Genomic DNA, 113,420 nt, shown 5'->3' with positions numbered 1-113,420 from the left:
TGCGGACACATGTGGAATGTCCAGACGAAGCTCGCTAAACCGTCTCGCCCCTCCCTTTAGCGCCCATAAAATATTTGGAGTCCACGCCCCTCCAATCACCGCCATACATTCAGTAAGCGGACAATTGTTTGGCGGGGACGGGCTCTTGTTTTTTCTCACTTTCAAAGCCATGGTTTTTCCAGTTACTTTAAGTTACCAATCGGAAACGTTATAATTAGATAACATAAAGTTCTATGGTTTACAAATGTAACCTCAGTTTCTAAGTCTTCCTTTGTCTTAAGCGTAAAACCAAGAAAGAAGATTATAATGAAACTCTACTTTAAACCCGGTGCCTGCTCTCTTGCCTCTCATATCGTACTGAACGAAATTGGCTCTTCCTTTGATATTGAAGCCGTCGATACGGCGAAAGGGAAAACAGCATCTGGCGCCGATTACAACACAATCAACCCGCTTGGTTATGTTCCCGCCCTTGAAATTGATCCAGAAAACACTCTGGTAGAAGGAGCTGCCATACTCCAATATCTTGCTGATCAGAACCCAACCCATGCCCTCGCCCCACAGAACGGCACGTTGGAAAGAGCGAAACTTCAACAGCATCTAAATTTTATCTCTGCTGAACTTCACAAAGCTTTCGGACTGTTCTTTTCCGGCCGTGAATTAACCGCAAGTGAGCGGGAAGCAGGCACCTCAAGGGTCCATGAAAAGCTAGGATATTTTGAAAACATCCTCTCTGATGGACGCACGTTCCTTTTGGGCGATACGTTCAGTGTGGCCGATGCATATCTCTTCGTCGTGACGTCCTGGACTGGTTTCGTCAATATCGACATCAGCGGGTTTCCGAAGCTGAAGGCATTTTTGGGGCAAGTTGCCTCGCGACCAGCCGTACAGGCATCGATGAAAGCCGAAGGCCTTCTTAATTAATTAAAATGGGGGCAGTCGCCCCCATATTAGGGAGGGAAATATGTCTACTGAACATGTTCAAATCGGAAACCTGATCGACCAGTATTATGAAGGCTTGTTCACGTGCGATGTACCGCTATTGCAATCAGTTTTTCATCCAAAAGCGCAGTATTTCACCCGCAAAAACGACGATTTACTGCACTATGACATGGATGAATATTTTGAGGTTATTCGAAAAAGAACACCGCCCTCAGAGCGGGGGGAACAGCGGTACCTTAATGTTGATAGCATTGATATCACTGGCGCGGATACCGCATTGGTGAAACTCAACTGCCATATGATTAACACTGACTATACGGATTATCTTTCTCTCATTCGGATTAACGAAAGATGGCAAATCGTTGCCAAGACATTTCATGCAACCCCCATTGAATAATCGAGGACCATCATGCCTTATGTAAATATAAAGATAACCCGCGAAGGCGGAACCACCGCCGAGCAAAAAGCCGAGCTGATTGCGGGTGTCACCAACCTTCTGTCTGAAACACTCAACAAAAATCCGTCCACAACATTTGTCGTCATTGATGAGGTTGACCTTGATAACTGGGGTATCGGCGGATTACCCGTAGAGGATTATCGCAAAAAACACACCTGAAGACACGATTTCCTTTTCTTGTCCCCGTAAGCCTGCCAGAATTCACAGAAAAAGGAGAAGTCCATGAATTTGGCAAAGCAACATCTGGATATCGGTCTTTACACAAACAACAAAGACGCAATGCTGGAATTCTGGCAGCAGGAAATTGGTCTGCCATTCGATCATCTGGGGAAGCTGGGCGGCGGTATTCACCAACATCGTCATTTTCTAGGGGATGGCCCAACAGGCCCTATTCTGAAAATCAATCATGCCAGAGGGACGCTCGAAAACAATCGGCCCTCTGGCATAAGGGTCTTATATATTGCACAGCGGGACCTTTCCGAACCAGTCGAAAAGGCCGACCCTGACGGCAACAAAGTCCGTCTTGTACCGCATGGATTTCTTGGGATCACAGATACCGCGATTGAACTGCATGTGCGAAATCGCAACCAGTTTGACGACCATTATGGACGTGCTTTATCCCTCCCGTCCGAGGAAACCGAAAAAGGAACCGCTTTTCGGTGCGGACGCACTTTATTATTTGCGACAGAAGACCCGACCATCCTGCCAACAGGAGACCATGTTGCAAAAGGGTACCGCTATCTTACGGCTCAAATTTATTCAGCGAACAAAGAGCATGCCCATATCCTCAAAGAAGGAGGGCTTGAAGGCATGGCCCCAAACACATTGGGCACGACTGTCCGCTACAGCTTTGTCCGAGATCTTGATGGAAACTGGATGGAACTATCCCAGCGCGCCAGCCTAACAGGGTCATTGGATTGACCCTGCTTGACCCTCAAAAAAGGATCCGGGAGGCGTTTAGCGCTTTAGGCTGAGCGCACTAGACCGTGGCTGCGTCACTATTTTTGTAAATTGATTGACGTGGTTTGGCGAGAACCCGGCGAACCATCGGCTCAAAAAAGCTCAAGGGCTTGGCGTCGTAATCTTTATCGAACGCATTCTGATCATATTTTTCGCAAAATTCAGCACAGGCATTAAAATAAGGATGATCTTTATACTGATCACGTAAATTGGGGTCCAAGCCAATGTGGTGAAAGAAATAGTATCCTTGAAAAATCCCGTGGTTTTTCACGATCCAGTAATTTTCTTCCGATAGAAACGGCTGAAGAATAGCGGCTGCAATATCCGCATGGTTGTAGGATCCCAGCGTATCACCGATGTCATGGAGGAGTGCCATGACAACATATTCTTCATCCCGGCCATCCAGATGAGCCCGTGTTGCAGATTGCAAAGAATGCTGCAGGCGATCTATTGGAAAGCCCCCGAAATCGCCGTCCAGCAACCTTAAGTGCGTTAGCACCCGGTCCGGCAGATCTTTTGAATATTTCCGAAAGTTATCAGAAATTATAACGTAATCGTCGGCAGTCGCTCCCGTCATTGCTCGAAACGAGGCCCGCTCTGGCGTTTGTGCGCTCATATTGACACCTTTTTGTTATTTTTTCGCATTTAAGCAATTTCTGCTCAATGGCATCTTCAAAAATCAGTTTTCCTTACTTTTTCCAAAAGGTCCAGCGCCCTTTTAAGTTCTCCATCCTTTGCTAATTGATGGAGGTCAATGAAAGGGGCTGAAAATTGGTCCTAAACTGTCTTATCAACACTAAAGAATGGATGGAAAAAATGTCTCACGTTGCCCATGAATTAAATGAAGAGTTTCCTGCGGAAAAAGAAAAAATTCAGCAGTTAAACCAAAGCAACAATCATTTTGCTAAACTCACTGAAGAATATCATACAGTGAACCGCGAAATACACCGCATTGAAACCAATGTCGCGCCAGCGGACGAGGGCTATGAAAAGCAGCTTCGCCGCCAGCGCCTCGCCCTGAAAGATGAAATCAGTTTAATGCTGAAACAAGAAAACGCCTAACGAAGCGCGCGGATTTTCGCCTTACCAGGGTGAGGCGGAATTCCAACACTTTCTGACGCGGATCTTTTGGGTAACGCCTTGTCATTTATATTCCAGGCAATTGTTATTCTTGGCTTATTCCCTTGATAAGGCGTCACCATATGGACGACCGTTGACGGAAAAACAATCATCGAACCTGCTTTAAAGCCCGGCATGAAGTTATTGCTCATATAGGTTCCGTCAGCCTGACAGCAAACGCCCAGTCGCGGGTCCGATATAACAAACTTCCCTGACATTGGATCCCGGTCATCCTCATCCCCCATGGAAACAACATATACCAGCGATCCGGTCGAACGAGAATGGGCATGGGGTAGGATATAATCGCCTTTTTGGTATATATTGGCCCAACTTAAATCGACGACAGATGTTTGCAATCCTGTAATGGCACGGAAAAAAGCCTGCGCGCGTTGATCAATAAACTGAGCCGAGGGAATATCCCACGCATCCACGTGATGGATTTTCGTACTTTTTGCCGAAGACTGTTTGCCTTCCAGCGCCAGTTTCTCTGACGCTTTTTCCATCAAATACGCTTCCAGCTCCCGATTCATCTCCTCCATATCAGGGAAATCGGTCATCGCAATATGCTTTTCAGGCGTCGTAACATGTTGCCCAAAAGGAAGAAGGCTCTTCCCCATAAATTTCTGCTTCGTTGGATCTTTCTTCACGCCAATATCGCCCCGTCTAGCCCACAGTCCGGCCCACTATAAAACACATGGATAAAATGTACATTGCCCCTGTCCATATCAGAGGGATGACAGCGTGAACAGAATTCTTCATACTGAGCTATCAAAAATAAAAACAACAGGTGTCACGTGTCCGTTCTCAACATGACAGCAACAGAGCTCTCTAAAGCTTATTCTGAACAAACAGCCTCCCCTCTAGAGGTCACCAATCAGGTACTCAGCCACGTGGCCAAACTTGAGCCTGATCTCAATGCATTTCGCGTAATTGATACAGAAACAGCCATAACACAGGCCAAAAGATCCGAAGCCCGCTGGGAAAAGGGTGTTCCTTTAAGCCCTCTTGATGGTATCCCCATCAGTATAAAAGACATCGTGGCCGTAAAAGGCCATGCGTGCCTGAGTGGTTCCAAAACCAATGATCCTGATCTTGTTTTGGAGCAGGACTGTCCCAGCGTTGCACGCCTGAGGGAAAGTGGCGCCATCTTGTTTGGCCTCACCCACACACCTGAATTTGGATGGAAAGGGATCACCGACAGCCCACTGCACGGCTATACCCGCAACCCGTGGAATACAAAGCACTCACCGGGTGGATCCAGCGGAGGTGCGGCGGCGGCCGTCGCCTCTGGAAGCGGACCTCTTGCCCTTGGCACCGATGGCGGCGGGTCTGTACGCATCCCGTCCAGTTATTGTGGTCTCTATGGCATTAAACCTACCTTTGGACGGGTTCCACATACCCCCAATGAAAGCCCTTACGCGACACTTGTCAGCAATGGTCCCCTTAGCAGATCCGTGCAGGATGCTGCCCTGATGCTCAATGTGATGGCCCAACCAGATGCGCGAGACTGGTATGCCGCCGCCGACCAGAAGCTGGACTTCACCAAAGGGATCAATGGCGGCATCGAAGGAATGAAAATCGCCTATAGCCCAACCCTGGGTGGGGCGACCCCCTCTTCAGAGGTTAGCGAGATCATCGACAGCGCAGTTGATAAATTTCGCGGTCTGGGCGCAAACATCACCCTTGTTGACGACGTTTTCCCCCCGCTTCGCCCTCTGTTCGAGGACTATTGGAAAGCCGGGTTTGGCTATATTTTAAAACAAATTCCGCGGCGCAAATGGGCCGATCTGGATCCAGGTTTTTTAGCGCTGGCAGAACAAGGACTATCGGTTTCCTTAGGCAGTTATTACGCCGCGCATTCAGAGAGGGTTCGACTGGGCGGAAAAATGGGACAGTTTTTTACCCAGTATGACCTGTTGCTAACACCCACCATGCCGTCAACCTCCCCGCTTGCAGAAACAGTTTATCATACCGACGACTATGATCGATGGGACGATGCGACACCCTACACGGTCCCGTTTAACCTGACCGGGCATCCTGCCGCCTCAATTCCTGCAGGGATTTCAACTTCAGGATTACCGATCGGCCTGCAGATTGTCGGCGCCCGGTATGATGAACCAACGATCCTCAAAGCGTCGAGGGCTTTTGAAGCTGCAATGCCATTTGATGCTGCACTGAAAGACTTAATTGAAAGAATGGAAGATCGATGAGAACGGAACGCAAGGGGCTTTTCGTATCGCCTCTATCCTTTGCCAGATTACCTGTTTCGCAAGATTTCCAACACGCTGATATTGCCATTTTGGGTCTACCGTTCGATTGTGGAAGCCACCCTACCAGACTGGGAGCCCGCCTCGGCCCGAATGCCATTCGGGAACAGTCTGTGTTGTCGTTAGAACTGATCGAGGACGCCCACAATGATCCCTTGCAAAGGCAAACGGTTATCGACGCGGGCGACGTCAATTTTTCCGGTGGGGGCCTGTCCGCTATTGGCGAATTCTACGCCAGGACAGAGCACGCGATCACAACCATTTTGGACAATAACTGTACACCCGTTTCCCTAGGCGGCGACGGCGCTGTTTTCCTGCCTCAAATCAGGTCTGTTCATCAAAAATTTCCTGATGTCACCGTTTTGCATTTTGATGCTCATACGGATTGTTATCCGCTTCGGAGCAACGAGCATTTTGACAATGCCACGCCATTTACCCATGCGGCAAATGAAGGCGTGTTGGATATTGCCAATTCTGTGCATGTGGGAACAAGAGCGCCGGTAAACGCCGATAAAAGTATAGCCTTCACCGAACAGATGGGATATCGCGTACTGCCCTGGACAAAGCTGGCACACATGCCTGTCGAACAGGCCAGTACCCTGATCCGCTCCAGCCTTGAAGGGAGGCCAGTCTATCTGTGTTTTGACATGGACTTCTTTGATCCATCCGCAGCGCCGGGTGTTGCAACACCAACACCCGGCGGCCCCACCACCTTCGAAGGACTGAACCTTTTAAGGGCCATGAAGGGCCTGAATATTGTTGCCTGCGACATCAATACGGTCAGCCCACCCTATGATATCAACGGGATAACCGCTCAATTAGCAGCGTCGATCGTGCTGGAATGTGTAAGCCTAATCGACGCAAGATAAATCAAACGGCGAGATAAGCATCCCGGATTTCCGGATGTTCTTCCAGCTCCTGAATACTGCCTTGATATTGCACACTCCCCTTTTCAAGGATGACCGCGCGATCCGAGACCAGTTTGGCAAAATGCAGATTCTGTTCTGACAGTAAAACCGCCAAACCTTCTGATTTGAGCGCTGAAATAGTAATCGCCATTTGCTCAACGATAACAGGGGCAATCCCTTCCGATGGCTCATCGAGTAAAATAGCCGCAGGATTTCCCATCAACGTGCGTGCAATTGACAGCATTTGCTGTTCACCACCGCTCATCTGTCCACCGGGACGGTTCTTCATCTCGCCAAGATTGGGAAAGAGTTCAAACAACTTCTCCGCTGTCCAGAACGGCGCCCCTTCTCGTTTATCCTGACGGCCGACTTCCAGATTTTCCATGACCGAAAGTTCCGTAAAAATCCGTCGTTCTTCGGGAACGTAACCAAGACCCTGCTGGCAGATATTATGACTGGGAAGGTTCTTTATCGAACTGTTGTTAAACCGGACATCCCCCTCTGTGGAACGGACCATCCCCATCAGGGTTTTCATGGTTGTTGACTTCCCCGCACCGTTGCGGCCCAGCAAGGCAACCACTTCACCTGCATTAACTGAAAAGGAAACATCCTCAAGAATCTGAGCCTGCCCGTAAAAAGCGTTGATACCATTAATATCAAGCATTCTATGCGACCTCACCTGTTGTATCAAAAGTACTTCCGCCGCCGAGATAAACCTCTTTCACAAGATCGTTTTTACGGATTTCTTCAGCGGTCCCGGTTGCAATAATTTCACCCCGGTTCAAAACCATCAGACGATCGGAATGCGCAAACACAACATCCATATCATGCTCAGTAAATAAAACACTCACACCTGTACTTTGTGCAATCGAAGCGACAAGTTCCATAAGGGAAATCCGTTCTTTGGGCGCCATACCAGCTGTCGGTTCATCCATGAGCAACAACTTGGGGCCATGGGCAAGGGCAATGGCAAGCTCTAACCGTTTTAAATCCCCATATGCCAGCACACCGCAGGCTCTGTCTGCCTGGTGGAGCATTCCCACACGATCCAGCAACGCATCCGCTTCATCCCGATAGCGAATTTCAGCCCGCCCCCATAAAGAAAAAATCTTCTTATGGTGAGACAAAAGAGCCATCTGGACATTTTCCCGCACCGTCATAGAAGCGAAGGTCGCCGTAATCTGGAAGGTCCGTCCAATTCCCATCCGCCATATCTCTCGCGGGTTTAAAGACAAAAGTTCTGTTCCGTTATACAGAACAGTACCGGCATCCGCCTTCAACTGACCGTTCAACATGTTAAAGCAGGTTGTTTTCCCGGCACCATTAGGGCCGATAAGAGCCAGCATTTCACCCACGGCCAATTCAAAAGTGACATCATTGACGGCTTTCACACCGCCAAAAGACTTGGTCAGACCTTGTACTTTCAACAAACTCATACTCGGCCCTCCTGTTCTTTTTTACCGGTGAGTGCCGTTGGCAGGACACGCCGCGCAAACCCTGCCAGTCCTTCAGGTGCGATGACCACAATAAACAGAATGACACCCCCGAATATAATCCGCCAATAATCCAGACGGGTGACCAAATCCTCCAGCATGGTAAAGCTGACAGCACCAACAATAGGTCCAATCAGCGAATGGATCCCACCCAACAAAACCATCACCAGACCATCAACCGATCTGGATATCGCTAATTCGTCCGGGAAAATACTTCCCTTTGAATACACATAAAGACCGCCTGCAACGCCGGCAAAAATACCCGCGATCACAAACGCCATCCATTGCTGGGTCTTTAAGTTAATCCCGATTGCTTCAACACGAAGCTGGGAATCACGCCCTGCCCGCATGGCATATCCAAAAGGTGCATAAACTATCCGACGAATGAAATACACGCCCGCCAGAACCAGCGTCAGTGTCAGATAGTAATAAGCCGCTTTTTCAGATGCCCACTCGGCCGGCCAAACCCCTAGAATACCGTCATCTCCGCCCGTGACCTCTTGCCACTGAAAAGCGACTGACCAGGTAATCTGTGCTGCGGCAAGCGTAAGCATCGCAAGATAAACACCACTGAGCCGAACGCAGAACCAGCCAAAAATAAGGGCCCCAAGCCCGGCAGCGACCGGTGCCAAAACCAATCCCCCAAGCATGTCGACGCCAAAATATTTCACAGCCAGCGCCGCCCCATACGCGCCAAGACCAAAATATGCCGCATGTCCGAAAGACACCAGACCGCCTGGGCCCATTATGAAATGCAGACTGACTGCAAACAAAACGAAAATCAGAATATCGGTCAGCAGAACGATGGCAAATTCATCAAACAGAACAGGCGCAAGGACCAAAATCAGAACGAGTCCCAAAACCATTTTCAACGACAGCGGGGTCATTAATTTCAAAGGCTGCTCGGGCGGGCCATCAGCGCCGCGCAACACAGCGTCGGGTTTTCCAAGCAATCCCCAAGGCCGCACAACCAGGACGACAGCCATAACAAGAAAGGCCAGCACCAAAGTAATTTCTGGAAACACCAAAATTCCGAAGGCATTTAGCTCGCCGATCAGAACGGATGCTAAAAATGCACCTGGAACACTCCCCATTCCGCCAATAACAACAACAACAAACGCTTCGCCAATGACATTGAGATCCATCAACAGGTTTGCGGCCTCCCGCGGTAGCTGCACCGCGCCGCCCAGCCCGGCAAGGGTTGAGCCCACAAAAAACACACTTGTAAAAAGCCAGCTTTGATTGACCCCCAAGGCGCTGACCATTTCCCGATCCTGCGTCGCTGCACGGACCAGAGTCCCCCAACGGGTTTTGTTAAATAACAGCCAGACACCCAGCAGAACCGCAGGACCCAAAACGATAAGCGCGAGATCGTATTCAGGAATAGGCTCCCCCAAAATTCGAACGGCTCCTTCCAGACCCGGCGCCCTTGGACCAAACAGGTCTTCTGCCCCCCATATCCATAAGGCAATATCCTGAATGACAAGAACTACGCCAAAGGTTGCAACCAGCTGAAAAAGCTCAGGAGCTTTATAAATTCGGCGAAATAAAGTTACTTCCAGCAGCACACCGATCACGCCAACAGCCAACGAAGCCGCCAGAACAGACCCCCAGAAGCCCAAAATACCATGAGGCATAAGGTCGACGAAAGTATAGGCAAGGTAAGCCCCCAACATAAAGAAGGATCCATGCGCAAAATTTACGATGCGGGTAACGCCAAAAATGATGGACAAGCCGGACGCCACCAGAAAAAGTGACGACGCGCTCGCCAGTCCTGTCAGGAACTGAGCCAGGTAAAAACCCATTGACTACTCCTCAGTCAAGGTAGGAAAAGTGGAAAGCCTCTCGGTAACATGCGTCACCGAGAGGTAGAGTTAGGCTTATTGTGCCGCGCGAAGCATTTTGGTTTTTTCAGGTCCGGGCAGATAGTCATTTCCATCTGCATAGAACCAGTCAACCATGATGCCTTTGCCATCTTTGACCGCTGTCCGTCCAACCCAGGCGCCCATCGTTGACTGATGGTCGATCGCCCGATATTTAACGCTTCCAGAAGGGCTGTCGAATGTCAGGTCCTTCATCGCAGCAAGGAGTTTATCACGATCTGTGCTGCCTGCTTTTTCAATCGCTGCGGCGATTGTCAAAATGGTATTATAGCCAACCAACGATCCCGTTTTTGGCAATTCAGAGAATTTGGCCTCATAGGCCGCAACATAGTCACTATGGGCTTTATCTTTGATAAAATCACGAGGATAACCGGTGACAATCCAGCCTTCTGGTGCTTCTGCTTTAAGAGGATCCAGATATTCTGGCTCACCTGTCAACAGGCTGGCAACTTCCCGGCCTTCAAACAATCCACGGATAGATCCCTCCCGCACAAATTTTGCAAGATCGCCACCAAAAGTTACATTGTAGATCGCATCTGGTTTTGCTGCTTCCAGGGCCCGGACGGTTGCACCCGCATCGATTTTGAACAGGGCTGGCCATTGTTCTTCAACAAACTCAACATCAGGCTTCAGTTCTTTCAGAACAGATTTAAACGCGGCAACGGCATCCTTGCCATATGCATAGTTTGGCGCAACGGTCGCCCATTTTTTTGCAGGCAGTTTTGCCGCTTCTTTTGCCAGCATAGCAGACTGCATATAAGTGGAAGGACGTAAGCGGAACGTGTAATCATTTCCTTTTGACCAAACGATCGCATCGCTGAGAGGCTCGGATGCGATGAACAAAACCTTTTTCTGTTTTGCATAATCAGTCACCGCCAGACCAATATGCGAAAAGAAAGTGCCCGCCAGAAGGGCGACTTTTTCCTTGGATACCAGTTCTTCAGCAATTTTTACGGCATTTCCGGGCTTCCCGGCATCATCCCGCGAAATCACTTCCAGTTTTTTCCCAAGGACTCCGCCGTTGTTATTAATCTGCTCAACCGCCAGTTCCCAACCCTTTTTGTAGGGCTCGGTAAATGCAGGCAAACGAGTGTAGCTGTTAATCTCACCGATCTTGATCGTCTCACTTGCCTGTGCGGCGAAGGAGGATCCCAGAATTGCTGCCAGCACAGCGCCGGCCAACGTTTTTGTAACTAAACCTCTTCTTGAAATCATGACTCACGCTCCCTTCAGCTCTTTAAACACCGAAACAGAATGCCCGATGTAACTCCCATTTTAAACAGCACGCCATGTATTATTAGGGTTCTCTCATGGCTGTTTGTTTACTGTTTGATAAAAATCATGCCCCCATATTTCAGATTTCTCAAGCATTTTATTCGTATACATACAAAATAAACCGACTCCGATCCTGTTAGATTACTGATTGATCAATCCAGCTGCCGAATAAACGCCTCGATCAAAGCGACCCCTTCTTTGTCGATCATCGACCGCCCTGTTTCGGGCATCATAACACCAGGGTCGTTGCTCTTCATCCGGAAGACAAGGATGGATTTTTCGGGATGTCCTGGGTCAATATCAACCAGCAGACCACCCGACCCACGCCCCGCAGCAACCGGGGGCTTATCAAGTCCCCAATGAACCTCGCGCTTTTCAAGATACCCAAGATATAAACCACTTGTATCAGCGGCCCGTCCGGGGGCATGGCAGTGGGCACAATTTCCATCCAGATAAGATCGGGCACGATCGACCAGTGTCCCCTCCTCCGGATTAAAGGGGAAAGGCACTTTTGGCATGTCCCCCGTGTCTCGCTTTGGACCTTCAATATAGTCTCTATCAATCAAATCGTGAATTTGATTGCCGGACCCGCTCTGGTTTGTTTTGTTTAAGTTTCGGATTTTTGGTCCAATAGGGGCCAACCGCTTTTCTTTATCGCCATGACAGCCCTTACATTGATTTTTATTTGGAACCGCATATGAAATGACGCCTTTTTCACCGCTTTTCCAGATCACATCCACTTTTAAACGCTTCCCAGCCAGCTTGAGCGCAGCATCCGTTTGCTCATCATTCCAAACATAAGGATAACCAACCCAACCCGATTTCTTGTGAACCAGCAACCGGGTTTCTATTTTTCTAAGGGGACCGCCCAAATCTTTAAAACTTGCAGGATAGGCAAATGTCTTGATCAAAACACTGCCGACCGGAAAATTCAGGACCCCTGCCGTCTGGTAAGATGCTGGTTTCGCATTTTTTGGTAGATAGAGAAACCGATCCTTTAAAGCATAATCGGTAAACAACGGATTGCTGATCGTATAGCGAATAACACGCTCGTCAGGATGTTCCAGCCCTGGCCCTGAAAATAACCCGTATTCAGATAACCGGGCCGCTGGCTTTTGCCCCATCAACAAACGATCGTTCACCTGTGACGCTCCCAAAGCGGTACCTGCGAACAACGCGCAAAGCACAAATCCGGAGAACAAGGAAACAAAACGGCTGATCAAAAAAGCATTCATCCGGACGCCCCTACTGAACCAGGCTCTCGGCCGGTTTACCACGAATGGTGACTGTCACCGGCGGCAGAGACGGATAGGATTTTTGATACGCCGATGCATCAAAATCCGGGCTGTGCAGAAACGGCGCCAAAACATGCATGATCATGTTCGCGTTTCCATATGGGCGAACGCCGTCAGAATGTTCGTTATCGTGAATTGCGAGTTGATCGTCTTCGTCCTGACCAAAAAACAGGTAATCAACAATCGGCAATACACCATCCCAAATAATGTCCGGGCTTGGCGCACCTACGGTTTCCTTCACGATGGTTCCAAATTCACCGGTATCATGTTTCATTCCGGATTTGCCAAATTTGTTATGATGAATATGAATTTTTCGAGGCGTTGGTTGATAATGTTCGTCGTCGAAATCGTCCACATAACTGGCAACAACGATGTTCATGGTATCATTGTCAGAAAATTCATTTTCAAAGATCTCCACATTTTCGTTCGCCATGACAATCATACCGGTTCCGCGCGGGACAATCCCGACAATGTTACCCTCTGGTGCGAAATTATCTGTATTGTTCCCATAGGACTTGTTGCGAAAAAAACGAACGTTGTGACCACCTTGCTGTGGCAAGTTAGGCAGGTCAAAAACCAGTAATCCGCCTGTATTATTTGTCATAACATTATCGAAAACATCTGCATTATAACTGTTTTCGATTTCCAGACCGGCAACATTAAACTCGCCGCGACTGTTGCGAACAATGATCTTATCGCTTTGGCCAACATAAATACCGGCATCTGACGCCCCAATGGCGACAGCACCATCGATATAAACATTTTTCGATTGCACCGGATACAATCCATACGCGCCGTTCGTCGCCTTAGGGCCGCCAGTCCATTCAGTGCGAACCCGGATCATGGCAATGCCGTCTACACCTTTTGCTTTGATGGCATCGCCTTTTGAATCTTCAACAGCAAAGTCCTTCAACACCACACCATCGGATGTGATCAGCAACCCTTCCGAACCGCCTTCCTGATTTTTAAAAGAAAGAACAGACTTGTCCATTCCCATCCCGCGCACCGTTACATCTTGCACGTCCAGAGAAAGGCCATCCGTTAACGAATAAACCCCTTCGGATAATTGGATCGTTTGCCCCGGCTCCGCCAGAATAAGAGCTTCTTGCAAGCGTTCCTGCGCATTGCTTCCTGCAGGCACCTGAATAATGTCATCAGCGAAGGCGATAGCAGGCGTCAAAAATGCCACAACCACAAACCCAATCAACATATTGATAATATTATAATTTTTCAATTTACCCCCCAAATTCCCTCAATAAAAGAAATATATAAATCATATTTTTTTATTGAAATTAGCACAAACACCACTAAGAGCTTATCGCATGTTTGGTCTTTGATTGCCGTTGGTCAAGCTTAACCTGAATTTTTTTCACATTGTGCGTTGTATTGTTTGTCATATGAAGAAAGCGAAAATGAGCAACCGAAAGGTGCCGCTACAGTCCCGGTCAAAGGAACGGGTCGAGAAAATTATTAGCTGCGCCGAGACCTTACTCAAAACAACCGAACTTTCAAAAGTAACGACAAGCAGAATAGCTGAAGAAGCAGCGGTTCCTGTTGGTTCGATTTATCAATATTTCAAAGACCGTGATGAGATCTTACTCGCGCTTGGAGAACAAATCCTTGAGCGAGAAAACAATATCCTGACCACTACATTTGAAGAATTGGCCCCGAAGGCCCACTGGCGTCGCCTTGTCACCGCCCTATTGGAAATATTTTCAAATCTTGTGGCAGGTGACGAGATCCGGTATCGGTTGGATATCGCCTTGTCTGGTCATGATGAATGGCAGTTGGCCAATTTGGCCTCAGAAAACCAAATGGTCCATCTGTTTGCAGGATATCCGCGGTTTGCTGAAATTGGATATTCTCGTAAGCAGGCAGAGGCCGTCGCCCGAGCCAGCATAATCTGTGTCAAAGCGATGATTTTACGGCGCCCGCCCCATTATCCCCTAGGCTACTCAACGGATTTAGCCCTAGAAGCCGAAAAAGTTGCGATCGCCTACCTTGCCTCCATCTTTGGAGATTAACCGCGACCAATAAACGGCATCTTAGTCGCCATAACCGTCATAAACTGGACATTTGCATCCAGTGACAGACTGTCCATATAGACAATCGCTGACGCGACATTTTCCACATCCATCACAGGCTCCGGCTTAATATCAAGATTAGCCTGCGGCACGCCCTTTTGCATAACCTCTGTCATCGGTGTTGCTGCGTTGCCAATATCAATCTGCCCGCACGCAATATCATAAGGTCGACCATCCAGCGAAAGACATTTCGTTAATCCGGAAATCGCATGCTTGGTCGCCGTATAGGGAGCACTGAAAGGCCGAGGGGTATGCGCAGAGATCGAACCATTATTAATAATACGCCCGCCCTTTGGTGACTGCCGACGCATTAAAGCAAACGCGGCTCTCGCACAATAAAAGGCACCATTTAAGTTGGTGTTGACGGCAGCATGCCAATCATCCAATGAAAGCGCATCCACCGTAACCGGCGGGGCCCCGACACCGGCATTGTTAAACAACAGATCCAGCCGCTCGAAACGGGTTTCCGTTTCCCGAAAAAGAGTATCCACACTTTCCGGATCGGTGACATCTGTTATAACAGCAAGCGCCCGCTCTTTGAATGATCCTGCCAACTCTCTTGTTTCTTGCAGTTTTTCACTGGAACGCCCGGCCAGAACAACATTGTAACCCTTTTCAAGCAGGGCCAAAGAAACCGCTCGGCCAATGCCTGCGCTGGCACCTGTCACGATTGCTGTTTTCGTCATGTCGAATAATCCTTTTCCTATACGCCCTCTTGGTCTGTCACAATTGACGCTGCGCGTTTTTCCGCTTGCCCTGCAACCAATCTCCTTTTTCGGGGAGCCGTCATCCAAACAGAGAAGATTGAGACAAGGCAGATAGCAAAGGCAAGCCAGAATGCCGCCCGATAATTACCGTTCAGATCATACAAATATCCGGTAACATAAGGGCCGACCCCTCCGCCCATTAATGCAATCAAACTAACAACGCCTAAAATTTCACCATATCGCCGCCCTTGAAACAGATCGGCAGGCATCGAGCCGAAGATCGCTGCCAACGCATACCCCAATCCGCCCTGCACAGTGACCATGGCATACAACAGAGCAGAGTGGCTGTTATCCTCCATCATCAGCAACATCAGGTAACACAGTGCAAAGCCGGAGCTTGCCAGCGTCCAGACCCATTCACGCCCGATACGGTCTGACAAATGACCAAAATAAATTTGCCCAAGAATACCAGCGAACCCGACAAAACCCAGTGCAAAAGACGCCTCCAATGGTGAAATGCCCGTTTCAATCAGATATTTTGTTTGATGGATCTGCACAGCATACCACGCATAAAGCCCGCTACTACAGGTCAGGCACAGCCACCAAAATGACCCGGTTTTCATGGCCTTTTTTAAAGTCCAGTCAGTTTGGGTCCATTCCGTATCCACAATCGCATCGGCAATCACACGGACGGTCTGTCCTGTTAAAACATCCTGTTCTTCTCCGTCTGGTTTCAAACCAAGCTCATCCGGGCTTTTGCGTTGCAGGATCAAGTTCAACGGCACCACAACGACAACCAAAAGAACAGCCATCAAAAGGCAGGCAGATCGCCATCCACTTTCCGAAATCGTGCTTTGTAGAATTGGCATCAGAAAGACGGATCCAATCCCGACGCCAGAAAAAGCGAGCCCGATTGCTAGGCCCCGTTTCTGTTCAAACCAATTGGGTAAAAACATCGAATGCCCAACATACGTCATAACGACCCCCGTCCCGATCATCATGACACCCAGGGTCAGATAGATATGCCAGGGTTCCGTCGCATAAATCGACAAGACAAGACCCGCGCTAACCATCAACGCCGATGCAGACAATAGATAGCGCGGCGCTGAAAAATCCATAATCCGTCCAATGATCGGAGAAAAGGCCCCGGCGCTGATAAAGCCAATCGTAAAGGCCGCAGCTGTCGTCGCCCTGTCCCAGCCAAATTCTTGCAGAATAGACGGATAAAGAAGAGAAAAAGAGGTCCGAACATTAACACCAATGCCCATCGTAATGAATACAATGGCAACGACAATCCAGCCATAAAATATGGGAATTTTCTTCAGGCGAGCATCCAGACCGGAGATATTATTATTGTTTGACATTTTGTCTCTTTTTTAAGTTTGGACGCTCTGTCGGCGTTCATTTTCTTTCAGGGTAGCGCAAACATTACGACTTTAGAAACAAGAATTGACCAAAGATAGATAAACAGTATACTCCCGGCAGGTTTCGCTAGGGACGCCTGCCCGCCAAAGATGAATTCACCCTAAATAAGAATGTATTTGTAACCAAATCTTTTCTTTCACGTTGGCTTTGCGGGATGCCATAGAAAACCTGAAGGAAATTGAAATGGCACAAACTGATACGGCCCCTGTTTCAGAACTAAAAATCAAATCACAATTATTGAAAAAATCCTTCCGGCGCGAGCCCACGGGTTTCCACAACTGGATGCAATCCCTGCCCACTCCAGATCTCTGGTCCAATACGCCTCCTAAATTACAGGAAGTGCAGGACTTTATCGCAAAAAAAGCAGGTTTTCATAATTGGCGTCACGCTGTCCATTATCTCAGCGGAGGATGGCATCCCGGAGAAGATGCCGGAACCTTCTGGTATAGTAACCGCTGCACTCCACTCTTAAACATCTGGTGCCGCAACGAAGAAGAGGCGAAAGCGGAACTCCGAAAAATGCCTCACCTCTTGATCCTGCCCTATAAAAAGCAGTTTATTCTGGCGAACGAAGATTATTTGACCGCGATCGGAATACAATCTGTCTGGCAGCAGAAAAAAAAGGAGATTGCGGCCGAAAAATCCGTCCAGTATATGGACCCGGATTGGCAGGACCTTAGCTTGGCACGTATTCGGACGCTGTTCGAGAACCTTTAATACACAAGGCTATTGGCTTTTTTCTATAGCACTGGAAATTCTCACTTTTGGCCCGGGCAAAATAAGCCCGGGGCAATTGTGAATATAAGACGTTGCCTTCTTTTTTTGCCCTTCAAACGTTTTTCTGGTTTCTTCAAAAGCAAGACAATGTGACCGCCCGGGATACCGCTCGTTGGCCCGCTTGAAAAGGGTCACCCACCAGCGTTTTGATTTTCTCACAACACGGGCATTTTCTCCGCTTGGCAGATTGAACGGCGCCCTAAATCCAGCCACATTGCAGAAAACGAACTTTTCCGCCCGTTCGAACAGGATGTCCACGACCCAGGGAAGATCTTCTTCAGGAATAAGATCGATCACATTTGTCGCTATGACACCATCAAACCGAATTTTCGGCGACAAAAACTGACAGTTTATCGCCGGATCATAACAAGTAATCTCCCGAACATTCCAGAAATCATGCAACGATGTTGCCAGAACGTTGCCGTCTCGCGTCAGTTCTTCAGAATATTGCTGCCCCTTACCGCTTCCATAATCCAGAATTGTCTTGGATTTGGTGGCACGAATGATCCCCCGAATAGAATAGACAAACCGTTTCACATCGAAACCATTGAACGTGTTTTCCGGTGCAATCTTGACGAGATCATCACCGACACGGCGATGATACCCCTGCTCATGCATCAAACGATAATGGTCAAGCAACTGTCGGTATCTGGGACTGGGATTTGAAGATGAATACATACCGGAATAAGACTATGGGGCGCGCGGCTTGTCAATTGATCCGAACGGTGGACAAAATAATATTGGAATGGCGTCCTAAATAGCGTTAGAAAGGTCACTGACCCATGCGGCAATTGTTCTTGCCTGACCAAATGCATGCTTTCCCAGATGCGGAGTTTCAATTGACATCTCAAACCGGCAAACCGGCAATCGGCTACGTCGAACAGGTTATCCTACTGGCCCTTCTCTCTTCGTTGATCGCCCTATCAATCGATGCCATGCTTCCGGCTCTTTCACATATCGAGAAAGATCTTTCGATCAAAGATCCAAACGACCGCCAGTATATTGTCAGCACGCTTTTTGCCGGCATGGCAGTTGGCATGCTTCTATATGGGCCGATTTCCGATAGTATTGGACGAAAAAAACCGATCTATATTGGCTTTTCCATCTTTCTGATTGGCTGCCTTCTGTCGATTTATGCTACAGACTTTCCAACAATGCTTGCCGGACGCTTTTTGCAAGGGTTGGGCGCCGCCGGACCGCGCGTCGTCTCGATGGCTCTGATCCGTGATCAGTATAAAGGCCGCGAAATGGCGAGCTTCATGTCGTTGGTAATGACCGTCTTTATTCTCGTGCCTGTTCTGGCACCGGGATTAGGCCAGATTGTTTTATTTTTTGCCAGCTGGAAAGCAATATTTGGTGCGATGTTTGCACTTGGCGCCACGGCGTTCATCTGGTTTGCCTTTCGCCAACGCGAAACCCTTGAAAAAGCGAGACGCCACAAATTTTCTTTCAAGCGTCTCATGTTGGCCTCAAAAGAGGTTGTAACCACCCCTTTATCCTTCGGATATACGATCCTGGCCGGGTTTGTTTTCAGTGGTTTTCTTAGCTATCTGTCTATGTCACAGCAAATCTTTCAGGACCAGTATGGGGTTGGGGACCTGTTCCCGGTTTATTTTGGTGTTCTTGCCCTTGCCATTGGGGGAGCATCCATGGTGAATTCGTCACTGGTCATTCGGCTGGGAATGCAAAACCTTATTAAAAAAGCGCTTTGGGGCTTAACAACGATCTCGGCGATTTTTGTCGTCATCAGCTTTGTGCTGAACGGTCAACCTCCTTTGTGGAGTTTGATGATTTTCCTTCTGATGACCTTCTTCTGTTTTGGTATTTTATTTGGCAACATTAACGCCGTTGCAATGGAACCTCTTGGCCATATTGCCGGCGTAGGATCCGCGATCGTCACCGCCTTTTCCACGTTTCAAGCGTCCATAATCGGTTCACTGATTGCACAGACCTATAACGGAACCATTCTGCCACTGGTGATAAGTTTTGCTGGATTTGGTGCTATTTCATTACTCGTGATGTATTTCACTAACTCTATCAGCAAAGAAAGTTAGATGCTGAATACCGCAAAATCTGTCGCTTCATTATTGCTCAGCTATGGCCTCTTGTTGCTGGCAAATGGCATGTTCGGAACTCTGTTGGGTTTGCGCAGCAAACTGGAAGGCTTTTCCACAGAAATTACCGGCCTGATCATGGCGGCCTATTTCATCGGGATGCTTCTGGGAGCCATGAATGCCGCGCGGGTTGTTGCAAGTGCCGGACATATTCGGTCCTTCGCCGCCTTTGCCTCGATCATGTCCGTCGCCGTCCTTGCCCATCTTCTTATCCTCAACCCCATTTCCTGGATTATCCTACGAGCGATCTGCGGTTTTTGTATGGCTGGCATGGTAATGATCGTGGAAAGCTGGCTGAACGAACGATCTACAAATGAAAACAGGGGGCGCGTTTTATCCCTTTACATGATGACCAGTTATCTGGGCGGTGGATTGGGTCAGCTTATTCTGCCGTTGGCGGATCCCGCATCGTTTGAGTTATTCTCCGTTGCCTCGATTATCTTTTCGATCGCCCTTGTGCCAATTCTATTAACGCGATCCGCAGCCCCCAAACCCACAAAACCGGAACGGATGAGCCTAAAGGCCCTGTACAGCATTTCCCCGGTTGGTGTTATTGGCACCTTCACAGCCGGTCTTTCAAACAGTTCAATCAACAGTATGGGACCGGTTTTTGCGAAATCGATCGATATGACGATTGCAGAAATCTCGTTTTTCATGGCCTCCATCCTGCTTGGCGGAATGCTTCTGCAATTTCCTGTCGGCCGCCTTTCAGACCGCTTCGATCGACGCACGGTTATGATTGTCGTCTCGATCCTGACAACAGTAGCAAGCCTTGCTATTGTTTGGGCAAGTGGCGAACAGAATATCACATTCCTCTACATGACGGCTTTAATTTATGGGGGCGTTGCCTACACAATTTATCCCATGTCATCGGCACAAGCCAACGATCTGGTCGACAAAGAACGGCTTGTTCAGGTATCCGGTAGCCTTCTATTCGCCTATGGCTTGGGAGCCAGCAGCGGTCCAATCATCACCTCTCAGTTTATGGCCTATTTCGGCCCGGAAACCCTGTTTCTCTGCATTGCAGGTGGCACTTCTTTCCTGACGCTATTTGTCATGTTGCGTATCATTCAACGTCCTGCCGGAACAAAGAAATCCCGGTTTCTACCACTCGCTGGACTCGGCGCTTCTAGTAAACAGCTTTACACAAGCGTGCAAAAAACATTTGTTAAAAAACGACCAAAAAAGAGTGAATAGCCTGACAAAAGTTGCCAATCAGGAAATGTTCAGTAAACTCACTTATTAAATCATTCAAAATAAGGAACCCCCCTTATGAGCGTGCGTACTGGTCGCGAATTTCTAAGCATCCCTGGACCAACAAATATTCCAGATTCCGTGCTCAGTGCGATGCATCAACCCGCCATTGATATTTACAAAAAAGACTTCCCTCCGCTTACAGACAGCCTTCTTACTGACTTGAAGCGGCTGTTCAAAACAGATGGAAAGGCCTTTATTTATATCGCCAATGGTCATGGCGCATGGGAAGCAGCCCTGAGCAATGTTCTTAGTCGAGGCGACAAAGTGCTCGTTCTTGAAAGCGGACAATTTGCAAACGGATGGGGCGCGACGGGGGGAACGCTTGGGCTGGATGTCGAGATCCTGCCCGGCTCCTGGAGGGAGGCGGTAAAACCAAACGCCGTTGCAGAACGCCTCAAGCAGGATACCCGCCATGAAATAAAGGCGATACTAATGGTACAGGTTGATACGGCATCCAGTGTGGTCAATGATGTAGAAGCCGTGGGTAAAGCCATTCGTTCAACCGGGCATCCAGCCCTGTTTATGGTGGATACAATTGCCTCTCTCGGAACCATGGAATTCTCGATGGATGACTGGGGGGTTGATGTCGCGGTCGCGGCAGCCCAAAAAGGCCTGATGTCGCCACCGGGGCTCAGTTTCAACGCCGCAAGTCCAAGGGCAATGGAACTTCACCAGAAAGCCAATCTCAGAACCGCCTACTGGGACTGGACGGCCCGGATGGGTAAAGTTCACTACCAGAAATATGCAGGAACACCTCCGGAGCATCTTTTATTCGCCCTTCGCCAATCGATGGACCTGCTTTTTGAAGAAACGCTGGAAGCCGCCATTCACCGGCATTCCCTTCTCGCAGGGGCGACGGCCGCGGCTGTTTCCAAATGGTCTGAGCCCGGTGTTCTACAGTTTAATATTACCAAAGCAGAAGAACGCGCTTCTGCTGTCACAACAGTTTTATTCGAAAAAGGGTATTCGCCTGATACCCTGCGCGAATATTGCGATGAAAAATGCGGTGTGGTTGTTGGTATCACCATCGGTGCGCTTGAGGGTCAGGGTATTCGTATTGCCCATATGGGATATGCGAATGCCCCAATGTTGCTGGGCACCTTATCCGTTATTGAAATGGGACTAAAAGCGTTGAATATTCCACACGGTGAAGGGGGCACGCAGGCGGCGATTGAATTTCTCGCCTCCCATGTCCCCGCCTAGGGAGGCTTGTTTTGAGCCAAAATAAAGAAACCAAAAAACGGAAAGATCATGCAGGTGTACTAATTCCGCCGCCCCTTTGCTTTTTGTTTTTTTTGGTCTTTGGTATCCTTTTCAACTCATACTGGCTTGATGGCACCCTGGGGCCAGCGCTGCAGATCTTCGCCGGATTTGGAATTGTCATTGTTGCTCTTCTTTTTGTGTTCATCATCGCCCGGTCCCACGAAAAATCCGGCTCTAATGTAGAGCCTTGGAAACCAACGACCGTTGTTTTAAAAAAAGGCTTTTACAGATTTTCCAGAAACCCGATTTATGTATTTATGACAGTTGGTTACGTCGGGTTTTCTATCGCTGCCGGATCATGGCTGGCCTTAGCTTTGCTACCCGGTGCCCTGCTGATAATTCGGTACCATGTGATTGCTCGGGAAGAAAGATATCTTGAAGAAAAGTTCGGGGATGAATATCTGTCGTATAAGGCTACTGTCAGGCGCTGGTTATAACCGGCGAGACTCACCCTGCTGAGCTCATCCTTATACCCGGGGAGGTAAAGATGGACGACAAGACTGAAAACAACCTGAAATCCAAAAAAACCTGGAAGAGGTTGATCTATATCATTCTCTATGCAATCTGTTTTAACGTTGCCGAAATTGTGTTAGCCGCGATTGCCATTGTTCAGTTTTTTAGCACTCTGATTACAGGCGCGCCTCTCAATCAGCTACAACGATTTGGAACAGCACTGGGCCAGTATATCCACGAGCTTGTTGATTTTCTCACGCAGGCGTCTGATAATAAACCCTTTCCGATTGGAAACTGGCCTGAAGAAAAAGTGGTATCCTCCACAAACGAGGACTCTGATGACGACAGTACGATCGTTGTCACGCCCGCCCCTCCTAAATAAGGCACGGAGCCGAATATGATTGAACATTACCGGGATTTATCCGGATATAATGCATGGGCGAACCAACGCCTGTTCAATGCAGTTCAGGCCCTGTCGGACGCCCAGAAAACCATGGATGTTGGTGGTTTCTTTGGGTCCCTTAATGGCACCTTAAATCATATTCTGGTTGGCGATCTTCTGTGGCTCGAACGCCTGGAAGGAGAGGGAGAAAAACCAGCCTCTTTGGATGCTGTCCTGCATGAACGGTTCGATGATCTGTGGCGCCATAGACAAAACGTTGATCATCGGCTTGGGCAATATTGTTCGGCCCTTACAGATGATAAGCTGGATAGCTTTCTAGATTACAAGACGTCTGCAGGCATTCCCTGTCACGACAATATTGCAAAGATATTGACCCATATCTTTAACCATCAGACCCATCACCGGGGGCAATGCCATCACATGCTTGGACAGCTTGATATCGCACCGCCCCCGTTGGATATAATTTACTATTTCAGGGAAAATCCTGAATAGTGGTGGTCAGGCCTTTGCGCTTGGCCGTGCTGAGACGGACGCATACCAACGGAGCAGATCCTGACACTCTGCCGGCACTTCTTTACCCACCATTTTAGCAAAATCAACAACGATCATGGCGCTAATATCCGCAGCAGTGAATGTTGATCCAGCAATATAATCGCGCCCCTTTAAGTGGGCATTCAAATCTTCAAAATAAAAGTCGATCCGTTTTTTGCCCCGCTCTGCCAATTCGGCTATTTGAGCGACATTTCGGGAACCGGTTATCGCCCGGTTTTCAAATCTCGGTACAGAGTTTCGGACCACTTCAGCAACGGCACTAAAGCCGTCCAGATCGGTTATATGGAGCCAGTTATTAACAACCGCCCGCTCTTCCGGAGACTGACCAAATAAAGGTTTTTCAGGAAATTTTTCTTCAAGATACCGAAGGATCGCATCCCCTTCCGTCAAAACCTCGCCGTTATCCATCTCTAAAGCCGGAATTGTACAGCGAGGATTGATGGCTTGAAATTCAGGTTTCAGGTGCTCTCCCTCGCGCGTATCAATTGTCACGGTGTCAATTTCAACGCCTTTCTCAGCAAGAAAAATGCGAATGCGCCGCGGGCTCGGTGGGCCCACTAAATCGTAGAGTTTCATTATAGCCTCTTAAACAGGTTTTGCGCGCCTTGCCCCCGTATAACATACTTACAACAGGCCTGCGATACGAATAATATCGCTAACGATTATTTGAAATCAGGCGGGTTCCAGCCAGCTTTCCATTGGCTCAAAGGGATAATATCCGCCCGTTGCCCACTGTCCCTAAACCACGAATCGACAGCATAGGTCATGTTCGTTTTTCTCTCGCGGATTGTCGATGAAAAATGCGGCCAGTCAAAGGCGCCGCCCCGGCCCGCTGTTCCCTCCAAGTCATGAAAGTCAAGCAGGCCTTCTGCTGATACCATCATAAGAAAAACAGTTGTGTTAAGGCTTTCATCAATGCAGTCCAATTGTTGGCTATTGCGCATACCGGTTCTCGCGCGATCTGCAGAAGTACCAGCCCGTTTTGCAACAACCGTTTCAAAATTGCCGACGCTGACAGCAAGGGCTTCTCTTTCCTTTGCAGGTGTCCTCGCCCCTCCCTTAAGGGGTGAAATAATACCCTGCCATTCACGGCTGGATAAGGAAATGGACGTTTTGCTCAGGCAATCATGATCACTGCAATAAACAAACGCATCCGGAGCCGGAGGCGTAAGACCATATTGAGCAATGAAGGATCCGGGGTTTATTACCGGTTGGTTTCCTGCGCATCCCGACAGGGCCAACAGAAAAACCCCATATAGTCCAAACCAGCGCATAAGAGTTCCTTTAGACCTAAAGACCGGACGTAAAATACACGATGACGCCCATGGATAGCAACAAAAGGAAACAAGCAAGCGTTACATTTTATACATCAAATCGGAAACGATCTTCACCATCCGCTTTAACATGTCCGGCGGTTGGCGTTGCAAAATGGGTTCCAATGACTAACACATCCCTTTCAGACAACGCTTTCAACATTGCCAAGCGTGTTGAGCGCGCCTCCTCCGGGTCGGTATCGGCTGCACTCGACCAATCTGTTCTGGCCATTTGACAGGGATGATGAATGGAATCGCCTGTAATCCAGGCTTCTTGACCTTTAGACGTTATCTGCACACTTACATGGCCGGGGGTGTGCCCCGGCGTTGGTACCAACGCAACGCCTTCACAGATCTGTTCGTCCATATCCACGAACCGCGCCAATCCTGCTGCAATGATCGGCTCAACAGAATCTTCGATCACCGAGCCGTAGTGATCCTGATCTTCCTGCTGCCAATGTTCCCATTCACGGCGCCCGAATAAATATTCAGCGTTCGGGAAAGTAGGAACCCACCGATCACCTTCAAGCATGGTATTCCACCCCACATGATCAACATGCAAATGGGTACATAAAACCATGTCGATACTGTCGCGCGGATATCCGGCCAGTTCCAAATCTTCCAGAAACCGCGTCTGCAATTTGTTCCAGCTCGGAACGACCCTCTCTTTATCATTCCCAATACAGGTATCGACGATTATGCGGGTCGTTCCCGTATCAACAACCAATGCATGGATACTCATCGTCAGCTTCCCGTCTTCCGTCATAAAATGGGGGGCCAGCCAGGTAATCGGAAGGACATTTTCCGGTGTCGCATCTGGGAGGATGAAACGGGTTCCCCCAGAAGTTTCAATTTCCACAATCCGGGAGATCTTGATATCTCCAATTTGCCAAACATTCATATTGCACCTTTTTTTCTTCTTATTGTGCCCGCAGACCAGAAAGGACCCACTATCTTAGGGATCTTTTCCACGAGAATGCAACTAAGCTGTTTGAAAGATCAATGGTCTGGGATTACTCTACCCGAAACTTCCTCCATCTTCTGGAATATCAATAATGTCCTATTTGTTTGAACCGGCCGCAGTCCCTGCTCTTCCCGTCCTTGGTCAGGATACTCTTTTTCCTGTTCACAGGATTTATTGTGTGGGACGCAATTATGCGGAACACACGAAAGAGATGGGCGGGGACCCGACGCGGGAAGCTCCCTTTTTCTTTTCGAAACCGGCCGATGCGATTGTGCAAAACCGGTCAACAATTGACTATCCGGCCGCCACAGAAAACCTGCATTTCGAAATGGAACTTGTGCTAGCCATCGGAAAAAAAGGCAAGAATATCCCGGTAGACGCGGCACCCGATTTTATTCTCGGGTATGCCAGCGGTGTAGATCTGACCCGCCGTGATCTTCAGGCAGCCGCCAAGCAAAAGGGGCGCCCATGGGATTGTGCAAAAGGGTTTGACCAATCCGCGCCCTGTAGTGCCATCCGCCTGAAATCGGAAACCAACGATCTGGCATCTTCCAAGATATGGCTGGACGTCAATCAAAGCCGAAAGCAGGAAGCCCGTATCTCTGACATGATCTGGTCCCCCGCTGAAGTAACGGCTCATCTTTCCTGTTTCTACGAACTGGTTCCAGGCGACCTGATTTTCACGGGAACCCCTGCGGGTGTAGGAGCCATCAAATCTGGTGATCATATTGTTGGCGGCATTGAAGGGCTGGAGACCGTAGAGCTCAACATTCGATAACAGAAAATTCTCACGCCTGATTGACCAATTGAAACGCCGACATATCTAATAAGAATAGGCTGTTATAGTGAAAATCAGACCATGAACCAATATATCCGCCCTCTTTTTTTTGGTTATTTAACCATTGCCAACCTTAATCTGGCAATGGCCGCATCCCTGCAATCAGAAATCGCTGCCTACACGGCAGAAGATTGCGCTCCTGTCGTGCAACAACATTTGACCGAAGCCGGGATTGATCCCAAACATGTTGAAAAAATCGACTATCTTACGATCCATAAAAATCCAGGCGATAACGCAGGAGAAGATTATGAGTTCCAAAGCTGGATCAGCTTTTCCAGTTGTCAGGGGAACTATGTGATCATGCTGGATCGAAGTTGCTTTATCCAGCAAAGCTACTTCTATGGCCGATGCACGCCAAAGCAGACAATGAAGCAATAAAAGGCCATTTAAAGGTTAATAAATAAGGTTAACAAAAAATAAATTCAATAAATCTTCATCCCAGTGTTTTCAACAAGATTAATCTGATTTACACTGCCCGCGACTTGCGCCCAAAAAGGGTTTAGTCAGGGGTTTTGGGGGACACGTTACGCGACATATGAATTTCGTCAGCAAAAAATTGAAAAATCAATATTCCAACGTATCGGAACTGTCCGACCGCGAACGGAAGTTGCTTGCCGAAAATAAAAAGCTGAAGCGTAAAAACAAGCGATTAAGTACGGCTATGCTGTATTTGGTAGACCAGATTGAAACGCGCCTGCCCCTGTTTACGGCACAAAAACCACCGAAGGTGCAGCCCAAAAAAGAGCCAGATCCTATCCCTAGCCCCGCGAAGACCCGGCTTAAAAGAAATGTTTCTTCTATAACGTGGACACCTGAAAAACTGGACGACAGTCAGCGGCCTCAACGGCGGAGAACCCCGCTAAGCATGCAACAGATCTTTGCATCAAAAAATAGTGAAAAATCGGTAACGCCTCCTGAACGCGCTGACGATCGGAAAACTGCTGAAAGCCCTCCTGCCAAAAAGACACCTCTGGCAGAAAAACAGGCATCACTTGCTGCCAAGCTAAAAACAGAAGTGCCGCCTGAAACCATTCAAACGCCAGACCTTGCACCCGAAGAAATGAGTTTGTTAGCGTCTCCAACCAAAGAACGGCCAAAGGATCTCACCAAAATTCAACCGTCAGAAGTTTTTGTAAAATCGGAACAGAAAACGGTTAGTGCCCTGGAAGCCTCGCAATCCTACAGGGCTGTCTCAATTGCTTCTGCGCCTGTGCCAGATGTAAAAACGGTAGAAGATGAAGAGGATGAAGCTGAAAAGAAACTTCTCCGTCAGAACAATATGATGCGCGAGGCTATGTTAAGACGGGTCAATCGCCTTCGTTGGTAACCTGACAGGTCTTTACAGGCTCAGGGATTTGAATTAGGTGATACTTATCCCAAGTAACGAACTGATCAAATGGCTTCTTTGAAAAACAGCGAAAATAAATCAGAAATTCCTGTTTTATACAGTTTCCGGCGATGTCCGTACGCCATGCGTGCGCGCATGGCAATTTTCTTTTCAGGCCAGACGGTCGAACTCCGGGATATCCTGCTGAAAAACAAACCACAGGAAATGCTGGATGCCAGTCCAAAAGCAACCGTCCCGGTTCTGATCTTGCAGGATGGAACGGTCCTTGAAGAAAGCAGAGACATTCTTTACTGGGCACTTGAAACGTCTGATCCAAAAAACATTCATCCAGATACCCCTGAACAGCAAGCAGAACTGGCGCAGTTGATTGACGAAACTGACGGGCCGTTCAAATCTGCACTGGACAAGTACAAATACCATGTCCGCTTCCCTGAAAACAGCCGCGAAGCCTACCGCGAAGAGGGGGAGCGTTTCCTGCAAAAACTTGAAAACCGACTAAGTTCGCACTCTTTTTTGATGTCGGATCATCCTTCTTCTGCGGATATTGCGGTTTTCCCGTTCGTCCGGCAGTTTGCAAATAGCGACCGCAGCTGGTTTGATAATGCCCCGTACCCTGCCGTTCAAAAATGGCTGGAATACTGGGTCACATCGGCCCCGTTTAAAACCATCATGGCGAAACGAACTGAATGGGCTCCGGGTGTACCCGGCCCGATTTTTCCAGATTTTACTCAAAGGACATGCCTCTAATGGACGCCCGGTTTTTTAAAGAGAGCGGCGCGGATTTTAGCGACTGTGATGCCTATCGGTATCGGCTCTGGCGGCGATGGGATGATGGTCCATCTGTTTCCTTTCTAATGCTCAACCCGTCAACCGCGGATGCGGCGCGGAATGATCCGACGGTTGAGCGATGCCACCGCCGTGCCATATCCATGGGCTTTGGCGCGTTAGAGGTGATTAATATTTTTGGCTTTCGCGCCACTGACCCTAAAGATCTGAAACGGGCTTCAGATCCTGTAGGCCCGGCAAATGATGACGCCCTCATTGAGAGCATCACACGGGCGGACATGACCATCTGTGCATGGGGCAGCCATGGTGATCATCTGGATCGACATCTGGCGGTTCGTAAGATGCTCAGAGACAAGGCCTTAAATGTACATGTCCTCGCGTTGACATCAAAGGGACAACCAAAACACCCCTTATACATACCGTATTCCGAAACACCGAAACCTTGGAACGACATCTAGATCATGGCGAAACTATACTTTTATTATTCGACAATGAACGCCGGAAAATCCACGACGTTGCTGCAATCCAGCTTCAACTATGAAGAACGCGGAATGCAGACGCTGCTGCTGACTGCAGCATTTGACGACCGGTATGGCCAAGGCAAAATCACATCCCGTATTGGACTTGAAGCAGAAGCCAGCCTTTTTTCTGACGACACTGACTTATTGGAACTGGTCACAAACACCCTCAAAGACAGGCAAATTGACTGTGTCATGGTGGACGAAAGCCAGTTTCTGTCCCGTGATCAGGTGTTTCAACTCTCAGAGATCGCTGACCAGCTCAAGATCCCAGTCCTCTGCTATGGTCTTCGAACTGATTTTCAGGGCAATCTTTTTGAAGGCAGCCGCCATTTACTGGCCTGGGCCGACGAATTAAAGGAACTTAAAACCATCTGTTTTTGTGGTAGCAAGGCGACGATGGTGATCCGTGTAGACGAAAATGGCGACCCCATTCGGGAAGGGGCCCAAAAAGAAGTCGGTGGCAATGATCGTTATGTTGCCTTATGCCGCAAGCATTTCAAACAATACACCTACGGCGATTGATTTTTCCTGACATTCAGAAAACCGCCGATTGCAAGAAGAAGCCAACCCATAATCATGAAGATACCACCGGTTGGTGTTATATAAAAGCCAATGGCTTCCCCGGTGAAGGATCGCACATACAAAGAACCGGCAAAAAACAGAATCCCAAGTGTCAGAAGGCTTGCAGACAGGTGAAAATATCTGTGTCCTTTTGACGCTTTTCCGGTCAGCAAACCGATTATCAATATTGGCGATATTGTCACCATATGAAACAGTAATGCCGTGTTGTGAAATCGCCCGACAACAACGTCTTCTGCGGGAAGATGGGCACCAAGCGCGCCCAGTATAACGGCAGCGGCACCTAATATTGCACCAACTGAAATCCAAGGGAAAATCATCATTTCCTCACAAAAAAAGCTGGAGAAAGTCTCCAGCTTTATAATATGGGTGTCTTTAAACGTCTAAGACAAGTCAGAATAACGGCTCAGATGATAATCGGTATTCCCGAAAAGCATTTCCAGTGTCGATAAACGCTTGAAGTAATGCCCGATAGAATATTCATCTGTCATCCCCATGCCACCATGAAGCTGTACAGATTGTTGACCAATAAACTTGGCCGCCTTACCGATTTGAGCTTTTGTCGCAGAAACAGCCTTCTTCGTGTCCAGATCATATCCCAGATCCAGCTTCATCGCGACCATGTCTGACATGGATTTAGATTGCTCTGCTTCCATATACATATCCACCATGCGATGCTGAAGAACCTGAAACTTTCCAATTGGTGTTCCAAACTGCTTGCGTGTCTTCAGATACTCATTTGTAATCTCATTGGCTGCCGCCATGGCGCCAACAGCTTCGGCACATAAGGCACCGATTGCACGATCCACAATCTTTTCAATTACCGGGAAGGCCTTGCCTTCTTCGCCCAAAAGGGCTTCGGCTTTCACGCCATCAAAATGAACATCTGCCGCCCGAAGGCCATCCACAGTGCGATATCCCTGTATGTCCAACCCTGCGGCTGCTTTATCAACAACAAACAGAGAAATACCGTCAGCGTCTCGTGAATCCCCACTGGTTCGCGCCGAAACGATCAACTTATCGGCCGTCGCACCATGATAGACAACCGCTTTATGACCATTCAGAACATACTCATTTCCGGATTTCGTCGCTGTTGTTTCAACATCATTGAGATTAAAACGCGACTGTTTTTCAGCATATGCGAAGGCCAGCATCAAATTGCCTTCGATTACCGACGGTATGATTGCCTCAATCTGTTCATTGCTTCCCGCTTCAACGACTAAGCCACCGCCCAAAATTACGGTTGAGAAGAAGGGCTCCAGAACCAGTCCGCTGCCCATGCTTTCCATCATGATCATGGTTTCAACAGCATTGCCACCAAATCCGCCAACATCCTCAGAGAAGGGCATTCCCAACCAGCCGAGTTCCGCCATTGTCTTCCAATGTTCGAGGCTGTACCCCAAATCCGTTTCTGCCAACTTCATTCTGGCTTCGGGAGAATAGTTATCCTGTACAAACCGATCGACGCTGTCTTTTAACAGGGATTGTTCGTCTGAAAGTTCAAAATCCATTTTTATTATTCCTTATAATCCCAGAACCATTTTAGAGATGATATTTCGTTGAATTTCGTTACTGCCACCGTAAATGGAAGCGGCTTTGAGGTAAAGATGTTCTGCCATCGGTCCGGTCGCATAATCCGGACCAATAGGGGCTTCGTTAATCCCAGCGTAATCGCGCTGCGCCTCGTAAGGCGCGCCATACATGCCCAAAGACTCGACCAGCAAGTCGGTCAAGCGTTGCTGAATTTCAGTGCCTTTAATTTTTAGTAAGGACGGTTCTGCTGAGAGCTTTTTGCCGCTTTCCAGCATGGAAATCATCCGAAGTTCCGTATACTCCAATGCCGTCAGATCTATTTCGATCTGATTGAGCTTACGCATAAAGTCCCGGTCTTCTTCCAGATAACCGCCATTCACACGCTCATTTTTTGCGATTTGGCGTAACCGCGCAATTTTCCGTTTTGATTGGGCGACACGGGCGATTGTTGTTCGCTCGTTGCCCAGCAGGAATTTAGCATAGGTCCAGCCCTTGTTCTCTTCTCCAATCCGGTTTTTCACAGGCACACGAACATCATCAAAAAAGACTTCGTTCAATGTATGCTCTTTATCCAGACCGATAATTGGCTTGAGCGTTATGCCCGGCGTTTTCATGTCGATTAATAAGAAGGAAATGCCTTCCTGTGCTTTTGCCGAGCTGTCGGTACGCACGAGACAGAAAATCATGTCGGCATATTGCGCGTGCGACGTCCATATTTTCTGGCCGTTGACAATATAGTCATCGCCATCCCGAACAGCTTTTGTTTGCAACGAAGCCAGATCAGAACCCGAACCCGGCTCCGAATACCCCTGACACCACCAGTCATCAGAGTTCAAAATACGTGGGAGATAGTAATCTTTTTGCTCTTGATTACCAAAAGTGTAAATCACCGGGCCGACCATACTGACACCAAATGGCATTGGCGCCGGGGCAGAAGCCGCCCCCATTTCCTGTGCGAAAATATATTTCTGGGTCGTCGTCCATCCCGTCCCCCCATATTCGGCGGGCCAATTTGGCGCCATCCAGCCCTTTTTATGCAGGATCTTCTGCCAACGTTGCTGCCCTTCCTTGGTGAAATGAAGTCCGCGATCACATCGATCTTTAACGTCCGCAGGTAGCTGGGTTGCAAAAAATTCTCTGACTTCCGCCTGAAAGGCTAAATCTTCATCACTGAACGACAAATCCATTGGGGTTCCTCCATTATAAAACAGGGCATCTCACGTGCCCATTTCAGCCTATGCTAGGCCGAGACGAAACTGAATGCAAGCCCACCTTAACTGCGGGAAACAAGAAAATTAAAAATACGATTTTCCGAACAAAACCTATCGACGCCTGCCCTTATTCCAGAACGGAAAATCTTGTACTTCCGTCCCGTTCGACCTGTGGGACCAGCGCGACTTCCCAATCCAGATATTCCTGCATTCTTTGGCGAATCTTTTCCCGGTTGTCATAGGGCTTATACCACAGATCATCCTGTTTACTCAGCAGCCGCGTATCCCCTTCTTCCGTTGGCAGTCCAGCTTGCCGCCACCCCTCATTACCGCCCGTTAACACATGAACAATGGCAAGCGGTCTTGCTGCCTTCACATCTTTAACAGCCAAATGTGCCAACCGTTCATCGTCTGCGGTAATCACAATATATCCAACGAGAGGCAGGAAATTCAGATCCTCTGCAATCCGGGACCGAATAACCCAATAAGACCCCGGTATATGGGATTTTCGATAGGCAAGGGAATTCGCAAGGTCAAGAACCGCCGCGGCCTCACCGGACGCGTTGACAGCATCCAATTCCAACGGCGTGATATCCCCGCCCAGAGCTGCGGAGTCATCCGTGCCTGAGGCAAGCTCAAACCCACTTAAATCGGTTAGAACAAAAACGTTCGACCATCCGATTTGTTTAAGCCAGGAAGCACTCATCCAGGCCCGCACTTCCCTGTCATCCACCAAGACCAAATGAGAATTTTTTACGGCCACATATTCATCGGTCGCCTGAACAAGCTGTCCGCCCGGCGAAAAATGACTGCCAGGAAGATGCCCCGCCGCGAAGTCTTCAATCGTCCGCACATCCAGCACAAACAGGCTGATATCCTCTGCTTGCCTTTGCAACGCTAAGAGGCCGTCTTTTTCCAACAATTCAACGCCTGCCTTCGCCCCGACGGTACGGGCGGCCCGCACACTGCGGTCCAGATTTTCACGGGATGGTTCAGGGGCAATGATGTTTGCATGATTGGCAAGGTTGTGTCCTGCCAGGTACCACCCCATTGTACCGTCTTTAAGCGCCATAACCGGATTTTTAACCCCGGCGTTAATCAAAGACTGCGCACCAATAATACTGCGTGTCCTGCCCGCGCAATTAATAACAATAGTCGTCTCGTCGTCCGTTACCGTTTCAAAAACCCGGTGAACCAGTTCGGCACCGGGCATATCAATCGCACCCGGAATGCTCATCCGGTGATATTCATCAAACGGACGACTATCAAACACGACGATATTCTCGTCTGCCTCCAACCGCTGTTTCAACTCATCGGCTGTAATATGCGGCGTTTCGCAGTGATGTTCGACAAATTCACCAAAGGCTTTGCTGGGAACATTCACCCCTGAAAAAATTTCAAACCCGGCGCCATGCCAACCAAGAATGCCCCCGTCCAGAATTGACAAACTGGTAAATCCCATTTCTGCTAGCGTCTGGGCAGCCCGGACGGAAAGCCCGTCTCCATCCCCCTGATCAATCAAACAGATGTCTACAGATTTGCGAGGCAACTTTCGTTCAGCCTCCAATTCAAGGCGGCTAAGCGGCATTGAGGTTGCCCATAAAGGGTGCCCCTGCGCATAAACGCCTTGTTCCCGGACATCCAAAAAGGCAACTTCCGCATTGGAGGCAAGCTTCTGCTGCATCTGGGCGGGAGAGATCGTCTCAAATGACACTATCGCGCCTCTCTTATGTCAGTATGTGCAGGAAAGACACGCCATTCAGCCGCGGGCTCACTCCAATAATTACGGTTCGGCAATTGCTCCAGCGCCAAGCCGTACATATGAAAGTTGAGAACAGGATCACCGTCGGCAATATGAATGCTGTGCACATCCTCTGCATGAAGCGTAACACCTGTTCCGGCTTCGACGATCTCACGGCCTTTCAAATCAACACCGTCTTGTCTTTTATGGTAAAACCGATTTTCCTCCTGACCGGTTATACCGACGATAACGGCCCAGGTCGTATGATCATGCGGCGGCGCATTCACATCTCCCTTTGCAACATTCGCATATAGGGCAAAGCGATGATCCGGATCTTCTGACAAACGATACAAACAGTTCCGCCTTTTACTGTCTGGTTCCGGTGGCGGAAAGGCATTCAGATTGAAAAGATCTGTTTCCGCGGCTAATTCAATCAATTCGTTTCGGATAAAATCCAGCATTGCCTGATCCGGTGTTGTGGTCCCGATCTTGTTTCTGATCGCGTCAACGCTGCGTTTTACTCTCGTTCTTCGTTGCTCTGTAGTTGCCACAGGCCCCTCCCTTTTTCATCATTGTATCAAGCGTCTCGCCGAAGGAAAAGCGAGAACACTGGATCCGCAACATCACCCTGAAACCCTGCGCTGACCATTAAAGCGATTTTGCAAATTAGATATTTTTAATGTATAGTGACGCCAATAAGAAAATAAGTAGATTGTCGCGTTTTTGATTGAGGGGAACAACCTGAAAAGGAGGATCCTTTATGGAAAATGCGCAAAAACACCCATCTCCCGCCGTCAGAGAAGCCGTTGGTGTTTTCGACGATATCGGTGCCATACATGATTGTGTCGATGAACTGCAAAGTCAGGGGTTTGATCGCTCTGACATTACGATGTTGGCAAGGGATCAGGTTGTCGGCAGCAAATCTTTGCTTCCCATTGAAGACACTCTTCAAACTGAAGACAGCCCCAGTGCGTTGCGCGGTCCGGTTATCGAGCCTGAATCCGTTGGCGATGCCAAAGGCGCGCTGCTGGGAGCTCCCATTTATATCCTGACATTGGCCTGTGCAGGGGTTTCGGCTGCGTTTGGGTTGTCAACCGTTATGCTTCTTATCGTTTCGGCAATTGGCGGGTTGATGGGAGCCGGTATCGGCTTAATCCTTATGAACATTGTCGATAAAAGGCAAACCGGATATTACGACCGGCAACTGGAACACGGCGGCATCCCATTGTGGATTCACACCCGCGATCCGGATCACGAGCAAAGAGCGATCGACATTCTCATGCATAACCGAGCCCGCGATGTGCATATCCACGACCTTGATGGTCTCCCCTATGAAGTACAGGATGGCAGGACAACAGTTTACAAGATAATCCACTAGAAATCGCACCTCCATTCCGGTCCCTTTTCACCTGCTTACGGCGTAAAATCAGACTTTACATGGCCGCTAAGGCACGCTATGGCCCATGCAATGAAAATCAAAAACTAAAGGATGCGTGCTAAAATGTATATTAACGGGCAATGGCAGGACGCTGAAGATGGATCAAAATTTGTTGTCACCAATCCAGCAAATGGTGACATCATTGATCACGTGCCAAATGGCGGTGAAACCGAAGTAAAGGCAGCGATTGATGCCGCGGCTGAGGCCTTTAAATCCTGGTCGAAAACCAGTGCATATCAACGCTCATCTTTTCTCTATCGTGCGCATGGGCTAATGTTGGAGAGAAAAGAAGACCTAGCTCGTCTCATGACAACAGAGCAGGGAAAACCTTTAAAAGCCGCCCGCAACGAAGTGCAATATGGCGCGGATTTTCTGCTTTGGTATGCAGAAGAAGCCAAACGTATTTACGGAGAAACCATCCCCGCCCCGCGCGGTGATCAGCGCTTTATTGTTCAGCAACATCCAGTAGGCGTCGTCGCGGCAGTCACCCCGTGGAATTATCCGATTTCCATGCTTACACGGAAGATAGCCCCCGCCCTTGCGGCTGGGTGCACTATTGTTCTGAAACCCGCAGAATCAACGCCGCTCTGCGCCATTGCCATGTTCAAAATTTTTGAAGAGGCCGGCATACCGGCGGGCGTGGTCAATCTCGTCACCGCCGAAAAACCTGCAGCGATTGGCGAAGAATTTGTCAGCAACCCAAAAATTGCCAAACTGACATTCACAGGCTCCACCAATGTCGGGAAAATGCTGGCCCAAGGGGCCGCGGCCAATATGAAACGTGTATCAATGGAATTGGGCGGACACGCCCCGTTTATTGTCTTTGACGATGCAGATCCGGAACATGCGGCAAAAGGCGTTTCCCTGGTCAAATTCCTGAATACAGGACAAGCCTGCATCAGTCCAAATCGTATTTTCGTCCACAAATCAATCGTCGAGCCGTTCATTGAAACGCTGGAATCCCGTGTTCGTAAAATGCGCGGTGGGAATGGCCTTGAAGACGGCATCAGTATCGGACCGCTTGTCGGCCCCGGCGCGGTTGATAAAGTAGAGCGCCAGGTCAAAGATGCCTTGGATAAAGGGGCCCGCCTTGTTTGTGGTGGCCATCGCCTGATTGAAAACGGTCTCGAAAAAGGGTTCTTCTATGCCCCCACCGTTCTGGCCGATGTAACCGAAGAGATGCTGATTTACCGCGAAGAAACATTTGGTCCAGTTGCCCCTATTCTGACCTTTGAAAGTGAAGACGAGGTTCTGGAAAAAGCCAATGACACGAATTACGGATTGGCCGCTTACGTTTACACCCCAAATATCGGCCGGGCTTTCAGAATGTATGAAGGTCTGAAATTTGGCATTATCGGCATAAATGATATTAATCCGACCGCTGCTGCGGCCCCATTTGGCGGGATGAAGGAGAGTGGTCTTGGCCGGGAAGGCGGTCACGAAGGAATTTCTGAATATCTGGAAACAAAATTGGGTGGTTTCTCTATTTAATTTTCTAAGCTAGAGTTCTTCTACAAACTTGATAGGGGAACTCTTGTGATTAAGAAAATCATTATTGGTGTTGTTGGGATTGTATTGATTTTGGTCGCGGTCATCGCGTTCAAAACAATCACCAACACGCCGAAAACAATCCAGGCGGAGCAAATAAACAAAGCAAATATTGATGCGGATGCTGTTGCGCAGCGACTCAGCCAAGCGGTCCAGATCAAAACAATTTCAGTTTCACATAACGCCCCTGTCGCTCAGGCTGAATTTAAAAAGCTGCATGCCCTTATTGATGCCTCTTTTCCACTTGTTGCCCAAAAACTAACGAAGGAAGTGTTTGGCAATCACAGTCTTCTCTATACGTGGCAAGGCAGCGATGCTTCATTGCAGCCTGGCATCCTGATGGGCCATATGGATGTGGTCCCCGTCGAAGCGGGAACCGAGCAAAACTGGGAGCATCCCCCCTTCTCGGGAAAGATCATCGACGGCACAATCTGGGGCCGCGGAACACTGGATGATAAACTCTCGGTCTTTGCTATTCTGGAAGCTGCGGAATATCAACTCGCACAAGGATTTTCTCCAAAACGGACACTTTACTTTGCCTTTGGTCACGACGAAGAAATCGGGGGCGAGAATGGCGCCGGTAAAATCGCGGAACATCTGAAAAACCAAGGTGTAAATCCAGCCTTCACGCTGGATGAAGGCATGGTAGTAGTGAAGGACATTATGCCAGGCATAAGCCAGCCAATTGCCTTCATTGCGTTGGCAGAAAAAGGATATTTAACACTGGAATTAACCGCAAGTGCAGAAGGCGGTCATTCCTCTATCCCGCCAAAAGCAACTGCTGTCGGCAAGATTTCACGGGCCATTGCTCGACTTGAAGAAAACCGCCTGTCCGCCTCCCTGCAAAGCCCGGTTTCCGATATGCTGGAAACACTGGCACCTCATATGCCAATAAGCCTGAAAGCCGTGATTTCTAACCGCTGGCTTCTTGATCCTGTCCTTGTCGATCAGTTGGCAAAGGGGAAAACAACAAATGCAATGGTGCGAACCACAACGGCGGCAACCATTATTAACGGTGGTACAAAAGACAATGTTTTACCCAGCACGGCGCGGGCAACTGTCAATTTCCGATTGTTGCCGGGGGATACCATTGAGGATATCGTCGAGCATGTGAACAGTGTCGTTGATGATCCCGATGTCACAGCCAAAATCATGCAGGGCAACAACCCCTCAAAGGTCTCCAGCAGTGATAGCGATAGCTATAGAATGATCGAAAAAACTGTTCGGGAGGTTTTGCCCGATGTCCTGGTTTCACCCGGGCTGATGCTGGCCGGCTCTGATACCAAACATTATGAGCCGTTTTCAGAAAATAGTTACCGCTTCATTCCGATGCGCTTTGGCCCGAAAGATATTGCCCGGGTTCATGGAACAAACGAACGGATCTATATCGATAATTATGCAGAGATCATTCAATTCTATATCCGTTTAATGGAAAATTCCGGCACCTGATGCCGGGTTAATCTCCGATCAAATGAAGCGCCAGGTTACGAACATGTGCACGGGTTCTGTGTTCAAAAATATAGACCCCTTGCCATGTTCCAAGACGCAACCGGCCATCGCGAACGGGAATGGCCAAGGAGACATCTGTCAAACTGGACCGGATATGGGCTGGCATGTCATCCGGCCCCTCGGCCGTGTGCCGGTATAGGCTTGGGTTATCCGGAGCAAGCTGATCAAAATAGCTTCCCAAGTCCAGCAGGACGTCCGGATCCGCATTTTCCTGTATCGTCAACGATGCGGATGTATGCTGGATAAAAACGGTCAGGACACCTTCTGAATAATCCATCTCCCTCACCCAGGATTGAAGACGCCCGGTTATCTCAAATAGTCCTCTGCCTGAGGTTCGAAAATTCAAATCTCCACTAACTTGCCGCATCTTCCTGTTCCTGTTTCACTTTAATGACCCGGCCCGTGTTTTCCTGATCACAGATCGTAATCCCGCGCGTTAATTGAATGACATTCAGACATGGAGCTTACCAGATGAAAACAAATGGCGATAACGACAAGTGGGAAATTTATAAAGATAAAGGCGATGAATGGCGCTGGCGCAGAACAGCGCCAAACGGTCGCATTGTCGGAGCTTCGACCGAAGGGTATATCAAAAAACAGGATTGCGTTGATAATGCCATCCGAAACGGATTTCCAGAAACAGACTGATCCAAGACACCCTGATTGTTCGCACGCTTAATTGCGAACGGTCTGTCTTTGCATTCTACGCGGGATCGGTCATACTGGTTTCAAAAAGTGAGATCCGTATGACCCTTTCCAGCATTCCCGACGGCTTTAAACTCTCTAAAGGCCGCGGCCCGTTCGCCGATAAAATCGGTCCCCTCTACTACAAAAAAGAAGACGATGGTCACTATCGTTATGGTTTTTTGGTGGATGAAAGCATGACCAATTACAATGGCATTCTTCATGGTGGGATGATGATGAGCTTTCTCGACGAAATGATGGGACAGACGATCTGGCAGGCGGTTGGCCGAAAAAGAACCGCAACCATCAGCCTGAATTTTGATTTCATTGCCAGTGCCAAGATCGGCGACTGGCTTGAAATGCGATGTGACATTATCCGACAGGGCGTCTCAGTGGTCTTTATCCGCGGGGAACTCGTCAGCGGCGATAAGATTACCATCACCGCTGATGGTGTCTGGAAGGTAATCGGCGCCTGAATCAGGGTTGTCGGCGGACAAGCTTCCTAGGCGGCAGCAAATCATCAAAGACAGGTTTTCGTTTTTCCGCGTTCGCTTTCGCGGCTTCAAACAGGTCGTTGGAAAAGAACATCCCCGATTGCCAGACACTCATATAATTCAACGCGTCATCAACCGAATGGTCACGGGTATAATTTAACATTTCCTTGGTTCCGTGAACCGCAAGCGGTGACTTGGAGGCAATCGTTTCGGCAATATCCATAACAGCTGACAGCATGGCGTCGGCATCCTCATACACATGGTTGACCAACCCAACTTCTTTGGATTCTGCCGACATCATCCGGCGGCCCGTGTATGCCAGCTCGCGCACGATGCCAGACGGGATAAGATGCGGCAACCGCTGCAACGTTCCAACATCAGCCGTCATCCCGATGTTAATTTCCTGAATGGTAAAAAAAGCATCCTCTGTGCAGTATCGCATGTCACAGGCGGAAACCAAATCAACGCCCCCACCAATACAGCCTCCCTGAACAGCGACAAGCACCGGCAGACGGCATTTTTCAATAACGGTGAAGCTTTCCTGCATTTCCCGGACATTATTGCGCATTTGTTCCCGAATACGGGCAGGATCAGTTGCAGATTGCATGTCACTTGCAATATTGCCAAATGCGTTCAGGTCCAGTCCTGCTGTAAAATGCTTACCAGTTGAAGAAATAACAACAACACGGGCAGAAGCTGTTTTCTCGATTTCGGCAAAGGCATCCACCATTTCCTGCCAAAATTCCATAATTAGCGTGTTCAACTTTGCAGGTCGATTTAACTGAATATGCGCGATGTGATTTTCGATATTCAGCGCCAGCGTTGTGTAGGACATCCCTGTCATTCCTTTTTCATTTTTCATTTTTCATTTTTCATTTTCGGTTTTTACGGACACCTGTTCCGCAATAGAGTTGCACTCATTTCTGTAGAGGGTATAGACTCAGGCTCTTAATTGTTCTTTTATCAGGCTTTCCATCATGAGTAACACCATTTCAATCGATGCCTTTACCGCGGCTCGAAAAAGACTGTCTCCCTTTATCCGAAAAACCCCCATTATGGATGTTGAGTTGGATACAAAACAGAACGTTACGCTCAAACTGGAAAATCTGCAATTGTCTGGCTCGTTCAAGATACGCGGGGCTTTAAACACGGTTTTAAACCTAGACAAAGAGGCCCTTGACCGGGGATTGGTAACGGCGTCTGGCGGCAATCACGGGATGGGGGTCGCCGTAGCAGGGGCCCTTACCGGAACGCCTGCGACCATTTATCTTCCAACGAACACCCCCCAAAGCAAAATCGAAAAATTACGGGCAATCGCATCAGACGTTATTGTCCAAGGGGATGTTTGGGATGATGCCAATGAACTTGCCTTGAACGCCGTTGCAAAAGAAGGCAAAACCTATATCCATCCGTTTGCCGATCAATCTGTTATCGAAGGACAGGGCACTCTGGCTTTGGAAATCCTTGAAGCAGCTCCTGCTCTCGATGTTCTGCTGGTTGCCATTGGCGGCGGCGGTTTGATTTCTGGGATCTCAGCTGCTGCCAAACTCCTGAACCCGAACATTCGAATTATAGGTGTTGAAGCCACTGGCGCCCCGACCCTGTATGAAAGCTGCCGCAAAGGTGAGCTGGTTACGCTTGAAAAAATCGCGACCCGGGCCAGCACTCTGGCACCCCGCCGGTCCGCACAATCAAATCTGGACATCATTTCCAAAAATGTCGATCAGATTGTTCTTGTCGAGGACGAGGAAATGCTAGAAGCTGCCCAATGGTTATGGAACGCTTGTGGTATTGCAACCGAACTTGCGGCCGCGGCGGCGATTGCTGCTTTAAGAACAGGGAAATTTGTCCCTGACAGCGCCGAAAAAGTAGGCGTTGTTATTTGCGGATCCGGTTATGACGGATTTCCCCGGATATAACCAGCCGATCACGGGCGCATAAAATTATAGTCCTCTTCTTCACTGAGATTTTCAGCGAAGAAAACAAGCTCGCTGGCAATATCATCTGAAGATCGCGTTTTTTTGAACACGGCAATCGCTTCGGCGATCAAGGCACGCGCGAGAGCATCTTCTGAAATATTGTTGGCTTTTGCCTGCGTCAAAGCGTCATTGACGCAACTGCGGGCTGTCTCTGTGGCTGTTGGCACTCTTATTCTCCTTTTTGATTACCGTACCGTTGCCGCTGACCATCGGTCATTGATTTTACGCAATAGCGCTGTTTTATGATATTTTTCTTTGACCAGACTTGGTTAGTCAACGTAACCTACAAAGAAAAAACACCACAGGGAACCGCCAGTCGAATAAGGGGAATAAAATGTCAGACTTTTCATGGGAAAAATCGTACCCACGAGGAGTAAATTGGGAAATCGAAATAGAGAACAAACCCGTTTACGCTTTTCTTGATGAAGCCGTTGCGAAATGGCCCAACAACAATGCCATTGATTTCATGTCCAAAAAAATCACGTATCGTGAGTTGGATAACCTTGTTAATCGTGCTGCGAAGGGTTTTCAGGCGATGGGCGTCAAAAAGGGCGTTCATGTTGGACTATATCTGCCTAACTGCCCCCAATTCATCGTGTGTTTTTTCGGCATCTTGAAAGCGGGCGGAACCGTCGTTAATTATTCGCCATTGGATGCAGAACGCGAGCTGGTTCATAAAATCGAAGACAGTGAGACCGATTTTATGGTGACTTTGGATTTGCAGGTTTTGTATCCAAATATTAAAGCACTTCTTGGCAAGACCCGACTGAAAAAGATCATCGTCGGCAACCTTAAAGAAGTGCTGCCCTTTCCAAAAAATTTCCTGTATCCGATTGTAAAATCAAAGGAAATTGCGACGTTCCCGCATAACGATCAGCATATCAGCTATAAAAGTCTTCTGGATAATGACGGCGTCTTCGAGGCTGTGCCGGTACTCAACCCGGCGGAGCGGGTGGCCGTATTACAATATACTGGCGGAACAACAGGTTTGCCAAAAGGCGCCATGTTAAGCCATAAAAATCTTGTCGCCGCATGCCAGCAACTCAGGGCAATGCAGGACGGTGAAGACGGTGTCCTGAAAGATGGCGTCGAACGGGTCCTTGCCGTTCTCCCTCTCTTTCACATCTATGCGCTAACCGTGAACATGAATTTCGGAATTGCCGGAGGTGCTGAAATCATCCTGCATCCAAAATTCGAACTTGATGATGTGATGAAGGATATCGACAAGAAAAAGCCAACCATGATGCCGGGCGTACCGACCATGTATATGGCGATCGCCAACCATCCGGAAGTTGATAAATTTGACCTAACGTCGCTTAAATTCTGTGCCTCCGGCGGCGCACCTCTTCCTGTTGAAGTTCAGAATCTTTTCCAGAAAGTAACCGGTTGCCGCCTCCTCGAAGGCTGGGGCATGACCGAGACCTCTCCATCAGGCACATCGACCCCAATGACCGAGAAACGGGTTGCAGGCTCTGCTGGCGTTCCAGTGCCCGGCACAGAAATCAGAATCTTTGACGTGGCGGATCGCTCGAAAACAATGCCAGTGGGCGAAATTGGCGAGATCGGCATTAAGGGTCCGAACATCATGCTGGGATACTGGAAAAAACCAGAAGCCACAGCAGAAGCCTTTGTCGGCGATTTCTTCATGACCGGTGATACAGGGTATCTGGACGAAGATGGCTATATGCATATTGTCGACCGGACAAAAGACATGATCACGTCTGGTGGTTTTAACGTTTATCCCAGAATTATCGAAGAACAGATTTTCGAACACCCCTCCGTTGAGGAAGTTACTGTCGTTGGTATTCCTGACGATTATCGCGGGGAAGCGGCCAAAGCGTTCATCAAGCTCCGCAGCGGAGCGGAAGAGTTTTCACTCGAGGAACTGCGAGAGTATCTAAAGGACAAGCTTGGTAAGCATGAACTACCAGCGGCCGTTGAGTTCCGACCGGAACTTCCAAAAACACTGGTTGGAAAGCTGTCCAAGAAAGAACTGGTTGAAGAGGAAAAACAAAAATACGAAGCCCGCAAGAAGGCGCAAACCGCAGCCAGCTAAAAATAATCAAAACTCCCGGATGACCGTCCGGGAGTTTTTTGTTATGTAAAGAACATGAGTACTTTTCTTGCGATTGATTTTGAAACGGCGAATTATGGCTCAGATAGTGCCTGCGCTATCGGCCTTGTGCGGGTCGAAGACAAGACAATTGTCTCAGAAGAAGTCCGCTTGATTTGCCCACCCACACCTGACTTCAATTTCACACATATCCATGGGATTCGCTGGGAAGATGTTGAGTTCGAACCCACCTTCGATCATGTCTGGCCGGAGGTGGAACCGCTTTTTGAAGGCATCGACTTTTTAGCCGCCCATAATTCTGCTTTTGATCGCAAAGTCCTGAATAGTTGCTGCAAGACCTATGACCTTCCCATGCCCGAGCCGGAATTTGTCTGCACCGTTCAGCTGGCACGTAACATGTGGGAAGTGCGGCCAACGAAACTTCCAAATGTGGCCCATTTCCTTGGTCTGGATCTTGACCACCATGACGCCTTATCCGATAGCCGTGCCTGTGCAAATATTGTAATCGCTGCAGAACGGGACGGCTGGGATTTTGTCACGGGCTATGAAAATGTCGGCGAGCGGTATATCGCCTTCGACGGCTGACAATCCCTTTCAGAATATCCCAGTGCTAAGAGTGTTTGCTTTTCTTCTTCATGTGTTTTTTAATAATGATTATCAATTGCACAAAAAGAATGAACTATGGTCATACTGCGCAACCTAAACCCATCAATTCTCGCCAACCTTCTGGTTCTCTCGTCAAGGGAGCGTCAACAACCGTTGAGCCATGATCACCAGAGACAGAGCCTTGCAGACCGGTCGCAGGCAACACCATTGCCGCGCAAAAAAGAAAAGGGTGACCGTTAGGTGCATCCGGGCACAACGTAAAAAAGCCGCGCCAGATCACTCTGGCACGGCTTTTTTGAATTCATTAAAAAGTTAGGCAGCAGCTTTCGTTGCAGCCTGTACTTTTTTCAGCTGACGACGAGCCGCGTGGCGACCCATTTTAGCTGTAATTTTACGGGCAGCGCGCTGTGCGTTTGAGCGGGTGTTTTTTTCACCGCCGTTACCGCGACCACCGCCACCTGATTTCCGGCTTTTACCACCCTGATTGCGGCCGTGCCGTGCTGATCTCGCTGTCATGTGACTAGCTCCGTTCGGTTTTAACTTAAATTCGAAGCGCTTTACTTAATCAATTGATCCACAAAGGTACAGAGAAAATTTCATCTTTAGACAGAAAATCGTGAATTTGGTGTCTTTTTCCAGTTTCCCTGTACGCGAAGCGCCTCATTTACGCTGATCAGAGAGCGGAAGATCTAGAATCTACCTTCCAAACAGAAAAGGCGGCCCTCAAGACCGCCTTCCTGTGATGGGATTAAGAATCAATCAACCAAACACGCTCTGCAACTTCATTGCAATGCCCATGTTTCCTTCGATTTTCAACTTACCCATCATAAAAGCAGTTGTCGGATCCAGGTCGCCAGCCGCAAGGGCTTCAAAATTTTCCTTGGTAATTTTGATGGTGCAATCTGCTTCTTTATCTTCATTGGTCACAACATTTGGAACGGTGTCCGCATCAACATGCACAATGCCGTCTCCTTTGAAGTCAAACTTCAATGTCGCGTCCAGACCACAGTCCTCGCCAATCCGCTCGCGCATTCCTTCTGTGATTTCTTCAAGTGTCGCCATTTTATCAGCCCTTTCCCGGTCACTGGATATCATTCATCTTGAGGCATATTTTGCATAGAAAATCTGCTCTCTTTCACTCCTTGACGTTAACGTAAACGTCACCTACCATGAAGTCAATTAAAGTTGTCAGGCTTCAAAATGAATAAGTAGAATAATCTGACACTGGGGACCCAATCACCTATCGAACGGAGCATTACATGTCTTATAATTCGATTTTTCGGCCTGACTTGTTTAAAGGTCAAAAAATTGTTGTCACCGGCGGCGGGAGCGGAATCGGCCGATGTACGGCCCACGAACTTGTTTCTTTGGGTGCTGAAGTTGCTCTGGTAGGCCGAAATGAAGAAAAACTCGCCACAGTAAAGTCGGAAATAGAAGAAGTGGGCGGCGTTTGCTCAGTTCATAGCTGCGACATCCGGGATGAAGTTGCTGTAACGAAAATGGTCACAGACATCATCGGCCAGCATGGTGCCATTCATGGACTCGTCAATAATGCTGGCGGTCAATTTCCTGCGCTGCTTGAAGATACGACATTAAAAGGCTGGGAAGCAGTGGTTCGAACCAATCTAACGGGTGGATTTCTTGTTGCCCGTGAATGTTACACCCAGTGGATGAAGGAAAATGGCGGCGGGTCGATCGTCAATATCATCGCAGATATGTGGATGTCCATGCCGGGTATGGGCCATTCAGGTGCGGCCCGAAAAGGAATGCTAAGCTTTACAGAAACGGCCGCTTTAGAATGGGCAGGATCTGGTACACGCGTAAATGCAGTTGCCCCCGGCTGGATCATGTCTTCGGGTATGGATACCTATCCTGAATGGTATCAAGAGAAAATTCTGGGTCTGGCGCAAGCTAATCCGGCAAAAAGAATGGGAACAGAATCTGAAACCTCGTCCGCGATTGTCTATCTGCTGTCGGAAGCTGCCAGCTTTATTTCAGGAAGCTGTATCCGCGTGGATGGAGCGGCCCCGAATGCCAAGGGCAATTGGCCGATGGAAGATCACGACAACAATAAACCCTTTAACGGTTTTCACCTTGCCGTCACGCCAAAGATTTTTCAAAAATAAAGCCATCGCCTAACAGGGAAAGCGAACACATGCCGGTCATTCAGTCTACTATCGACACGAATAGCGAAACTTTTAAAAATAATCGCGCTGCCATGCTTGAGAAAATCGAACAGTTTCGCGGACTGGAACAAAGAGTTCGAGAGACATCGAATTCCAAAAAAGAAAAATTTGAAAAACGGGGTCAGCTTCTCCCCCGCGAACGGATCGCTCTTCTGCTCGATAAAGGGGCCCCGTTTCTGCAGTTATCAACTTTAGCTGGTCTCGGTATGCATGATGATGACGGCAAAAAGGATGTGTTGGGCGGCGGAATGATCATCGGAATTGGATATGTCTCAGGTGTCCGTTGCATGATCAAAGCCTCTGACAGTGCCATCAAGGGCGGAACGATCGCTCCAATGGGGCTGGAAAAAAACCTGAGAGCCCAGGAGATTGTCCTTAAAAACAAGCTCCCTGTTATTAATCTGGTGGAATCTGGTGGTGCGAACCTGCTCTATCAGGCAGAAATCTTCATCAAGGGTGGACAGGGGTTTGCCAATCAGGCTCGTATGTCTGCTGCTGGCATTCCCCAAATAACCGTTGTCCATGGATCCAGTACTGCCGGGGGTGCCTATCAGCCGGGCTTATCAGACTACGTCATCATGGTCCGCGGCGGTGCAAAAGTTTTTCTGGCAGGGCCGCCTCTTTTAAAGGCCGCCACCGGCGAAATTGCCACGGACGAAGAGCTTGGGGGCGCCGAAATGCACTCCACTGTTTCCGGCGTTTCGGAATATCTGGCTGAGAATGATGCAGATGGTATTCGTCTGGCGCGGGAAGTCATGGGCCATCTGCCGTGGAACAGCTCAAACGATGCAAAAACGCAATCAGCTTCAAGTCATAAACAGCCTCGATATGACATAGAAGAGCTGCTCGGCATTATCCCGACCGATTACCGCAAACCCTATGATGTCCATGAAGTCATTGCCCGCATTGTCGATGGTTCAGAGTTCCTTGATTTCAAAGAGCTCTATGGCATCCAAACCGTTTGCGGGCACGCAAAAATTGATGGGCAGGCCATAGGGATCATCGGAAATAATGGTCCCATTGACGCGGACGGCGCTACCAAGGCGGCCCAGTTTATCCAGCTTTGTTGCCAATCAGGCACCCCGCTTTTATTTTTGCAGAACACGACCGGATTTATGGTGGGTACCGATGCAGAACAATCGGGCATCATTAAACACGGATCTAAAATGATCCAGGCTGTAACAAACGCAACGGTCCCTAAAATCACGCTGCATATCGGGGCCAGCTTTGGTGCCGGAAATTACGGAATGTGCGGCCGTGCGTTTGATCCACGTTTTATTTTCGCCTGGCCGAACAACCGCGTCGCGGTCATGGGCGGCGAACAAGCCGCAAAAGTCATGTCTATCGTTACGGAAGAAAAATTCAAACGCATGGGCCAGGAACCTGACCGGGAAGCCCTTGGCAAGATGGAAGATCATATTATCAAGCGCATGGATAAAGAATCGGAGAGTTTATATGCAACAGCCCGCCTTTGGGATGACGGCATCATTGATCCCAGAGACAGCCGCAAAATCCTGAGCTATTGCCTCTCCATTGCTAAAGAAGGCGATAACAGAAAAACAAACAAAAACACATTTGGCATCGGCCGTATGTAACAAAAAAGGGAAAGAAAAATGATTTACGGACCAGAACACAAAGAATTCATGAATTCCCTGTCCAAATTCATCGATCAGGAAATTAATCCCTATGTTGACCAATGGGAAGAGGACGGCATCTTTCCAGCCCATGATCTGTTTAAAAAGATGGGTGATCAAGGGTTTCTTGGGGTCTGCAAACCCGAAGAATATGGAGGCGCCGGGCTCGACTACTCCTTCAGTCTCGCAATGTCAGAAACGCTGGGCAAAATAAATTGCGGTGCGGTCCCCATGGCGATCGGCGTTCAAACGGATATGGCAACCCCTGCGCTCGCCCGATTTGGTTCGGACTATGTAAAAGAAAATTATCTCCGCCACGCAATCTCCGGCGAGTATGTAGCCTGCATTGGGGTCTCTGAACCCGGCGCAGGATCAGATGTTGCGGGCATCAAATCCAACGCCCGAAAAGACGGCGATGATTACATTATCAATGGTCAGAAGATGTGGATCACAAACGGCACACAGGCGGATTTTATGTGCATGCTGGTCAATACAAGTGACGGGCCGATCCATTCCAGCAAATCGCTTATTGTTGTCCCGATGGACACACCGGGCATCACTGTTGAACGCAAACTGGATAAGCTTGGCATGCGTTCCTCTGACACCGCACAATTATATTTTGAAGATGTCCGTGTGCCTCAACGCAATATTATTGGCGAAGAAGGCATGGGCTTTACGTACCAGATGCTCCAATTTCAGGAGGAACGTCTTTGGGCCGCTGGCGCCGCTCTTCAGTCATTGGATAAGGTCATTGATGACACCATTGATTATACCCGTCAAAGAGAAGCCTTCGGAAAACCGCTTTTGGACAATCAGGTCATTCATTTCAGGCTGGCAGAACTAAAAACCGAAGTTGAACTGTTACGCGCTCTCACCTATCGCGCGGTTGAGGAATATGTGGCCGGAGAAAATGTCACCATGCTTGCCTCGATGGCAAAGCTGAAGACCGGTCGCCTGACGCGGGAGGTCAATGACGCCTGCCTCCAATATTATGGTGGAATGGGCTTTATGAACGAAACTCATATCAGCCGGGCGTATCGGGATGGTCGATTGACGTCGATCGGCGGCGGGGCGGATGAGGTGATGTTAGGCATCATCTGTAAGTTAATGGATACCTTGCCCAGCAAAAAAAGAGGGTAAGCATCAATGGTCGCGTTCTCCAAAATCCTCATTGCCAATCGCGGCGAAATAGCCTGCCGGATCATTCGCACAGCCCACGACATGGGATTTGAAACGGTGGCAGTTTATTCAGACGCTGATAGGGATGCCCCACATGTACAACAGGCGTCCGAGGCCGTCGCAATCGGCCCCGCAGCCGCCAGTGACAGCTATTTGAAAATTGACACGATCATTGCCGCGGCAAAAACAAGTGGTGCCGATGCCATTCATCCGGGCTACGGGTTTCTTTCAGAAAATGCCGATTTTGCAACCGCCTGCCAAAAAGAGAACATTACATTTATCGGACCTTCTCCTTCCGCGATCTCACTTATGGGAAATAAGGCCGAGGCCAAGCGCCGGATGATTGAGGCCGGTGTACCGTGTGTGCCCGGATATGAAGGCGAAGATCAGTCAGATGCGCTATTCATTCAGGCTGCGGACGCCATCAAATATCCGGTCATGGTCAAGGCTGCAGCGGGTGGTGGCGGTCGGGGTATGCGCCTTGTCAAAAAAGCAGATAAACTTGAAAAAGCGCTCTCAGCGGCTCGATCCGAAGCACAAAATGCCTTTGGCTCGGATGAGTTAATTCTTGAAAAGGCCGTAATTGAACCCCGTCATATCGAGATCCAGATCTTTGCAGATATACATGGGAATGTTGTGCATTTAGGGGAAAGGGACTGCTCCATCCAGCGCCGCCATCAAAAGGTTATTGAAGAAGCCCCCTCTCCCGCAGTGTCTGCCAGTTTACGCTCGGAAATGGGCGCGGCGGCCGTGGCGGCAGCTAAGGCCATTCAGTATTCCGGCGCCGGGACCGTTGAATTTCTGCTGTCCCAGGATGGCTCTTTTTACTTTCTGGAGATGAATACCCGACTTCAGGTCGAGCATCCGGTTACAGAATGTATAACCGGGTTTGATCTGGTGGAGTGGCAGTTAAGGGTCGCCCGGCAGGAAAAATTGCCGGTGGACCAAAATGAAATTCACTTGTCCGGACATGCCATGGAAGCCCGGCTCTACGCTGAAGATCCCTATAAAAGCTTCCTGCCCAAGGTTGGGACATTGTTAAAATGGGAGGAGGCTTCTGGCCCCGATCGACGGACAGACCATGGATTGAAGAACGGTTATGAAGTCACTCCCCATTATGACGCAATGATTGCCAAGGTGATTGCCTGGGGCCAAACCCGTGAAGACGCACGTCAGAAACTGATTCACGCCCTTCAAAATACCGTGGATCTAGGTCTCGTTACCAACCGACAGTTTTTAATTGACTGCTTGAAGCAGGAAAATTTTTCTGCTGGGGCCGCAACAACTGCCTTTATCGACACCCATTTCCCTAAAACGGCACTTAAGCGCCCGGAACCCACCTCAAGAGACCTTTTGCTTGCCGCCTGTCTTCACTTTGACCGCCGAAAGCACCAGCAGGGGCTTTCAACAGATGGCTGGGATAGCAGTGACGCATTATGGGCGCCTGTTCGGTTGAATATTGCGGACAAGATACAGGACTTTTCAATCAAGCAGATCGGTGAATGTGCTTTGCTGATCAAAAGCGCAGATCAGGAATATTCGGCTCAATTTTCAACCTCCGCGGACGGGCATGCAACCCTTGCCTGCGAAGGGCATCAGACCTCCGCGAGGTTTGCCTTTTCGCAAGGGACACTGTTTTTACAAACGCCAAGCTGTCAGTTTTCGAGCGACGAGGTCACGCTGGCGGTTATCGGATCCGATGCTGGCGCAGGTGACGGGCGCATCCTTGCCCCCATGAACGGCCGGCTCCTTCATATGCTGGCCGAGCCCGGTCAGTCCGTTACCAAAGGTCAAACGGTTGCCATCCTGGAAGCGATGAAAATGGAGCATGAAATTACATCAAAAATTGATGGTACCGTTAAAAGCATCGCCGCCAAGGCGGACGAGCAGGTCGCAACGAGGGCACTCCTGCTGGAAATTGAACCGTTGGAGGCTTGAATGGCATTACTGGAACGTGCTCATAATCCAAACTTTACGCCGGAACATCTCGCTTTTCGCGAAACATTACGCCGATTTGTGGAAACAGAAATCGAACCGTTTGCCAGCCAATGGGATGAAGAGGAAACGTTTCCCCGCGCCCTCTACAAAAAGGCGGCGGATATTGGATTATTAGGAATAGGATATCCTGAGGAATTTGGCGGCATTGACGCTGACATTTATTACCTGCTGGCAGGCGCTGAGGAATTGGGGCGGGCTGGGGCTGGCGGCGTTACCGCGAGCCTGCTGAGTCACACAATCGGTGCTCCGCCCATCAAAAATGTGGGCAACCAACAACAAAAAGAAAAGTATCTACCCAGAATCCTATCGGGTGAATGGATAAGCGCCCTTGCCATAACAGAACCGTCCGGCGGTTCGGACGTTGCCAACTTGCAAACCACTGCCCGGAAAGACGGAGATCATTATATTGTAAATGGCTCCAAGACCTTTATTACCTCCGGCATGCGCGCTGATGTTTATACGGTTGCCGTTCGTACAGGCGGCCCGGGCATGGGGGGCATCTCGCTCTTGCTTATTGATCGGGACACCCCCGGCTTCTCACGGACACCGCTTAAAAAAATGGGGTGGTGGGCATCGGATACCGCCACACTTTACTTTGACGAATGCAAAGTGCCGGCTGATAACCTTTTAGGAGTAGAAAATGCGGGCTTTCAAGCGATCATGTTGAACTTCAACTATGAACGTCTCTGGCTCGCCGCGGGGTGTATTGCTGCTGCGAGAGCCTGTTTCAATGAAGTGGCCGCGTATGCGCAAGAACGTATCGTTTTTGGCAAACCCCTGTCAGAAAAACAAGTGGTTCGCCATAAGCTGGTTCAAATGGCACAGGCCGTAAACGCCTCGCAGGCGTATCTGGATCAGGTTGCCTGGCGTGTGGAGCAAGGGGAGCAACCGATCGCCGATATCTGCATGCTTAAAAATCAGGCGACAGAAACAATGGAATTTTGTGCCCGTGAAGGGGTCCAAACCATGGGCGGCGCCGGCTATTTAAGAGGTCCGAAAGTCGAGAGGATCTATCGTGACGTCAGAGTAAATGCAATTGGCGGTGGGGCAGAGGAAATCATGCGCGACCTGGCCTCCCGCCAACTTGGCATTTAACGGAAGGGCCGCAACACAAAACGGCCCCCCTTCATGAACGACGGCTTCTTAGCCTTTTTTATCGTCACCAGAATGGCGTTTATGATGGCGATCCTGTTTTGCTTTCGCCAACTCAGTTGCTGAGATTCGGCCATCCCCATCTGTGTCCATTTTTTTGAATTTTTTCTCGTATCTGGCCGCATATTCTTCTTTGCTGAGAAATCCATCACTGTTTGTGTCATATTTCATCATGCGTTTTGTAATGGCTCTTTCCCGCATTTTGTCATGCAAAGCCCGGGCTTCTTCTTTCGTAACCGCGCCATCCTTATCTGCGTCAAGCAGATCAAACATTTCTTCGCGAGACTTCAGCATTTCTTCTCTTGTTACCTTGCCGTCTTTATCAAGGTCATGGTTCTCCATCATCTTGGATGCCATGGCAGAGTGATGCATTCCCACTGTTTTCGTCGCAGCGATAACGGCAATGGGAAGCCCGACAACAGCAACAGCTGCAAGCGCGATCGCGAGTTTCTTTTTCATATTCAAATCCTTTCTGATGGCTATTTGTCCGTTTAACGAAACCGGCCACAATAATCCGTCGCGTTTTCTACAAATAAATTTTCTTGAACAATGTTCATTTTTATGAACAACTGTACAAAAAGGAGAATAAAATGACTGAAGAGATTGTTCTTTATGAACGGGATGACCGTATTGCGCGGATTACTCTGAACCGTCCCCATGCCCTGAACGCAATTAATGAAGAACTGCCGGGGGCCATCCGACGCGCTGTTGAGAAAGCAAATAATGACGATGCGGTTCATGTTATTATTCTGCAAGGTGCAGGACGGGCCTTTTGTTCTGGATATGATTTGAAAATTTACGCTGAAACCCCTGGCAGTAATCCGGGTTTTCAGGAAATGCCCTGGGATCCCACCATCGATTACAAAATGATGATGGGAAATACTCAGGATTTCATGAGTATTTTTCGATCCTACAAACCTGTTATTGCCAAGGTGCACGGATACGCCGTTGCTGGCGGCAGCGATATTGCTCTTTGCGCTGACATGGTCATCATGGAAGAAACTGCTCAAATCGGGTATCCACCAGCCCGATTATGGGGATGCCCAACCACGGCGATGTGGGTCTATAGATTGGGTGTCGAACGGGCCAAGCGGATGCTTCTGACCGGCGATTTGATTGACGGCCGACAAGCAAAGGAAATCGGGCTTGTTCTGGATGCGGTTCCAGAAGACAAGCTGGAGGAAAGAGTATTAGAGCTGGCGACGCGAATGGCGGGCGTCCCTAAAAATCAGCTTATGATGCAGAAACTCATGATTAATCAGGCACTGGATAATATGGGACTCGCGTCAACACAAATGACAGCCACCCTTTTCGATGGCATCACACGACACAGCCCTGAAGGCGTACATTTCAAAAAACGATCCGAAGAGGTTGGCTTTCAGCAGGCCGTCAAGGAGCGGGACAGTAACGAGCCGATTTTCAGATGAGCGATGCAGCTTCCAAAACGGCACGAAAAAAAGAAATTGCTGCTTACAAACGACAGAAGATATTGACCGCCGCATCGTCGCTTTTCAGGGAAAAAGGTCTTGAAGGCACCACGATGCGCGCGATCGCAACAAAGGCAGGCTATTCCACCGGCGCGCCCTATGCGTATTTTCAGTCCAAAGAAGAAATTTATGCTGATCTTCTGAGTACGTCTTTGATGCATTTGACGCGGGCCATCAAATCCGCGCCAACTCAAGCTGAAACGAACGAGCAAAAAATTCGCCAGGTTTTTACAGCCTATTATCGTTATTACCAATCCCATGGCGAAGAACTACAACTGGGTTTGTATTTGTTTTCCAGCGGTGAAATTAAAAAACGAGGATTTTCAAAAGAAACCAACGACCAGTTAAATGGGCGATTATTGAGTTTGATGGGCTTTATGGCCAATTTCCTGCATCAGTTTGCGGGTGCGCGCCCTGATATTGCGCAGTCCGAGACGCTTGATGCTATCACATATTTCACTGGAACCCTGATGCTTCATACAACCGGCCGGCTAGATATTATGCAGGTAAAAGATCAAGAAATGATCGACCGCTACCTCACTCAAATGCTAAAAAGAATCACCAAAGAAAAAGAAAAATAACAGGTTCAGGAGTTTTCCCGTAAATGAGTGGATATATTGAGAGCTATAGAGGTCATGTCCTTGCCAGTGAATGCGACGTCATGGGCCACATGAACGTTCAATTTTACAACGCCTGCGTCAGTCAGGCGATGGGTACAATGTTTGGGGCGCTTGGTGTTACGCCTCAAATCATGAAAGAAACACAGCGCGGATTTGCCGCCGTGGAACAGACCAATCGTTACCATGCCGAGTTACTGGCAGGCGATATCGTGCACATTAATTCTGGCGTTCTTAAAACCTCATCGCGGACCATCACTTTTCAGCACAAGCTCTTCAACAGCAGTACGGAAACGCTCTCCTACGAGGCGACCGTCACCGCGGTTTATATGAACCTGGAAGCCCGGAAATCTGAGTTATTACCGGACGCGCTTACTCGGAAAGCCGGGACACTTCTGTTAAAAGAAGGAGTGGGCGCATGACAAACGACAAGCTTGCAAAAATAATCCCTGTATATCGGGGCGGCGTTGAAGCATGGGAATGCGATCAGATGCTGCATATGAATGTTCAGTTTTATTCCGCAAAAGCTATGGCTGGCTTTTCTCACTTGCAGAACCGCATCGGGCTGTCACCCGTCCGCATTCGCACCGAAAAGCACGGCCTTCGCCTTAAAACTCTGCGCATTCAGTATAAATCTGAAATGAGAATGGGGGCGTTGATGCATGGCGTTGCAGGCATTCGGTCCCTGGAAGAAGACGTTGTCGCCGGTTTCATACATTTATACGATACCGCAAAAGATACCATATCCGGTGTATTTGAATTTACTGCCGACTACCGACATCTGGAAACCGGAGAACCTGCCCCATTACCACAGGATGTAAAATCCGCACTGACCTCATTGGCGGATGCGCATCCGGATCAATACTGCCCGGCACCAATGAAACATATTCTGCTTCCGGCAAAACCGATGAATCACATGTTCGAAACCAACCGTTCTGCCGTTGATGTGTGGGAATGCGATGGGTTTGGGCATATTGAAATGCGCCATATCATCGGGCGCTTTTCGGACGCCGCCAGCCACATCATGCAGTCCGTTGGCATAACACGGGAAATACAGATGCAGCGCAATTTAGGGTCTGCGGCATTGGAATATTTTGCAGAATTTCACCAGCCTATTCGAAAAGCGGCCTCTTTGGTTGTGAAAAGTGGTCTGCTGGATCGGATGGACAAAACATTTGCTTTTGGGCACCACATGATCAATTCGGACAACGGTGAAATTGTGAATAATACGACGATCCTTGGATGTTACTTTGACATGACCGCCCGTAAAGCCGTAAAACTGCCCCAGGAATATCACGATGTTTCAGAAGAACGGCTTCTAAAGCATCAGATTTAAGCAAACCAGGGGAAAACGAAATGACTTTGCAACTTCCAGCCGGTGTTGTTTTTGGTGAAGAATATCAGAAGCTGGTCAAAAACTGCAAAACGCACCGCTTTGCATTGCCGGCCGTCAATGTTGTTGGAACAAACTCAATCAATGCTGTCATGGAAGCCGCCGCACGGAATGGCTCTGACGTCATCATTCAGCTGTCCAATGGTGGCGCTGCATATTACGCAGGCCAGGGCCTTGAAGATGGCGAGGCGGCGAAAGTAATGGGGGCAGTCTCAGCGGCGCAGCATGTCCATCTTCTCGCCAAATACTACGGCATTTGTGCGGTTCTACATACGGACCATGCGAACCGGAAGCTGGTTCCCTGGATCGATGCGCTGATCGACTATGGCCATGACTACAAAAAACAGAACGGGGTGCCGCTTTTTTCTTCCCACATGCTCGACCTTTCAGAAGAATCGCTTGAGGACAATCTTGCGGAAAGTGAACGCATGTTGAAGCGGGCTGTCGAACTGGATATGAGCATTGAAATCGAACTGGGCATCACTGGCGGCGAAGAAGACGGCGTTGGCTCGGAGCTTGATACAATTGACAATAGCCGCCTTTACACACAACCCGAAGACGTGCTGGCCGCCTATGACAGGTTGAACGGTATTGGTCATTTTTCTGTCGCCGCGTCTTTTGGCAATGTTCACGGTGTTTACAAACCAGGTAATGTTCAGCTTCGCCCTGAAATTCTTCGCGAGTCTCAGGCACATGTGAAGCAGGTCCGCGGTCTGGCCGACGAAAACCCGCTCGATTTTGTGTTCCATGGTGGATCAGGCTCAGAAGTATCATCGATTGAACAAGCCATTGACTATGGTGTTTTCAAAATGAACATCGATACGGATACACAGTTTGCATTCGCTCAGGGTGTCGGGACCTATGTTGATGCCAATCCAGCCGCCTTCAAACACCAAATTCACCCGGAAACGGACGAGCCGCTGAAGAAAAAATACGATCCCCGGAAATGGCTGCGTGAAGGGGAGAAAAGCATTGTTGCACGGCTGGATCAGGCGTTTTCAGAATTACGCGCGAACGGAAAATCGGTCGCCAAACGCTAATTGTCAAAGGCTTGCTTAATTTATCCTCCTGTCCGTATTCTAATTGTTTGAAACGGGCAGGAGGAAAATAATGACAGAGTTCTTTATTGGTATCGCCGGCGTTCTGGTGGGTGCCCTGATCACATTAGCCGTTGATCTGCTAAAATATCGGCTTCAAACATCCAAGAGCAGAGATCTGGACAATCGGCGAAAAGCCCTTCTGGAGAGGATGCTGACACACCCGCCAAAGGAGACAGAGTGGCGCAGCCTAGCCTCATTATCCAGGGTCATTGGCGCCGACTATCCAACCACGACCCGCTTGCTGATTGAACTTGGCGCCCGGGGAAACGAAAAAGAAAACGAGGTCTGGGCCTTATTGCGCGAAAAGCCGCTTTGATCCCTAAGTCTATTCAGGTTCAAAAATAAGCGTTTCTTCTGGCTTCCCCGGAAGCCGCTCAGACCGAGCGTGATACAGTCCCAGACGTTCAAGCAGGCGCTGCGATGCTGTGTTATTCTGACTGGTAATGGCGATAATTGTGCCAAGTTTCAGAACATCATACCCATAGGTCAGCAAGGCTTGAGCCCCTTCAAAGGCATATCCCTTCCGCCAATGATCGGGCAGATAAGCAAAACCAACATCCGGAAATGGTAATTCTTTGCGTTTGATTAATCCTGACAGACCAATGGCCTCTCCGCTCTGCTTAAGAACAACAACGAAAGAGCCATATCCAATGGTTCGGTATTGCAAATGCAAATCCCGAATATAGTTACGGGCATCCTCTAGCCGATGGATGTCACGGTCGCCGATATATTTTAAAAAAGACGGTTGGTTCAGAAGTTCAAAAATAAATGCAGCATCGGACAGGCGGGCTTTTCGAAACATCAAGCGTTCTGTTTCAAAGATCAGGTCATTATTTCTGTCAGGTCTGCCCGTGGACATTTGGCCCCCTCTTTAGGCTGGCGAATAATGTCCTCTTAGCAGATTTGAGCGGTGCGATACAAATATATGTACCGCACCATTTCTTATTTCGTTAGGCCGCGTAAAAGGCCTCACCTTTTTCAGCCATACTTCTCAGGATCTTAGGCGGCGTGAAACGCGCACCGTAAGCTTGTGCCAAACGGTCACATTCTGAAACGAAAGTCTCAACCCCGGTCGTGTGGATCTGACTGATTGCCCCACCGCGTGACGGCGCAAAGCCCCACCCAAGAATAGAGCCAACATCTGCATCTTCTGGCGTTGTCACAACATTTTCTTCCAGACAGCGCGCCGTTTCAACAGACTGAATGAAGATCAAACGCTTGATCACTTCATCAACACTTGGTTGTTCCGCTTCCGGCAACTGCGGGAAATGTTCTGACAGTTCTTTCCAAAGATGTTTCTTACCCCCTTCAGGATAATCATAAAACCCTTTGCCTTCGCGCTTTCCAACCCGGCCCAGTTCTTCAACCATCTTTGTCACAGCATCATCACTGGGCGCCGCGATATACTTATCGCCAAGGTCTTCTTTTGTCTGGTTACGGATCTTGTAGATCAAATCCAGCGCAACCTCATCTGCAAGGGCAAGCGGACCAACCGGCATGCCTGCCATTTTACCGGCGTTGTCGATCAGCGCCGGGGATACCCCCTCGGCCAGCATCGCTATGCCTTCGCTGACATAGGTACCAAAAACCCGACTGGTATAAAAACCGCGGCTGTCATTTACAACGATCGGCGTTTTACGAATGGCTTTTACATAATCCATAGAACGCGCCAGCGTTTCCTGAGACGTTTCTTTACCGCAAATGATTTCAACCAATGGCATTTTATCGACCGGTGAGAAGAAGTGCAGGCCAATAAAATTGGCGGGCCGGTCACTGGCTTCAGCAAGACCTGAAATTGGCAAGGTCGATGTGTTGGATGCAAAAAGCGCTTCTTTTGCGATCACCGCTTCTGCTTTAGCGGTAACATCTGCCTTGATTTCCCGGTTTTCGAACACCGCCTCAATGACAAGTTCGGCGCCGGCCAACTGATCATAGTCAGTGGTTGCAGTAATGCGCGACAGGATACTTTCCGCTTTCGACGCATCCATCTTCTTCCGTTTCACGGCTTTGTCCAGCAACGCTTCTGAATAGGCTTTCCCTTTTTCAGCAGCAGCAAGATCCTGATCAATCAACACGACGTCAATGCCTGCCTTCGCGCTGACATAGGCGATACCAGCTCCCATCATGCCAGCTCCAAGAACGCCCACTTTAGTGAATTTCTGGGTCGGGATGTCTTTTGGACGGGAAGCCAGTTTATTGGCATTTCCAATACCGAAGAACAAACTGCGGATCATGTTTTTGGCTTCAGGTGTGCCGCAGGTTTTGACAAAATACCGGGTTTCGATCTTCAGACCATTATCGATATTGACGCAACATCCTTCATAGACGCAGGACATGATGTTCAGCGCCGCTGGATAGTTTCCGTTTGTTTTCTCCCGCAGCATTGCATTGCCCGCAGTGAAAGTCATCATACCGGATGGGCTCATCGGAGCACCGCCAGGAATGCGGAAGCCTTTTTTGTCCCAAGGCTGTACGGCATCTTCTGGTGTTGCAGATAAAATCCATTTTTTCGCGGCAGACACCAAATCATCCGATGAAACAATTTCATCAATAACGCCAATTTTAAGCGCCTTTTCCGGGCTTAAATGTGTGCCTTCCAGCAATAAAGGCAATGCAGCCTGAATGCCAATCATACGCGGCAAGCGCTGGGTTCCCCCGCCGCCTGGTAACAGACCGACTTTTACTTCTGGCAGTCCGATTTTGGCTTTTGGGTTATCAGCAGCCATACGCCGATGACACGCAAGACAGATTTCCAGCCCACCGCCTAGCGCGGTTCCATTGATCGCAGCAACGAACGGTTTTTTAGAAACCTCCATGGAACGGAACATCGTTTGCAACGCCATCCCGTTGGCAAACATTTCTTCTGCACCGTTCCAGCCCTGAAGCATCTCAAGATCCGCGCCCGCAATAAAGTCCGGTTTTCCTGAGGATATAACAACACCTTTGACAGCCTCATCGCTGATTGCTTTCTCGATTGCATCGGCAAAGGCTGGAATGCTGTCATTATTAAGCACGTTCATACTGCGGCCGGGCATATCCCATTCGATTGTCGCAATACCATCGGCATCAACTGAGTAATTAATCATTGTTCCCGATGCCCCTTATACACGTTCAATAATGGTTGCGGTGCCCATACCGGCGCCGACACAGAGTGTTATCAGCGCTGTATTCTGATCCCGACGTTCCAATTCATCCAGAACCGTTCCCAGGATCATCGCTCCTGTCGCACCAAGTGGATGCCCCATCGCAATTGCACCGCCGTTCACGTTTATTTCACTATGGTCCACATTCATGACATCCATAAAACGCAGAACCACTCCGGCAAAGGCTTCGTTCAGTTCCCAAAGATCAATGTCCGCGGCCGTCATACCGGCACGCTTCAACGCTTTTTCTGCCGCATAGCTAGGGCCGGTCAGCATGATGGAAGGTTCACTGCCGATAGAGGCAAAGGATTTAAAACGGGCACGTGCTTTCGCATTGATTTTCTGGCCCGCTTCCTTGTTGCCAATCAAAACCGCTGCGGATCCATCCACAATACCTGACGAGTTTCCGGCATGATGCACATGATTTAACTCTTCAACTTCCGGATACCGTTGTTTGATAACCGCATCAAACCCATATTGCGCGCCTTGCGCCGCAAAGGCTGGATCCAGCGCACCCAAAGACTGCATGGTTGTTTCCGGGCGCATATGCTCATCATGATCCAAGATAGTCAAACCGTTCATATCTTTCACTGGAATGACAGACTTGCTGAAATAGCCCTTATCCCATGAGTTTTTTGCCCGTTTCTGACTTTCCACGGCGTAAGAATCCACATCATCCCGGGAGTATCCCCATTTCGTACAGATCATATCCGCGCCAATTCCCTGAGGCGCAAAATAAGTACCAAACGCCACTTGCGGATCTGCCGACCAGGCCCCTCCTGACGAGCCCATTGGCACGCGCGACATACTTTCAACGCCGCCGCCAACAGTTAGATCACTTTGACCAGACATCACCTGCGCCGCTGCCATATTAACTGCTTCAAGGCCAGATGCACAAAAGCGATTAATCTGAACACCAGACGCTTTTTCATCATAGCCCGCATGAAGTGGGGCCACGCGCCCAATAACAGCGCCTTGTTCGCCCACCGGCTCAACACATCCTAAAATAACGTCATCCACCAGCGACGTGTCCAACTCGTTGCGTTCCTGAACCGCTTTCAGCGTTGCAGCAGCCAGATTTACCGGTGTTACCTCATGCAGAGACCCGCTGGCGCGTCCTTTTCCGCGAGGAGTCCTCACGGCATCATAGATAAATGCTTCTGTCATACTTTCCTCCTGTCGCCGCATTTAGAGAGAGCGGCTGATTATTTCTTTCATGATTTCATTTGTGCCGCCATAAATGCGCTGCACACGGGCATCGGCGTAACTTCTCGCCACACGATATTCCCACATAAATCCATATCCACCGTGAAGCTGCAGGCATTCGTCTATCAGCTTGTTCTCAAGGTCAGAACACCAGTATTTTGCCATCGCTGCGGTTGGAACATCCAGCTCGCCCTTCAGCAACTCCTCGATACATTTATCAACAAAAACCCGGGCGATCTGAAGTTCTGTCTTCATTTCGGCAAGTTTGAATTTTGAATTCTGAAACTGAATGATGTTCTTGCCAAACGCAGACCGGCTTTTTGTGTAGTCGATGGTGTCTTCCAGAACCGCTTCCATCGTGGCGGTTGCCCCAATCGCAATTTGCAAACGCTCCCACGCCAGTTCCTGCATCAAGCAGAAGAAACCTTTTCCTTCGCCGCCCAGCATGTTGCTTGCCGGGACACGGACATCATCAAAAAACAGCTCTGCTGTATCCTGAGCCTTAAGCCCCAGTTTATCAAGATTGCGGCCTTTTTCGAAACCCGGTGTTCCTGTTTCCACCAAAAACAGCGTCGTCCCCTTAGCACCTGCTTCAGGATCAGTTTTCGTGACAACAATGACAAGATCACACATATAGCCATTTGTAATGAACGTCTTTGAGCCATTGATGATATATTCGTCGCCCTCTTTAACCGCCCGCGTTTTAACACCTTGCAAATCAGAACCGGCCCCCGGTTCCGTCATGGCAATTGCACCGATCATCTCGCCGCTGGCCAGCTTTGGCAAATATTTCTTCTTCTGTTCTTCGGTGCCGTAATTAAGAATATAGGGTGCTACAATTTCTGAATGCAGGCCAAAACCTGGACCTGACGCACCGGCCCGGGCCTGTTCTTCCATCATGATAATGCTGTACAGTTTGTCCGCCCCGGCGCCACCATATTCTTCAGGGATAGGCATACACAAAAGGCCTTGTTTTCCGGCTTCTGTCCAGGCCTCCCGACTGATCTGACCATCCTTTTCCCATTGGGCGTGATACGGCATAATATGCTCTTCGTAAAACCGGCGAACGGATTCGCGGAAGATATTATGCTCCTCTTGGAAAAGTGTCCTCTCCATCATTATAGCAATTCCCTTAGTTAATTGTTTTTATTCGTTTATTTGTTCATTAATGACAATTTGTCAATTTTTTGACATAAAAAAAGCCGGAACGTCAATAAAGGCGGTAATAGTGTTCACCATTACCGCCCCTATTTCAATACCAGATCTTAAAACGCTTCGGCGTCCAGCGCCATCATGGTTTCAGAACCTGCGCTCATCTTGACCAACAGGGATGAAACATCTGGAATCATGCGCTCGAAAAAGAATTTAGCGGTGACAAGTTTGGTTTCGAAGAATTGTTTATCTTCGGCCCCTTCCGCTAATTTCTCTTTAGAAATCTTGGCCATCTGTGCCCACATAAAGCCCAGTGCAACCAAGCCGAACATCTTAAGATATTCAGTTGAAGCTGCTCCTGCTTCATCCGGGTTTTTCATTCCCTTTTCGCCCAACATCGCAGTCCCCTGCTGAAGCTTTGCAAAGGCTTTTGCCAAAGGCATAACATAGTCTTTCATCTCAGGGTTCATCATGTTTTCCTGAATGAACGCGTCCACTGGATGGAAGAACTGACGAAGCGAGCGCCCAAGATTAGCTGGAATTTTACGACCCACCAGATCGAGAGCCTGAATACCGTTCGCACCTTCATAAATCTGGGTAATCCGGGCATCCCGGACAAACTGTTCCATACCCCATTCATGAATATAGCCATGACCGCCATAGCATTGCATTGCGGTCGCGCTAAGTTCAAATCCCATATCCGTGAAGTAAGCCTTGATCACGGGTGTCAGCAAGCCAAGTGCTTCATCCGCCGCGGCACGTTCCTCCGCATCAGGATGTTTTTCCACCATATCGACTTTCAAACCGGCCCAAAGACCCAACGCGCGGGCCCCTTCCGTGAACGCCCGGCACATCAGCAGATTTCTGCGAATGTCAGGATGAACGATAATTGGATCGGCTGCCTTTTCAGGCGCTTTAACACCAGAAATCGAACGTCCCTGAAGACGGTCTTTGGAATATTCAACGGCGTTTTGATAGGCGACCTCTGCCTGTGATAACCCCTGAACGCCCACACCCAATCGGGCGGCGTTCATCATAGTGAACATGGCACGCATACCTTTATGGGCTTCGCCCAACAGGTATCCGGTGGCGTCCTCATAGTTCATGACACAGGTTGAATTTCCGTGGATCCCCATTTTATGTTCGATCGATCCACAGGCAACACCGTTCCGGTCTGCCGGGTTTTCGTTACTGTCCAAATTGAATTTTGGAACAATAAACAGGGACACGCCCTTAATACCATCAGGTCCGCCCGGGATCTTGGCCAAGACCAGGTGAACGATATTTTCAGCCATATCGTGCTCACCAGCAGAAATGAAAATCTTTGTACCGGTGATTTTATAGGTACCATCGTCCTGCGGAACTGCTTTTGTTCGCATCAACCCCAGATCCGTTCCGCAATGCGGTTCGGTCAGGTTCATGGTTCCTGTCCATTCACCAGACACCATTTTCGGCAACCACATCCGTTTCTGCTCGTCCGTACCATGCTTGTAAATTGCAGCATAGGCACCATGCGTGAGCCCCGGATACATGCCAAACGCCATATTGGCAGAGCTCATCATTTCGGCCAAGGCAATCCCAATCACGTGGGGCAAGCCTTGTCCGCCATATTCTGGATCGGCATCAATGCCCATCCAGCCGCCTTCGCGGTAATGGTCGTAGGCTTCTTTAAAGCCTGTTGGTGTTGTGACTTCTCCGTCCTTCCACGTACAACCTTCTTTATCACCTACCTGATTGAGAGGTTGAACAACCTCTTCCATCATTTTGGCACCTTCGCTCAAAATCGCATCAACCATATCTGGTGTTGCATCTTCGAAGCCCGGCAGGTTTGTCATGCTGTCCAGACCCAACAGGTCATTCAGCACAAACTTGATATCTTTAACAGGGGCGTTGTAAATCGGCATTATCGAACTCCCTTAATTACGCAATGGCTTGCCGGTGGTCAGCATATGCTCAATCCGGTCAAGTGTTTTATGGTTCCTGATAAGGGTCATGAACCCTTCCTGTTCCAGTTCCAGCAGCTTTTTCTCTGTGACAGGCTCTGTAATGTCGGTATCACCACCGGACAGAACTCTTGCCACTTGCTCGCTCACAACGGCGTCATACGCAGTTGCCCGGCCCATGGTCACAAAACCTGAAACCGCCATATCAAAAGCAGCCGCGGCAGAAGGACCTGGCAGATAGGCTTCCTGACGCTCTGGGGCTTCATACCCTTCAGCAAGTTGCAGCGCCTTCTTCTTGGCATCCGCAAGAACCCGTTTACGGTTCATGGTGATCTCATCCCCTTCACGGAGAATAAGCTGATCACGGGCTTCCGCCGCACTGGTTGAAACTTTTGCGGTTGAGATCGCTTCGAACACGCCAGATAAGGCTGGCATCGCGCCGCCGGGACGGCGCTTATTGTGCATCGCCCGCATGACAAGCTCTTTACAACCACCAAATCCAGGGATAACACCAACGCCCACTTCCACAAGTCCCATATAGCTCTCGGCATGGGCCTGTACAGCGTCTGCGGCAAGAACGATCTCACAACCACCGCCCAGTGCCATACCGGCAGGAGCCGCAACAACAGGGAACGGCGCGTATTTCAACTTCATCAAGGCATTCTGGCCTTCAGAAATTGAGTTTTCGATCACAGGCCACATGGCAGCGTTCGCCGCAAACAGGGCGAGACCAACATTGGCACCGACGGAGAAGTTATCTGCATCATGACCAATGACAAGTGCCTTGAAACCTTTCTTGTTCAGTTTGGACGCCTGACCAAGCATGGTGACAATATCCTGATCGATTGAGTTCATCTTCGTATGAAGCTCTAGACAGGCCACGCCATCGCCAAGATCCCAGATACTGGCTCCTCTATTCGACATGACCGGCTCGTTACCACGCTTGATGTCAGCGAGTGTCCACGCACCTTCAGCCACAGGCACAACGGCATATTCACCGTCCACCGTCATATAAAGAGCATCTGTTCCTTCTTCTTTATAAAGCGGGCGATCACCCACTTTCTTCAGGAAGGCAGGAACCGGCATACCGTCCGCTTCCAAACGGTCGATAAAATACTGTACGCCCATTTGATTCAACTGCTCAAACGGGCCATATTTCCACGCATAACCGGTTTTCATTGCACTATCGATGGCAATGATATCATCTGCAATTTCGCCGACCAGGGAGGCTGAATAGGAAATGACCTTTGACAGGATAGACCAAGCATATCTGCCCCCGACATCATCTGTTTCAACCAGCGCCCGCAGACCTTTGCGCGCCGCTTTCACAGATTTCAGGTTCGGCTTCTCTGCTTTTGCATATTCACCGGTTTTAAGATTGCGGGCTTCTTTGGTTTTTTTCCCGCCTTCTTTGTTCATCCGGTAAAAGCCACCCTTGCCTTTACGGCCGGTATACCCTTCGTCGATCATCTTGGCGATGGTCGCAACCATCGGGTGATCGGCGTCATATTCCTGACAGAACGGGTCACTTTCGGGCAGTTCGTTCAACATGCTTTCGTTGACTTTCGGCCCAAGATCAATACCGGTGAGATCGCCCAGACCGAAGATACCGGTACTTGGGATACCCATAGGCTTTCCGCAAACCGCATCAGCCTCTTCTACGCTCATATCAAGATCGAACGCTGATTTGATCGCAACGAATGACCAGTAAATCCCGATCCGGTTTCCGATAAAACCGGGCGTATCGTAGCAGTCAACAACCTCTTTACCGAGGGAAACATCGGCAAATTGACGCAACTCTTCAATAGCATCCTCGCGGGTCTGCTCACCCTTTACCAGTTCAAACAACCGCATGTAGCGCGGAGGATTAAAGAAATGGGTGATTGCAAAATCACGCTGCAGGCTGTCTGGCATTCCGGCCATGAGCGTTTTCAGCGGGATGGTTGACGTGTTAGACGTAACAATGGAGCCTTTTTTGCGAACCGCATCAAGCTTTGTGTAAAGATCCTGCTTCAGATTTGGCCGCTCAATAATCGCTTCAACAATCCAGTCACAATCAGCGACAAGATCAAGATTGTCTTCCAGATTTCCAGTTGTGACCAGCTTTGCGTTCCGTTTATGCATAAACGGCGCAGGCTTCGTCTTCAACATTTTGGCGACAGCGCCCTCCGCCAGCATGTTACGGTTATCCGCACCCTCGGGCACGATATCCAGCAACACAGCGGGAATCCCTGCATTGGCGACATGGGCGGCAATCGCAGCACCCATCACGCCAGCACCTATTACGGCTACTTTTTCAATAGCCATGATTAGCAAGCCTCCAGAACAGTCGCGATCCCCTGACCACCACCAATACACTGTGTTGCAAGACCCAGAGATTTACCTTCACGCTGAAGCAGGCTTGCAACCTTACCTGTGATCCGAGCACCTGTTGCCCCCATTGGATGGCCCAACGCAATGGCACCACCGTCAAGGTTTGTATTGTCGTATTTCATACCGGATTCTTTAAGCACCGCCAAAGACTGAGCAGCAAACGCTTCGTTCAGTTCGATAATATCGATGTCCTGCAAAGTAAGGCCTGCCCGCTTAAGTGCTTTTTCAGTTGCTGGAACCGGGCCGATCCCCATAATTTCAGGAGCACATCCTGCAACGGCGATGGATTTAATCCGTGCCATTTTAACAAGGCCATTTGCGTCCGCATATTCTTCTGAACAAACAAGCGTCGCAGACGCGCCGTCCGTCAATGGCGAAGATGTTGCCGCTGTTACAGTGCCCGCTTCGTCAAAAGCAGGCTTCAGGCCAGCAAGTGTTTCCAATGTGGTTTCCGGACGGATACAGCCATCCTGTTCAACCCGAATATTTCCCTGAACGATTGGAATAATTTCGTCATCGAATTTCCCTGCAGCACGGGCCGCCGCCGCGCGGGCATGGCTTTCCACTGCCATTTCTTCCTGTTCCTGGCGTGAAATGGAATATTGCTTGGCAAGATTTTCGGCCGTAATCCCCATGGAAACATACGCTTCTGGATATTCCTTATACAGCGCCGGATGCGGCGCAGGATTAAAGCCGCCCATTGGAACCCGTGTCATGCTCTCGATGCCACCACAAATGAACACGTCGCCCGCGCCCATCTGAATAGACCCAGCGGCCATGTGAATGGCCTGCATTGAAGAGCCACAGAACCGGTTCACGGTTGTCGCTGCTGCCGATTTTGGAATACCTGCAAGAAAACTGATGATACGAGCGACATTGAGGCCCTGCTCACCTTCCGGGAAAGCACTACCAATGATGACATCTTCAATATCCTGAACATTTACGCCGCTTTTCTCGATCAGCCCTTTAACAACCTGACCGGTCATTTCATCGGGTCTGATCCTAACCATTTCCCCTTTATTCGCGAGGGTAAATGGAGAACGAGCGTATCCTGCGATGACCACGTTTTTCATGATCTAAATTTCCTTTCAGACATTTCATGTTCCGCCTACCCTGTCTGGAGACGGATTTAAAGGTGACAATTTTCTTATCTTTTACGACCCCGACAGGCCTTCTCGATGGAGGGACTTATGGCAGCTGTCGGAACAATTCTAATCTGTTGGCTAAGCGAGCTTTTTCTTAACTTCGGTTTCTCCAGCCTCTTGCAGAACAAGATGATCTTTTAGATCTGAAATTCCTTGTTCCAGTTCACCAATCGCTTCATTAATATCTTGGCGCTGCACCATAAGCTTTTCAAGCTGCTCTTCGCATTTTTGCAAAGTATATTTTAACTGCTCTGTTAATTCGCCTTCAGGATTATAAAGATCGATCATCTTTTTAATCTCTTGAAGACTGAACCCAAGCCGCCGCCCTCTCAGAATCAATTTCAAACGAGCCCTGTCACCACGGGAATAAACGCGGGTAAGCCCTTCACGGCCAGGCTCAACCAATCCTTTATCTTCATAAAAGCGGATTGTTCGGGATGTTACGCCAAATTCTTCCGCCAGATCCGTAATGGAATAACGTGCTTCACTCATGGTTTTCCATCCAAAATACTGAATTAACAATAATGCGACTATAGTTGACGTTTACGTAAACGTCAATTCGCCTTTACGTAAACGTCAAAAAAAACGTGACAAACCTTCACATTTCCGTGCATATTCACGTTGTATTTGCTAATTTAGCGGTACAAATGTAACATTTCTCGATCCATTTTTTTCAAAAATAAAGTAAAACCAATACTTTACCGATTATTTGAAAATTGGGTCGATAGTACTGATTTTTAAAACAACGCTTACCAACCCGTAGTTCCAAAACGAAATCTACAGAACTGGGACTGTATTTTTTGTTTCTCGCGCATACGCAAGAGAGCGGGATGGCATATGTAAACAAGCGTCTATTTGTAACCGTGCAACAGGGGGAGCACAAACATGGAGGCATCAACCGCGAGCGATCGCAGTTATACCGAACTTGCTGACGTCTTACCGAGAGCAAGCAAGATTTTGAAATCAATCGGCAATCAACGACGGCTTGAAATCCTAACCTGCCTTTCAAAAGAAGAGCTGTCCGTTGGAGAACTCGAAAGAAAGATTAAGATAAGTCAATCCGCACTCTCTCAACATTTAGGCAGACTGCGCAGAGACGACATTGTTACGACCCGAAGAGAAGCACAGACAATTTATTACTCTTTGTATAATGACAATATTCTTAAGCTTCTGAATTCGATTCATATCACAGCAGCCCAAGCCTAATTCGACATTTTTTATTCCTTTTCAAAAGGAATTATTACAATTTGTCCGTAATTATTGTATAGGCAGGGATAGTTTGATTATCAATTACCTGAAAAAAGGGTAAAATCGGAATATGCCTGTCTACCTACCCATAGCGGAAATTTCAGTAAATCTGTTTCTGATCTTGGGTATGGGCGGCGCTGTTGGATTGCTCTCAGGGATGTTTGGTGTCGGTGGGGGCTTTTTGATGACACCGCTCCTTATCCTGACCGGAATACCGCCTGCTGTTGCTGTTGCAACAGGCGCCAATCAGCTCGTCGCTGCCAGTGTTTCTGGTGTCCTGGCCCATTGGCGCCGAGGAAATGTCGACTTCAAGATGGGCTTTGTCCTGCTCATTGGCGGTGTCGTTGGCTCATCCCTCGGCACCTGGATTTTTGCACTGCTAAAGTCCGCTGGCCAAATTGACCTCCTCATTTCACTTTCCTATGTCGTGTTTCTGGGCATTATCGGCGGCCTGATGCTTTTTGAAAGCCTTGGCGCTTTGCTTCGCAACCGCAAAGGCGGCGTCAGACGCAAGAAACTCCACCAGCATTACTGGATCCACGGCCTTCCGTTCAAGATGCGCTTTAGAAAGTCCAAACTGTATATCAGCGCGCTGATGCCCCTGGGCCTCGGCTTCTTGGTGGGCATTCTGTCCGCGATCATGGGTGTTGGCGGCGGTTTTGTCATGGTCCCTGCCATGATCTACCTGCTGGGAATGCCGACCTCAGTCGTTATTGGCACCTCGCTCTTTCAAATCATATTTGTTACCGCCAACGTCACCTTTTTGCAGTCCGTCGCCACCCAAACAGTTGATGTGATGCTTGCCCTTCTTTTAATGAGCAGCGCAGTTGTAGGCGCGCAGTTTGGCACCCGAATTGGCGCAAAAATGAAAGGCGAGCAGGTTCGTTCCCTTCTTGCAGCACTTGTTCTGGCTGTTTGTATCAAACTGGCTTTTGATTTGGTCCTGACGCCAGATGATCTTTACAGCTTTGGATTTGTAGGAGGAAAAGGATGAAACGTCTTCCCTTCCTGCATTCAATGCTTTGCCTCAATCTTATTGTCGGCTTTTTCTGCGGCACTTCTTTGAAAACCGCAAATGCTGATGGCTCGCTGGTCACAGACATTTCTTCCCATCTGATTTCTGTAACCTCCGATTTTACCGGCACTGATCTCCTTCTTTTTGGAACGATCAGGACAGACACGCAGGACCTTGAAGACGAATATGGCGACATCATTATTGTCGTTCGCGGCCCTGAAAAAGAAGTTGTTGTGCGAAAGAAAGAAAGGGTACTGGGCGTATGGGCGAACACGCAGTCGGTGAAATTGGCAAAAATACCCAGCTTCTATGCGTCTGCCAGCAGTCGCCCTGTGGAAGAAATCGCTTCTGAATCAACCCTTGCCCGCCTCAGAATTGGCTCGCAACGGCTTGTCTTTCAATCAAGCAGTACCAAGAAAGAAACAAAAGAATTTCGCAAAGCCGTTATTCGTCAACAACAAGAAGCACAGCTCTATATCGATAGCCAGTCAACTGTTCAGTTTTTAGGCCCGTCCCTGTTCCGAACCACCATTGATTTTCCAGCCAATGTTTCCGTCGGCACCTATGTCGCAGAATTCTATCTGTTTCGAAGCGGCGAATTGGTCAGCGCACAATCATCGCCACTCTTCATCGAAAAGGTGGGATTAGGACGACGTATTTTTGATTTCGCCCAGAACTACCCGGTCCTGCACGGTCTGGCGGCGATCTTACTTGCTCTCCTTGCCGGGTGGGTTGCCTCGGCCGTCTTCCGTAAAGACTAAGACGCACAAGAACATTCCCACACCTCGAACATTCTGCTAATGATAATATAAAATCAAGCAGGGCCGCAAAACCAAAAACATTCGGTCTTCTGCACCCGTCTGGAGCCGAAACTTGCCGAACCGACAAACATCAGAATTTTCAGGAATGGCGCTTGCTGTCGTTTTTCTTTGTTTTTGTATTGGCGTTATTGGCCGGATGGTCCCTGAACATTTTCCGAATCTGGTTGGTCCCCTGTTTCAAGAATTCGGCTGGGTTCGTAGTCAAATCGCCTCTATTTTTTCAGTTTGCGCGCTGGCAACCGGCTTGTCTGGCCCGGTTGCAGGATTTTTATACGACAGAATGGGGCCGCGAAAGCTTTATTCAATTGGCCTTTGCTTTGCCGGCGGCGGCCTGATCATCGCCGGGAATGCAACCGGAATCTGGCATTTTTATCTGGGTTTGGGCGTTGCAGTTGGATTTGCGGCGGCATGCTGCGGCAATGTTGTCAATTCCGCATTGGTGAGCCGCTGGTATCACGCAAAACTACCGCTCGCCATCGCCATCGTTTTTTCATCTCTGGGGGCAGGCAGTTTTTTAGGCCTTTCTCTTTCGCAGATCCTGATCACCAATCTGGGATGGCGTTCAACTGAAATTGTTATGGGCTTTGGGATATTGGCGATCATACCAATTATTCTCCTGCTGCCCTGGAAGAAACTTAACAGTGGTCGTCCTATTCCATCCTCCCAAGATGCCGTATCCCCGTCAGTCATGGCAACACAGAACATGTCATTGAAGCAAGCCATGAAAACGCCAAGTTTTTGGGGATTTGCCTCTGTTTTCTTTGTCACGGCAAACGGCATGTATTCGATTGTTATTCAAAGCGTGACCTATCTGATTGAAAAAGGCATGACGCCCGTTGAAAGTTCGTTCAACATTGGATTGACCGGCTTATTCATTCCCGTTGGCATGATTTCCTGCGGCTATTTCCTTACGCGCTTCAACAATATTGTAGTGGCGTTGGGAACTTACGCCTTCACAATGATCGGCGTTGCGTTTTTGTGGATGTTTGACGGCCCCTCACACTATTGGGCGGTCATTGGATTTATTCTCTTTTTTGGGCTGACCATGGGGACCCGCGGACCGGTCGTCGGCTCCTTTGCTGCAAAAATTTTTAGAGGAAAAAATTTCGGGGTCATATATGGCAGCATAACAACGGGCGGTGGCTTGGGGGCAGCTTCTGGCTCTTTTATTAGCGGGTGGATCTATGATATAAGTCAAAGTTACGAAGCTGTTTTCTCATTTTCTTTGATTTGTCTGGTTGTTGGAGCCCTGCCCTTCCTGGTTATTCCCACCATCAGAAATCAAGCCTAAAAAAATAATAAAAAAGAGACAAGAATGACACTTTCAATCGAACAACTGGTCGACAAAATACCGAACGGTGCCAAGATCGCTGTCCCCGCCGATTACGCGGGCATTGCCATGGAAGCCACTCGTGCACTCATTCGCCGTAACGCCCGCGACCTTCATATTGTTGGCGTCCCCACAAGCGGTTTGCAAAGTGAATTGCTGATTGGCGCAGGTTGTGTTTCAGTTTTTGAAAGCTCGGCTCTTACATTGGGGGAATATAATCCACCGCCGCGCTTCAGCAAAGCGGTTAAGGACGGAAGCATCAGGCTGGTGGATGCGACCTGCCCTGCCATCCATGCCGCCTTGCAAGCCTCTCAGAAGGGGGCTCCCTTTATGCCTTTGCGCGGCATCATCGGCAGTGACATTCTTCAGCACCACCCCGACTGGAAAGTGATCAACAATCCGTTCAACCAAGACGAAGACCCGGTCGTTATCATTCCGGCAATTCAGCCTGATATCGCCTTGTTTCATGCACCAATGGCCGACACAGACGGGAATGTGTGGGTCGGCCGGCGTCGCGAACTGGTAAATATGGCGCAGGCTTCCAAAACGGCGCTTGTTACTGTTGAAAAAATTGTAGAGACCAATTTATTAGAAGACGAAAAAATGGCCGCAGGCACACTGCCTGCCCTCTATGTGGGTGGAATTTCCGTCTGCAAAAACGGCAGTTGGCCATTGGGCTTCTGGCAAGGTGCAGGAGAAGATAGCGCCCATCTTTCTGATTACCGGGAAAAAGCAAAAACAGACGAAGGTTTTGAAGGTTACCTGCAAGAGTTCGTTTTTAAGGGAGGGGATAAATGAGCCTGTCTGATGACCGCAAAGCGTTGATCTGCTTCATTGCGGGCTTGCTAAAAGACTGCAATCACGTCGCCGTTGGCGCCTCTTCTCCTATTCCGGGCGCAGCCGCTCTTCTGGCGCGACAGTTTTGGGGACAGCCGGTTCATGTCAATATTCTAGGCTCCGTGAAAAACAACTTTTTCACAAACGGTGCTCAGGAACTTTTTGATTGCGCCGCTCAGGGCCGTATTGACGCTTTTTTTCTGGGCGGCGGACAAATAGACGGCCAAGCCAATATTAACCTGATGGGACGCGGCGAGTACCCTCTGCAAACCCCCCGATGGCCGGGTACATTTGGTTCTGCCTATTTGTATTTCCTGATCCCCAAAGTGATACTTTTTCGGGAAGAACATACGCGCCGGGTTCTCGTGGACAAAGTGGATTTTGTCAGTGCTCCGGGGAGCTCTGACGATACTATTTACCGAAAAGGCGGCCCTTATGGCCTGCTGACCAACAAGGCATTTTTTCGGTTTAATAAAGAGAAAAGAAAGTTTCATCTTCAAAGCATCCACCCGACTAGCTCTCTTGAAGATATTCTGGATAATACAGGCTTCTCTTTTGATTACGACGCGACAATTCCAACAACACCCGCTCCAGATGCCACCCTGCTTTCAGCGCTGGACACAGATGTCGCCAAAGTCGTGAAAGAAGTTTATCCCCAATTTGCCTCACGCCTTTTTGGTGATAACGTAGCGTAAACATCCGCTTAACCGGATACCAACAGTCGTTAAAGGAATATAATAAAAAATGTCCAAAAGTGCTCTTAGCGGACTAAAAGTCATCGATTTATCACGTGTTCTGGGGGGGCCTTTTTGCACCCAAATCCTCGCTGACCATGGCGCAGAAGTTATTAAAGTCGAACCCCCTCAGGGCGACGAAACACGCACTTGGGGCCCTCCTTTCAACGAAAACGGCTTATCTGCCTACTTCTCTGGCGCCAATCGAAATAAACGCTCCATCGCTTTGGACATCCGGGATGACAAGGGTAAGGAAATCTTGCTCAAACTTCTGGAAGACGCCGATATTCTTGTTGAAAATTTTAAAACAGGGTCGTTGGAAAAATGGGGTCTGGGATACGAGGATGTTCTAAGCGAAAAATTCCCGCGCCTTATTCACTGCCGGGTTACCGGATTTGGGGCCGACGGGCCGTTTGGTGGCTTCCCCGGATATGATGCCGTCATTCAGGCATGGGCTGGGCTGATCAGTATTAACGGCTCTCCTGAATCCGGGCAGGTCCGTGTTGGTATTCCCCTCGTTGATCTTGGAACAGGCATGAACGCCGTTATCGGAATTTTGATGGCGGTTAATGAACGCCACACCTCCGGTAAAGGCCAATCTGTGGAAGCCTCTCTATATGATACTGGTATTCAGCTTCAGCATCCGCATGCCCCCAACACCCTGATGAGCGGTAACGCCCCGAAACTGACAGGAAATTCTCACCCCAATATTGCCCCATATGATTTGTATCAAACCGCCAGCGCGCCTGTTTTTCTGGGCATTGGCAATAACGGGCAATTCAGAAAATTATGTGAAGCCTTGGGCCGACCTGAAATACCGTCAGACGCCCGGTTCGTCGACAATAGCGCACGGCTCGCCCATCGGGATGACCTGAACTCCATTTTGGGAGAGTTATTGAAAGATAGGGACGGCGTCGAACTTGCCACTGAGCTGTTAAAAGCAGGCGTTCCCGCGGGGGCCGCGATGTCCGTGCCTGAGGCACTGGCTCATCCGCACACAAAGCATCGGGAAATGGTTGTTGAAAAAGACGGCTACTCAGGCACAGGGATCGCCATCAAAATGAGCAGGACACCGGGCGCAGTTCGCTCCGTTCCGCCCGGATTTGGTGTGAATGGCCGGGACATCCTCCGTGAAATCGGCTATGATGAGAGTGAGATTTCGTCACTATCAGAAACAGGTATTTTGTGGGAAAATCCAAAAACCTAAGGGTCTGATATCGACGCTTTTTGTGGGCGCGCAAAAATATTCACTATAAAAAGGGCGGTGACTATCCGCCTTTCAAGCAATGAATGGATACATAGAATGGTCAAATTTGGCGTTAATCAGTCAGTGAACAGGGTTGAAGACGACCGGTTAATTACTGGAAGTGGTCAATATACAGACGACATTACTTTGGACGGTCAGCTTTACGCCTACATGCTGCGCTCACCGGTTGCCCACGCGAAGATCCTCTCGATTGATCTGGAAGAAGCAAAAGACGCCCCGGGAGTGGTGGATATTATCACTGGCGAGGAATTGGCCGCGGATAACGCCAACGAATTACCCTGCATGATCCCTCTGAAAAACCGTGACGGAAGTGATCGGGCTGACCCCGGTCATCCTGTACTGGCAACCGATGAAGTTCGGTATGTTGGAGATAATATTGCACTGGTTATTGCGCAAAGCCTTTCGCAGGCTAAAGACGCTGCCGAGCTTATTTTTGTTGATTTTGACGAACTGGGCGCCGTCACTGACACGGCAAAAGCCGCAAATTCCGGGCAACCTTTAGTGCATCAGAATGTTCCAGAGAATAAAGCATTTGACTGGGAACATGGCAGCGCGGATGAATTGGGGAGCATTTTCGACCAAGCCGCCCATGTAACATCCGTTGACCTGATCAACAATCGGGTTGTTGTCAATTCCATGGAACCACGCGGACTGATCGCTGACTGGGACCCGGCAGAAGAAAAGATGACCATCCGGATGGGTACGCAAGGTGGCTGGGTTTTAAAAGGATTACTCGCAAAAGCTATTTTGCATGTCCCGGAGGAGCAGGTTCGAGTTATCACACCGGATGTGGGTGGTGCTTTTGGCATGAAGCTATTCTTTTATTCAGAATTGGCTTCTGTGGTCTGGGCCTCCCGCAAAATTGGTAAACCAATTAAGTGGATCGGCGAACGCAGTGATGCTTTCCTGTCAGACACACAAGGGCGCGACCACGTCACCAAAGCCGAGCTGGCGTTTGATGACAATCATAAAATCCTGGGCATGCGCGTTCATACCTATGCAAATCTCGGTGCGTATCTGTCAAGTTTCGGGCCAATGATCCCGACGATGGCGGCACTGAAGGTTCTGCCCGGCGTCTATGACATTCCGGCCCTTCACTATCACTGCACAGGCGTCTTTACGAACACGGTGCCTGTCGATGCCTACCGCGGCGCCGGACGACCAGAAGCCATTTACGTGATCGAACGATTAATGGACACAGCGGCAAACGAGCTTGGGATTGGCCCGGAGGAGCTGCGCCGTAAGAACTTTATTCCTGTTGAAGCCATTCCATACACAACCGCGACCGGTTGTATCTATGATAGTGGCGAATTCGAACGGGTGATGGACAAAGCGCTTGAAAATGCCGCATGGAATGACTTTGCCAGTCGGCGGGCCGCCTCCGAGAGTGCTGGTAAAATGCGGGGGATGGGCATGTGCTTCTATATCGAAGCAACGGCCGGCAACCCAACAGAAACCGCGACCATTCGGTTTGAAGAAAACGACATCGTAACCCTTGCCGTAGGGACGCAATCCTCTGGGCAAGGGCACTCAACCGCTTATGCACAAGTATTGGCCGATCGGATCGGGGTGCCTTTTGAAAATATTCGCATCATCCAAGGGGATACCGACAAGATCAAGTCAGGAGGGGGCACCGGTGGTTCTCGTTCTCTCACAACGCAAGGGCCGGCTATTCATAAAGCCAGTGACGAAGTGATTGATAAAGGCATGCAGCTGGCAGGACATTTTCTGGAAGCTGCGGCCGAGGATATTGAATTTTCCGCGGCAGAAGGTGAATTCTCGATCGCCGGGACAGACCGGAAAATTGGTATTCTGGAGGTTGCCCATCGCGCCCGGGGATTGGGCCAGCTGCCGGAAGGTCTGGCCGAAGGCCTTGATAGCGAAGCCAGCTTCACGGTTGAAGCTTTCACGTATCCAAACGGTTGCCACATTGCAGAAGTCGAAATCGACCCGCAGACTGGAACGACTGAGGTTGTTCGTTATGTTATTGTGGATGATTTCGGCACCATCGTTAATCCCGCTCTGGTGCGCCATCAGGTCATCGGCGGCATTGGTCAGGGGATTGGTCAGGCTTTGACGGAAAATACCGTCTATGACGACGACGGCCAACTTCTGACTGGGTCCTTCATGGATTATGGCATGCCTCGCGCTGATGATGTGCCTCTGGATATGCTGTATGAAACCATTGAAATTCCCTGCACAATGAACCCGATGGGTGTGAAAGGATGCGGTGAAGCAGGATGCATCGCCGCGCCTCCGGCAATCATCAATGCAACTGTTGATGCGCTTAAAGAAAAAGGCATTCAACATATCGACATGCCTGCCACACCGCTTAAAGTCTGGAACCTATTACAACAGGCAAGCTAACAGGTTGATTTAAAATTATAATCTGGAAGAACCCGAAAATTTTTTGAATTTTCGGGTTTTTTTGCTTTGTTTATTGTTCCAGCGCCATATGGTTAATATTAGAGTATTGTAAAATAAAAACGCTCAGTTGATGTTCGACCAATAGTGGAGCGAGCAATGGAAAACGATCAAAGCAAAGAACTTATTGAAGGAATACTCGGCAATATAATTGAAGGCGAAATCGAGCACATGCTCCCTTTTCTGGCCGAAGATGTGGAAGTCCATATATGTCTGGGCAATCAACTTTATACAGATAGTTTTACCGCAACATTTATGGGTCATAAAGGCGCCATGAATTTCGTTACGCTTCATCATCATTTTCTTGATCTCTTGAAGGTCATTCCCACTGATTTTCATCAGGAACTGAACAAAGTGATTGTGCGAGGGTATCTAGAATGCCGTTTGACGATATCTGGTGAAAAATGGACCTCAAACTGGATGCAAATTTGGACATTTGAAGGCGATCAGATTCGAAAAATCAGAATGTTCTCAGATTTCAAGCAACGGGCGACATCAGAAGCCCCTGAGACAACACGCCGTTTTTCATCCCACATTTCCCACTGAGCAACAAGCCCAGAATTCGTCAGATCCTGAACATCCGCATCAAAACCAAACCTAACCTTCAGGACAAAATGCAGGACGGGCTCCTTTGTCGCGGCCCCATCAGCCCTCTATTTTTTGAACCCCGACTTGGTGGACCGCTTTACTGAAACCGATCTTCCCGCTAAGACATTGGAATGGGAAACTTATATTGCTCGGGGATATATAAATGACGCAAAAAATTGCCATCGTTACAGGTGCGGCTCGCGGTATCGGTCTTGCCACCACACGCCTTTTTCTTCGGGAGAGCTGGCAAGTCGCCATGGTTGACCGGGACGAAGACGCCCTGCTGGAAGCCGCTTCTGAATTAACCGGCGTTCTTCCCATTGTCGCCGATGTCGCTAAGCCCGACGCTGTTCGCAATGCGATCCAACAGGTTTCCGATCATTTCGGGCGACTGGATGCCCTCGTCAACAACGCAGGTGTTGCCGATTTTGGCCCAATCGAAGAAACTGACTTCGCCCGCTGGCGCCGCGTCATGGACACCAATATCGATGGCGTCTTCCTGATGTCTCAAGCCGCAACACCGGCCTTAAAAGAAACGCAAGGGGCAATTGTCAATATCGCGTCCATCTCTGGCCTGAGAGCATCGACTTTGCGCGTCGCCTATGGCACCTCCAAGGCGGCTGTTATCCATCTGACGAAACAACAGGCTGCTGAACTTGGCGAATATGGCATACGGGCCAACTGCGTCTGCCCTGGTCCCGTTAGAACCAAATTGGCAATGGCTGTGCATACCCCTGACATTATTGCAGCTTATCACGATGCCATTCCATTAAACCGCTATGGTACGGAAGAAGAGATCGGGGAAGTCATTGTTTTCCTGTGTTCCGAAAAGGCCAGCTACGTCACCGGTCAAATCGTTGCCTCAGACGGTGGCTTTGAAAGCACAGGTGTTGGCCTTCCCTCATTGCGCGGTCAATCCTGACAGCCGCGAAACACGCACAAACAAGAAGCGCGCGCCACTCGCACGATCCCAAAGGATTGTGTTCCGAACTCGAATTTCATTTTGGAAAAAATGGCGCACCGGGGAAGATTCGAACTCCCGACCCCTAGATTCGTAGTCTAGTGCTCTATCCAGCTGAGCTACCGGTGCACCCTAAGGATACGACCCGAAGACTCTTTTAATATCAATCTTTTAAGGAAATTTAATCTATTGCCTATCAACAACAAAATGACGCCAAATGTGACGCTCGTTGTGACAGGAGTGTGACAACATTAGAGCCGCGCATACACAATACGAAGTCAACGAAGAGCCTCTGAGATCGTGCATTGTACTAGACGGTACTATAGAAGTGGCCACTTGAACCTGTTTCGAAACCTATTAATCCAACCTCAACCTTGGTTATTTAAGGTTTCTTTTTTAATTAATGCTTCATAGAGGGATTCATCATCAAATAACAAATTAGCCGGATGTACTAATAGGTGTGGAGCAAGAGTTTCAGCCCATTCTAAAGTTAATTTCCGTTCCCCAGTCTCCAGCCGTTGTATTTGTGGGTGAGAAGTTCCCGCCATCTTTGCCAATTCAGATTGGGTGAAGCCTCTCTGCTTCCTATACCTCCGAAGAGGGGTAGATGTTGATATGTTATTTTCTTCGTTCAGTGCGATGCGTAAATCTGTTTTACTAAACATCAGATTGGCAGGGTGGGTTTTAAGACACTTAGATAGAGCGATTGCCCATTTTGAGGACAAAGGAATTTTTCCATTCTCGAGTCTTTGTATTGTTGCATGAGTTGTACCTACACACTCGGCAACCCACTCCTGAGTAAGGCCAAGTTCTTTTCTTCTTAACTTTACCATACTGGACATAGAGCTACCTCCCCCGATTTTGTTTACCTAGCACGTCAGAGTTATACGATATTTGCGAGTTAATGTACTACCGTTTGGATGAAACGAACCTTAGGTAATAAAGTGTAGAGCGTTTCTGGTCTGTAGGAGGCTATTTACACACGGTAAAATAATCTCAGTAAGTGCTTTAATTTCCTACTTTTATTCTCTATGGCTGTTTGGGGTCAGTAGTTTCAATAGGGGTAGACTATGAAAAAAATGAGCGCGTTAAGTGAATTTACCAGTGAGTTTTTATCTCTTTGTCCGGAGATCGAGCAATTAGAAAACACGAAAGGTAAAAAGGGGAATATTCACTTATACGTATACGAAACCACAGAGGGGTTACCAATCGGCTTCGAATTTGACAAAAAAACACTTGTAAGTGCATGGGTACGCCAAGATGACATCGATGTGTCGCTCCTTTCGGACATCAAGTATGACGAAAAAATCTGGGATCCTGGCACAATCAGAGAAAGCTCCAAAAGTCCGTGGCGGAGTGAGGGGGACCTATCGATGAAAAGAACAGGTGCAAATAGTAATCTAGAGTCAAACGCTTGGCCTTCTTTTCAGGAGCATGATTTAATCTGTTTCAAAGCTAAGAAACCAAGAGAGGTTATAAGGGTTGTAGGTGAACTGTTAAGATCGGCATGACGGTGATCCAGCCTCCAATCCTTTTTAGTGTTTGACTTAGGCTCGAAAGCTTCCCTCGGTGACTTGCTGATAGATATTCACGACGTAGGCCACAGTCCTCTATCAATCGCTTGCTCGATAGACCTCGCCCAGCGCTCTGCGTCAGACTTTAGATTGAATGTTTTTGAAAATGTTGGGCACTCTTCGCGCCTAACTTGGACCTGCCATTTTACTCCGCGCCTTCGTATAGAAGCCATACGTAATCTCCGTCACTGTGACCATATTGTGACAGACTGATATTTTGGAGTTTTTAGCTGGCTGCTAAGCTGCGCCTAAGTCTTTGTAACGTGAGACTTTAAAATGGCGCACCGGGGAAGATTCGAACTCCCGACCCCTAGATTCGTAGTCTAGTGCTCTATCCAGCTGAGCTACCGGTGCGCAGGCAGTGATTTTTACCTCACGACAGAAGCGCTAAAACGTTCCTGTCTGCTGCGGATCGGGAAACTACTTAAAAGATCAGACTATTGCAAGGGGAGATTTCAAAAAAACAGTAAAATACTGAAAATAATTCCTTTCTTGTCGCCGCGCGCTTCAACGGCTAGTATTTGGCTCTGTTTTACTGTATTTAGAAGACAGATTGTTCGAACAGGGGGATCCGTAAACCCGGATAAAGGGCTTTACATCCAAAAACGATAGAGTGTTTCACAATATGGTATATCGCATTACCCGACCCATTGTGCTGAGTGCAGCTTTACTCGCAGCAGGTTGTTCATTTGTAGATGAATCGCTGATGCCGGCGCTTACAGGAGAGGAGCCTGCTTCGGCTCAGCAACCTGTTGCCATCGCCGCATCCGACGCAGAAAAAAATCCTGACCCGACGGTAAGTGGCGCAAATGGTGCGTTGCCGCCTGCCCTTGGTACAACAAATTTTGTGACCCCGGGTGTCACACCAGCGCCGAATACCGGTACATTTGTTGGTCAGAAAGTCGCCGTTCTTCGGAGTGAACTTGGCGCATTGCAGGAACGTCTAAAACTTAGAAACCAGCAATTGCAGCAGATCCGAACAACAACAACTGGCAATTCACAGACTTACCACGGAACAATCGCCGCGATTAATACGCGCTTGCAAGTGGGCACAACACCGGGCAATCCGGTCTTGATTAATCAGTGGAATCAAGCCCAGCTTCAACTGGAACGAATCGGTGCTGATATTTCATCGATGAATAGTCTGGCAAATGCTGTTGCTAGTGATTCCAGCATGTCTGCGTATCTTCTAGAATCAACCCGCGCCGCATACGGCCTGTCGGGTGCGATTGAAGAAGACCATCGTCAACTGGCCATTTTGGAAGACGAAACCAACAGAACCGTTGTTCTGGTTGACAGACTTTTAAATGAGCTGTCTGAAGATATCAGTCGCCAAACGGCCTATGTTGGCAATGAGCGGTCCAACTTAACCACACTCTCTCATTCCATTAAAAACGGTGAGCTTCTGGGATCTAGCCTGGCAAGCCGGGCGTATCTAAGCCCGGCTCCTGTGGCGTCTTCGTCACCGGTTCTTGGCACAAACACCCAGAATTTTGCTGCTGGAAATCGTCAGCCACTTGTTGTCATTCGTTTTGATCGTGCAGATGTTCCTTATGAACAGGCCCTTTACACAGCGGTCAACAGAACGCTTCAGGGACGGCCTCAGTCTGTCTTTGATGTCGTCGCGATTACACCAATGCAAGGCGGGGCGGCAAATGTTGCGATTAATCAGTCGAAATCAACACGGAACGCTCAGCGGGTTCTGCGTTCGTTGACAGATATGGGCTTACCAGCGTCGCGTGTCAGCCTCTCTGCTTCATCCAGTGGACAAGCGGTGACCAATGAAGTTCATATTTATGTTCGGTAATTGATCCTTTTATATTTTAAAAAAGGCGGTGATGTATTTCACCGCCTTTTTTTGCGCTGTCGCCAGCGTATACACTCTGTCTATTGGCCATTCCAGCGCGTTGAGCGCCAAGCGTTACCCCCTCCTAATTCCATCTCCTCCCACACACGGATCAATAAAGCCGTATGTTGATCTAAATGCCACCTGAAGGCCGTTCACCTGCGCGCTCTTCAAGACCCGTCAGAGTCTCTTTCCGGCCTTATAACGAGGGGAAAGCCATAGGCCAAAAAAAAGCGGCGCTTTCGCACCGCCTTTAAGACCCCAAAAAGGTTTTAATAGACAATCCCGGGAAGCCAGGTCGCCACTTTAGGAACCAGCCAGATCAAAGACACCCCAACGATCTGCAACACAATAAAGGGAACAACGCCCAGATATATATGGCCTGTTGTTATTTCCTTAGGTGCAGCCCCTCGCAGGTAAAACAGCGAGAAACCAAAAGGTGGCGTGAGGAAGGATGTTTGAAGATTAATTGCAATCAATACCGCCAACCACATTGGATCATGCCCCATCAGGATCAGGGCGGGCGCAATTAAGGGCAACAAAATGACTGTAATTTCAACAAAGTCCAGAAAGAAACCGAGTACAAAAATAATTGCCATACAAAAGATAAGCGCACCCGTTGGTCCGCCGGGCATCGATTTCAGGATCTCAGTAATGCGTTCTTCTCCGCCCAAACCAACAAAAACGAGACTGAAAATGCTCGCTGTCAGAATAGTTGCAAAGATCATCGCCGTGACAACCATGGTAGAAGACAAGGTCGGCTTCAAAATACTGTTCGTAAAGGTCTTTTTAAGAGACACAAACAGGGCCATCCCCCCAATAAAGGTCAGCATGGCAAACAAAAACGCCATTGACCATTCAAACAATCCAGCATCCGATCGTTGGATCCGCACAGGGAAGAGACCAGCCAGAACCGCCAGTAATAACAAAGAAGCCCCGCCAGCCATCATTAATGCTGGGGAAGCCTTCATGCGGACCCCGGCCATCAACAGCGCTCCCACAGCACCAACAGAGGCGGCTTCTCCCGGCGTTGCCACCCCGCCCAAAATCGCACCCAGAACGGCAACAATCAGAAGAACAGGCGGCACGACCGCGAGGAATATTTCACGTGCGGTGGGCTTCTCGACACTTTCGCTCATGGCAGGTGCATCGGTTGGGATCAACCAGGCGCGCATCAGCATATAAAGAATATAAATTCCAACAAGCAACAATCCGGGCATAAGAGCCGCGGCAAATATCTGACCGACAGAAATTGTCTCAATGGTGAATTTACCCTGCGCAAACTGGGCTTGCTGATACGCATTGGACATAACGTCCGACAGAATGATCAACAAGGTCGATGGCGGTATGATCTGGCCCAATGTACCAGACGTACACACAACGCCCGACGCCAGTTTTGGATTATATCCGTTCCGAAGCATCGTCGGTAAGGCAATCATTCCCATCGCGACGACGGTCGCACCCACAATCCCGGTGGAGGCCGCCAGTAACGCACCGACCAGAATAACCGAAACGCCAAGTCCGCCGCGAACACGGCCAAAAAGCCGACCCATTGTTTCCAGAAGATCCTCGGCAATTCTGCTTTTCTCGAGAACAACCCCCATAAAGACGAATAACGGAATGGCGATCAGTACATCATTGGTCAAGAGACCAAATATTCGCTGACCCAGCGCGCCCAAAAGGGACAGGTCGAATGATCCCGTCAGCCAACCAAGCAAGGCAAAAATACTGGCGACACCGGCAATGGAAAAAGAAACCGGGTAGCCCAGAAGGATAGCGCCAATCAAGGCGGCAAACATTAATAAATCGAGAGGGAGAGTCACGCAGTTTTCTCCTGAAGGCGAAGAAGATCACGGAACAGGCATGCAATACCTTGGGCCAATATTAAGACACAAAAACCGGGAATAAGTGATTTCAACAGGAAAGACGCCGGAATTCCGCCAACAGAAATCGGTCCTTCCCAAATGGACCACGATATCTGCACCGTCGGCCAGGACCAATATAGAAGTAATATCATGGACGGAAACAGAAAGAACAAATGGCCGAAGACATCAATTCCAGCTTTTCGGCGGGTTTGCATCTTTGCATAAAAAATGTCAACGCGGACATGCCCATTTACCAGCAACGTATAGCCGGCGCCCAGCATGAACAGCGCGCTGTGAAGATAAAGCACACCTTCATTGAGAAAAATAAAGCTGATACCGAACACATATCTGAGCACAACGATGGAGAACTGCAATAGCACCATGACCAGAGCACACCATCTCACCGTATTTCCAACCATGTTGTTAATGCGGTCAAAAAAATTAGCTAAATTTTCCAAAACAAAAAGGTCCACTCAAAGAAAAATGCGGGCTCTTGATTGAGCCCGCATCATAACAGCTAAAATTTAGTATTTATAGTTTAGCGCACGCGCGTTCATCTGACCGTTATCTGCGTATGGCATATATTCAGAGATCAGCTTGCGATAGCTCAGGAAGCTTTCAACAATGCGGCGGGTCAGCTCATCTTCATCTTCACGCAGATCTGCGATCACTTCACCGGCGGCGTTACCCATAGCCAGAATAACATCCTCAGGAAGCATCTTGACGTTGACCCCCTGCTCTTCAACCATCTTTGGCAGGGCCATTGCATGTTTGGTCGCGTATTCCATCCAGACAGGGTTGTAGAGGCTTTCACAGGCATAAGACACTGCCTGTTTCAGATCGTCCTCCAACTCGTTAAAAGCATTTGCGTTCACAGCACATTCTTCTGCTGAAGACGGCTCGCCCACACCTGGATAGTAATAATTTTTTGCGACTTGATAAAAACCAAGGGCGCTATCCGTCCAAGGACCAATAAATTCACCGGCATCCAGCGCACCAGATTGCAACGCCTGGAACATTGCACGTCCGCCCATAGCCTGAACTGCCATGCCCAGCTTCGAGCACATTTCAGAAGCAAGACCGGTTGTCCGGTAGCGTAGTCCCTTCAGATCATCAACCGAATTGATTTCTTTCTTGAACCAGCCAGCCCATTGCGGGCCAGAGTTACCACACAGGAATGGCTTCAGATTAAAACGGCCATACATTTCGTCATACAGAGCCTGTCCACCCCCATGGACCATCCAGCCCACCTGTTCATCAGCACGCAAACCGAAAGGCTGGGATCCGAACATTAAAATACCTTTGGACTTGGATCCCCAATAGGCGGGAACAGCATGATACAGTTCAGCCGTCCCTTGAGAAACCGCATCGAAAACACCGCGGCCCGGAACCAATTCGCCTGCGGCGTATAACTTGACTTCAATCCGACCACCGGAAAGAGCGGTAATTCGATCTGCAAGTTTCTGCGCAGCAACACCCGGTCCAGGCAAATTTTTGGGCCATGCGGTTACCATTTTCCATTGCCGCTTACCCGATGCAATTGCGGGTGTCGCGAATGTCGCGGTAGCTGCACCAACAGCAGCTGTTTTCAAAAAATCCCTGCGTTCCATTTCAATCTCCTTGTTTACCCCGTTGGGGTGGTCAGCGCCTTTATCAAGCATCTTGACGTCCGGTATGCCTCGCCTATGGCTTTTCCCAATCTTTTGACTATACTTGGACATCATTGAATATGAGGACGCTTTATGCTGTTATGTATGCACATAAAAGTCAATAGGAAACCGTGAATCTATGCGCCAGAATCAGTCTCATCAGTCCGTTCAGGCAGCTTTGCTTAAAAGAATTCATTCTGGAGAATGGACACCCGGAACCTATATCCCTGGCGAAGTTGACCTTGCCGCAGAATATGGCTGTTCCAGAACGACTGTGAACCGGGCCCTTCGACAGCTTGCAGAGAACGGTATTGTCGAACGAAAAAGAAAAAGGGGAACTCGGGTAACCCCGATGCCTGTTGCCCGTGCAACTCTTGAAATCCCTGTTATCCGGCAAGAGGTCATGGACCGGGGCGGTCAGTACCAGCATAGTTTGCTTCTCAATAAACTTGGAAAGGCTCCGGCCTCTGTTTATGCCCGCCTGCAACTGCCTGAAAAGAAATTGCTTCATCTTCAGTCCCTGCATCTTTGCGATAGCAAACCGTATATGTTTGAAGATCGCTGGGTGAATACGGCTGCCACGCCGAATATTGAAAAGGCCCCTTTTGACAAAATAAGCCCAAATGAATGGCTTATTCAGGAAATCCCCTATTCAGACGGCGATATCAGTTTTTCCGCCTGCGCTGCGACACCACAAATTGCGGAGCATTTGGAAACGTCGGTAGGGGCCCCGCTTTTTCTGATTGAGCGGACGACCCGCATGAACGAAACGGCAATTACCACGCTTAAAATGTATTACGGGGAAGGCTTCCGGATGAGCAGCACACTCTAAAAATACTTAAAAAACAATCACTTGAGCTAAAAAAATACAAAAAAGAAAAATTATTAGAATTATTCTAAAAACGACTTGCAATAATTCGGGCGGGTCACTATATCTCACCACAGAGTAATTATTGAAAATCTTTTTGGAGAGAAAAATGTTGCAGAATATGGAAGGCCAACCAATCCCGAGCTGTTCATTTCCGGTCCGCGATGGTGACGCCTGGAAACAGGTAACAACAGATGACCTGTTTAAAGGGAAAAAAGTGATCGTGTTCGCTTTACCCGGTGCGTTTACGCCCACATGTTCTTCTACCCACCTGCCACGCTATAATGAACTTGCAAACACGTTCAAGGAATGTGGTGTTGATGACATCCTCTGCCTGTCTGTCAATGACACTTTCGTTATGAATGAGTGGAAAAAAGACCAGTCGGCAGAAAATATTAATTTCATTCCAGACGGTTGCGGCACTTTCTCCGAAGGCATGGGAATGCTTGTCGACAAATCAGAGCTGGGCTTTGGTAAACGTTCATGGCGCTATTCAATGCTGGTCAATGATGGTGTTGTTGAAAAAATGTTTATCGAGCCAGAAGTTGACGGCGACCCGTTTGAAGTTTCTGATGCCGATACAATGCTAAATTACATTAATCCAGAGGCCAAAAAGCCTTCAGCGATTACTGTCTTTGCAAAGCCTGGCTGCAGTCACTGCACGCGTGCCAAAGCAGCCCTTGAAAAAGCGGGTCTGCAATACGAAGAAATTACGCTGGGTTCTGATGCCACCTTCCGCAGCCTTGCGGCTGTATCTGGTGTAACAACAACACCGCAAATTTTCATCGACGGTAACAAAATCGGCGGTGCTGACGAGTTGGAAGCTTACCTCGCAGCTTAATCCACACCGATCCTGCATGAGAGTGCCCGGCGGGTCACTCTCATAAAAGAAAACCCGCCGGGAAACCGGCGGGTTTTCTTGTGTCAGCGACTTGAAAAATCAGTCTTCCCAAGACATCCGGGCAATATCTGTTACAAACAGATGCCAGTTCGGCCAAACACCGTTCAAGCCTTTACGAACAACCTGAACCGCTGCAAGCTGAAACAAGAAACCATTGACCGCGTCTTCGGCAATCATTTTCTGGGCTTCCTGCAGCTTCGCTGTCTTAACAGCAGGTGACAAAGCAACCTGCGCCGCGTTGATCACTTTATCCAATTCAGGATTTTCGTAGTTGAAATAATATCCCTTACGAGAATAGATACTGATATCCATTGGCTCAACATGGCTTACAATCGAAAGGTCATAGTTCTTTTTCTTGTAAACTTCGTCCAGCCATTTTGGCCAGTCAACATTTTCAATGTTAATTTTAAACCCGGCTTTATTCAGCTGGGAAGCCACAATCTGCCCCCCTTTACGGGCGTAATCATCGACCGGAGGCAATTTTAGTGACAATTCCAAACCGTTTGGATACCCGGCTTCCGCCAGCAGCGCTTTAGATTTTTCCGGGTCATATGGATAAGTACCTGTCAAATCTACATAGTCTGGATGATGAGGTGCAAAATGCGAACCGATCGGCGTACCATACCCAAACATTGCGCCATCAATAATTTCCTGACGGTTGATCGCATGGGCAATTGCCTGACGGACTTTCAGTTTTGAAAGCGCTTCACTTTTATTGTTTGTACTCAAAATGGTTTCACCATTTGTCGTACCTTCAATAATTCTGAACTGACCGGTCAGCGTAAACTGTTCCAATGTTTCATTTGGAACAGAGGTGAAATCAAGATCCCCTGTCAGCAGCGTTGCCATTCGGGCAGCATCATCATTGATAAACCGGAAAGTAGCCGTTTTAATCTTCAGATTGGCTTTATCCCGATAGGTGTCTGCCATCGCAAGTTTGACAGAATCGCCTTTAATCCAACGGACAAGTTTATAAGGACCTGTTCCCACGGGCTTCGTGGCATTGCTACCGTCTGATTCAGGATCAACAATAACAGCTGTTGACTCGCCCAGCTGCGCAAGGAAATCGCCCCGAGGCTCTTTCAATGTCAGGATAACAGTCGCCGCATCTGGCGTTTCAATAGACGCGATGTTAGTGAAACGACCTTTACGCTTATTCACGCTGTTTTCAGCAGCGTTTTCTTCGAAGGTATATTTGACATCGGAGGAGTCAAAATCAGAACCATCGTGGAATTTTACACCTTCTTCCAGTTTAAAGGTATAAACCAAACCGTCCGGGCTAACCGTCCAGCTTTTAGCCAGCGCTGGTTGAACATTACCATCGATATCAATCCGGGTAAGCCCTTCAAAGATATTATAAAGTGTAATCCGGGAAATAGCAGCCGCAGCGCCCGTCCGCGGGTCCAGCCCCGGTGGCTCCAACCTCATACCATAACTTACAGATGTTTTTGCTGCTTCAGCAGTCAACGGTGCGATAACCGCGGATGCGACAGCAGCGGCAATTAGCAACTTCTTCATACCAGTCTCCCTACGTTAAAGTTTTTTTTCGAATAGTGACCGATAGCTTGGTAACGACCCTAAACTATCAGCGTGATAAACTGCCCTGGCAACAGCCCGTGCGACGCAATCGGCGGCAATCGCTCCAATCCTTGCGACGGCCAGTGGTTCTGGTTGATCCAGTTTCCTTTTTTCTGTCGACAATGCAAAGATTGTATCCCCATCCAACGGCGTATGTACAGGACGGATCGCGCGGGCATACCCATCCTGTGCCATCATGGCAACGCGTTGAGCCTGAGATTTCGTCAGACTTACGTTGGTTGCCACAACTCCCAATGTTGTATTTTCCCCCAGACGTCCACTTTCTATCGCCTCAAGCGACAGGTTCCCACCAAGAACCGGGGCGCCCGCGCCTCCAAATTCCTCATCCTGCTCAAATTCCCATGCCCAAAAACAATTCGTATCCGGAACGAGCGTACTACCAACAGGGTTTACAGCAATAAGTGCCCCGACCTGTACGCCATCCTCCGAGATTGCCGAGCAACTGCCAAGCCCTCCCTTGATAACTCCGGCCATGGCGCCAAAACCAGCGCCCTGATTGCCAAGACTGAAATCTCGGGATATATTTTGCACCGCTTTGCGCCCCAGATCGCGATAGGGCGGAAATTCTCCCCATGACTTATCGCCGCCGTTCACCAAATCAAACAAGATCGCGGACGGTACAATTGGTACATTAAAGCCTCTGACTTCAAAGCCTTTTCCTTGCGCTGCAAGTTCAGCAACAGCACCAGAGGCCGCTTCCAATCCAAAAACCGAACCGCCGCTTAAAACGATAGAATCAACCCGATCAACAAGACAATCAGGCCTCAAGACCTCGGTTTCACGGGTCCCAGGCCCACCCCCACGAACGTCAACTCCGGCAACTGCTGGCACATCTGGAACAATCGCCGTAACGCCTGACCAAGCCGTATCGTCATGGGCGTTCCCCACAGAAATGCCATCGACGTCTGTAATTAGATTTTTTTCACCCGGTTTGATCATCACTGCTACTGGCTTGTTATTTTGGACCGAGAGTAATGAAAGCGCGCCCCTCGGTCAATGAAGACGCACCGAAACTGTAAACCGGAATATGGTTTGAAAACAAACAAAATAAATCAAACGACCTATTCTGCCCGACCATGCATTGAAAATTAATGGTCATTGAGGGCAGCCGCTAAATATTGATAGGCCGCGGGGCGCCGGCATAGATGAAAACCAACAGAAAAAAGCAGAAATCATCCGATCAGTGGCATCACCTGAGACCCGATGGTCAGTCCAAAATACGCATCAGCACGGCCTTGATTGACGGCTATTTCAATAAGACCATTTGCATTCACATAGGCAAGGGGCTCGCCAACAGCAACATCAGAGAAAACACGCATCAGCGGCAAAGAAACCTCCTTGATCCGGATGCGCCGGATTCCGTTCGCCCCCACCAGCCCGGTCATCGCGTTGCCATAGTGGTCGATATAGATGATCTGTGAAAGCTCGGCAGCACCGTTCTCTGTCCGCAAATCTTCCGTAGCGATGGGTTTCAGGTCCCGCTCAACGCTGTTTGTTTTAATTCTAGCAGCAATCGGAGCGAACAGGTCCCGCCCATGGAAACTGGCGGATAACCTATCCGGCCGCCACACAATTTCCCACGCCTCCGCGTTGGCATCTCTGCGCAACGCTTGTTCCAATAACCCGTTATCGGGACCGACAAACCACCGGTTGTCGCTTTTCACCACAAGCGCACGCCGATCGGTACCGACACCAGGGTCGACAATACTCAGAAATACGCTGCCCTCTGGAAAGTCAGTGGCATAGGCAGCCAGCAGATGCCCCGCCGCCGCAGGCGAGAATACAGGGGCTTCAGCGAAGAGGCTTAACACGTCGCCTTGATACCCTGCTTTTCGAATACTTGCGATCATTTGCGCCTGATAGGGTCCTGTCGCGCCAAAATCCGTAAAGAGAAGGATCATGCCCGGTCAGTCCTCTGGCATTTCCGCGACAATAAACAGACGCGAAAATGGATAGAGCGTGGAACCGTCTTCACTTTGCGGATAGGCCTCGTAGAGAAGCTTGGCATATTCCGCTTCAAAGGCTTTCACCTCATCCTCGTTCAAGGCTTCCAGAAAGGGCCTTAACGCCGTGCCCCGGGTCCATTCCAGAACTGCATTTTTGCCCTTTAAAACCTGAAAATACGTGGTCTCCCAAATATTGAGGAGCTGAACTTTAGAAGACAAAAGATCATAATACCAACTGATATCATGGACCGGCGCCGGTCGGACAAGTTTTCCCAATCTGTCAATCCAGGCATCAGATTGCGCCAGCTCGTAAAGTGTCTGATGAGAGGGCGCCAAAAAATTATTAGGCATTTGTACGGCCAGAACTCCTCCTGGGCGCAACTGGTTCAGTAGTTTTGGAAAAATCGTTTCGTGATCATCGAGCCAATGCAGTGCGGCATTACTGAAAATCAGGTTCCCTTTACTGACAGGGGAAAATTCATTAATTTCCTGAAGCTTCCATTCAAGTGAAGGATGGTCACTGGCCGCTTTTCGAAGCATCACTTCGGAACTATCTATACCAATAACAACCGCTTCTCCCCATCGCTTCGACAGCAAAGAAGTGACATTCCCGGTGCCGCATCCTAAATCATAAATGACCGAAGGCGAAGCAAGGGTAACTTGCGATAACAGATCAAGTGCTGGGCGTAACCGGTGGTCAGTATACAGATGATAATGATCGGGATTCCAATTCATGGACTTGCATGCCTCCAACAATGATCGAGGACGCAAAAGACAATAGAAACCCGATCACTTGATTACCGGGATGCGCCACTCTTTTCTGAGCGATAATATTGTAAGAGGGGCACTTCAAGTCAATCCAGTTCGGCAGTATCCGTTTTTGCCTCCATGAACGGCCAGGCGAAAATGGATTTTTTCGTATCTGGCTCTTTACCAAGATACTCCACCTTAGCGCCTTCAGAGCCTAAAGCGCTGACGGTGCGAACACGTTCAGACGCTTCCGTATTATACGGATTTTTCGTGGCGTAACAATCAATGCCCCCAAGGGTCTTGTAACAGTATACAGGCTCTTGCTTGATTTCTTCTCTTTTTTCTTTGCAGTAAGGGTCTCCGAAAACCATGTTGACAGAAGTGCAGTCCATTTCCGTCATTTGAGAGATTTTTTCATCCACAACCGCGATCGCCGCAGACGTACAGCCCGAAACAGAAAACAGAGTAAAAACCGAAAAAACTACTGCCAGAAACCGAACCATCGCCCGACCTTCATCGTAAAGAAAAACAAATGTATGGGGACAGTATGCAAAATAACTAGTTTCTAAACTCTTAATCAGGCAACCGGATAACAAAAATAGTCCCTTTGTCATCCGTTTTTTCCACAAACAGGTCACCGCCATGGGCCTCAACAAGTTCCCGCGCAATGGAAAGCCCCAAACCAGTTCCTCCATTTTTGACGGACCCAACAAAGGGCTCGAACAAATGTTCCATCGCCATGGACGGAATACCAGGGCCATTATCCATTACCTTTATAATAGATATGCCCTGTTCAGACGTTGCAGCCACACAAATCTTCCCGTTGTCCTTTAACGCCTCCGACGCATTTCTGCATAAATTTAGCAAGGCACGATAGATTTGTTCCCGATCAGCACAGAGAGTGAATTTATCAGATACGCGAATATCCCATTGAAGGTTCTTACCTGCAGGCAGCGCAACCGAATCGCACACTTCCTTAATCAGCGGGGCTAACAGAAACCTGCTTTTTTGCGGCAGCCTTTCTCCAGCTTTTCCGTATTTCAAGGTTTCCGTACATAAATCAATGGCCCTGTCGATACTGGCAACCAAACGCGGAACGACTTTTTGTACTCTTGGGTCATCCAATTGGGCCAGTCCATCACTCACAATATGAGACGTGGACAGGATGTTCCGAAGATCATGGCTGATTTTCGTAACCGCTGTTCCCAGCGCGGCCAGATGCTGTTTCTGTTTCAGGGCGAAACGCAACCGTGTTTGCATAATTTCAAGCTCACGTTCCGCTATTCCTATTTCATCCATCCGGCCTGACGGAGAAATATTAACCTTTGGGTCTTCAGGTTTCCGCCGAAAGGCAATCATGCTGGCACTCAACCGACCCATAGGACGCACCAACAACCAGTGCAGGGACAGGAAAACAAGAACGGCCGTTACAACGGAGATTGCCAAGGATAACCAAAAAATATTCTTGGCATAATCCAGCATCGCGGCCACCAGCGGTGCTTCATCCAGAACAATCTCCAAAGACGATGTCGGTGCATTCTCGATCGGTGACTTGACACGGATTATCCTGTTCTTCTGTACCAGAAGCGCCGCAGCCGCGTCTTCAATAAGCTTTAACGAAGATCGTTCTGAAAGATCAAAACTGGCATCAACAACCGCAGGCATATCCTCGCTCAGCATCAGCATGGCGGAATTGGCGCTTCGAAAAACGACAGATCGTGCGCCAACACGAAACAAAAGCTCCGCTTTCAGTTCCTTTGATACCATATTGTCCGGGGACGCCAGCAACGCAAGGGATGCCAAATGCGCAAATTCGATTTTTTTATCCAGATAGTTCAGCCGAAAAAAGGCGACGGATGGAACAAAAATCAGCACCTCCGCCAGCATGACAAAAAGGATTGTCAAGAACAAGAGCTGGGCGGACAGGCTTCTAAAAACCCGCGATATTTTTTGAAGATACCCCATAGTCTGTAAGCTATACAAAAAAGAGGTCAGAACCAATCCCTTACGTTCTGACATTCTATTCTGCCCTCAATCTGAATACCCTTTAAGCTGAAATTAGCCGAATAAGGACAATAGTTTAACAATCCACCGCGTTTTAGAACTGAATAACTTGGGTGTATAAAAACTCCCGGCCGCGCGCTTGTTGATTTCGCCAAGTGTCGGATAGGGCGCGATATAACTCGCCATACTCGAGACCTTTAGCCCACCCGTAATGGCCAGAGCCCAAGGTTGAATGAGTTCGCCAGCCTGCATCCCCACAATACCCGCGCCCAAAATCTTACCGTTTTTTCCAATGATCGCTTTTACAAAACCTTCCGTCTTGCGTTCCGCCCGAGCCCGGTCATTCTCTGCGTAAGGAAAGGTCAAAACCTGAACTTTATCACCTAATTGTTCGCGGGCCTGTTTTTCCGTCATGCCAACATTTGCAATTTCAGGATCCGTGTAAGTGACCCAAGGCAACCCGTCATAATTTACTTTTGCAGGCAACCGGAAAAGCGCATTTCGAATGACAATGCCCGCATGATATCCAGCGACGTGGGTGAATTGAAAGCCACCGGCAACGTCCCCGATGGCAAAGACTTTCCTGTTTGAACTTCTGAGCCGCTCATCAACCTCGATCCCGGATTTAGAATACTGGACACCCGCCGCCTCCAGGTTTAACTTCTCCAAATTCGGCTTACGTCCCGCGGCGACCAGAAGATGGGAGCCCGTCAGCATTTCTTCCCTTCCCTCCTCTTCGACCGCGACTGTAATCGCGCCGTCCTCGGCCCGATCGACGCTATGAATTTTGACATCCTCTCGAATTTCAATGCCTTCTGCCCGCAAGGCCTTCAGCGCCACAGATGTCAGGTCCGGATCATCTTTTGCAAGGGCTTTAAAGGCTTCCAAAACGGTAACCCGACTGCCTAGGCGCCGGTGCGCCTGCGCCATTTCCATACCAATCGGCCCACCGCCTATGATAATCAGATGCTCTGGTTTCTCGCGGTTCTCAAAAAGCGTTTCATTCGTCATATATCCGCATGTTTCAAGACCGGTTATCGGAGGAGCTGTCGCCCGGGACCCTGTTGCAACGACGAACCGCCGGGCCTTAATCGTAACATCATTAACCATCACTTGATCGGGGCCAGAAAAGGAAGCATACCCTTCGATGACCCGAACGCCCAATTGCTCAAACCGTTCCACAGAATCATGCGGCGCAATGCCGGCGATAATCTCCGAGACATGCGCCATCACTTTTTCATAATCAGCAACCAACGGCTGGCCTGTAACACCAAACTCGTCAGCATGTTGCAGGCCATTTGCCTTTTTTGCCGCGGCCAGTAACGCTTTAGAGGGAACACATCCGTAATTCAGACAATCCCCGCCCATTTTGCCGCCTTCAATGAGAACCGTATCAGCACCCATCTGGCTCGCCCCGGCGGCAACACTCAATCCACCCGACCCGCCGCCAATCACACAAAGATCAGCTTTTATAATTTTTGACATGCGATTTTCTCCGCGTTTTCGTTTCAGGCAGGTGTTTTGCGAAATTTTTTAATCAAAATTGGCAGCAAGGCGACAACGCCTAAAGCAGCAAGAGCCATTAAAATCTCTTTTGTTACAAGCGAGCCGACTTCAAACTCAAGCGTACATCCCGTCTTCCCCGAAGCCTGACAGGCAGAGAACGTCTCCTGCTGTTCGACAATGATGCTATCAAGCCCACTGCCAATGAACGCAAACGCAAACGTACCGGGAATGATCCCAAAAAACGTCCCCACAATATAGGTGCGCAATGTCACGCCCAGGAATGCGGGAGCGATATTGACCAGCCAAAAAGGAAACGCTGGCACAAGACGAAGAAACAACAGGTAATTCATCGCATCCTGCTTAAATCCATTTTCCAGTCTAGCAAGCCAGGGCCCTGCTTTTGCACGAAGGGGGTTCCCCAATGAGGTCGCTGCTATCAGAAATAAAAACGTCGCGCCAAAGGTCGCTGAAAATACGGTTAGCAATCCACCAACCAGCCAGCCGAACAGAAAGCCCCCTGAAATAGTCAGCAGCAATCCACCGGGCAACGAGGCTGTAATTGCAATTGTATACAGAACAAAATACAGAGCCATAGCAGCGAAGTAATGATTGGCGACAAAATCCAGCAAACGGTCTCGATTATCACTGAGGGATTTGAAAGTCAGATACTCATCTAGCCCAAAGATAAAAAAGGATGCAAAGATCAGGATTAGCGCCAAAAGAGGCAGTAATTTTTTTAGTTTTCCAGCCGATGACTTTGGCTGTTCCTCCTTCAATTCACTCTCCATATGCGATTCGTCCCTTTTCGTATCAATGCGCAATTCATTTCAATCCAAAAATGCTTTTCAGCGTAGAAGCGTTTATCGCGAATAGGGCGTGCCTGTTGGACGGGCGCGCGTGATTCTAACACAATAAATTCGCAAACTTCTTTCCAAATCGCCGAATAGGCTGTGAAATTCCTGTATTTCTGCGGGTTAAGGTCTAAAAAAGCGATCCTACATCTGTCTGAACATAACAACGTCTTAGTTTTTAGAAAGCAGCGATCACTAATTTGTGAGGTATTTTGAGCATAGGCCCGGAAACAAATTCCCGCGATTGAACAGATAAAACATCTCATCCATTGACTTCATTGTCGCCACCCCTTATACAGCGGGGCTTAATTTTCTCATCGCACAAATCCGTGCGTATGATTGACGGAGAAGTCACGTGAAACGTACATATCAACCAAGTAAGCTTGTGCGCGCTCGTCGCCACGGTTTTCGCGCACGCCGTGCCACAGTAGGCGGTCGTCGCGTTCTTTCAAATCGTCGCACTAAAGGCCGTAAGAGCCTTTCAGCCTAATAAGATGCCGACTGGCGTCGAACGATTGAAAAAACGTGCGGAGTTCCTCCGTGTCGCTGGCGTTCGTCGCAAATGGGCAACTCCCGGAATGGTCCTGCAAGCCGCGCGCAATGATACGCTCGCGGACGCGGGACCTTTGCGCGTGGGCTTTACCGCGACAAAAAAAGTCGGTAACGCCGTCATTCGCAATCGAATAAAGCGTCGCTTACGTGCCTTGGCAGACCAAATCCTGCCCCTGCATGCAGAACGCGGATGGGATTTTGTTCTTATCGGCAGACAATCCACCCCCGACCGCGCGTTTGATGACCTTGAAAAAGACCTCATGAAAGCACTGGAAAAGGTCGGCGCCCTCAAAAAAAGTGAGAATCATGAATAAAATCCTCACTTTTCTGCTTTCCGGGCTGATAAAGGTTTACCGATACGCGCTATCCCCTTATCTTCCTGCGAATTGTCGTTACCATCCAACCTGCTCTGCATATGCCTTGGACGCACTGCATCTGCATGGACCGGTTAAAGGATCATGGCTTACTCTGAAACGTCTAGGACGGTGCCACCCCTGGGGTGGTCAAGGGTATGACCCGGTTCCTGAAGGGACGAACAAGTGTCATGAGTGCGAAGTAAAATCGTCAGAGCGCGTCAGCATCGAGTAAACTAATTAAGGCCTACAAATGTCAGATCAGAAGAATGTGATCCTTGCGGTCGTCCTGTGCATAGGGATTATTTTTGGGTTTCAGTATTTTTTCCCGTCCCCGGAAATTGAAAATCAAGCCGCGCAGAATAATGAACAGGCCGCAACGAATGCGAACGGTTCAACGGCACCAACCCCAGGCACAGCGGGTACAGCGGCCGTTCCTTCCGGAACATCCGCAGCGCTTCCTGCAATGAGCCGTGAAGAAAGCCTTGCGAAAACGCCGCGCATTAAAATTAATACGCCGTCCCTGCATGGCTCAATTGCGCTTAAAGGGGCTCGGATCGACGATTTGACATTGGTCAATTACCGCGAAGAAGTTGATCCAACCAGCCCGGAAATCAAGCTCTTCTCTCCAAGCGGATCTCCCAAGCCTTATTATGCTGAATTTGGCTGGAGCGTTGGACCGGAAACGACTGTAAAATTACCAAACTCCAACAGCATCTGGACCACGACTGCTTCAGAACTGACAACGGAAAAACCCTTGGTCCTGACGTGGGATAACGGTGAAGGTCTGATCTTTACCCGGACATATGCTGTTGACGATCACTTTCTATTCACGGTCAATCAGAAAGTTCAAAACAATACAGGCAATCCGGTTACCCTGTATCCTTACGGACTGATTTCGCGAACTGGTATGCCCGAAACAACAGGCTTTTACATCCTGCATGAGGGTCCAATCGGTGTCTTTAACGAAACCTTGGAAGAGGTTGACTATGATGATCTGATGGAAGAAGGAACCCGCGCCCAGACCTCCACGGGTGGCTGGATCGGCATGACAGATAAATTCTGGCTTGCTGCTCTTATCCCGGATCAGGCAACGCCTTCGAAAAGCCGTTTTAATCATGTGGCTCAGGGCAACCGCTTCCAGACTGACTATGTCAGTCAAACAGGTGTGACGATACCGGCCGGCGGCTCTTCGGACGCAACAAACCGTTTATTTGCGGGTGCTAAAGAAGTTCATGTTCTGGATAATTATGAAGAAGAATTTGGCATTTCCCGCCTTGAACTGGCGATCGACTGGGGTTGGTTTTACTTCCTTACAAAGCCGATTTATTTCGCCCTTGAGTTCCTTGACGCACAAATCGGCAATCTGGGTCTCGCGATCCTTGCTCTAACCGTTATCATCAAACTACTTCTATTGCCATTGGCTCATAAATCCTATGTGTCGATGACCAAAATGAAGAAGCTGCAGCCAGAAATGGTGAAGTTGCGCGAACAGTTTGGAGACGACAAGCAAAAGCTTAATCAGGAAATGATGGCCCTGTACAAACGGGAAAAAGCAAATCCTGCGGCTGGCTGCCTTCCGATCCTGCTTCAGATCCCGATTTTCTTCGCGCTGTACAAGGTTCTCTTTGTGACCCTGTTGATGCGCCATCAGCCGTTTTATGGATGGATCACCGATCTGTCGGCACCTGACCCAACCAATCTGTTCGAACTGTTTGGTCTGATCCCATGGTCGCCTCCAGAATTCATGATGATCGGTGCCCTGCCTATCCTGATGGGTCTGAGCATGTACCTACAACAAAAATTCAACCCGCAGCCGGCAGATCCGGTTCAGGCAAAGATCTTCCTGTTCATGCCAATTTTCTTTACCTTCCTGTTGGCAAGCTTCCCTGCTGGACTGGTAATCTATTGGACTTGGAACAACTGTCTGAGTATTGCGCAGCAGTGGTTCATTATGAAAAGGATGGGTGTCAGCGTCAGCGGTCAATCTACGAAAGCATGATCTTGAATGACTAAAATGACAGAACAAGAAAAAGTGGAGGCGGCCCGTATTGAAGAGGGCCGCCTCCTTTTTGCAAAGGAATGTACCTTTGTCGCGGGCGCCGCAACTCTTGCGATGCTCCCAGAATTACCGATGAATGAGGTTGCATTTGCCGGCCGATCAAATGTTGGTAAATCAAGCCTTATCAACGCACTGACAAATCGCAACACGCTTGCGCGAACGTCAAACACACCCGGCCGCACCCAACAGATCAATTTCTTCGACTTGGGAAGCCGGATGTATCTGGTGGATTTGCCCGGTCATGGTTACGCAAAAGTGTCGAAAGAGAAAGTTGCTGCCTGGACGGGACTGGTCAATACCTACCTTCAGGGCCGCGCCAAATTGCGCCGTGTTTGCCTGCTGGTTGATAGCCGCCATGGCCTTAAAGAAGTGGACCGGGAAATCATGTCCATGCTGGATAAGGCCGCCGTGAATTATCAGATCATCTTGACGAAAGTGGATAAATCGAAAAAATCCGAACTGGATGACGTTATAACAAACACACAGAGCGAGTTGAAAAAAAGACCGGCCGCCCATCCTGAAATCATGCTGACAAGTTCAGCAAAGGGAACAGGCATTGCGGAACTACGGGCAGAGCTTGCCTCTTTGGCTGAATAAAGAAGGATCGTTGGGATGGCGAAAAAGCAGATGACAGTTGAAGAACAACTTAAAAAAGCAAAAATCCTGTCTGAGGCATTGCCTTATATGCATCAGTTTGCCGGACAAACATTTGTTATTAAATATGGCGGACATGCCATGGGCGATTCCGCCCTTGCTGAAGACTTCGCCCGTGATGTCGCCCTGTTAAAACAGGTTGGAATTAATCCTATTATTGTTCATGGGGGCGGCCCGCAAATCGGTGCCATGCTGGACAAGCTGAAAATCCAGAGTTCGTTTATTGACGGCCTTCGGGTCACAGATCAGGCCACTGTGGAAATTGCTGAAATGGTCCTGAGTGGATCTTTGAACAAAAATATTGTTCAAGCCATCAATAAGGCCGGTGGTTTAGCCATTGGACTTTCCGGCAAGGACGGGAACCTTATCGAAGTTCAGAAACTGACACGCACCAAGCGAGACCCCGACAGCAATATCGAACGCATTCTGGATTTAGGATTTGTCGGCGAACCAAGCCGGATCAATCCTGAAATTCTGGAAAGTTTTGAAGATATTGATGTCATTCCAGTGATCGCCCCAATCGGGGTCGGACCGCATGGTGAAACTTTTAACATTAATGCGGACACTGTCGCCGGCCATATTGCAGCTGCCATTGGCGCCAGCAAACTGATCATGCTAACCGATGTTGAAGGTGTTTTGGACAAGCAGAAAAAACTTATCAATCAGCTGTCTCAAAATGACGTCAAAGTTCTTCAAAAAGACGGAACTATTTCAGGCGGCATGATACCAAAACTGGAAACCTGCCTATTCTCACTGGACCGGGGCGTTAGCGCGGCTCACATTCTGGATGGCCGCATTCCGCATGTCCTGCTTCTGGAAACCTTTACCGAACACGGTATCGGAACGATGATCCACGCCGACTAGCAACTGATAAAAAGCCGAAGACCTTCTTCGGCTTTTTTATTCTTCCACATAAAAAGAAAGCTGCCAGTCCATTTCCTTTTCGTCAAAAGGATATTCCACGCCATCTTTTGCGTTTACCAATTTTGTATTGGGGACATGGGCAATTTCTGTCTGGATCCGAATAGCCAGCCGCATAGACAATTTTGCACGCCAGCAAAGGGATGTTACGACTTTGCCGTTTCGCGAGTTCAGGATCCGGCGGATCACTCCGACGGACAACCCGGTCATCAACGCCAGCCCATTATGAACGAAACTAAGGTCTTTTGATGCCACGGCTTCGGTCAGCGTCTTTTCATCCAGCCTGCCCGTCGCCCAAAGCTTCTCGGCACGGACCTGCCCATCATCTTCCCTCGGCTCGTCAAAATTCTCAACTTCTTCGATACGCCCTTTAACAGACTTTTTCAGTTCTTTTTCAATATCCGGCGACAAGTCATTTCTCTCCACCAGCTTATCGACAAGAGACGAGGCCACAAAACCGGCAATGCGGCGCATGGCCCGAATGGAAAGATCGACCCGCATCACCATAGGCTCATGCAAGTCTTCTACCGTTTCAGCCTGACTGATAATCTGATCCAGTGTGTCTTCACGAACCCGCGCGGAAGAGTTGGCGAGCAAAGCCGCCACAGCCGGAATTTCCAGTGAGGCAGCCACCGCGTCAGAAACATCCTCTCCAATATTGGGGCGTCTGGCGATGGCAGGCAACGCCCCGGCCGCAACACCGCTGGCGATTACTTCCAACAGGTCTGCTTCGGTCAAAAGCGGTGAATATTCAAGAACAGGGCTCGCCACGATTTCTTCGACATCTTTAGCCAGTGCCATGATGACATGCTTGGGAGCCTCCAGCGTATCTTTCAAGGACTCCGAGAGAATAGCGCGTACAGAGGGCAACTGATCCGAGGCAAGGACTTCAAGAATTTCTATGGTTTGTTCGCGAATTGAATCCGCATCTGTGCCGCTGATATCCGGAAGAATTTTACATATTTTTCGAGCAAGTTCAGATCGAACCTGATCATCCGTATCCGTTGCCAAAATGGTGTTGGCCTGAACGGGAGTATTCGTATTACGCGCAACATTCCGCCGGACTTCTGGCGAGTTATCATCCGTCAGGTAATACAAAACCTCTGGCCGAACAGAAGCACTGGATGCCAGTTTTGCCCGTACTTTCGGGTTTTCGTCCCGTGCAAGCCCCTTACTATCTTCGTAGCTGACTTCTTGCTTTTTCTTTTTGCCGAATAACTTCTTAAGCATCTTTTTGTTCCACTTTTTCTACAGCATCCGCGATAGAAAAAGCCCCCTTCCCCCGAGCCTTAACCTTATACATTGCCGCATCTGCGCGCGCCAATAAACTATCCAGTGTTTCATTATCCTGCCCATCTGTGAGGGCAATGCCAATTGAAAAACTCAAACTGGGATCCAAAACATTGAGACGGCCAGACATTTCCTGGCAAAGCTTTTGCAAATGTTCCGCTTTCTCAATTGTTTTATCGCGCGGAATGTCTTCCAGCCACATAGCAAATTCATCACCGCCCAATCGGGCAACCATATCACCAACCCGGGAATGCTCTGCCAGAAGTTGACTAACGCCCTTGAGAACTTCGTCCCCTTTTTCGTGGCCAAAGCGGTCATTAACCGGCTTAAAATTATCCAGATCAATATAAAATAATGCGTTGCCACCCTTGGACCTTTGACGGGTTTTAAGACGTTTTTCAACATCCTCATGAAAGGCCCGGCGATTAAGCAAACCACTTAATTCATCGGTACGGGAGAGTTGCTCCAACGTTTCGCGCGCCTTTATTTGAATAAGAGCAACACCCAGATGTTCGCTTAACAGGCGCATCAGGCGGTTTTCTCCCTCCTCCAGTTCGGTCGCTTCTTTCCGTCGAATCAACGCAACGGCGCCATCCAACTGATTGTTCGACTGAATGGGGGCAATAAACAAACGCCAATCACCGCTTTCCAGTTCCGTCAGTCCGTCGGTTTCAACGGTCGTTTGATGACGCATCCAACTGAGAAACGCTGCCTCCACTTCATCATTTACCCCACTTTTGAACATCATCTCAAGCGAACCAGATGAGTTTTTCCGGCTTAGCATCATGCGGGTGCTGTTTAATGCATCACATGCCCCGCGACCGGCGATTTCGAACAATCGGGCTGGGTCAATTTCATGGCGGATAGCGTCAATGATCTTTGAGAAAACTTTTTCCTGTGCCGCCATTTTCTCAAATTGAGAGCGCTGCTCCATCTCAAAAGTAATGTCATGCCCCGCGCCCCGGCAACCGATATGGCTTCCAGCATCATCAAAAACGGGGATGGATGAAATACGCATGCAGGCCAATGCAGACGACCGATCCCGCAACCAGATCACCTCATCTTCCACCGGCACTGCACTTTCAAACGGGTTTTTGAGGGCACCTGCCTCGTCATCTTCGGAAGAAATAATCAGATCCCGGGCCAGACGACCATCCAGTTCTGAGGCCGTGAAGCCAATCGCCCCTCGTGGAGAGACATATCGGAAACATCCATATTCGTCGGTTTCCCAAACAAATTCAGCAGTACAGGTAACTAGGTCCTTAAATAGCTGCCGGGACGCAACCAGCGCATTTGTCAGGTTCCGCTGCATACTGACATCTTTTCCAGTAACCAGAACACCCCCTCCCGACAGAGGCAGCAGCGTCAGATCGAACACTTCGATTACATCGTCAGTACCATATGTGAAGGTAAAATGTTCGGAACGGTTTCGTGTCAGAACACCTTTTACTGTGCTTCTGAATTTACCATCCGTTTGCTTTCCCATTTCGTTAAGCAAGGGAACAGAAGAGAGGTTGCCTTCAACCAGTTGGTAATCCTCGTCCAATATAAATGCAGGCCCCGGAAAATTTTCCAGCAATGTCTCCTGATCTTCGAGAATGACACCCGGCACCGGCTTGGCACTTAATGCATTATTCCTGCCAAATGACAGGGAACTAAGCAAACCCATAAATTAATCCATGCTAAAATAATTTTTTTTTAATCTCGAAAGCCTAATGAAAACAACTTAACAGCCCCTTAAAAACCAAAAGAAATAAGAAAGTTTCTAACAAATTTTGCTTGTTCTTTTCACAGTCAGACACCACACTTGAAGGATGGAACAAAAAAGTAATTGGTCTGATTTTTCAGACATCGATACATGGATTTTCGATCTCGACAACACGCTGTATCCCGCTCATTGCAATCTATTTGCGCAGATTGATCAAAAAATGGGGGACTTTGTCGCTGATTTTTTAAAAGTCGACCATGCAGAAGCAAAAAAAATTCAAAAGCACTACTTTCAGACCTATGGGACAACGTTAAATGGCCTGATGAAATGTCATGACATGCATCCGGATGATTTTTTGGCGTTTGTTCATGATATTGACGTGAGTGAAATGGCCCGGGCTGAAAAGCTGGATGCCGCCCTACATGAGCTCAACGGTCGAAAAATCATTTTCACGAACGGTTCTGATGATCACGCGACAAATGTATCCCGGCAACTGGGGATCGATCATCATTTTGACCATATTTTTGATATTCGAAAATGTGACTTTATTCCCAAGCCCGAAATATCTGTTTACCATAAAATGATTGATGAACTGGATATCACACCAAGTCGGGCCGTTTTCTTTGAAGATATGGCAAAGAATCTTAAGCCCGCACATGATCTGGGAATGACTACAGTTTGGGTCCCGAACGAGGAACACTGGTCTTCAGAAACCTCGGAAGGACCTCATATTCATCATATTGCGGAGGATTTGCCCGATTGGCTGCACCGCTTGCTGGCAAGCAGGCCCTAGGCAGTTGACTTGACGCTTCCGCACGGTATGGTGCGACAACAGAATTCCACTTATAAAATTGAGGTTCAAGAATGAGTCTGACCGAATTGCAACCGGTTATTGAAGCGGCATGGGACAACCGGGATGCCATTTCTCCTGCCACAAAAGGCGAACAACGCGATGCCATCGAGGCAACACTTCTCGCACTTGATAGCGGTGCTGCCCGTGTTGCAGAAAAAACAACAGATGGCTGGCATGTCAATCAATGGCTTAAAAAGGCGGTTCTCCTGTCTTTTCGCCTAAACGATATGGAAATGATTGCAGGGGCGCCGGGGACAAACAGCAATTGGTATGACAAAGTTCCCAGTAAATTCGAAGGCTGGACAGAGGACACTTTTAAAGCCGCGGGCTTTCGGGCGGTTCCAGGGTGTGTCGTACGCCGCAGTGCCCATATCGCACCAAATGTGGTCTTGATGCCTAGCTTTGTTAATCTTGGCGCTTTTGTCGATTCTGGAACGATGGTTGATACCTGGGCCACTGTTGGCTCTTGCGCGCAGATCGGTAAAGATGTGCATCTATCTGGCGGTGTTGGCATTGGTGGCGTTCTGGAGCCACTTCAGGCCGGTCCTGTGATCATCGAAGATAACTGTTTTATTGGGGCCCGCTCTGAAGTAGTTGAAGGGGTTGTTGTTGAAACAGGTGCCGTTCTGTCCATGGGTGTGTTTATTGGTGCCTCCACAAAAATTGTGAACCGGGAAACCGGCGAAGTTCATATCGGACGTGTCCCGGCTTACTCCGTCGTTGTTCCAGGAAGCCTTCCTGGCAAGCCATTGCCGGACGGAACACCTGGACCAAGCCTGTATTGCGCAGTGATTGTTAAAACTGTTGACGAACAAACACGGTCGAAAACATCTATCAACGACTTGCTACGCGACTAAGCAACGTTTTTCGCCATTTGAAAAACCCGCCTTAAACGGCGGGTTTTTTTCTGTTCTCGCGGTAGACCATATATAATCCACTCGCGGCAATAACCGCGGATCCAACCCAGACATTAGAGGTTGGAATTTCATCAAATAGAACGACCCCAAGCAGCACAGCCCAGATCAAGGCTGTATATTCAAAGGGGGTAATGACCCCTACTTCACCAATTGTAAACGCCTTGATGATGAAAAAATTTCCAATCAAAGACAAAAACGCAACAATTGCGGCAACGCCAACATCAGCAACTGGCATCGGAACCCAATAAAAGACTGACCCTATCGCACCACACAACATGACCACAAAATTCACGTAGAAGACAATCGTAAACGTGGCTTCTGTTGAGCCAAGCCAGCGACTGCTGAGCATCAAAAAACAGTAGGCAAGGCTGCCCCCCAGCACCAGAAAAGCCGCCGGATCAAAAACCTCGCTCGTTGGTTGAACAACGTAGAGAACGCCGCAAAATCCAACAAAAATTGCCCCCCATCGATGCACGCCGACCTTTTCTTTAAAGAACGGTACCGACAACGCTGTCATGACAAAGGGTGAAATGAAGAAGACAACTGTAGCCTCCGCCAACCCCATGGAACGCAACGCGCTGAAAAAACAAAAGGGGGCAACAAAGCCCAATACCCCCCGCACGCCATGCGCAAAAACACGATTGGTTTTAATCAGGCGCAGTCCGCCCATAAAAGGCACCAATGCCAAAAGAACCACAACGTTCATTAGGCTACGAACGAACAAAATCTGAAAAACCGAGTAGTCAGCATGAACCAGCCATTTTGCCGCCGCATCCATTGTCGACATGGTAAAGATTGCCGCAACCATATAAAGAATACCGGTCAGGTTATTAATGCCGGGGGCGTTGTGTGATGTCATGGGCTAGCCTGCGAAAGAGAGGAAAAACAGACTTATCCCGGATTATCTCGTACGTCAATTATCCGTCAAAGACATTGACCCTCCAGAACGGGAACGGTAAAGGACATACATGACTTATATGGATGATCTTGATGTTGTTACGCTCACGCAGGAGCTTATGCGCTGCCCAAGTGTAACCCCCGCCGACGCAGGTGCTTTAAATGTTCTGCAATCTGTCCTTGAAAAAATCGGTTTTGACTGTCACCGGCTGACTTTTTCAGATGACAATACGCCAGATGTTGAAAATCTTTACGCACGATATGGCACGGGCGCGCCTAATTTCTGTTTTGCCGGCCACACAGACGTTGTCCCTCCCGGCGACCTTAACTCGTGGAGTGTTGATCCGTTTGATTCTGTTATCAAAGACGGAATGCTGTATGGTCGCGGCGCAGCCGACATGAAAGCTGCTGTCGCGTGTTTTGCTGTCTCTGCCCAACGCCTGATCAAATCCCGCAAAGGAAAGTTTGACGGATCAATCAGCCTGTTGATTACAGGGGATGAAGAAGGGCCCGCCATCAACGGAACCCGCAAAGTACTTGAATGGATGTCAGAACAGGGCGAGCGGATTGATCATTGCCTTGTAGGGGAGCCGACAAATCCGAAAGCACTTGGTGATATGGTCAAAATTGGTCGGCGCGGTTCATTCACCGGTTTCTTGACCGTCAATGGCACGGAAGGACATGTTGCCTACCCTCACCTAGCGGACAATCCTGTTCCTCACCTGATCGCCATGATGTCTGCGTTGGATCAGATGCATCTTGATGATGGCAGTGCCCATTTCCAGCAAAGCAATCTAGAATTTACCACCGTGGATGTGGGGAACCCTGCGACCAATGTTATCCCGCCGGCAGCCAGAGCGACCTTCAATATTCGCTTTAACACAGAACATACGCTTGACGGTCTGGATCATAAAATACGATCCCTGCTTGACGAAATTGCCAAGGACCGAAATGCCAACTATGATCTGAAAGTCCTTAAGAATTCAGAGCCTTTCCTGACAAGCGAGGGGGACTTCAGCAGCTTGGTTGCACAGTCCATTGCGGAGCATCTTGGCACAAAACCTGAGCTTTCAACTACAGGGGGCACATCTGATGCCCGCTATATTAAAAACTACTGCCCCGTTGTCGAATTTGGCCTTGTCGGGCAGACGATGCATAAAGTCGATGAACATGTTGCTGTCGACGATATTGAGCAGTTAGCCAATATTTACACGTCAATTTTAGATGGATATTTCAAATAAATCAGATGGCCGGTCTCTACGAAGTTATTTACTCATTATTTGGTAGTTTCCGGCTCGCACTACGCGACCCCGATGCTTTGCGGTATTTTAATCTGTCCCCGGCTGGTTTTTGGGCGTCTTTTACCGCACTTCTACTTTCCGTCCCGTTGCTTGCCTTGGATTTCTATCTTGATTTTCGTTTAATTGGGGCGGAAATCCCTGCTCTACCGTTTATCTTGAGCAAGCTTGGCATCACCTATGTTTCCTGGCTGCTATATTTGGTGATCGTCGGAGTTGCAGACCAGTATATTTTTGAAACGAAAAAGTTTGGCAACTTTACCATTATCTATAACTGGGCACAGCTTGCTCTAATCTGTGTCTGGCTCCCATTTTCCATTCTTTCTATGGGCTATCTTGGCCTCGCACTAACGTCCCTGCTGTCCCTGACATTCCTGATCCTCTCCTATGTTTTTCTTTGGTATATCTTAAGACGGACACTCGAAATTTCGGGAACTGCGGCTGTACTGATGGCGTTTATTGAATTTGTTGTCGCGCTTTCCCTACATCAGATCGTGCTGCGCATTTTTTACGGGTAAATTCTATTGAAGAAGTGCATCTAGTGGATATCCGGTGAATTTTTTGTTCTCTGTCATTACCACATGGGTTTTGATATTCACGACATTGGCGCCGGAATTGAGAAGCTTTTCGTTTACTTCGTGGTACCGCTCCATATCCGCACAAACGATGCGCAGGATAAAATCACATCCTCCGCTCACAGTATCGCACTGGACAACCTCTGACACCCCTTCAATAAACTGCTCAAACACTCGAAAATCCTGCTGGCGGTGGCTTTCCAATGTCACCATGGCGATGCAGGTAATATACCGGCATAATCGATCCAGATTTACCGTACCTTGATAGGGGCCTATACATCCATCTTCTTCAAGTTTGCGAACCCGAGCCAGACAGGAGCTCGGGGACAGCCCCACCTGTTCGGCCAGTTGCTGGTTGGTTATTCTCGCTGACTTCTGCAATGACGAAATAATATTCTGATCAATTGCATCAAGCACTCTCTTACCGCTGCCATTACTCAACATGACTCTCCTTTCAGAATATTACCCTTTAACGGATTAGGCCTACAGGACCTTAAAATCAAGGAAATTTGACTTGTTTTTATAAAAACCTATCTCACACTGTAAGAGATAGAGACACAACCGAATATAATTCGGCAATACCCCAAGATTTCACATTTTATTCGGTAAGACACCCTAAATTCGAAACCCTATTTTCCATCAACCTTGCTACGCTACTGGACAATGTCTGATACAAAAGCCTGATATAAACTGGAGGAAAAATGCCCCATCAAACCCTTATGGCAACATATGCCCCACCGGAAATCCTCTTTGAAAGGGGAGAAGGCTCCTATCTGATTACCAAAGAAGGAGAGCGGTATCTGGATTTCATTTCCGGGATCGCGGTAACTGGATTTGGGCACAGCCACCCTCACCTTGTTGGTGCCTTAAAAGACCAAGCAGAAAAATACTGGCATACATCAAACATGTTCCGTGTGGAACAGGGAGAACAGCTTGCTGACAGGCTTTGCAAACATAGTTTTGCTGATCGCGTCTTCTTTGGCAATTCCGGCGCTGAAGCCGTTGAGGCGGGCCTCAAGATAATGCGCCGGTATCATTTTGACCGCGGTGATACTAAACGGACCCGCATTATCGGAATGGAAAATGCTTTTCACGGGCGAACGATCGCAACAGTTGCCGCCGCGGGTAACCCCAGCCATATCAAAGGCTTCTTCACTGGCGATCTGGAATGCGATCACGTCCCGTTCGGCGATATTGACGCGCTTCGTGCGGCCATTACGGATGAAACCGCAGGTGTCATTCTAGAACCGGTTCAGGGAGAAGGAGGCGTCTTACCCGCCCCAAAAGGCTATCTTGAGGCTGTCCGGGCACTGTGTGATGAAACCGGCATTCTTATGATGCTCGATGAAATCCAGTGCGGCATGGGCCGGACAGGGAAGCTCTTCGCCTATGAATGGTCTGGCATTAAACCTGATATTCTTTCCTCGGCGAAGGGATTGGGCGGGGGTTTTCCAATTGGTGCTTGTCTGGCAACGGAAAAAGCCGCGGCCTGCATGGTCATTGGAACCCATGGGTCAACCTTTGGCGGAAATCCACTCGCCACGGCGGTCGGTAATGCGGTCCTTGATCTGTTGCTTGAAGATGGTTTTTTACAGCAGGTTCAGGAAACCGGGGAAACACTAAGGCAGGGATTGGTTGAACTGACACAAAAACATCCTAACGTCATCAGTGATGTTCAGGGTCTGGGGTTGATGCTCGGTGTAAAATGTGTTGTCCCTAACACTGAAATGCTCTCCCGCCTCAGGGATGCCCGGCTTTTGTCTGGCCGCGCCGGGACTGATATCCTCAGGCTTCTGCCACCGCTTAACCTGTCAGATGACGACCTTGCAAAAGGGCTCGGCATCATTGACGACGTTTGCAGCCACTGGAAGTAGGGTTTATCCATGTCTTTACCGCCTTTTCTATCCTGGATCGATGACCAACAGTCCGCAATGGTCGACACTGTCTGTCAGTGGGCACAGATCAATTCAGGCAGTGACAATCTGGACGGCCTGGCCGAAATGGCCGACTGCCTTCAACAGGCATTCGCCAAAACCGGCGGTCAATCCGAGCTACTGGCATCCGACCCGATGCCATTGGTGACAAAAGACGGACAAGAGGACAGCCGGGCTGTTGGTCAGATGTTAAAAGTATCCATTCGACCCGAGGCAAACAGACGTGTTCTTCTGTGCGGGCACATGGATACCGTGTTTGGTAAGGACAGCCCGTTTCAATCCTGCACGGATCTGGGCGGCGGTAAAATCGGCGGTCCGGGAACGGCTGATATGAAAGGCGGCCTGATGGTTATCCTGACGGCCTTGCAAGCGTTTGAGAAAAGCCCCGAAAAAAGTCAGCTTGGCTGGGATGTTCTGATAAATGCCGATGAAGAAGTCGGCTCCTTCGGCTCGCGCGAAACGATGACCCATCTTGCAAGAAAAGCCGATTTAGGTCTGGTATATGAGCCTTCTCTGGCGGATGGAACTTTGGCGGGTGCCCGTAAAGGAAGCGGCAATTTCACCCTCGTCGTGCGAGGGAAAGCTGCCCATGCCGGCCGGGATCACCATTTGGGCCGCAATGCAATTGCCGCCCTGTCAGAAGCGGTTGGCAAGATCCATATGCTTTCGGGGCAGCGCCAGGATTTAACTGTTAATGTTGGGCATATATCGGGTGGAGGCGCACTTAATGTTGTCCCCGACCTTGCAATCTGCCGACTGAATGTCCGAATTAAGGCATCAGAGGACAAAGACTGGTTCATTCAGGCCCTCGAAAAAATTACGGCAGAAACCAACCAGCAGGAGGGAATTTCCGCCCAGCTGCATGGTCAGTTTACCCGCCCACCAAAACCGATGAGCCCATCTTTTCGCCATTTATTTGATATCCTGAAACAATGCGGGGAAGACCTGAACCTGCCGATCAATCACAAACCGACGGGGGGCTGTTGTGACGGAAATAATCTAGCCGCAGCAGGATTGCCCAATATTGACACTTTGGGAGTACGGGGTGCCAATATTCATTCTGATCAGGAATATATGGTCTGCGAGAGTTTATCCGAACGAGCAAAGCTCACCGCCCTTCTGCTCCACAAACTGGCGGTAGGGGACGTTACGTTTCCAAAGCGAGAGGAACCACAATGATCGTTATCAGGCGCGCCCGGCATACTGATTTGAATTGCCTTATGGGCATTTCAACAGCCACAGGAAGCGGTATGTCCTCCATGCCAACGAGCCTCACCTCTTGGGAAAACAAACTACAGAAGAGTGAAGAAAGCTTTGCCTTGGAAACAACCCATGCCAACGGCGAAATTTATTTCATGGTTATGGAAGATACCGCATCAAGGAAGCTGGTTGGCACCACCGCCATTTATGCCGGCGTGGGACTGGACCAACCTTTTTATTCCTACCGTGTCTCAACCCTGATTTCGATTTCCAAGGAGCTGGAAAAGAAAAACAAACTGGAAGTGCTTCATCTAGTGAATGATTTCACGGGCAGTACAGAAATTGGATCTCTGTATCTTGATCCTGACTATCGTAAAGACAGGAATGGGCGGTTTCTGTCCAGGTGCCGGTTCCTGATGCTTGCGGATTTCCCTGAACGGTTTGACGAGACAATTATCGCCGAAATGCGTGGGTGGCAGGACAAAGAAGGCCACTCCCCCTTTTGGGAGCAGCTTGGCCGAAAATTCTTCGGTTTAGGGTTTGAAAACGCTGATTTTATGAGTGCGGTCAAGGGAAACCAGTTCATTACAGACTTGATGCCCCGCCACCCTATTTACGTAGACCTTCTGCCCGATGAAGCCCGAAATGTCATTGGCGTCCCGCATGAAGCATCTTATCCCGCCATGCGGCTGCTTGAGAAAGAAGGATTTCGGAAAAGCGGCTATGTCGACATCTTTGATGGTGGCCCAACCGTGCAGTGCCAGATGAGAAATATTGCCACCGTTCAAAAATCTGAACGTCGGGTCCTGTCTGAGATTCTGGCAAACGATAGCCTGTCTGACGACCCGTATATGATTAGTAATACTGACCTCAAAAATTATCGATTTGTCTGTACGCCCCTTGTCCTTGCAGAGGACGGCACCGTGCATATCACGCAAGAGACCGCCGAAACTTTACAGGTGGAACCCGGACAGACCATCAGCTTTGCGAAATAAAGCAAAAGGAGCCCCCATGACACAGGCCACACTTTTTATCGGCGGACACTGGCGATCTGCGAACGGCACGCCTTTTTCGTCTGAGAACCCTCAGACCGGAGAAATTGTCTGGCGCGGAAGAT

General features: G+C 48.9%; 118 protein-coding genes and 2 tRNA genes (2 of these 120 cut by a window edge). 68 read left to right on the top strand and 52 right to left on the bottom strand.

Annotated features, from left to right (window positions below; all coding sequences use genetic code 11):
- Positions 1-171 carry the 5' portion of a winged helix-turn-helix transcriptional regulator gene (locus tag ACJAYR_RS00885; RefSeq protein ID WP_415234843.1) on the bottom strand. It extends 210 nt beyond the left edge of the window, so only the first 171 of its 381 coding nucleotides appear in the window; its start codon is at positions 169-171; its stop codon lies off the left edge, out of view.
- Between the two features lie 135 nt (positions 172-306).
- Between ACJAYR_RS00885 and gstA the strand changes: the two genes are divergently transcribed.
- The 4 genes from gstA to ACJAYR_RS00865 all read left to right on the top strand — a co-directional run bounded on the left by gstA (position 307) and on the right by ACJAYR_RS00865 (position 2,317).
- Positions 307-921, top strand: a complete 615-nt coding sequence (gene gstA / locus ACJAYR_RS00880; protein WP_415234842.1) for a glutathione transferase GstA — start codon at positions 307-309, stop codon at positions 919-921.
- A 40-nt stretch (positions 922-961) separates the two neighbouring features.
- Positions 962-1,336: a nuclear transport factor 2 family protein gene (locus ACJAYR_RS00875; RefSeq protein WP_415234841.1), complete on the top strand. Its 375-nt coding sequence runs from the start codon at positions 962-964 to the stop codon at positions 1,334-1,336.
- A 12-nt stretch (positions 1,337-1,348) separates the two neighbouring features.
- The gene (locus ACJAYR_RS00870) at positions 1,349-1,555 is read left to right on the top strand and encodes a tautomerase family protein (RefSeq protein WP_415234840.1); all 207 of its coding nucleotides are present in this window, start codon (positions 1,349-1,351) and stop codon (positions 1,553-1,555) included.
- A gap of 63 nt (positions 1,556-1,618) precedes the next feature.
- Complete coding sequence (locus tag ACJAYR_RS00865) at positions 1,619-2,317, top strand: VOC family protein (RefSeq protein ID WP_415234839.1); 699 nt, start codon at positions 1,619-1,621, stop codon at positions 2,315-2,317.
- A 58-nt stretch (positions 2,318-2,375) separates the two neighbouring features.
- Here ACJAYR_RS00865 and ACJAYR_RS00860 read toward each other — a convergent pair whose 3' ends face one another.
- Positions 2,376-2,972: an HD domain-containing protein gene (locus tag ACJAYR_RS00860; protein ID WP_415234838.1), complete on the bottom strand. Its 597-nt coding sequence runs from the start codon at positions 2,970-2,972 to the stop codon at positions 2,376-2,378.
- A gap of 200 nt (positions 2,973-3,172) precedes the next feature.
- Here ACJAYR_RS00860 and ACJAYR_RS00855 point away from each other — a divergent pair, with 200 nt between their 5' ends.
- The gene (locus ACJAYR_RS00855; protein ID WP_169543210.1) at positions 3,173-3,418 is read left to right on the top strand and encodes a YdcH family protein; all 246 of its coding nucleotides are present in this window, start codon (positions 3,173-3,175) and stop codon (positions 3,416-3,418) included.
- Here the strand turns inward: ACJAYR_RS00855 and ACJAYR_RS00850 are convergent.
- Positions 3,415-4,122, bottom strand: a complete 708-nt coding sequence (locus ACJAYR_RS00850; protein ID WP_415234837.1) for a putative 2OG-Fe(II) oxygenase — start codon at positions 4,120-4,122, stop codon at positions 3,415-3,417. The genes ACJAYR_RS00855 and ACJAYR_RS00850 overlap by 4 nt on opposite strands.
- 147 nt (positions 4,123-4,269) lie before the next feature.
- On the opposite strand from ACJAYR_RS00850, the gene ACJAYR_RS00845 reads away from it, so the two are divergent.
- Together ACJAYR_RS00845 and ACJAYR_RS00840 are read left to right on the top strand one after the other, a co-directional pair.
- Entirely contained in the window at positions 4,270-5,685 is a 1,416-nt protein-coding gene (locus ACJAYR_RS00845; protein WP_415234836.1) for an amidase, read from the top strand.
- Positions 5,682-6,611 carry an arginase family protein gene (locus ACJAYR_RS00840; protein WP_415234835.1) on the top strand — a complete coding sequence of 310 codons (930 nt, stop codon included), beginning with the start codon at positions 5,682-5,684 and terminating at the stop codon, positions 6,609-6,611. The genes ACJAYR_RS00845 and ACJAYR_RS00840 overlap by 4 nt, the downstream gene beginning before the upstream one ends.
- A 1-nt stretch (position 6,612) precedes the next feature.
- Here ACJAYR_RS00840 and ACJAYR_RS00835 read toward each other — a convergent pair whose 3' ends face one another.
- The 6 genes from ACJAYR_RS00835 to ACJAYR_RS00810 form a co-directional block, all read right to left on the bottom strand.
- The gene (locus ACJAYR_RS00835; protein WP_169543214.1) at positions 6,613-7,314 is read right to left on the bottom strand and encodes an ABC transporter ATP-binding protein; all 702 of its coding nucleotides are present in this window, start codon (positions 7,312-7,314) and stop codon (positions 6,613-6,615) included.
- A gap of 1 nt (position 7,315) precedes the next feature.
- The gene (locus ACJAYR_RS00830) at positions 7,316-8,086 is read right to left on the bottom strand and encodes an ABC transporter ATP-binding protein (protein WP_415234834.1); all 771 of its coding nucleotides are present in this window, start codon (positions 8,084-8,086) and stop codon (positions 7,316-7,318) included.
- The gene (locus ACJAYR_RS00825) at positions 8,083-9,948 is read right to left on the bottom strand and encodes an ABC transporter permease (RefSeq protein WP_415234833.1); all 1,866 of its coding nucleotides are present in this window, start codon (positions 9,946-9,948) and stop codon (positions 8,083-8,085) included. The genes ACJAYR_RS00830 and ACJAYR_RS00825 overlap by 4 nt, the downstream gene beginning before the upstream one ends.
- 75 nt (positions 9,949-10,023) lie before the next feature.
- Entirely contained in the window at positions 10,024-11,241 is a 1,218-nt protein-coding gene (locus ACJAYR_RS00820; RefSeq protein WP_415234832.1) for an ABC transporter substrate-binding protein, read from the bottom strand.
- A 212-nt stretch (positions 11,242-11,453) separates the two neighbouring features.
- Positions 11,454-12,536 (bottom strand): SO2930 family diheme c-type cytochrome, encoded by a 1,083-nt coding sequence (locus ACJAYR_RS00815; protein ID WP_415234831.1) that lies wholly within the window; start codon positions 12,534-12,536, stop codon positions 11,454-11,456.
- Positions 12,537-12,546: 10 nt separating this feature from the next.
- Positions 12,547-13,830, bottom strand: coding sequence for a parallel beta-helix domain-containing protein (locus ACJAYR_RS00810; RefSeq protein ID WP_415234830.1), 1,284 nt, complete (start codon positions 13,828-13,830; stop codon positions 12,547-12,549).
- Positions 13,831-14,008: 178 nt separating this feature from the next.
- Between ACJAYR_RS00810 and ACJAYR_RS00805 the strand changes: the two genes are divergently transcribed.
- Positions 14,009-14,620, top strand: a complete 612-nt coding sequence (locus ACJAYR_RS00805; RefSeq protein ID WP_415234829.1) for a TetR/AcrR family transcriptional regulator — start codon at positions 14,009-14,011, stop codon at positions 14,618-14,620.
- Here ACJAYR_RS00805 and ACJAYR_RS00800 read toward each other — a convergent pair.
- Together ACJAYR_RS00800 and ACJAYR_RS00795 are read right to left on the bottom strand one after the other, a co-directional pair.
- On the bottom strand, positions 14,617-15,366 hold the full coding sequence (locus tag ACJAYR_RS00800) for an SDR family oxidoreductase (protein ID WP_415234828.1): 750 nt from the start codon (positions 15,364-15,366) through the stop codon (positions 14,617-14,619). The two genes, ACJAYR_RS00805 and ACJAYR_RS00800, sit on opposite strands and share 4 nt — an antisense overlap.
- 17 nt (positions 15,367-15,383) lie before the next feature.
- Positions 15,384-16,751, bottom strand: coding sequence for an MFS transporter (locus tag ACJAYR_RS00795; RefSeq protein WP_415234827.1), 1,368 nt, complete (start codon positions 16,749-16,751; stop codon positions 15,384-15,386).
- A 244-nt stretch (positions 16,752-16,995) separates the two neighbouring features.
- On the opposite strand from ACJAYR_RS00795, the gene ACJAYR_RS00790 reads away from it, so the two are divergent.
- A complete protein-coding gene (locus ACJAYR_RS00790; RefSeq protein ID WP_415234826.1) occupies positions 16,996-17,529 on the top strand; it encodes a hypothetical protein in 534 nt (177 codons plus the stop codon).
- 9 nt (positions 17,530-17,538) lie between these two features.
- Here the strand turns inward: ACJAYR_RS00790 and ACJAYR_RS00785 are convergent, their stop codons facing one another.
- Positions 17,539-18,228 carry a hypothetical protein gene (locus ACJAYR_RS00785; RefSeq protein ID WP_415234825.1) on the bottom strand — a complete coding sequence of 230 codons (690 nt, stop codon included), beginning with the start codon at positions 18,226-18,228 and terminating at the stop codon, positions 17,539-17,541.
- Positions 18,229-18,428: 200 nt separating this feature from the next.
- Between ACJAYR_RS00785 and ACJAYR_RS00780 the strand changes: the two genes are divergently transcribed.
- From ACJAYR_RS00780 to ACJAYR_RS00755, 6 genes are all read left to right on the top strand, one after another.
- Positions 18,429-19,643: a multidrug effflux MFS transporter gene (locus ACJAYR_RS00780; RefSeq protein WP_415234824.1), complete on the top strand. Its 1,215-nt coding sequence runs from the start codon at positions 18,429-18,431 to the stop codon at positions 19,641-19,643.
- Complete coding sequence (locus ACJAYR_RS00775) at positions 19,644-20,900, top strand: MFS transporter (RefSeq protein ID WP_415234823.1); 1,257 nt, start codon at positions 19,644-19,646, stop codon at positions 20,898-20,900.
- A gap of 75 nt (positions 20,901-20,975) precedes the next feature.
- On the top strand, positions 20,976-22,163 hold the full coding sequence (locus ACJAYR_RS00770) for a pyridoxal-phosphate-dependent aminotransferase family protein (protein WP_415234822.1): 1,188 nt from the start codon (positions 20,976-20,978) through the stop codon (positions 22,161-22,163).
- 11 nt (positions 22,164-22,174) lie between these two features.
- Positions 22,175-22,660 (top strand): methyltransferase family protein, encoded by a 486-nt coding sequence (locus ACJAYR_RS00765; protein WP_415234821.1) that lies wholly within the window; start codon positions 22,175-22,177, stop codon positions 22,658-22,660.
- 50 nt (positions 22,661-22,710) lie between these two features.
- Positions 22,711-23,058, top strand: a complete 348-nt coding sequence (locus ACJAYR_RS00760) for a DUF4389 domain-containing protein (protein WP_415234820.1) — start codon at positions 22,711-22,713, stop codon at positions 23,056-23,058.
- A 15-nt stretch (positions 23,059-23,073) separates the two neighbouring features.
- Entirely contained in the window at positions 23,074-23,571 is a 498-nt protein-coding gene (locus tag ACJAYR_RS00755; protein ID WP_415234819.1) for a DinB family protein, read from the top strand.
- Positions 23,572-23,577: 6 nt separating this feature from the next.
- On the opposite strand, the gene ACJAYR_RS00750 is transcribed toward ACJAYR_RS00755, so the two are convergent.
- From ACJAYR_RS00750 to ACJAYR_RS00740, 3 genes are all read right to left on the bottom strand, one after another.
- A complete protein-coding gene (locus tag ACJAYR_RS00750) occupies positions 23,578-24,207 on the bottom strand; it encodes a glutathione S-transferase family protein (RefSeq protein ID WP_415234818.1) in 630 nt (209 codons plus the stop codon).
- 86 nt (positions 24,208-24,293) lie between these two features.
- Positions 24,294-24,905, bottom strand: a complete 612-nt coding sequence (locus tag ACJAYR_RS00745) for a hypothetical protein (RefSeq protein WP_415234817.1) — start codon at positions 24,903-24,905, stop codon at positions 24,294-24,296.
- Positions 24,906-24,993: 88 nt separating this feature from the next.
- Entirely contained in the window at positions 24,994-25,845 is an 852-nt protein-coding gene (locus ACJAYR_RS00740; RefSeq protein ID WP_415234816.1) for an MBL fold metallo-hydrolase, read from the bottom strand.
- 154 nt (positions 25,846-25,999) lie between these two features.
- On the opposite strand from ACJAYR_RS00740, the gene ACJAYR_RS00735 reads away from it, so the two are divergent.
- The 6 genes from ACJAYR_RS00735 (at position 26,000) to ACJAYR_RS00710 (ending at position 29,923) form a co-directional block, all read left to right on the top strand.
- Complete coding sequence (locus tag ACJAYR_RS00735) at positions 26,000-26,686, top strand: fumarylacetoacetate hydrolase family protein (protein ID WP_415234815.1); 687 nt, start codon at positions 26,000-26,002, stop codon at positions 26,684-26,686.
- Between the two features lie 81 nt (positions 26,687-26,767).
- Positions 26,768-27,124 carry a hypothetical protein gene (locus tag ACJAYR_RS00730; RefSeq protein ID WP_415234814.1) on the top strand — a complete coding sequence of 119 codons (357 nt, stop codon included), beginning with the start codon at positions 26,768-26,770 and terminating at the stop codon, positions 27,122-27,124.
- 157 nt (positions 27,125-27,281) lie between these two features.
- A complete protein-coding gene (locus tag ACJAYR_RS00725; protein WP_415234813.1) occupies positions 27,282-28,073 on the top strand; it encodes a hypothetical protein in 792 nt (263 codons plus the stop codon).
- A gap of 69 nt (positions 28,074-28,142) precedes the next feature.
- Positions 28,143-28,841, top strand: coding sequence for a glutathione S-transferase (locus ACJAYR_RS00720; RefSeq protein ID WP_415234812.1), 699 nt, complete (start codon positions 28,143-28,145; stop codon positions 28,839-28,841).
- Complete coding sequence (locus ACJAYR_RS00715; RefSeq protein ID WP_415234811.1) at positions 28,841-29,338, top strand: DUF1643 domain-containing protein; 498 nt, start codon at positions 28,841-28,843, stop codon at positions 29,336-29,338. The genes ACJAYR_RS00720 and ACJAYR_RS00715 overlap by 1 nt, the downstream gene beginning before the upstream one ends.
- Positions 29,339-29,341: 3 nt before the next feature.
- The gene (locus ACJAYR_RS00710) at positions 29,342-29,923 is read left to right on the top strand and encodes a thymidine kinase (protein WP_415234810.1); all 582 of its coding nucleotides are present in this window, start codon (positions 29,342-29,344) and stop codon (positions 29,921-29,923) included.
- Here ACJAYR_RS00710 and ACJAYR_RS00705 read toward each other — a convergent pair.
- The 5 genes from ACJAYR_RS00705 to ACJAYR_RS00685 all read right to left on the bottom strand — a co-directional run bounded on the left by ACJAYR_RS00705 (position 29,911) and on the right by ACJAYR_RS00685 (position 35,016).
- Positions 29,911-30,303, bottom strand: a complete 393-nt coding sequence (locus tag ACJAYR_RS00705; RefSeq protein ID WP_415234809.1) for a DUF423 domain-containing protein — start codon at positions 30,301-30,303, stop codon at positions 29,911-29,913. The genes ACJAYR_RS00710 and ACJAYR_RS00705 overlap by 13 nt on opposite strands.
- Before the next feature lie 60 nt (positions 30,304-30,363).
- Entirely contained in the window at positions 30,364-31,491 is a 1,128-nt protein-coding gene (locus ACJAYR_RS00700; protein ID WP_415234808.1) for an acyl-CoA dehydrogenase family protein, read from the bottom strand.
- 12 nt (positions 31,492-31,503) lie between these two features.
- A complete protein-coding gene (locus ACJAYR_RS00695; protein WP_415234807.1) occupies positions 31,504-32,700 on the bottom strand; it encodes an acyl-CoA dehydrogenase family protein in 1,197 nt (398 codons plus the stop codon).
- Positions 32,701-32,851: 151 nt separating this feature from the next.
- Positions 32,852-34,438 (bottom strand): rhodanese-like domain-containing protein, encoded by a 1,587-nt coding sequence (locus ACJAYR_RS00690; RefSeq protein WP_415234806.1) that lies wholly within the window; start codon positions 34,436-34,438, stop codon positions 32,852-32,854.
- Entirely contained in the window at positions 34,438-35,016 is a 579-nt protein-coding gene (locus ACJAYR_RS00685) for a cysteine dioxygenase (protein WP_415234805.1), read from the bottom strand. The genes ACJAYR_RS00690 and ACJAYR_RS00685 overlap by 1 nt, the downstream gene beginning before the upstream one ends.
- 209 nt (positions 35,017-35,225) lie before the next feature.
- On the opposite strand from ACJAYR_RS00685, the gene ACJAYR_RS00680 reads away from it, so the two are divergent.
- The 3 genes from ACJAYR_RS00680 to ACJAYR_RS00670 all read left to right on the top strand — a co-directional run bounded on the left by ACJAYR_RS00680 (position 35,226) and on the right by ACJAYR_RS00670 (position 38,900).
- A complete protein-coding gene (locus ACJAYR_RS00680) occupies positions 35,226-35,843 on the top strand; it encodes a hypothetical protein (RefSeq protein WP_415234804.1) in 618 nt (205 codons plus the stop codon).
- Between the two features lie 123 nt (positions 35,844-35,966).
- Positions 35,967-37,394: an NAD-dependent succinate-semialdehyde dehydrogenase gene (locus ACJAYR_RS00675; protein ID WP_415234803.1), complete on the top strand. Its 1,428-nt coding sequence runs from the start codon at positions 35,967-35,969 to the stop codon at positions 37,392-37,394.
- 45 nt (positions 37,395-37,439) lie between these two features.
- Complete coding sequence (locus ACJAYR_RS00670; RefSeq protein ID WP_415234802.1) at positions 37,440-38,900, top strand: M20 family peptidase; 1,461 nt, start codon at positions 37,440-37,442, stop codon at positions 38,898-38,900.
- A gap of 7 nt (positions 38,901-38,907) precedes the next feature.
- On the opposite strand, the gene ACJAYR_RS00665 is transcribed toward ACJAYR_RS00670, so the two are convergent.
- A complete protein-coding gene (locus ACJAYR_RS00665) occupies positions 38,908-39,327 on the bottom strand; it encodes a secondary thiamine-phosphate synthase enzyme YjbQ (RefSeq protein WP_415234801.1) in 420 nt (139 codons plus the stop codon).
- Positions 39,328-39,431: 104 nt separating this feature from the next.
- On the opposite strand from ACJAYR_RS00665, the gene ACJAYR_RS00660 reads away from it, so the two are divergent.
- Both ACJAYR_RS00660 and ACJAYR_RS00655 read left to right on the top strand, forming a co-directional pair.
- Positions 39,432-39,608 (top strand): YegP family protein, encoded by a 177-nt coding sequence (locus ACJAYR_RS00660; protein ID WP_169543248.1) that lies wholly within the window; start codon positions 39,432-39,434, stop codon positions 39,606-39,608.
- Positions 39,609-39,706: 98 nt separating this feature from the next.
- On the top strand, positions 39,707-40,120 hold the full coding sequence (locus ACJAYR_RS00655) for a PaaI family thioesterase (RefSeq protein WP_415234800.1): 414 nt from the start codon (positions 39,707-39,709) through the stop codon (positions 40,118-40,120).
- A 1-nt stretch (position 40,121) separates the two neighbouring features.
- Here ACJAYR_RS00655 and ACJAYR_RS00650 read toward each other — a convergent pair whose 3' ends face one another.
- Positions 40,122-40,973, bottom strand: coding sequence for a crotonase/enoyl-CoA hydratase family protein (locus tag ACJAYR_RS00650; protein ID WP_415234853.1), 852 nt, complete (start codon positions 40,971-40,973; stop codon positions 40,122-40,124).
- A 142-nt stretch (positions 40,974-41,115) separates the two neighbouring features.
- Here ACJAYR_RS00650 and ACJAYR_RS00645 point away from each other — a divergent pair, with 142 nt between their 5' ends.
- Complete coding sequence (locus ACJAYR_RS00645) at positions 41,116-42,057, top strand: threonine ammonia-lyase (protein ID WP_415234799.1); 942 nt, start codon at positions 41,116-41,118, stop codon at positions 42,055-42,057.
- A gap of 8 nt (positions 42,058-42,065) precedes the next feature.
- Here the strand turns inward: ACJAYR_RS00645 and ACJAYR_RS00640 are convergent, their stop codons facing one another.
- A complete protein-coding gene (locus ACJAYR_RS00640) occupies positions 42,066-42,284 on the bottom strand; it encodes a hypothetical protein (RefSeq protein WP_415234798.1) in 219 nt (72 codons plus the stop codon).
- Between the two features lie 167 nt (positions 42,285-42,451).
- Between ACJAYR_RS00640 and ACJAYR_RS00635 the strand changes: the two genes are divergently transcribed.
- Positions 42,452-44,173 carry a long-chain-fatty-acid--CoA ligase gene (locus tag ACJAYR_RS00635; protein WP_169543251.1) on the top strand — a complete coding sequence of 574 codons (1,722 nt, stop codon included), beginning with the start codon at positions 42,452-42,454 and terminating at the stop codon, positions 44,171-44,173.
- Between the two features lie 54 nt (positions 44,174-44,227).
- Positions 44,228-44,776, top strand: coding sequence for a 3'-5' exonuclease (locus ACJAYR_RS00630; protein ID WP_415234797.1), 549 nt, complete (start codon positions 44,228-44,230; stop codon positions 44,774-44,776).
- 333 nt (positions 44,777-45,109) lie between these two features.
- Here ACJAYR_RS00630 and ACJAYR_RS00625 read toward each other — a convergent pair whose 3' ends face one another.
- On the bottom strand, positions 45,110-45,313 hold the full coding sequence (locus tag ACJAYR_RS00625) for a hypothetical protein (RefSeq protein WP_169543253.1): 204 nt from the start codon (positions 45,311-45,313) through the stop codon (positions 45,110-45,112).
- A gap of 243 nt (positions 45,314-45,556) precedes the next feature.
- A complete protein-coding gene (locus ACJAYR_RS00620; RefSeq protein ID WP_169543254.1) occupies positions 45,557-45,859 on the bottom strand; it encodes an SCP2 sterol-binding domain-containing protein in 303 nt (100 codons plus the stop codon).
- A 197-nt stretch (positions 45,860-46,056) separates the two neighbouring features.
- Between ACJAYR_RS00620 and ACJAYR_RS00615 the strand changes: the two genes are divergently transcribed.
- The 5 genes from ACJAYR_RS00615 to ACJAYR_RS00595 are packed head-to-tail and all read left to right on the top strand — an operon-like array spanning position 46,057 to position 52,889.
- Positions 46,057-46,923, top strand: coding sequence for an SDR family oxidoreductase (locus ACJAYR_RS00615; RefSeq protein WP_415234796.1), 867 nt, complete (start codon positions 46,057-46,059; stop codon positions 46,921-46,923).
- Positions 46,924-46,952: 29 nt separating this feature from the next.
- Positions 46,953-48,578 (top strand): acyl-CoA carboxylase subunit beta, encoded by a 1,626-nt coding sequence (locus ACJAYR_RS00610; RefSeq protein WP_415234795.1) that lies wholly within the window; start codon positions 46,953-46,955, stop codon positions 48,576-48,578.
- Positions 48,579-48,596: 18 nt separating this feature from the next.
- Positions 48,597-49,757 (top strand): acyl-CoA dehydrogenase family protein, encoded by a 1,161-nt coding sequence (locus tag ACJAYR_RS00605; protein ID WP_415234794.1) that lies wholly within the window; start codon positions 48,597-48,599, stop codon positions 49,755-49,757.
- A gap of 6 nt (positions 49,758-49,763) precedes the next feature.
- Positions 49,764-51,734 (top strand): acetyl/propionyl/methylcrotonyl-CoA carboxylase subunit alpha, encoded by a 1,971-nt coding sequence (locus tag ACJAYR_RS00600; protein WP_415234793.1) that lies wholly within the window; start codon positions 49,764-49,766, stop codon positions 51,732-51,734.
- On the top strand, positions 51,735-52,889 hold the full coding sequence (locus tag ACJAYR_RS00595; RefSeq protein WP_415234792.1) for an acyl-CoA dehydrogenase family protein: 1,155 nt from the start codon (positions 51,735-51,737) through the stop codon (positions 52,887-52,889). It begins immediately after the preceding gene.
- Between the two features lie 48 nt (positions 52,890-52,937).
- Here the strand turns inward: ACJAYR_RS00595 and ACJAYR_RS00590 are convergent, their stop codons facing one another.
- Positions 52,938-53,405 (bottom strand): EF-hand domain-containing protein, encoded by a 468-nt coding sequence (locus ACJAYR_RS00590; RefSeq protein ID WP_415234791.1) that lies wholly within the window; start codon positions 53,403-53,405, stop codon positions 52,938-52,940.
- Positions 53,406-53,536: 131 nt separating this feature from the next.
- Here ACJAYR_RS00590 and ACJAYR_RS00585 point away from each other — a divergent pair, with 131 nt between their 5' ends.
- The 6 genes from ACJAYR_RS00585 to ACJAYR_RS00560 all read left to right on the top strand — a co-directional run bounded on the left by ACJAYR_RS00585 (position 53,537) and on the right by ACJAYR_RS00560 (position 57,859).
- A complete protein-coding gene (locus tag ACJAYR_RS00585) occupies positions 53,537-54,373 on the top strand; it encodes a crotonase/enoyl-CoA hydratase family protein (RefSeq protein ID WP_415234790.1) in 837 nt (278 codons plus the stop codon).
- Positions 54,370-55,014 (top strand): TetR/AcrR family transcriptional regulator, encoded by a 645-nt coding sequence (locus ACJAYR_RS00580; RefSeq protein ID WP_415234789.1) that lies wholly within the window; start codon positions 54,370-54,372, stop codon positions 55,012-55,014. Before ACJAYR_RS00585 ends, ACJAYR_RS00580 begins: the two co-directional genes overlap by 4 nt.
- A gap of 23 nt (positions 55,015-55,037) precedes the next feature.
- Complete coding sequence (locus ACJAYR_RS00575) at positions 55,038-55,472, top strand: acyl-CoA thioesterase (RefSeq protein ID WP_415234788.1); 435 nt, start codon at positions 55,038-55,040, stop codon at positions 55,470-55,472.
- Positions 55,469-56,386 (top strand): acyl-CoA thioesterase, encoded by a 918-nt coding sequence (locus ACJAYR_RS00570; RefSeq protein ID WP_415234787.1) that lies wholly within the window; start codon positions 55,469-55,471, stop codon positions 56,384-56,386. The genes ACJAYR_RS00575 and ACJAYR_RS00570 overlap by 4 nt, the downstream gene beginning before the upstream one ends.
- A gap of 20 nt (positions 56,387-56,406) precedes the next feature.
- A complete protein-coding gene (gene fbaA, locus ACJAYR_RS00565) occupies positions 56,407-57,483 on the top strand; it encodes a class II fructose-bisphosphate aldolase (protein WP_415234786.1) in 1,077 nt (358 codons plus the stop codon).
- Between the two features lie 70 nt (positions 57,484-57,553).
- A complete protein-coding gene (locus tag ACJAYR_RS00560; protein ID WP_415234785.1) occupies positions 57,554-57,859 on the top strand; it encodes a hypothetical protein in 306 nt (101 codons plus the stop codon).
- Positions 57,860-57,868: 9 nt separating this feature from the next.
- Here the strand turns inward: ACJAYR_RS00560 and ACJAYR_RS00555 are convergent, their stop codons facing one another.
- The 8 genes from ACJAYR_RS00555 to ACJAYR_RS00520 all read right to left on the bottom strand — a co-directional run bounded on the left by ACJAYR_RS00555 (position 57,869) and on the right by ACJAYR_RS00520 (position 68,997).
- Positions 57,869-58,402 carry a GNAT family N-acetyltransferase gene (locus ACJAYR_RS00555; protein ID WP_415234784.1) on the bottom strand — a complete coding sequence of 178 codons (534 nt, stop codon included), beginning with the start codon at positions 58,400-58,402 and terminating at the stop codon, positions 57,869-57,871.
- A 91-nt stretch (positions 58,403-58,493) separates the two neighbouring features.
- Entirely contained in the window at positions 58,494-60,629 is a 2,136-nt protein-coding gene (locus tag ACJAYR_RS00550; RefSeq protein ID WP_415234783.1) for a 3-hydroxyacyl-CoA dehydrogenase NAD-binding domain-containing protein, read from the bottom strand.
- A 15-nt stretch (positions 60,630-60,644) separates the two neighbouring features.
- Positions 60,645-61,853: an acetyl-CoA C-acetyltransferase gene (locus ACJAYR_RS00545; RefSeq protein WP_415234782.1), complete on the bottom strand. Its 1,209-nt coding sequence runs from the start codon at positions 61,851-61,853 to the stop codon at positions 60,645-60,647.
- A 21-nt stretch (positions 61,854-61,874) separates the two neighbouring features.
- On the bottom strand, positions 61,875-63,011 hold the full coding sequence (locus ACJAYR_RS00540; protein WP_415234781.1) for an acyl-CoA dehydrogenase family protein: 1,137 nt from the start codon (positions 63,009-63,011) through the stop codon (positions 61,875-61,877).
- Between the two features lie 146 nt (positions 63,012-63,157).
- Complete coding sequence (locus ACJAYR_RS00535; protein WP_169543269.1) at positions 63,158-64,948, bottom strand: acyl-CoA dehydrogenase C-terminal domain-containing protein; 1,791 nt, start codon at positions 64,946-64,948, stop codon at positions 63,158-63,160.
- Between the two features lie 12 nt (positions 64,949-64,960).
- The gene (locus ACJAYR_RS00530; RefSeq protein WP_415234780.1) at positions 64,961-67,294 is read right to left on the bottom strand and encodes a 3-hydroxyacyl-CoA dehydrogenase/enoyl-CoA hydratase family protein; all 2,334 of its coding nucleotides are present in this window, start codon (positions 67,292-67,294) and stop codon (positions 64,961-64,963) included.
- A gap of 2 nt (positions 67,295-67,296) precedes the next feature.
- A complete protein-coding gene (locus ACJAYR_RS00525; RefSeq protein ID WP_415234779.1) occupies positions 67,297-68,433 on the bottom strand; it encodes a thiolase family protein in 1,137 nt (378 codons plus the stop codon).
- Between the two features lie 150 nt (positions 68,434-68,583).
- The gene (locus tag ACJAYR_RS00520; protein ID WP_169543272.1) at positions 68,584-68,997 is read right to left on the bottom strand and encodes a MerR family transcriptional regulator; all 414 of its coding nucleotides are present in this window, start codon (positions 68,995-68,997) and stop codon (positions 68,584-68,586) included.
- A gap of 393 nt (positions 68,998-69,390) precedes the next feature.
- On the opposite strand from ACJAYR_RS00520, the gene ACJAYR_RS00515 reads away from it, so the two are divergent.
- The 10 genes from ACJAYR_RS00515 (at position 69,391) to ACJAYR_RS00470 (ending at position 79,691) form a co-directional block, all read left to right on the top strand.
- Complete coding sequence (locus ACJAYR_RS00515) at positions 69,391-69,711, top strand: ArsR/SmtB family transcription factor (protein ID WP_415234778.1); 321 nt, start codon at positions 69,391-69,393, stop codon at positions 69,709-69,711.
- Between the two features lie 112 nt (positions 69,712-69,823).
- Entirely contained in the window at positions 69,824-70,747 is a 924-nt protein-coding gene (locus ACJAYR_RS00510; RefSeq protein WP_415234777.1) for a sulfite exporter TauE/SafE family protein, read from the top strand.
- Entirely contained in the window at positions 70,744-71,529 is a 786-nt protein-coding gene (locus ACJAYR_RS00505; protein WP_415234776.1) for a TIGR02186 family protein, read from the top strand. Before ACJAYR_RS00510 ends, ACJAYR_RS00505 begins: the two co-directional genes overlap by 4 nt.
- 112 nt (positions 71,530-71,641) lie before the next feature.
- Complete coding sequence (locus ACJAYR_RS00500; protein WP_415234775.1) at positions 71,642-72,880, top strand: MFS transporter; 1,239 nt, start codon at positions 71,642-71,644, stop codon at positions 72,878-72,880.
- 24 nt (positions 72,881-72,904) lie between these two features.
- On the top strand, positions 72,905-73,717 hold the full coding sequence (locus tag ACJAYR_RS00495) for a CoA transferase subunit A (protein ID WP_415234774.1): 813 nt from the start codon (positions 72,905-72,907) through the stop codon (positions 73,715-73,717).
- Positions 73,714-74,451: a CoA-transferase gene (locus tag ACJAYR_RS00490; RefSeq protein ID WP_415234773.1), complete on the top strand. Its 738-nt coding sequence runs from the start codon at positions 73,714-73,716 to the stop codon at positions 74,449-74,451. The genes ACJAYR_RS00495 and ACJAYR_RS00490 overlap by 4 nt, the downstream gene beginning before the upstream one ends.
- Before the next feature lie 49 nt (positions 74,452-74,500).
- Positions 74,501-75,697, top strand: coding sequence for a CaiB/BaiF CoA transferase family protein (locus ACJAYR_RS00485; protein ID WP_415234772.1), 1,197 nt, complete (start codon positions 74,501-74,503; stop codon positions 75,695-75,697).
- 96 nt (positions 75,698-75,793) lie between these two features.
- Positions 75,794-78,124, top strand: a complete 2,331-nt coding sequence (locus ACJAYR_RS00480) for a xanthine dehydrogenase family protein molybdopterin-binding subunit (RefSeq protein WP_415234771.1) — start codon at positions 75,794-75,796, stop codon at positions 78,122-78,124.
- Positions 78,125-78,280: 156 nt separating this feature from the next.
- Positions 78,281-78,727: a nuclear transport factor 2 family protein gene (locus tag ACJAYR_RS00475; protein WP_415234770.1), complete on the top strand. Its 447-nt coding sequence runs from the start codon at positions 78,281-78,283 to the stop codon at positions 78,725-78,727.
- A gap of 205 nt (positions 78,728-78,932) precedes the next feature.
- Positions 78,933-79,691, top strand: a complete 759-nt coding sequence (locus tag ACJAYR_RS00470) for an SDR family NAD(P)-dependent oxidoreductase (protein WP_415234769.1) — start codon at positions 78,933-78,935, stop codon at positions 79,689-79,691.
- 91 nt (positions 79,692-79,782) lie between these two features.
- Here the strand turns inward: ACJAYR_RS00470 and ACJAYR_RS00465 are convergent.
- Both ACJAYR_RS00465 and ACJAYR_RS00460 read right to left on the bottom strand, forming a co-directional pair.
- A tRNA-Arg gene (locus ACJAYR_RS00465) sits at positions 79,783-79,859 on the bottom strand.
- A gap of 239 nt (positions 79,860-80,098) precedes the next feature.
- Complete coding sequence (locus tag ACJAYR_RS00460) at positions 80,099-80,572, bottom strand: helix-turn-helix domain-containing protein (RefSeq protein WP_415234768.1); 474 nt, start codon at positions 80,570-80,572, stop codon at positions 80,099-80,101.
- A 228-nt stretch (positions 80,573-80,800) separates the two neighbouring features.
- Between ACJAYR_RS00460 and ACJAYR_RS00455 the strand changes: the two genes are divergently transcribed.
- A complete protein-coding gene (locus tag ACJAYR_RS00455) occupies positions 80,801-81,241 on the top strand; it encodes a hypothetical protein (protein ID WP_415234767.1) in 441 nt (146 codons plus the stop codon).
- Between the two features lie 340 nt (positions 81,242-81,581).
- Here ACJAYR_RS00455 and ACJAYR_RS00450 read toward each other — a convergent pair.
- Positions 81,582-81,658 (bottom strand) — tRNA-Arg (locus tag ACJAYR_RS00450).
- A gap of 271 nt (positions 81,659-81,929) precedes the next feature.
- On the opposite strand from ACJAYR_RS00450, the gene ACJAYR_RS00445 reads away from it, so the two are divergent.
- Positions 81,930-83,111: a hypothetical protein gene (locus tag ACJAYR_RS00445; RefSeq protein ID WP_169543282.1), complete on the top strand. Its 1,182-nt coding sequence runs from the start codon at positions 81,930-81,932 to the stop codon at positions 83,109-83,111.
- A 311-nt stretch (positions 83,112-83,422) separates the two neighbouring features.
- Here the strand turns inward: ACJAYR_RS00445 and ACJAYR_RS00440 are convergent, their stop codons facing one another.
- From ACJAYR_RS00440 to ACJAYR_RS00430, 3 genes are all read right to left on the bottom strand, one after another.
- A complete protein-coding gene (locus tag ACJAYR_RS00440) occupies positions 83,423-84,949 on the bottom strand; it encodes a TRAP transporter large permease (protein WP_415234852.1) in 1,527 nt (508 codons plus the stop codon).
- A gap of 20 nt (positions 84,950-84,969) precedes the next feature.
- Positions 84,970-85,473: a TRAP transporter small permease subunit gene (locus tag ACJAYR_RS00435; RefSeq protein ID WP_415234766.1), complete on the bottom strand. Its 504-nt coding sequence runs from the start codon at positions 85,471-85,473 to the stop codon at positions 84,970-84,972.
- Between the two features lie 66 nt (positions 85,474-85,539).
- Entirely contained in the window at positions 85,540-86,625 is a 1,086-nt protein-coding gene (locus ACJAYR_RS00430) for a TRAP transporter substrate-binding protein (protein ID WP_415234851.1), read from the bottom strand.
- 178 nt (positions 86,626-86,803) lie between these two features.
- On the opposite strand from ACJAYR_RS00430, the gene ACJAYR_RS00425 reads away from it, so the two are divergent.
- Together ACJAYR_RS00425 and ACJAYR_RS00420 are read left to right on the top strand one after the other, a co-directional pair.
- A complete protein-coding gene (locus ACJAYR_RS00425; protein WP_415234765.1) occupies positions 86,804-87,496 on the top strand; it encodes a GntR family transcriptional regulator in 693 nt (230 codons plus the stop codon).
- Positions 87,497-87,641: 145 nt separating this feature from the next.
- The gene (locus tag ACJAYR_RS00420) at positions 87,642-88,373 is read left to right on the top strand and encodes a glutathione peroxidase (RefSeq protein WP_415234764.1); all 732 of its coding nucleotides are present in this window, start codon (positions 87,642-87,644) and stop codon (positions 88,371-88,373) included.
- 99 nt (positions 88,374-88,472) lie between these two features.
- Here ACJAYR_RS00420 and ACJAYR_RS00415 read toward each other — a convergent pair whose 3' ends face one another.
- The 8 genes from ACJAYR_RS00415 to ACJAYR_RS00380 form a co-directional block, all read right to left on the bottom strand.
- Positions 88,473-89,951 carry an ABC transporter substrate-binding protein gene (locus ACJAYR_RS00415; RefSeq protein ID WP_415234763.1) on the bottom strand — a complete coding sequence of 493 codons (1,479 nt, stop codon included), beginning with the start codon at positions 89,949-89,951 and terminating at the stop codon, positions 88,473-88,475.
- Positions 89,952-89,966: 15 nt separating this feature from the next.
- Positions 89,967-90,971 (bottom strand): P1 family peptidase, encoded by a 1,005-nt coding sequence (locus ACJAYR_RS00410; RefSeq protein WP_415234762.1) that lies wholly within the window; start codon positions 90,969-90,971, stop codon positions 89,967-89,969.
- A 233-nt stretch (positions 90,972-91,204) separates the two neighbouring features.
- Positions 91,205-91,933, bottom strand: coding sequence for an SAM hydrolase/SAM-dependent halogenase family protein (locus tag ACJAYR_RS00405; protein WP_415234761.1), 729 nt, complete (start codon positions 91,931-91,933; stop codon positions 91,205-91,207).
- A gap of 6 nt (positions 91,934-91,939) precedes the next feature.
- Positions 91,940-92,713, bottom strand: a complete 774-nt coding sequence (locus tag ACJAYR_RS00400; protein ID WP_415234760.1) for a methyltransferase domain-containing protein — start codon at positions 92,711-92,713, stop codon at positions 91,940-91,942.
- Positions 92,714-92,832: 119 nt separating this feature from the next.
- The gene (locus ACJAYR_RS00395; RefSeq protein ID WP_169543290.1) at positions 92,833-93,231 is read right to left on the bottom strand and encodes a hypothetical protein; all 399 of its coding nucleotides are present in this window, start codon (positions 93,229-93,231) and stop codon (positions 92,833-92,835) included.
- Positions 93,232-93,301: 70 nt separating this feature from the next.
- Positions 93,302-94,747 carry a sensor histidine kinase gene (locus ACJAYR_RS00390; protein ID WP_415234759.1) on the bottom strand — a complete coding sequence of 482 codons (1,446 nt, stop codon included), beginning with the start codon at positions 94,745-94,747 and terminating at the stop codon, positions 93,302-93,304.
- Positions 94,748-94,786: 39 nt separating this feature from the next.
- Positions 94,787-96,217 (bottom strand): dihydrolipoyl dehydrogenase family protein, encoded by a 1,431-nt coding sequence (locus ACJAYR_RS00385; protein ID WP_415234758.1) that lies wholly within the window; start codon positions 96,215-96,217, stop codon positions 94,787-94,789.
- Positions 96,218-96,240: 23 nt separating this feature from the next.
- On the bottom strand, positions 96,241-97,014 hold the full coding sequence (locus ACJAYR_RS00380; protein ID WP_415234757.1) for a TVP38/TMEM64 family protein: 774 nt from the start codon (positions 97,012-97,014) through the stop codon (positions 96,241-96,243).
- A gap of 430 nt (positions 97,015-97,444) precedes the next feature.
- Between ACJAYR_RS00380 and rpmH the strand changes: the two genes are divergently transcribed.
- Genes rpmH through argB form a run of 6 tightly spaced genes read left to right on the top strand, consistent with a single transcriptional unit; the run spans position 97,445 to position 101,574 of the window.
- On the top strand, positions 97,445-97,579 hold the full coding sequence (rpmH, locus tag ACJAYR_RS00375; protein WP_169543294.1) for a 50S ribosomal protein L34: 135 nt from the start codon (positions 97,445-97,447) through the stop codon (positions 97,577-97,579).
- A 25-nt stretch (positions 97,580-97,604) separates the two neighbouring features.
- On the top strand, positions 97,605-97,955 hold the full coding sequence (gene rnpA, locus ACJAYR_RS00370; RefSeq protein ID WP_415234756.1) for a ribonuclease P protein component: 351 nt from the start codon (positions 97,605-97,607) through the stop codon (positions 97,953-97,955).
- Positions 97,948-98,229: a membrane protein insertion efficiency factor YidD gene (gene yidD / locus ACJAYR_RS00365; protein ID WP_415234755.1), complete on the top strand. Its 282-nt coding sequence runs from the start codon at positions 97,948-97,950 to the stop codon at positions 98,227-98,229. The genes rnpA and yidD overlap by 8 nt, the downstream gene beginning before the upstream one ends.
- An 18-nt stretch (positions 98,230-98,247) precedes the next feature.
- Positions 98,248-99,996 (top strand): membrane protein insertase YidC, encoded by a 1,749-nt coding sequence (gene yidC / locus ACJAYR_RS00360; protein WP_415234754.1) that lies wholly within the window; start codon positions 98,248-98,250, stop codon positions 99,994-99,996.
- Between the two features lie 6 nt (positions 99,997-100,002).
- A complete protein-coding gene (gene yihA / locus ACJAYR_RS00355) occupies positions 100,003-100,653 on the top strand; it encodes a ribosome biogenesis GTP-binding protein YihA/YsxC (protein WP_415234753.1) in 651 nt (216 codons plus the stop codon).
- 15 nt (positions 100,654-100,668) lie between these two features.
- Positions 100,669-101,574, top strand: a complete 906-nt coding sequence (argB, locus tag ACJAYR_RS00350) for an acetylglutamate kinase (RefSeq protein ID WP_415234752.1) — start codon at positions 100,669-100,671, stop codon at positions 101,572-101,574.
- Between the two features lie 36 nt (positions 101,575-101,610).
- On the opposite strand, the gene ACJAYR_RS00345 is transcribed toward argB, so the two are convergent.
- Positions 101,611-102,861 (bottom strand): DUF2336 domain-containing protein, encoded by a 1,251-nt coding sequence (locus tag ACJAYR_RS00345; protein ID WP_415234751.1) that lies wholly within the window; start codon positions 102,859-102,861, stop codon positions 101,611-101,613.
- Positions 102,854-104,590 carry a diguanylate cyclase gene (locus tag ACJAYR_RS00340; RefSeq protein ID WP_415234750.1) on the bottom strand — a complete coding sequence of 579 codons (1,737 nt, stop codon included), beginning with the start codon at positions 104,588-104,590 and terminating at the stop codon, positions 102,854-102,856. Before ACJAYR_RS00340 ends, ACJAYR_RS00345 begins: the two co-directional genes overlap by 8 nt.
- A gap of 145 nt (positions 104,591-104,735) precedes the next feature.
- Here ACJAYR_RS00340 and ACJAYR_RS00335 point away from each other — a divergent pair, with 145 nt between their 5' ends.
- Both ACJAYR_RS00335 and dapD read left to right on the top strand, forming a co-directional pair.
- The gene (locus ACJAYR_RS00335; RefSeq protein WP_415234749.1) at positions 104,736-105,422 is read left to right on the top strand and encodes a pyrimidine 5'-nucleotidase; all 687 of its coding nucleotides are present in this window, start codon (positions 104,736-104,738) and stop codon (positions 105,420-105,422) included.
- 71 nt (positions 105,423-105,493) lie between these two features.
- Positions 105,494-106,339, top strand: coding sequence for a 2,3,4,5-tetrahydropyridine-2,6-dicarboxylate N-succinyltransferase (dapD, locus tag ACJAYR_RS00330; RefSeq protein ID WP_169543301.1), 846 nt, complete (start codon positions 105,494-105,496; stop codon positions 106,337-106,339).
- Positions 106,340-106,370: 31 nt separating this feature from the next.
- Here the strand turns inward: dapD and ACJAYR_RS00325 are convergent, their stop codons facing one another.
- Positions 106,371-107,258 carry a DMT family transporter gene (locus tag ACJAYR_RS00325; RefSeq protein WP_415234748.1) on the bottom strand — a complete coding sequence of 296 codons (888 nt, stop codon included), beginning with the start codon at positions 107,256-107,258 and terminating at the stop codon, positions 106,371-106,373.
- 118 nt (positions 107,259-107,376) lie between these two features.
- Between ACJAYR_RS00325 and dapE the strand changes: the two genes are divergently transcribed.
- Entirely contained in the window at positions 107,377-108,537 is a 1,161-nt protein-coding gene (dapE, locus tag ACJAYR_RS00320; RefSeq protein WP_415234747.1) for a succinyl-diaminopimelate desuccinylase, read from the top strand.
- Positions 108,538-108,542: 5 nt separating this feature from the next.
- Positions 108,543-109,112 (top strand): hypothetical protein, encoded by a 570-nt coding sequence (locus ACJAYR_RS00315; protein ID WP_169543303.1) that lies wholly within the window; start codon positions 108,543-108,545, stop codon positions 109,110-109,112.
- Between the two features lie 3 nt (positions 109,113-109,115).
- Here the strand turns inward: ACJAYR_RS00315 and ACJAYR_RS00310 are convergent, their stop codons facing one another.
- On the bottom strand, positions 109,116-109,613 hold the full coding sequence (locus ACJAYR_RS00310) for an Lrp/AsnC family transcriptional regulator (protein ID WP_415234746.1): 498 nt from the start codon (positions 109,611-109,613) through the stop codon (positions 109,116-109,118).
- 257 nt (positions 109,614-109,870) lie between these two features.
- Here ACJAYR_RS00310 and ACJAYR_RS00305 point away from each other — a divergent pair, with 257 nt between their 5' ends.
- The 4 genes in view from ACJAYR_RS00305 to astD are tightly spaced (at most 16 nt apart) and all read left to right on the top strand, a layout consistent with a single transcriptional unit that may run on beyond the window.
- Positions 109,871-111,043, top strand: a complete 1,173-nt coding sequence (locus ACJAYR_RS00305; RefSeq protein ID WP_415234745.1) for an aspartate aminotransferase family protein — start codon at positions 109,871-109,873, stop codon at positions 111,041-111,043.
- 9 nt (positions 111,044-111,052) lie between these two features.
- Positions 111,053-112,282 carry a hydrolase gene (locus tag ACJAYR_RS00300; RefSeq protein WP_415234744.1) on the top strand — a complete coding sequence of 410 codons (1,230 nt, stop codon included), beginning with the start codon at positions 111,053-111,055 and terminating at the stop codon, positions 112,280-112,282.
- The gene (locus ACJAYR_RS00295) at positions 112,279-113,298 is read left to right on the top strand and encodes an arginine N-succinyltransferase (RefSeq protein WP_415234743.1); all 1,020 of its coding nucleotides are present in this window, start codon (positions 112,279-112,281) and stop codon (positions 113,296-113,298) included. Before ACJAYR_RS00300 ends, ACJAYR_RS00295 begins: the two co-directional genes overlap by 4 nt.
- Positions 113,299-113,314: 16 nt before the next feature.
- Positions 113,315-113,420, top strand: the start of a protein-coding gene (gene astD / locus ACJAYR_RS00290) for a succinylglutamate-semialdehyde dehydrogenase (protein ID WP_415234742.1). It continues 1,364 nt past the right edge of the window; the window shows 106 of its 1,470 coding nt (coding positions 1-106); it begins with the start codon at positions 113,315-113,317; its stop codon lies beyond the right edge, outside the window.

Origin of the sequence: Sneathiella sp. (assembly GCF_047631475.1) — a bacterium.
Classification (GTDB): domain Bacteria; phylum Pseudomonadota; class Alphaproteobacteria; order Sneathiellales; family Sneathiellaceae; genus Sneathiella.
Note: the sequence above shows the minus strand (reverse complement) of the source record. Positions and strands in the feature narration are given on the sequence as shown.

Bases quoted from the DNA above. Each gene is read 5' to 3' on its own strand.
- ACJAYR_RS00645 (WP_415234799.1), top strand. From the start codon at position 41,116: ATGAGTAACACCATTTCAATCGATGCCTTTACCGCGGCTCGAAAAAGA.
- ACJAYR_RS00590 (WP_415234791.1), bottom strand. From the start codon at position 53,405: ATGAAAAAGAAACTCGCGATCGCGCTTGCAGCTGTTGCTGTTGTCGGG.
- yihA (WP_415234753.1), top strand. From the start codon at position 100,003: ATGACTAAAATGACAGAACAAGAAAAAGTGGAGGCGGCCCGTATTGAA.
- ACJAYR_RS00390 (WP_415234759.1), bottom strand. From the start codon at position 94,747: ATGTCAGAACGTAAGGGATTGGTTCTGACCTCTTTTTTGTATAGCTTA.
- ACJAYR_RS00745 (WP_415234817.1), bottom strand. From the start codon at position 24,905: ATGCGCTGGTTTGGACTATATGGGGTTTTTCTGTTGGCCCTGTCGGGA.
- ACJAYR_RS00725 (WP_415234813.1), top strand. From the start codon at position 27,282: ATGAATTTCGTCAGCAAAAAATTGAAAAATCAATATTCCAACGTATCG.
- ACJAYR_RS00300 (WP_415234744.1), top strand. From the start codon at position 111,053: ATGTCTTTACCGCCTTTTCTATCCTGGATCGATGACCAACAGTCCGCA.
- ACJAYR_RS00625 (WP_169543253.1), bottom strand. From the start codon at position 45,313: ATGACAGCGAGATCAGCACGGCACGGCCGCAATCAGGGTGGTAAAAGC.
- ACJAYR_RS00515 (WP_415234778.1), top strand. From the start codon at position 69,391: ATGGAGGCATCAACCGCGAGCGATCGCAGTTATACCGAACTTGCTGAC.
- ACJAYR_RS00340 (WP_415234750.1), bottom strand. From the start codon at position 104,590: ATGGGTTTGCTTAGTTCCCTGTCATTTGGCAGGAATAATGCATTAAGT.
- ACJAYR_RS00840 (WP_415234835.1), top strand. From the start codon at position 5,682: ATGAGAACGGAACGCAAGGGGCTTTTCGTATCGCCTCTATCCTTTGCC.
- ACJAYR_RS00775 (WP_415234823.1), top strand. From the start codon at position 19,644: ATGCTGAATACCGCAAAATCTGTCGCTTCATTATTGCTCAGCTATGGC.
- ACJAYR_RS00540 (WP_415234781.1), bottom strand. From the start codon at position 63,011: ATGATGGAGAGGACACTTTTCCAAGAGGAGCATAATATCTTCCGCGAA.
- ACJAYR_RS00520 (WP_169543272.1), bottom strand. From the start codon at position 68,997: ATGAGTGAAGCACGTTATTCCATTACGGATCTGGCGGAAGAATTTGGC.
- ACJAYR_RS00660 (WP_169543248.1), top strand. From the start codon at position 39,432: ATGAAAACAAATGGCGATAACGACAAGTGGGAAATTTATAAAGATAAA.
- ACJAYR_RS00600 (WP_415234793.1), top strand. From the start codon at position 49,764: ATGGTCGCGTTCTCCAAAATCCTCATTGCCAATCGCGGCGAAATAGCC.
- ACJAYR_RS00790 (WP_415234826.1), top strand. From the start codon at position 16,996: ATGGCACAAACTGATACGGCCCCTGTTTCAGAACTAAAAATCAAATCA.
- ACJAYR_RS00750 (WP_415234818.1), bottom strand. From the start codon at position 24,207: ATGAAACTCTACGATTTAGTGGGCCCACCGAGCCCGCGGCGCATTCGC.
- ACJAYR_RS00595 (WP_415234792.1), top strand. From the start codon at position 51,735: ATGGCATTACTGGAACGTGCTCATAATCCAAACTTTACGCCGGAACAT.
- ACJAYR_RS00555 (WP_415234784.1), bottom strand. From the start codon at position 58,402: ATGTCCACGGGCAGACCTGACAGAAATAATGACCTGATCTTTGAAACA.
- fbaA (WP_415234786.1), top strand. From the start codon at position 56,407: ATGACTTTGCAACTTCCAGCCGGTGTTGTTTTTGGTGAAGAATATCAG.
- ACJAYR_RS00415 (WP_415234763.1), bottom strand. From the start codon at position 89,951: ATGAAGAAGTTGCTAATTGCCGCTGCTGTCGCATCCGCGGTTATCGCA.
- ACJAYR_RS00715 (WP_415234811.1), top strand. From the start codon at position 28,841: ATGGACGCCCGGTTTTTTAAAGAGAGCGGCGCGGATTTTAGCGACTGT.
- ACJAYR_RS00385 (WP_415234758.1), bottom strand. From the start codon at position 96,217: ATGTCAAAAATTATAAAAGCTGATCTTTGTGTGATTGGCGGCGGGTCG.
- ACJAYR_RS00605 (WP_415234794.1), top strand. From the start codon at position 48,597: ATGATTTACGGACCAGAACACAAAGAATTCATGAATTCCCTGTCCAAA.
- ACJAYR_RS00310 (WP_415234746.1), bottom strand. From the start codon at position 109,613: ATGTTGAGTAATGGCAGCGGTAAGAGAGTGCTTGATGCAATTGATCAG.
- ACJAYR_RS00525 (WP_415234779.1), bottom strand. From the start codon at position 68,433: ATGAAAAACGTGGTCATCGCAGGATACGCTCGTTCTCCATTTACCCTC.
- ACJAYR_RS00495 (WP_415234774.1), top strand. From the start codon at position 72,905: ATGACACTTTCAATCGAACAACTGGTCGACAAAATACCGAACGGTGCC.
- ACJAYR_RS00430 (WP_415234851.1), bottom strand. From the start codon at position 86,625: ATGGAACGCAGGGATTTTTTGAAAACAGCTGCTGTTGGTGCAGCTACC.
- ACJAYR_RS00755 (WP_415234819.1), top strand. From the start codon at position 23,074: ATGATTGAACATTACCGGGATTTATCCGGATATAATGCATGGGCGAAC.
- ACJAYR_RS00800 (WP_415234828.1), bottom strand. From the start codon at position 15,366: ATGACGAAAACAGCAATCGTGACAGGTGCCAGCGCAGGCATTGGCCGA.
- ACJAYR_RS00335 (WP_415234749.1), top strand. From the start codon at position 104,736: ATGGAACAAAAAAGTAATTGGTCTGATTTTTCAGACATCGATACATGG.
- ACJAYR_RS00295 (WP_415234743.1), top strand. From the start codon at position 112,279: ATGATCGTTATCAGGCGCGCCCGGCATACTGATTTGAATTGCCTTATG.
- ACJAYR_RS00410 (WP_415234762.1), bottom strand. From the start codon at position 90,971: ATGATCAAACCGGGTGAAAAAAATCTAATTACAGACGTCGATGGCATT.
- ACJAYR_RS00705 (WP_415234809.1), bottom strand. From the start codon at position 30,303: ATGATGATTTTCCCTTGGATTTCAGTTGGTGCAATATTAGGTGCCGCT.
- ACJAYR_RS00860 (WP_415234838.1), bottom strand. From the start codon at position 2,972: ATGAGCGCACAAACGCCAGAGCGGGCCTCGTTTCGAGCAATGACGGGA.
- ACJAYR_RS00630 (WP_415234797.1), top strand. From the start codon at position 44,228: ATGAGTACTTTTCTTGCGATTGATTTTGAAACGGCGAATTATGGCTCA.
- ACJAYR_RS00585 (WP_415234790.1), top strand. From the start codon at position 53,537: ATGACTGAAGAGATTGTTCTTTATGAACGGGATGACCGTATTGCGCGG.
- ACJAYR_RS00865 (WP_415234839.1), top strand. From the start codon at position 1,619: ATGAATTTGGCAAAGCAACATCTGGATATCGGTCTTTACACAAACAAC.
- ACJAYR_RS00815 (WP_415234831.1), bottom strand. From the start codon at position 12,536: ATGAATGCTTTTTTGATCAGCCGTTTTGTTTCCTTGTTCTCCGGATTT.
- ACJAYR_RS00795 (WP_415234827.1), bottom strand. From the start codon at position 16,751: ATGTCAAACAATAATAATATCTCCGGTCTGGATGCTCGCCTGAAGAAA.
- ACJAYR_RS00505 (WP_415234776.1), top strand. From the start codon at position 70,744: ATGAAACGTCTTCCCTTCCTGCATTCAATGCTTTGCCTCAATCTTATT.
- ACJAYR_RS00650 (WP_415234853.1), bottom strand. From the start codon at position 40,973: ATGTCCTACACAACGCTGGCGCTGAATATCGAAAATCACATCGCGCAT.
- ACJAYR_RS00420 (WP_415234764.1), top strand. From the start codon at position 87,642: ATGTTGCAGAATATGGAAGGCCAACCAATCCCGAGCTGTTCATTTCCG.
- ACJAYR_RS00345 (WP_415234751.1), bottom strand. From the start codon at position 102,861: ATGCTTAAGAAGTTATTCGGCAAAAAGAAAAAGCAAGAAGTCAGCTAC.
- ACJAYR_RS00825 (WP_415234833.1), bottom strand. From the start codon at position 9,948: ATGGGTTTTTACCTGGCTCAGTTCCTGACAGGACTGGCGAGCGCGTCG.
- argB (WP_415234752.1), top strand. From the start codon at position 100,669: ATGGCGAAAAAGCAGATGACAGTTGAAGAACAACTTAAAAAAGCAAAA.
- ACJAYR_RS00680 (WP_415234804.1), top strand. From the start codon at position 35,226: ATGGAAAATGCGCAAAAACACCCATCTCCCGCCGTCAGAGAAGCCGTT.
- ACJAYR_RS00305 (WP_415234745.1), top strand. From the start codon at position 109,871: ATGCCCCATCAAACCCTTATGGCAACATATGCCCCACCGGAAATCCTC.
- yidC (WP_415234754.1), top strand. From the start codon at position 98,248: ATGTCAGATCAGAAGAATGTGATCCTTGCGGTCGTCCTGTGCATAGGG.
- ACJAYR_RS00405 (WP_415234761.1), bottom strand. From the start codon at position 91,933: ATGATCCTTCTCTTTACGGATTTTGGCGCGACAGGACCCTATCAGGCG.
- ACJAYR_RS00770 (WP_415234822.1), top strand. From the start codon at position 20,976: ATGAGCGTGCGTACTGGTCGCGAATTTCTAAGCATCCCTGGACCAACA.
- ACJAYR_RS00490 (WP_415234773.1), top strand. From the start codon at position 73,714: ATGAGCCTGTCTGATGACCGCAAAGCGTTGATCTGCTTCATTGCGGGC.
- ACJAYR_RS00735 (WP_415234815.1), top strand. From the start codon at position 26,000: ATGTCCTATTTGTTTGAACCGGCCGCAGTCCCTGCTCTTCCCGTCCTT.
- ACJAYR_RS00455 (WP_415234767.1), top strand. From the start codon at position 80,801: ATGAAAAAAATGAGCGCGTTAAGTGAATTTACCAGTGAGTTTTTATCT.
- ACJAYR_RS00325 (WP_415234748.1), bottom strand. From the start codon at position 107,258: ATGACATCACACAACGCCCCCGGCATTAATAACCTGACCGGTATTCTT.
- dapD (WP_169543301.1), top strand. From the start codon at position 105,494: ATGAGTCTGACCGAATTGCAACCGGTTATTGAAGCGGCATGGGACAAC.
- ACJAYR_RS00460 (WP_415234768.1), bottom strand. From the start codon at position 80,572: ATGTCCAGTATGGTAAAGTTAAGAAGAAAAGAACTTGGCCTTACTCAG.
- ACJAYR_RS00530 (WP_415234780.1), bottom strand. From the start codon at position 67,294: ATGGCTATTGAAAAAGTAGCCGTAATAGGTGCTGGCGTGATGGGTGCT.
- ACJAYR_RS00580 (WP_415234789.1), top strand. From the start codon at position 54,370: ATGAGCGATGCAGCTTCCAAAACGGCACGAAAAAAAGAAATTGCTGCT.
- ACJAYR_RS00675 (WP_415234803.1), top strand. From the start codon at position 35,967: ATGTATATTAACGGGCAATGGCAGGACGCTGAAGATGGATCAAAATTT.
- ACJAYR_RS00425 (WP_415234765.1), top strand. From the start codon at position 86,804: ATGCGCCAGAATCAGTCTCATCAGTCCGTTCAGGCAGCTTTGCTTAAA.
- ACJAYR_RS00440 (WP_415234852.1), bottom strand. From the start codon at position 84,949: ATGTTTGCCGCCTTGATTGGCGCTATCCTTCTGGGCTACCCGGTTTCT.
- ACJAYR_RS00510 (WP_415234777.1), top strand. From the start codon at position 69,824: ATGCCTGTCTACCTACCCATAGCGGAAATTTCAGTAAATCTGTTTCTG.
- ACJAYR_RS00575 (WP_415234788.1), top strand. From the start codon at position 55,038: ATGAGTGGATATATTGAGAGCTATAGAGGTCATGTCCTTGCCAGTGAA.
- ACJAYR_RS00820 (WP_415234832.1), bottom strand. From the start codon at position 11,241: ATGATTTCAAGAAGAGGTTTAGTTACAAAAACGTTGGCCGGCGCTGTG.
- ACJAYR_RS00545 (WP_415234782.1), bottom strand. From the start codon at position 61,853: ATGACAGAAGCATTTATCTATGATGCCGTGAGGACTCCTCGCGGAAAA.
- ACJAYR_RS00835 (WP_169543214.1), bottom strand. From the start codon at position 7,314: ATGCTTGATATTAATGGTATCAACGCTTTTTACGGGCAGGCTCAGATT.
- ACJAYR_RS00730 (WP_415234814.1), top strand. From the start codon at position 26,768: ATGAACCAATATATCCGCCCTCTTTTTTTTGGTTATTTAACCATTGCC.
- ACJAYR_RS00805 (WP_415234829.1), top strand. From the start codon at position 14,009: ATGAGCAACCGAAAGGTGCCGCTACAGTCCCGGTCAAAGGAACGGGTC.
- ACJAYR_RS00560 (WP_415234785.1), top strand. From the start codon at position 57,554: ATGACAGAGTTCTTTATTGGTATCGCCGGCGTTCTGGTGGGTGCCCTG.
- ACJAYR_RS00695 (WP_415234807.1), bottom strand. From the start codon at position 32,700: ATGGATTTGTCGTTCAGTGATGAAGATTTAGCCTTTCAGGCGGAAGTC.
- ACJAYR_RS00480 (WP_415234771.1), top strand. From the start codon at position 75,794: ATGGTCAAATTTGGCGTTAATCAGTCAGTGAACAGGGTTGAAGACGAC.
- ACJAYR_RS00710 (WP_415234810.1), top strand. From the start codon at position 29,342: ATGGCGAAACTATACTTTTATTATTCGACAATGAACGCCGGAAAATCC.
- ACJAYR_RS00610 (WP_415234795.1), top strand. From the start codon at position 46,953: ATGCCGGTCATTCAGTCTACTATCGACACGAATAGCGAAACTTTTAAA.
- ACJAYR_RS00535 (WP_169543269.1), bottom strand. From the start codon at position 64,948: ATGCCGATTTACAACGCCCCTGTTAAAGATATCAAGTTTGTGCTGAAT.
- ACJAYR_RS00315 (WP_169543303.1), top strand. From the start codon at position 108,543: ATGGCCGGTCTCTACGAAGTTATTTACTCATTATTTGGTAGTTTCCGG.
- ACJAYR_RS00550 (WP_415234783.1), bottom strand. From the start codon at position 60,629: ATGATTAATTACTCAGTTGATGCCGATGGTATTGCGACAATCGAATGG.
- ACJAYR_RS00395 (WP_169543290.1), bottom strand. From the start codon at position 93,231: ATGGTTCGGTTTCTGGCAGTAGTTTTTTCGGTTTTTACTCTGTTTTCT.
- ACJAYR_RS00830 (WP_415234834.1), bottom strand. From the start codon at position 8,086: ATGAGTTTGTTGAAAGTACAAGGTCTGACCAAGTCTTTTGGCGGTGTG.
- ACJAYR_RS00400 (WP_415234760.1), bottom strand. From the start codon at position 92,713: ATGAATTGGAATCCCGATCATTATCATCTGTATACTGACCACCGGTTA.
- ACJAYR_RS00700 (WP_415234808.1), bottom strand. From the start codon at position 31,491: ATGGATTTTGAACTTTCAGACGAACAATCCCTGTTAAAAGACAGCGTC.
- ACJAYR_RS00485 (WP_415234772.1), top strand. From the start codon at position 74,501: ATGTCCAAAAGTGCTCTTAGCGGACTAAAAGTCATCGATTTATCACGT.
- ACJAYR_RS00615 (WP_415234796.1), top strand. From the start codon at position 46,057: ATGTCTTATAATTCGATTTTTCGGCCTGACTTGTTTAAAGGTCAAAAA.
- dapE (WP_415234747.1), top strand. From the start codon at position 107,377: ATGGATGATCTTGATGTTGTTACGCTCACGCAGGAGCTTATGCGCTGC.
- ACJAYR_RS00870 (WP_415234840.1), top strand. From the start codon at position 1,349: ATGCCTTATGTAAATATAAAGATAACCCGCGAAGGCGGAACCACCGCC.
- yidD (WP_415234755.1), top strand. From the start codon at position 97,948: ATGAATAAAATCCTCACTTTTCTGCTTTCCGGGCTGATAAAGGTTTAC.
- ACJAYR_RS00720 (WP_415234812.1), top strand. From the start codon at position 28,143: ATGGCTTCTTTGAAAAACAGCGAAAATAAATCAGAAATTCCTGTTTTA.
- ACJAYR_RS00855 (WP_169543210.1), top strand. From the start codon at position 3,173: ATGTCTCACGTTGCCCATGAATTAAATGAAGAGTTTCCTGCGGAAAAA.
- ACJAYR_RS00665 (WP_415234801.1), bottom strand. From the start codon at position 39,327: ATGCGGCAAGTTAGTGGAGATTTGAATTTTCGAACCTCAGGCAGAGGA.
- ACJAYR_RS00620 (WP_169543254.1), bottom strand. From the start codon at position 45,859: ATGGCGACACTTGAAGAAATCACAGAAGGAATGCGCGAGCGGATTGGC.
- ACJAYR_RS00635 (WP_169543251.1), top strand. From the start codon at position 42,452: ATGTCAGACTTTTCATGGGAAAAATCGTACCCACGAGGAGTAAATTGG.
- ACJAYR_RS00760 (WP_415234820.1), top strand. From the start codon at position 22,711: ATGGACGACAAGACTGAAAACAACCTGAAATCCAAAAAAACCTGGAAG.
- ACJAYR_RS00445 (WP_169543282.1), top strand. From the start codon at position 81,930: ATGGTATATCGCATTACCCGACCCATTGTGCTGAGTGCAGCTTTACTC.
- ACJAYR_RS00570 (WP_415234787.1), top strand. From the start codon at position 55,469: ATGACAAACGACAAGCTTGCAAAAATAATCCCTGTATATCGGGGCGGC.
- ACJAYR_RS00655 (WP_415234800.1), top strand. From the start codon at position 39,707: ATGACCCTTTCCAGCATTCCCGACGGCTTTAAACTCTCTAAAGGCCGC.
- ACJAYR_RS00740 (WP_415234816.1), bottom strand. From the start codon at position 25,845: ATGAATGTTTGGCAAATTGGAGATATCAAGATCTCCCGGATTGTGGAA.
- gstA (WP_415234842.1), top strand. From the start codon at position 307: ATGAAACTCTACTTTAAACCCGGTGCCTGCTCTCTTGCCTCTCATATC.
- ACJAYR_RS00875 (WP_415234841.1), top strand. From the start codon at position 962: ATGTCTACTGAACATGTTCAAATCGGAAACCTGATCGACCAGTATTAT.
- ACJAYR_RS00475 (WP_415234770.1), top strand. From the start codon at position 78,281: ATGGAAAACGATCAAAGCAAAGAACTTATTGAAGGAATACTCGGCAAT.
- ACJAYR_RS00470 (WP_415234769.1), top strand. From the start codon at position 78,933: ATGACGCAAAAAATTGCCATCGTTACAGGTGCGGCTCGCGGTATCGGT.